Raw genomic sequence first — 113265 nt, forward strand, 5'->3', positions numbered from 1 at the left:
TACGACACGGCCATCGCGCTGATCACGAACGTCGACCCCGATCACCTCGACCACTACGGATCCGACGAGGCGTTCCACGACGCGTTCATCCGATTCGCGGATGCCGCTACCGAAGCGGTCGTGATCTCGAGCGACGATCCGGGAGCGCTGCGCGTCGCAGCAGGCCTCTCGCACCCGAACGTCATCACGTTCGGCACCGCCGAGGGCGCAGATGTGCGCCTCACGGAGATCTCTGCCACGGGTCCCGTCGCGGCGACCATCGCACGCGGGGGAGAGACCGAGCGCATGCAGCTCGCCGTCCCCGGGGTCCACAACGCGATCAACGCCGCCGGCGCGGTCGCCGTCCTCCTCTCGCTCGGCTACGGGCTGGTCGACGCCGTGCGCGCAGTGGAGGGGTTCGCCGGGACCGTCCGCCGGTTCGAGCTGCACGGCGTCGAGCGCGGCGTCAGCGTGTTCGACGACTACGCCCATCACCCCACCGAGGTGAAGGCGGCGCTCGAGGCTGCGCGCGGCGTCGTCGGCGACGGACGCATCATCGCGATCCAGCAGCCGCATACGTACTCCCGCACCCAGCACATGTACCGGGAATTCGCCGAGGTGCTCGAGACGCACGCCGACCACACGGTCATGCTCGACGTCTACGGCGCCCGCGAGGACCCCGTCCCCGGCGTCACCGGAGAACTCGTCAGCGGGGCATTCGCCGACCAGGGACACGTGCACTACGTGCCCGACTGGCAGCAGGCGGCCGAGTACACCGCCTCGATCGTCCGCGAGGGCGACTACGTGATCACCCTGGGCTGCGGCAACGTCCACCTGATCATCCCGCAGGTGCTCGAGGCGCTGCGGCAGAACGCAGAAGGCTGACCCGTGCGTCGCCCGGCCCCGCTTCCGACTCCGCCGGAGGAGGCGCAGTCCGCTCCGGCGCGGCCCCGCCGCCCCAGTGCGTCGCGCGAACGGGCCGACCTGCGTGCCGGGGATGCGGGCGCAGAGCAGAGGATGCCCGACCGGGTGGATGAGCACAGCGACCCGGATGCGTTCGACGAACGGGAGAGCCTGGAAGGGCTCACCGCACGCGACGTCTGGAAGGCCGCCCGTGCGCGCCGCAAGCGCCTGCGCGCCGAGATCAGGCGGTTCACGCAGCGGTCGCGTCGCCGGCGAATGGTGTGGCTCGGCACCCTCGGCGCGGTCGTGCTCCTCATCGGCGGGAGCGTCATCGCCGCGTACAGCCCGTTGTTCGCCGTCGAGCGGATCACGGTCGCCGGCGCCTCCAGACTCGATGCGGCGACCGTCGAGGCCGCGCTGTCCGACCAGATCGGCCGGCCTCTCGCCCTCGTCGACGACAGCGAGGTCAAGGCGGCTCTGCTGGCGTTCCCACTCATCGAGACCTACGCACTCGAGGCGAAGCCTCCGCATGACCTCACCGTGCGGATCGTCGAGCGCACACCGATCGGCGTCATCGAGTCGGATGCCGGGTACACGCTCGTGGATGCCGCCGGCGTCGCATTGAGCACGACCGAGCAGGTGCCGGACGGGCAGCCGATCCTGCATGTCGAGGGAGGCCCGGGGTCGGACGTCTTCGAGGCCGCAGGACTCGTCGTCCGCTCTCTGCCCGACGAGCTGCGGGCGCAGCTGACCGAGGTCACCGCCGGCACGCTGGACGACGTGACGCTGAAGCTGTCCACCGGCCTCACCGTCGTGTGGGGGAGCTCCGAGGACTCCGTCCTCAAGAGCGTCACCCTCAGCAGCGTCCTCGTCGCCAAGCCCGACGCCCGCAGCATCGATGTCTCGTCCCCGCAGGTGCCGGTCGTCGGCTGACGTCCCGATCCGCTCGTTTGCGAGGGGAAACGCGCGACACGCCCGTGTCGCTGCCCGCGCGCGCGGGAACGGCGCTTACCGTCGATCAAGAGAACGCAATACCGGGAAATACTTTACACCTCTAGTTGAGGTTTAAGGTTCACATTCTTTCCAGGCTCGACAATCGGAGGCCGGCCATGAGCCAGAACCAGAACTACCTCGCCGTGATCAAGGTCGTCGGCGTCGGCGGTGGCGGCGTCAACGCCGTCAACCGCATGATCGAACTCGGCCTGCGCGGCGTCGAGTTCATCGCCGTCAACACCGACGCCCAGGCGTTGCTGATGAGCGACGCCGACGTCAAGCTCGACGTCGGGCGCGAGCTCACCCGCGGACTCGGCGCCGGCGCCGACCCCGAGGTCGGCCGTCGCGCCGCCGAGGACCACGCGGAGGAGATCGAACAGGCACTGACCGGCGCCGACATGGTCTTCGTGACCGCCGGCGAGGGCGGTGGCACCGGAACCGGCGGCGCACCGGTCGTCGCCCGCATCGCGAAGTCGATCGGCGCGCTGACCATCGGTGTGGTCACCAAGCCGTTCTCGTTCGAGGGCCGTCGCCGCCAGAGCCAGGCCGAGGCCGGCGTCGCGAAGCTCAAGGAAGAGGTCGACACCCTCATCGTCGTGCCGAACGACCGACTGCTCGAGATCAGCGACCGCGGCATCTCGATGATCGAGGCGTTCGCCACGGCCGACCAGGTGCTCCTTGCCGGTGTGCAGGGCATCACCGACCTCATCACCACGCCCGGCCTCATCAACCTCGACTTCGCCGACGTCAAGTCGGTCATGCAGGGTGCGGGTTCCGCCCTCATGGGCATCGGCTCCGCCCGTGGCGCCGACCGCGCCATCAAGGCCGCCGAGCTCGCGGTCGAGTCCCCGCTGCTCGAAGCATCCATCGAAGGAGCGCACGGCGTGCTGCTGTCGATCCAGGGTGGATCGAACCTCGGCATCTTCGAGATCCACGACGCTGCGGACCTCGTCAAGGAGGCCGCGCACCCCGAGGCCAACATCATCTTCGGTACCGTCATCGACGACACGCTCGGCGACGAGGTGCGCGTCACCGTCATCGCGGCAGGCTTCGACGGCGGCGAGCCGTCGCTGCGCCTGGACCCGATGGTCGTCTCGCGCCCGGAGCCGGCTTCCCTGCCCGAGGTGACGCTGTCCGACGACGAGACCGAGGCGCAGACTGCCGAGCCCGCCGCGACGCAGCCGGCGCCGCGCATCCCGACCACGAGCCTCGAGCCGGCCTTCGCGGACGACGACATCGACATCCCCGAGTTCCTGAAGTGAGCCTCTCCGCGCGGCTGTCGGCGATCGATGCGCGCATCGCCGACGCCGCGCGTCTGGCCGGGCGCGACCCGGCCGGGATCACCCGGATCGTGGTGACGAAGTTCCATCCGGCGTCCCTCGTCCACGAGCTGCACGCGCTCGGCGTGCGCGACGTGGGCGAGAACCGGCAGCAGGAGCTCACGGCCAAGCGCGCCGAGGCAGCGCTGGACGGACTGCGCTGGCACTTCATCGGGCAGGCGCAGACGAACAAGGCGGCGGCGATCCGCCGCAGCGCGGATGCCGTGCACTCGGTCGACCGCGTCAAGCTCGCCGACGCCCTGCACGGGGCGGCGGATGACGATGACGTGCTGGACGTCCTCGTGCAGGTGAATCTCACCGACGACACCGGACGCGGGGGCGTCGCGCCCGCCGATGTCGAGCGCCTGGCGGAGCACGTCCTCACGCTGCCCTCGCTGCGACTGCGCGGCGTCATGGGCGTCGCTCCGCTCGACGAGAACCCGGCCCCGGCCTTCGAACGACTGCACGGCATCGCCGCAGCGGTGCGCGCGCTCGAGCCGGATGCCACCTGGATCTCCGCCGGAATGACCGGCGACTTCGCCGAGGCGATCGCGGCAGGTGCGACACACCTGCGGATCGGGTCGGCAATAACCGGACCCCGGCCTGGCCGGGGTTAACCTCGAAACAGATCAGCCCACGTCGAACACGGAGGACACGATGGGAAACCCGCTGAAGAAGACCATGGTGTACCTGGGCCTGGCCGATGAGGAAGAAGCCTACGAAGAGCAGGCGGCTCCCGCACGCGCCCACCGCGAGCGCGATCGCGACCGCGACCACGAAGAGGTCGTCGCCGCGCCCGTGACCCCGCTGCGCCGCCCGGTCGCCGTGAAGCAGCCCTCCGCCGGCGCTGTCAACGAGATCCTCACCGTGCACCCCAAGCAGTACCGCGACGCGCAGCTGATCGCCGAGAGCTTCCGCGAGGGCGTGCCGGTCATCATCAACCTCTCTCAGATGTCCGACGCCGACGCGCGTCGCCTCATCGACTTCGCGAGCGGACTCTCGCTCGGCCTCTACGGGCGCATCGAGCGCGTCACGAGCAAGGTGTTCCTGCTCTCGCCCGAGAACATCGCCGTCTCCGGGCACGGTGGCATCGCCAGCGCAGACCCGGAATCCGCGGGTTTCGACCACTCCTGATCCGTGGCCGCGCTCTCCTGGATCGCCTCGATCGTCCATCTGGTCCTGCTGATCTACATCTTCGTGCTGTTCGCGAGGCTCATCCTGGATTACATTCCGCTGTTCAACCGCGAATGGCGGCCCCAGGGCGCCGGCCTCGTGGCGGCTGAGGTCGTCTACACGGTCACCGACCCCCCGATCCGTCTCTTCCGGCGCTTCATCCCTCCGCTGCGCATGGGCACGCTGTCACTGGATTTCGGCTTCACGTTCACGATCCTCGCCGTGCTCATCCTCATGGCCATCGTGAGGCAGTTCATCTGATCGGGGGCTATGCTTGCACGGAGGTGCGCGCCCCGGGTACGCGCCGGATCCACACAAGCCATGCTTCAGACACTGGCAGCAGAACTCATCGAAAGAGGAGCCGAGAAAATGGCACTGACCCCGGATGACGTCGTCACCAAGCAGTTCCAGCACGTCCGATTCAAGGACGGCTTCGACCCGGACGAGGTCGATGACTTCCTCGACGAGATCGTCGTCGAGTGGCGCAAGACGCTCGACGAGAACGCCGAGCTGAAGGCGAAGCTCGCCGCATACGAGTCCGGCGAGAAGCCGGCAGCCGAGGCGAAGGGCGAGGAGCCCGCTTCCGCCGTCGTCGACGAGGTCCCCGCACCGGTCGCGGCAGCTCCTGCGGCTCCGGCCGCCGCCGCAGGGTCCACCTCCGCGACGGCCGGCATCATCGAGCTGGCCCAGCGCCTGCACGACGAGCACGTCGCCGAGGGCGAGTCGAAGAAGAAGCAGCTCATCTCCGAGGCCGAGTCCGAGGTCGAGCGCATCCGCACCGAGGCACAGGCCAAGCAGCGCGAAGAGTCGGCACGCCTCGAGCGCGAGCGCAACGCCCTCGAGGCGCGCATCACCGAGCTGCGCAACTTCGAGCGCGACTACCGCACGCAGCTGCGCAGCTACATCGAGGGCCAGCTCCGCGACCTCGACGAGAAGTCGAACACGACGGACTCCACCCCGGTCTCTGCGATCGGACTGTAGGTCAGCCCTTTGGCTGAACGCTGTCCCCTTCGTCGCTCGGCGGCCGGCATCATCGTCGCGATCCTCGCGGCACTGGTGCTGGCCGCCGATCAGTTCGTGAAGCACCTCACCGTCGAGCACCTGCCGCTGCACGAAGTCGTGCCGGTGCTGGGCGAGTTCCTCCAGCTGTACTTCGTGCGCAACCCCGGCGCGGCGTTCTCGATCGGCTCCGACTACACCTGGATCTTCACGATCGCGCTGTCCGTTGTCGCCGTCGTGATCATCTGGAAGGCTTTCGACCTGCGATCGCGGATCTGGGCTGTCGTGCTCGGGAGCCTCCTCGGCGGGGTGCTCGGCAATCTCACGGATCGCTTCTTCCGCGAGCCCGGGTTCGCCGTGGGCCACGTCGTCGACATGATCTCCATGCCGTGGATGATGCCCGCGATCTTCAACGTCGCCGACATCTTCATCGTCTGCGGCATGATCACCGTGGCGCTGCTGGTCGTCCTCGGCATCCGTTTCGACGGCACGCGCGAGAAGGATCACGTCGAGTCGGCGGATGCCGCAGGTTCGGGCGACGGCGAGCCCGAGGTCGCCCAGAGAGAAGCCTGATCGTGGAGTCGCGATCGCTGCCCGTCCCGGACGGGCTCGACGGAACGCGCGTGGATGCAGCGCTGGCCAAGATGCTCGGATTCTCGCGCACCTTCGCCGCTGAGGTCGCCGCCGCGGGCGGTGTCCGCCTCGATGGCGCGGTGCTCGACAAGTCGGATCGGCTGCGCGGCGGGTCGTGGCTGGAGGTCGAGTGGGCGCCCAAGCAGGAGCCGACGATCGTGCCCGTCGAGGTGCCGGAGCTCGGCATCGTCTACGACGACGATGACATGGTCGTGATCGACAAGCCCACCGGTGTGGCAGCGCACCCGTCGCTCGGGTGGGACGGCCCGACTGTGCTCGGCGCTCTCGCCGGCGCCGGTTTCCGCATCGCGACCAGCGGCGCCGCAGAGCGCGCGGGTATCGTCCACCGGCTCGACGTCGGAACCAGCGGACTGATGGTCGTCGCGAAGTCCGAGTCGGCCTACAGCGCCCTCAAGCACGCCTTCAAGGTGCGCACGGTCGAGAAGATCTATCACGCCGTGGTGCAGGGGCATCCCGACCCGCTGGCGGGCACGATCGACGCACCGATCGGGCGCCATCCCAACCACTCGTGGAAGTTCGCGGTCGTCCCCGACGGCAAGCCGTCCGTGACGCACTACGAGATGCTCGAGGCGTTCCCCGGAGCCTCGCTGCTGGAGATCCACCTCGAAACGGGACGCACGCATCAGATCCGCGTGCACATGGCCGCGCACCGGCATCCCTGCGTCGGCGACCCGCTGTACGGCGCCGACCCCACGCTGTCGGCCAGGCTCGGGCTCACCCGGCAGTGGCTGCACGCGCACAGGCTCGCGTTCACGCACCCGACGACGGGGGAGTGGGTGCAGTTCGAGTCGCCGTACCCTGCGGACTTCGTGCACGCGCTGGACGTGCTGCGCGGCGACGCCTGATCTCAGAACGAGCTCTCGCAGGCGGCGGCATCCGGACGGCGCCCGAGCACGGCCCGTCCGGATGCCGGTGTAGGTACCCCGACGTAGACTCGAATCGTGGCATCCGACTCCTTCGTACATCTTCACGTTCACAGCGAGTACTCGATGCTGGACGGTGCTGCGAAGATCAACGCGATGACGCAGGCGGCCGCCGATTACGGCATGCCGGCGATCGCCGTCACCGATCACGGCAACACCTTCGCGGCCTTCGAGTTCTACAACGCGGCGAAGAACGCCGGGGTCAAGCCGATCGTCGGGCTCGAGGCCTATGTGACCCCTGGCACGCACCGCAGCGACAAGTCCCGCGTCGCGTGGGGTTCACCCGACCAGAAGAGCGACGACGTCTCGGGCTCCGGCGCCTACACGCACACCACGATGTGGAGCCAGACCACGGAGGGCATGCACAACCTCTTCCGGTTGAGCTCGCTCTCGAGCATCGAGGGCTACTACTTCAAGCCCCGCATGGACCGCGAACTTCTGCAGCAGTACTCGAAGGGCCTGATCGCGACGACGGGCTGCCCGTCGGGCGAGATCCAGACCAGGCTCCGCCTCGGTCAGTACGATGCGGCGCGCGCGGCGGCGGCGGAGTTCCAGGACATCTTCGGCAAGGAGAACTACTTCGCCGAGATCATGGACCACGGTCTGTCGATCGAACGGCGCGTGATCAGCGACCTGCTGAAGATCTCCAAGGACCTCGGCATCCCGCTGGTGGCGACGAACGACTCGCACTACACGCACCAGCACGAGGCCGACGCGCACGCGGCGCTGCTGTGCGTGCAGTCCGGGTCGACCATGGACGACCCGAACCGCTTCAAGTTCGACGGCGACGGCTACTACATCAAGACGGCGCAGGAGATGCGCCAGCTCTTCCGCGACCACCCTGAGGCCTGCGACAACACCCTGCTCATCGCCGAGCGGTGCGAGGTCGAGTTCAACACCTCGGCGAACTACATGCCCCGCTTCCCGGTGCCCGACGGCGAGACCGAGGACAGCTGGCTCATCAAGGAGGTCGAGGCGGGGCTGCACTACCGGTACCCGAACGGCATCCCCGACAAGGTCCGCAAGCAAGCCGAGTACGAGGTCGGGATCATCCTGCAGATGGGCTTCCCCGGCTACTTCCTCGTCGTCGCCGACTTCATCAACTGGGCCAAGGACCACGGCATCCGCGTGGGCCCCGGGCGCGGCTCCGGTGCCGGTTCCATGGTCGCGTACGCCATGAAGATCACCGATCTCGACCCCCTCGAGCACGGCCTCATCTTCGAGCGCTTCCTCAACCCCGACCGCGTCTCCATGCCCGACTTCGACGTCGACTTCGACGACCGTCGCCGCGGCGAGGTCATCGAGTACGTCACCGAGAAGTACGGATCCGAGCGCGTCGCGCAGATCGTCACCTACGGCACCATCAAGTCGAAGCAGGCGCTCAAGGATGCCGGCCGCGTCCTCGGTTTCCCCTTCAGCATGGGGGAGCGCCTGACCAAGGCCATGCCCCCGGCCGTGATGGGCAAGGACATGCCGCTGGACGGCATGTTCGACTCGGCGCACCCGCGCTACAAGGAGGCCAGCGAGTTCCGCGCCCTCATCGAGACCGATCCCGAGGCGAAGACGGTGTTCGACCGCGCGCTCGGTCTCGAGGGGCTGAAGCGTCAGTGGGGTGTGCACGCGGCCGGCGTCATCATGTCGTCCGAGCCTCTGCTCGACATCATCCCGATCATGCGCCGCGAGCAGGACGGTCAGATCGTCACGCAGTTCGACTACCCGTCGTGCGAGTCGCTCGGCCTCATCAAGATGGACTTCCTGGGGCTGCGGAACCTCACGATCATCTCGGACGCCCTCGACAACATCCGCATGAACCGCGGCGAGGAGGTCGACCTCGAGCACCTCGAGCTCGACGACCGCGCCGTGTACGACCTGCTCGCCCGTGGCGACACGCTCGGCGTCTTCCAGCTCGACAGCCCGCCGCTGCGCTCGCTGATGCGCCTGATGAAGCCCGACAACTTCGGCGACATCTCGGCCCTCATCGCCCTGTACCGCCCGGGTCCGATGGGTGCGAACTCGCACACGAACTACGCGCTGCGCAAGAACGGCCACCAGGAGATCTCGCCGATCCATCCCGAACTCGCTGAGCCGCTCGCCGACATCCTCGAGGAGTCGTACGGCCTGATCATCTATCAGGAGCAGGTCATGGCGATCGCGCAGAAGGTCGCCGGCTTCAGCCTCGGTCAAGCAGACATCCTGCGCCGCGCCATGGGCAAGAAGAAGAAGTCCGAGCTCGACAAGCAGTACGAGGGCTTCTCGGGCGGCATGAAGGAGCGCGGCTACGGCGAGGCTGCGATCAAGGCCCTGTGGGACATCCTGCTGCCCTTCTCCGACTACGCCTTCAACAAAGCGCACTCGGCCGCCTACGGCCTCGTCTCGTACTGGACGGCGTACCTCAAGGCGCACTACCCCGCCGAGTACATGGCGGCTCTGCTCACGAGCGTCGGCGACTCCAAGGACAAGATGGCGATCTACCTCAACGAGTGCCGTCGCATGGGCATCCGGGTGCTCCCGCCCGACGTCCGCGAGTCGATCAACTTCTTCGCCGCCGTCGGCGAGGACATCCGCTTCGGGCTCGGTGCGGTGCGCAACGTCGGCAGCAACGTCGTCGACGGGATCGTGACGTCGCGCGAGAAGGAGAATTTCGCGTCCTTCCACGACTTCCTCAAGAAGGTGCCGCTGCACGTCTCGAACAAGCGCACGGTCGAATCTCTGATCAAGGCGGGCGCGTTCGACTCGATGGGCGACACGCGCCGAGCGCTCATGGAGATCCATGAGGACGCGACGGAGGCCGCCGTCGACCAGAAGCGCAACGAGGCCCAGGGCGCGATCGGATTCGATTTCGACAGCCTGTACGACGAGCACGAGGATGCGCCGCCCGCCAAGGTCCCCGACCGTCCCGAGTGGACCAAGAAGGACAAGCTCGCCTTCGAGCGCGAGATGCTCGGCCTGTACGTCTCCGACCACCCGCTCGCGGGCCTCGAGGTGCCGCTCGCGAAGCACGCGTCGATCTCGATCCACAACCTGCTCGCGTCGGAAGACCTGCAGGACGGCGACCAGGTCACGGTCGCGGGTCTCGTGACGAGCGTGCAGCACCGCGTTGCCAAGGCCAGCGGCAACCCGTACGGCATGATCACGGTCGAGGACTTCAACGGCGAGGTCACGATCATGTTCATGGGCAAGACCTACACCGAGTTCCAGCACGTGCTGCAGCAGGACGCGATCCTCGCGGTCCGCGGTCGTGTGTCGCGGCGCGATGACGGCCTCAACCTGCACGCGCAGTCGGCGTTCGCACCCGACGTCGGCTCGTTCGACGCGGCAGGTCCGCTGTCGCTGCTCCTCGCCGAGCAGCGCGCGACCGAGCACGTCATGAACGAGCTCGCCGAGGTCCTCCGCCGGCACAATGGCGAGACCGAGGTGATCCTCCGGGTGCACCGCGGACAGACGGCGAAAGTGTTCGACGTGCCGATGCCCGTCAAGGTGTCCGCCGACCTGTTCGGCGACCTCAAGTCGTTGCTCGGCCCCGCCTGTCTCGGGTGAGTCGGGCAGCCCGGACGGGCAGGTCTGCCCCGGGTGGGACTCGGCGGCCTCGGGTAGGGTAGGGACTCATGAGTACGGACGCACCTGAAGAGCTGTTCTCCGAGGACGATGGCGTGCTCTACGCCGAACAGATCGTGCCCCAGCACGGCATCCTCGGCTTCACCCTGCGCGAGCTGCTCATCGTAATCGCGTGGGCGCTCATGCTCGTCGTGTCGTTCTTCCCGCTGTACGCGGAGCTCGGCGCGGGATCGATCTGGAATCAGGGGATCTCCTGGCTGCTGCCGGTTGGTCTGCCGACGGCGGCCGCTTTCCTCCTCGTGCTGCGCAGGTTCTCGCCGGAGGGCATCCGGCGCGTCGGGTCGCTGGGCGTCGACCAGTTCGCCTCCGTCGCCTTCGCCGTCGTGGCGGTCTACTGGGCGGATCGCACGTGGGCGATGCTCTCCGCGGTCCTGCTGCCTGGGGACCACGTCTTCAGCTGGGTGGTCATCGCCGAGCTGGTTCTTGCTCTGGCCCTCGTCCTGCTCACCGTCTTCGCCCCCTTCATCCCCGGCATCCGCGATGATTTCCGTGGACGGCTCATCACTCTCGCCCACCGCAACGCGAACCCGGCCCGCCCCGTCGCGCCGCACACCCGCCCGGAGCCCGCCGCAGTCGCGGCTGCACCGGTCGCGCCGGGCGACGACGAGCCGGCCGACCGCATCCCCGCGAACGCGATCACCCTGGATGACGACGATGACGATGAGGCGGATGCCGTGATCGCCGAGCTCTTGGACGACGTCGACATCGACGAGGTCACGCACGAGCGGGAAGAGCCCGCTGCGAGCATCTCGCTGACCGATCACGCGGCCGGAGGCGAGCCCGGGTCATCGCCGCAGCTCGACGACGACTACGTCCCCGGGTACGCCCGCACCGCGACCGATCAGTCGGATGCGCCGGAGCCGGACCAGCTCCAGCCGTTCTGGGCGCTGGCTCCGACCGAACGCGACGTGTTCGACGAGCGGGGAGAGCCGCTGTTCCGCATCGGTCCGGACGCGTGGGCCCTCGTCATCGAGGATCGCGGCGGCGCCTACGTCGTGCGGCACGACGACGGCCGCATCGGCTTCCTGCACGACATCGCAGACATCACGAAGGGCTGACGTGCGCACCATCGATCTGCGGGGGCGCGAGCTCTCGCCGGCGGACATGCTCGCCGCCGTGCCGCGCGCCGCCCAGGCGCGCGCGGAAGCGCTCGAGACCGCGGCGCGGATCGTCGAGGACGTCCGCACACAGGGCGAGGCGGCCCTGCGCGCGCAAGCGGAGAAGTTCGACCGGGTCACCGGGCACGAGATCCGCGTGCCGGCCGAGCACATCCAGGATGCCGTCGCCGCGCTGACGCCCGAGATCCGCACAGCACTCGACGAGGCGATCAACCGCGTGCGACAGGCATCCGCCGCCCAGGTTCCCGAGTCCCGAGTCACCCGGATCGGCCGCGGAGCGCAGATCACGCAGCGCTGGCAGCCGGTCGGCCGCGTCGGCGTGTACATCCCCGGCGGCAAGGCCGTATACCCGTCGAGCGTCATCATGAACGTCGTCCCCGCGCAGGTGGCAGGGGTCCAGCAGATCGCCCTCGCCTCGCCTCCGCAGCAGGATCAGGACGGTCGCATCCACCCGGTGATCCTGGCCGCGGCGGGCCTTCTCGGCATCACCGAGGTGTATGCGATGGGCGGGGCAGGAGCCATCGGCGCCTTCGCCCACGGCGTGGCGGACCTCGATCTCGACCCGGTCGACGTGGTGTCCGGACCAGGCAACAACTACGTCGCCTCCGCCAAGCGCGCCGTCGCGGGCGTCGTCGGGACCGACTCCGAGGCCGGTGCGACCGAGATCCTCGTCGTGGCCGACCGCACCGCCGACGCGCGCCTCATCGCCGCCGACCTCGTCAGCCAGGCCGAGCACGACGAGCAGGCCTCGGCTGTGCTCGTCACCGACGACGCGGACCTCGCCGAGCGCGTCGCCGCCGAGGCGGAGCGACTCGCGGCATCCACCAGGCACGCCGAACGCGTCGGCGTCTCGCTGAACGGGGAGCAGTCGGCGATCGTCCTCGTCGACGACCGCGCGATGGCCACGGCCTTCAGCAACGCCTACGCTCCGGAGCACCTCGAACTGCACCTCGAGGATGCCGAGGAGGCGGCAGCCGCGTTCACGAGCGCCGGCGCGATCTTCGTGGGCGACCAGACTCCGGTCAGCCTCGGCGACTACATGGCCGGCAGCAATCACGTGCTGCCCACCGGAGGCCAGGCGCGCTACGCGCCGGGTCTCGGCGCCTACACCTTCCTGCGCCCGCAGCAGGTCATCTCCTATGATCACGCGGCCCTCGCCGAGGTCCGCGCCGGGGTCGTCGCGCTCGCGAACGCCGAGGTCCTCCCGGCGCACGGCGAGGCGATCGAAGCGCGCTTCCAGGAAGGCGACGACGCAGCGGCTACGCTGTAACACCATGCACTGCCCGTTCTGCCGACACCCCGACTCCCGCGTGATCGACTCGCGCACCAGCGATGACGGACTGTCGATCCGCAGGCGCCGGCAGTGCCCGGAGTGCGGAGGCCGGTTCACGACGACCGAGACGGCCAGTCTCAGCGTCATCAAGCGCAGCGGCGTCATGGAGCCGTTCAGTCGTGACAAGGTGATCTCCGGCGTGCGCAAGGCGTGCCAGGGGCGGCCGGTGACCGAGGCGGATCTCGCGGTCCTCGCCCAGCGGGTCGAGGAGGCCGTCCGCCAGACCGGCGTCTCGCAGCTGGACGCCAACGAGATCGGCCTGGCGATCCTCGGGCCCCTGCGCGATCTCGACGAGGTCGCCTATCTGCGCTTCGCCAGCGTCTATCAGGCGTTCGACTCCCTCGAGGACTTCGAGACCGCGATCGGCGAGCTGCGGGCCGACCACGCAGGGTCGGAGCAGGCCGGAGCCGACGGGTAATCTGGCAGGGATGTATCCCCTCCTCTTCCGCACCGTCCTCTCGCGCTTCGATCCGGAGTTCGCCCACCACGCCGGCATGGCCGTGATCCGCGTGCTCGGCGTGCCGCCGTTCTCCTGGGCGACGCGGGCGCTGTGCGCACCGAGCTCGGATCAGCGCGTCGAGGCGCTGGGACTCACGTTCGACTCGCCGTTCGGCGTCGCCGCCGGATTCGACAAGAACGCCGTCGGTGTGCGCGGACTCGCAGCCCTCGGCTTCGGACACGTCGAGATCGGCACGGTCACGGCTATCCCGCAGGACGGCAACCCCAAGCCCCGGCTGTTCCGTCTCGTTCCCGATCGTGCAGTCATCAACCGGATGGGCTTCAACAACGCCGGTGCGGATGCCGCGGCGAAGCGCCTGACGAGGCTGCGCCGTCGGCGCCCTGCGACGGTCGTCGGCGTGAACATCGGCAAGAGCAGGGTCGTCGACGTCGACAACGCCACGGCCGACTACGTCGCCAGCGCCACCCGGCTCGCGCCCCTCGCGGACTATCTCGCCGTCAACGTCTCGTCGCCCAATACACCGGGCCTGCGGGGTCTGCAGGCCGTCGAGACTCTCGCGCCCCTGCTCCGTGCGGTGAAGGATGCCGCCGGCACCACACCACTGCTCGTCAAGATCGCACCCGATCTGCCCGATGACGAGATCGCCGCGATCGCGCGCCTCGCCGTCGCCGAGGGGCTCGACGGCATCATCGCCCACAACACGACGATCGGTCGTGAGGGGTTGAGCACTCCGGCGGACGTCGTCGAGGCTGCCGGAGCGGGCGGACTCTCGGGTGCACCGCTGCGCGAGCGTTCCCTGCAGGTGCTCCGCGTCGTGCGTGCGGCGGTTCCCGACGGCTTCTGCGTGATCTCCGTCGGGGGAGTGGAGACGGCATCCGACGTTCAGGAACGTCTGGATGCGGGTGCCACGCTGGTCCAGGGGTACACGGCGTTCCTGTACCGCGGCCCGCTGTGGGCGCGTCAGATCAATCGCGGACTCAGGCGGGGTACTGGCCGCGCTTGACCTGAGGCTTCGGCAGGCGCATGAAGCGCATCTGCAGCGACCGCATCGCCGCATACCAGCCGAGGCCCTTCTCGAGCCGGTCCTTTCCGAACTTCACCGCCGCCTTCTTCTTGACGCGGGCGGCGAGGAGCACCATGTCGAGCACGGCGATGATGATGAAGGCCCACAGGCCGACGAACGCGTAGAACGAGAACGTGGGGTTCGGCACGAGGGAGATGAGGATCACGATCACCATCAGCGCCATGACCCACTCGGACGCGTGCCACCCGGCATCCACGTAGTCGCGGACCCAGCGCCGCTGGGGGCCCTTGTCGCGCGGCGGGAGGTACTTGTCCTCACCGGCGGCCATACCGGCCTGCGCGCGCTCGCGCTGCTCGCGCAGCTGGACGCGTGCGGCGGCCTTCGCCTCCTTCGTGTTCGCGACCAGCGGGCGACGGCGAGCAGCGACCTGCTCGGCGCGGCTCGGGGTCGGCCGACCCTTGCCGACCGCCGGCGTCTCGGCGGACTCGTCGTTCGTCGATGGGGTGCTAGCGGCCACGGGGCTCCTCGGCTCGAAACGGGGTGAAGCCTTAAGATTACTCGCATGACCGCAGAGCACGCTCCCAGCTCCGAACAGTCCGAAACCGGCCCGTCTGTCGAGTCCGCCGTCGCCGAAGCCGTGGCACTCGGGATCCCCGGTGCACTCGCCGATCTCGGCGATCTCGTGCGAATCCCCGGCATCGCCTGGCCGTCCTTCGACCAGACCCAGCTCCAGCGCAGCGCCGAGCGCGTGGCGGAGCTCGCCGAGGGCACGGGCGTCTTCGACGAGGTGCGCGTCCTGCGAGCGGCGATCCCCGGCACCGACGAGTTCGGGCAGCCGGCGGTGCTCGCCACCCGCGCTGCCCGGGGCGGCAAGCCGACGATCCTGCTCTACGCGCACCACGACGTGCAGCCTCCGGGCGACGATGCGCTGTGGGAGACGCCGCCGTTCGAGCCGACGGTCCGTGACGGGCGACTCTACGGGCGCGGCGCAGCGGACGACAAGGCCGGGATCATGACGCACATCGCGTCTCTGCGCGCTGTGCGCGAAGTGCTCGGCGACGACCTCGACCTCGGTGTGTCGCTGTTCATCGAGGGGGAGGAGGAGTACGGCTCCCGCTCGTTCGCGCAGTTCCTCAGCGACAACGCCGGCGCGCTGCGTGCGGATGCCATCGTCGTCGCCGACTCGGGCAACTGGGACTCGGCGACGCCGGGACTGACCGTGTCGCTGCGCGGCAATGCGCGGTTCACGCTGAAGGTGCGCACTCTCGACCACGCCTCGCACTCCGGGATGTTCGGCGGCGCCGTGCCCGACGCCATGATGGCGACCGTGCGGCTGCTCTCCACGCTGTGGGACGAGGACGGGGCCGTCGCTGTCGAGGGGATGACCGAGCGCGACGCGCCGACTCCCGAGTACACCGAGGAGACGCTCCGCGACGAGGCGGGGCTCCTGCCCGATACGACGCCGATCGGTCGCGACAGCATCCTCAGCCGGATCTGGAACAAGCCGTCCGTCACGGTCATCGGCATCGACGCCACGAGTGTGGAGTCGGCATCCAACACCCTGCTCCCCGAGGTGACCGTGGTCATCAGCGCTCGCGTCGCGCCCGGTCAGACAGGGGAGGAGGCCTACACCGCTCTCGAGGAGCACCTGCGCGCGCATGCACCGTTCGGCGCGGAGCTCGCCTTCTCGGATCTCGACCTCGGCAATGGCTTCCTCGTCGACACGAGCGGGTGGGCCGTGGGTCTTGCCCGGCAGGCGATGGCCGAAGGATACGGGGTGGAGCCGGTCGACCTCGGCGTCGGCGGATCGATCCCGTTCATCGCCGACCTCGTCAGGGAGTTCCCCGAGGCGCAGATCCTCGTCACCGGCGTCGAGGACCCGCACTCGCGGGCGCACAGCCCGAACGAATCCCTGCACCTGGATACGTTCCGCCACGCCATCGGCACCGAAGCGCTGCTGCTGGCGAGGATGAACGCCGCAGCTCGGTGACCAACCAGGGCCCTCCCCGATCCCTCGGCGGTAGAATCGCCGTAGCAGAGTCAGTCGCGCGCGTGCGCGGCGTGTCACAAGGAGCGACATGAGCGACACCATCACCACCCCTGAGACCAAGGCCGCCCACGGCGTCACCCTCACCGACGCCGCAGCCACGAAGGTGAAGAACCTCCTCGAGCAGGAGGGCCGTGACGACCTCCGTCTGCGCGTCGCCGTGCAGCCGGGCGGATGCTCCGGGCTCATCTACCAGCTGTACTTCGACGAGCGCTACCTCGACGGTGACGAGACCGTCGACTTCGACGGCGTCGAGGTCATCGTCGACAACATGAGCGTGCCGTATCTGGACGGCGCGGCGATCGATTTCAAGGACACGATCTCGGAGCAGGGCTTCACGATCGACAACCCGAACGCAGCCGGAAGCTGCGCCTGCGGCGACAGCTTCCACTGAACATCAGCCGTGCCCAGCCTGCGTGGTTGGCATGAATCAGGTGTGAGCTTGCCCTAGACTGGGTACGCCCTGTCCGCGATCTTGAAAGGTGTATCGTGCCCTCGAAACGCCGCCTTCGTTGGGTCGCAGTTCCTGTGGGAATTGCGGCAGCCGTGGCCCTGGCGGGATGTACTCCCACCGAGCTCCACGGATTCCTCCCGGGCTTCGTGGAAGACGGCACCGCCGCCACGAACCAGACCGACCGTGTCGCGTCGCTCTGGGTCAACTCCTGGATCGTGCTCCTCATCGTGGGTCTGATCACGTGGGGTCTGATGGGCTGGGCCGCCATCGCCTATCGTCGGCGCAAGGGCCAGACCGGTCTGCCGGTCCAGATGCGCTACAACATGCCGATCGAGATCTTCTACACGGCGATCCCGCTGATCCTCGTGCTGGGCATGTTCTTCTTCACGGCACGCGATCAGGCCGAGATCGAGACCCAATGGGGCGATGACGCCGATGTCGAGATCACCGCGATCGGCAAGCAGTGGGCGTTCGACTTCATGTACGCCGGCGAGGACGACGACCTCTCCGACGCCGTGTGGACCATGGGTGTCCAGGCTCAGCCCGACGCCGAGGGCAACGTCGACACGGAGAAGCTGCCCACGCTGGTGCTTCCGGTCGACCAGAAGGTGCACATCAGCCTGCAGTCGCGCGACGTCGTCCACTCCTTCTGGATCATCGACTTCCTCTACAAGAAGGACATGTACATCGGCAAGGACAACTCCTGGTCCTTCATCCCGACCCGCGTCGGCGAGTACGACGGCAAGTGCGCCGAGCTCTGCGGCGAGTACCACTCGATGATGCTGTTCAACGTCAAGGTCGTCGAACAGGACGAGTACGACGCGTACATCGAGACGCTCCGCGACGAGGGCAACACCGGCGACATCGCCGATGCCTATGACCGCCTCAGCAACAACCCGGGCACGGGTGCTCCGGAAGCGGCCTCCGAAGAAGAGGGAGAGTAATCCTCATGACTACCACTGAGGCCCCCAGCCAGACCGCTGGCGTTCGGCCCACCGCGATGCCGGCCCGCCAGGCCGCGCTGCTGAGCTCCTCCCGCACGGAGGAGAAGGGCAACATCGTCGTCAAGTGGCTGACCTCCACCGACCACAAGACGATCGGGTACATGTACCTGATCACCTCGGTGCTCTTCTTCCTGCTCGGCGGCGTGATGGCGCTCGTCATCCGTGCAGAGCTGTTCGCTCCGGGAATGCAGATCGTCCCCACGAAGGAGCAGTACAACCAGCTGTTCACGATGCACGGCACGATCATGCTGCTCATGTTCGCGACGCCGCTGTTCGCCGGCTTCGCCAACGCGATCCTCCCGCTGCAGCTCGGTGCGCCCGATGTCGCGTTCCCGCGTCTGAACGCCTTCGCGTTCTGGCTGTTCGGCTTCGGCTCGATCATCGCCATCGCCGGCTTCCTCACCCCGCAGGGTGCGGCGTCCTTCGGCTGGTTCGCATACCAGCCGCTCGCGAACGCCTCGTTCTCGCCGGGCGCCGGCGGCAACCTGTGGATGGTCGGACTCGGCATGTCCGGTTTCGGAACCATCCTCGGTGCCGTGAACTTCATCACCACGATCATCACGATGCGTGCGCCGGGCATGACCATGTGGCGCATGCCGATCTTCTCGTGGAACACGCTCATCACGAGCTTGCTGATCCTCATGGCGTTCCCGGTTCTCGCCGCGGCGATCTTCGCCGCCGCTGCTGACCGCATCCTCGGATCGCACATCTACGACCCGGCGAACGGCGGCGTGCTGCTGTGGCAGCACCTGTTCTGGTTCTTCGGCCACCCCGAGGTGTACATCATCGCGCTGCCGTTCTTCGGCATCGTCTCCGAGGTGTTCCCTGTCTTCAGCCGCAAGCCGATCTTCGGCTACAAGACGCTGGTCTACGCGACGATCGCCATCGCTGCGCTGTCCGTGGCGGTGTGGGCGCACCACATGTATGTCACGGGCTCGGTGCTGCTGCCGTTCTTCGCGCTGATGACGATGCTCATCGCCGTCCCGACGGGGGTGAAGATCTTCAACTGGATCGGAACGCTCTGGCGAGGCTCGGTCACGTTCGAGACGCCCATGGTGTTCGCGCTCGGCTTCCTCGTGTCGTTCGTGTTCGGCGGTCTGACCGGTGTGATCCTCGCGGCACCGCCGCTGGACTTCCACCTCAGCGACTCGTACTTCGTCGTCGCACACTTCCACTACGTGGTGTTCGGAACCGTCGTGTTCGCGATGTTCTCCGGCTTCTACTTCTGGTGGCCGAAGTGGACCGGTCGGATGCTCAACGAGCGTCTCGGCTACGTGCACTTCTGGATGCTGTTCGTCGGATTCCACATGACCTTCCTCATCCAGCACTGGCTGGGCGTCGATGGCATGGTGCGCCGCTACGCCGACTACTCGGCCGCTGACGGCTGGACCTGGGGCAACCAGGTCTCCACGATCGGCGCGATCATCCTCGGCGCCTCGATGCTGCCGTTCTTCCTGAACGTCTGGATCACGGCACGCAAGGCGCCGAAGGTCACGGTCAACGACCCGTGGGGCTACGGCGGATCGCTCGAGTGGGCGACCAGCTGCCCGCCGCCGCGTCACAACTTCACGTCGATCCCGCGCATCCGCAGCGAGCGTCCCGCTTTCGACCTGAACCACCCCGAGGCTGCCGAGCACCCGGTCTCAGCGCCGGAGCCGGCCACGGCCGGTGCGAGCGGAGAGGCGAAGTAAGCCATGCGTTCAAACATCATCCTGTGGTGGATCCTCGCCGCATTCTTCGCCCTCGTCGGCACGGTTTACACGGTGTGGCACGTCATCGCGTACCCCGAGCTGGTCGGCGCTATGCGCGTCGAGTGGGTCGGAACGGTCGCACTGTTCTTCGGCATGTTCATGTCGGCCATGGTCGCCGTCTACCTGCAGCGCACGCACAAGGCGCAGGGCGGCGAGCTGCCCGAGGACATCCTGACCTCCGACATCGACGACGGCGACCCGGAGCTCGGCGAGTTCAGCCCGTGGTCGTGGTGGCCGCTCGTGCTGGCTGCTTCCGCCGGTGTCTTCCTCGTCGGCATGGCCGTGGGCCAGTTCCTGCTGCCGATCGGCGTCGCGATCTTCGCCGTCGCGATCGTCGGCTGGGTCTACGAGTACTACCGCGGACACTTCGCTCGATAGAAACGCGGATCTGCCCGCACAGACAAGAGAATGCCCCTGGCATCAGCCAGGGGCGTTCTGCTGCGTCCAGCTACTCGCCGGAATCCGGAAGGAAGGCGGTGAGGCCGTTCGCGAGATTTATGACGATCGGCTGATTCGTGTCGTAACCCAACATCGCGAGGGACGCGACCGATGGCGGCATCTTCTCGAATGGTCGACCGGAGCTGTCGCACGTCGTGAACTTGTTCGCCTCGAAGTAGAGGGGCTCGCTCCAGATCGACTCCAGCGTGATCTTCTTCTGTGCCGCGCGGCAGAGCAGGACAGCGTCGTCGGGCAATCTGGATGTCGCGCCGGTCGCAGGATCCACCAGGTGCGCACGGCCGTCGAGGCTCACCAGCACCCACTGGCTCCCCGGCATCCACCCAGCAGACCGGTCGTGGGGCACGCCGACGTTCATGGCATCGGCGCCCAGATCGAGCGACCAGACCTCCTCGCCTGACCCGACGTCGATACCGAACATGGTCTGCGCGACGTCTTCGTATGCGAACTCGCCCGCGGTGGTGCCGTTCCGGGTGCTCGTGACGGTGCCTTCGTCGTACCTGCACAGCACGATCACGTCTGCCTCGACCCGGATGTGATGGTCTGCGACGGCGCAGGGGCGAGCGCCCTCCAGGCGCCACACCGTTTCCCCGGTTTCGTTGTCGATCGATGAGACGGTGCCGCTGACCAAGGATTCGGTCGTCGCACCGTCGTGAGACTCGACGCTGCTCGGGGCCGGAAATCCGGCGATCAGGAGAGACCCGTCGCCGATGTCCCTCCAGCTGAGTGTCGCATCCGGTGACGATCGGGGACCGAAGACCTCGGCGAACGGCCGTGTCCACAAGATCTCCCCGTCATTCCCGTACTGCACGCCTCGTGTCTCCAGGATCGACAGATCGCCGATGAGAGGTTCGCCTTCGCCGATGAAGGGCGCACCGGCCGCCGTTGCGGGAGCGAGCTTCTGGTCGGCGGGCGAGTACTGCAAGACTCGGTCCGAGGCTGTCCGGCTGCCCGGATAGTTGCCGACGATGCAGAATTCACTCTCTCCGCACACGAAGGGGCGGTATGCCCACACCTGCGTCTTCTCCAGCCCCGGGTCGATCACCTCGCCCGTGCGCACATCGAGGATGAGGAACCGGGACCAGGACCATGCTCCGGCAGCCTCCTGCTCGGGAACCAGCGCCGCCACCTGCCACTCGTCATCGACCTTCGCGACTGCGGGCTGGTGGGACGACCCCGTCGACGTCCTGCCGGGAACGGTCCGGCGGGACCACAGTTCCGTACCGCTGCTCACGTCGTAGGCGACCAGTCGCTCCTTGCTGGCGGTCATACTGCTGCTGCTGCCCGTGCGCGACGACTCCTCGTAGACGAGTACGACGTCCTCGACGACCATCGGCGAACTCAGCAGCGTGCCGTACACGCTCCAGTCCGCTTCAGCGACGGTGCTCCATTGGTCCGCCACAGGTGTCGGCGCGCATCCGGCGAGTGCCACGATGAGTGCGAGAAGCGCTGCGATGCGCGACTTTGTGTTGAGAGCGGTGTTCACACCACGAATGTAGACCGGAGGCTCGGAGGCTCGGAGGCCCGCTCGCGGGCTGTGAATAACCCCGTCTCGACGAGGTCAGGAGCGTGCGCGGATGCGGGGAACACCCGTGAGGGGATCGATCGGGCGCCGGTGGATGCCGTCATGGTCTTCGACCGGGTAGCCCTCTCGGACCCAGTACTCGTAGCCGCCGATCATCTCGCGCACGTCGTACCCGAGCTTCGCGAACTCGAGCGCTCCCTTCGCGCCGGCGTTGCACCCGGGGCTCCAGCAGTACACGACCACCTCGGTGCCGGCGGGGATCTCCTGCGGGGCGCGTTCCGCGATCTCCCGGTAGGGCATGTGCACGGCGCCTGCGACCCGTCCCTGTGCCCAGGCTTCACCCGAACGGACATCGACCACCACGACGCCGTCTCCGGCCGTCTGGCGGGCGTAGAGGTCACTGGCATCGGTCTCGAAGGCCAGCTTGGCGGCGAAGTAGTCGGCTCGATCGATCATGGCCCCAGCCTAGAGCCGCGCTCGCCCTCGACGATCGAGTATGACGACCTTGTCGGAGCGACGAGAAAGGCCCCGATGCGCAGAGCGCACCGGGGCCAGGGGAGAGGGGAGGGACCTACTGGCCGCCGTCCTTCTCCTTGTTCTTCTTGCCCTGGTCGGTGGCGATCACCGAGCTGGGCGTGTTCGGCGTCTCGTCGACGTGGGTCTCACGCCCGGGCTGCGCGGGCGCATCCGGGAAACCGGCGCGCTCGTGTGCACCCTGGATCTCAGCGGCCTCGGTCGCGTCCGTATCGGCGGTGACGTGGTGCTGGTGGGCATCCGCGGCATCCACCTCTGCCTGGGTGAGCGGCGCGAGCCGGTCCTCGTAGAACCAGCGCGAGAGGCTCGAGCGGAGGTTCTGCGTCCAGGAGATGCGTCCCTTCGCGTTCGGGCGCACCACAAGGGGCTCGTAGCTGTCCACGTCGATGAGCTTCCAGCGGTCGTACTTGTCGACCGGCTGATGCACCTCGATGTACTCGCCACCGGGGAGGCGGACGATGCGACCCGACTCGTAGCCGTGCAGCACGATCTCGCGGTCCTTCTTCTGCAGCGCGATGCAGATGCGCTTGGTGACGAAGTATCCGATGATCGGTCCGAGGAACAGCAGTGCCTGCAGCGTGTGGATGACGCCTTCCATGGTGAGGTGGAAGTGCGTGGCCATGAGGTCGGACGATGCCGCCGCCCACATCACGGCGTAGAAGATTACCCCGGCGACTCCGATCGCGGTGCGCGTCGCGGCGTTGCGCGGGCGCTGGGCGATGTGGTGCTCGCGCTTGTCTCCGGTGACCCAGGCCTCAATGAATGGGTAGATCGCGACGAGCACGATGAACAGTCCGAGCACCGCGACCGGCACGAGGATGCCGAACGACCACGTGTGGTTCAGGAACACGATGTCCCAGTTCGACGGTGCAAGCCGCAGCGCGCCGTCGGCGAAGCCGATGTACCAGTCGGGCTGGGTGCCGGCGGAAACCGGGGACGGGTCGTACGGACCGTAATTCCAGATCGGGTTGATCTGGAAGAACGTCGCGATGAGCACGATCGTGCCGAAGACGATGAACAGGAAGCCGCCCATCTTCGACATGTACACCGGCATCATCGGGTAGCCGACGACGTTGTCGTTCGTGCGGCCGGGGCCGGCGAACTGGGTGTGCTTGTTGACGATCATCAGCATTAGGTGGACGACGATCAGGCCGATCACCAGCAGCGGCAGCAGCAGGATGTGCAGCGTGTACAGGCGTCCGACGATGTCGACGCCGGGGAATTCGCCGCCGAAGAGCAGGAACGAGGTCCACGTGCCGATCAGGGGGAGACCCTTGACCATGCCGTCGATGATGCGCAGGCCGTTGCCCGAGAGCAGGTCGTCGGGCAGCGAGTAGCCGGTGAAGCCCTCGGCCATCGCGAGGATGAACAGCACGAAGCCGATCACCCAGTTCAGCTCGCGCGGCTTGCGGAACGCACCGGTGAAGAAGATGCGCAGCATGTGCACGCCGATTCCCGCGACGAACACGAGCGCGGCCCAGTGGTGGATCTGGCGGACCAGCAGGCCGCCGCGCACGTCGAACGAGATGTTCAGGGTCGACTCGAGAGCCGCCGACATCTCGATGCCGCGCATCGGGGCGTAGGCGCCGGTGTAGTGCGTCTCGACCATGGACGCCTGGAAGAAGAAGGTCAGGAAGGTTCCGGAGAGGAACACGACGACGAAGCTCCACAGCGCGATCTCGCCGAGCATGAACGACCAGTGGTCGGGGAAGATCTTGCGTCCGAGCTCCTTGACGAAGCCGGAGAGGCTCGTGCGCTCATCGATGTAGTTCGACGCTGCGCCGACGAAACGACCGCCGAGAGGGGCCTTGTTGTCCTTGTCCTCTTTGGACAGCGTTGCGGTGCTCAATGGCGCTCCCAGAAGCTCGGGCCGACAGGCTCGGTGAAGTCGCGGCGGGCGACGAGGTAGCCCTCGTCATCGACGGTGATCGGGAGCTGCGGCAGCGGGCGTGCGGCCGGGCCGAAGATCACCTTGGCGTGGTCGGTGACATCGAACTGCGACTGGTGGCACGGGCACAGCAGATGGTGCGTCTGCTGCTCGTACAGGGCAACGGGGCAGCCGACGTGGGTGCAGACCTTGGAGTACGCGACGATGCCGTCGTACGACCAGTCCTTGCGCTCCTCGGACTCGATGAGCTGCTCGGGGCGCAGACGCATCATGAGGACGATGGCCTTGGCCTTCTCCTCCAGGTAGCCGTCGTGGTGCGACAGAGTCGCGAGTTCCTCGGGGATGACGTGGAAGGCGGACCCCAGCGTGACGTCGGCAGCGCGGATCGGCGTGCCGTCGGGGTCGCGCACGAGACGCTGGCCCTCGGCCCACATCGTGTGCTTGAGCAGAGCGACCGGGTCGCCCTTGGTGGGGTCGTCGGGCGTGCTGTGCGGCGCAAGGCCGCGGAACAGCGCGACTCCCGGGACGATCGAGGCGACCACGGCGGCGATCAGCGAGTTGCGGATCATCGTGCGGCGGCCGAAGCCCGACTCCTCGTTCGCGTCGGCGAACGCCTGGATGGCGGCCTCGCGCGTCGAGTCCTTGCCTCGGGTGGGGTGGCGGTGCTCGATGTGCTCCTTGTCGCTCATCAGCGCCTTGGACCAGTGGATCGCGCCGATGCCGATCGACAGCAGCGCGAGTGCAATACCGAGACCGATGAAGAGGTTGTTGTTGCGGATCGACGCCATCGAGCCGTCTTCGATCGGGAACAGCATGTAAGCCGCGACGGCCCAGATGCTGCCGGCGAGCGACAGGTAGAACAGCGTGTAGACGGTTCGTGCGGCCCGCTTCTCAGCCTTCGGGTCCAGGTCGGTCATCCGCTCGCGGTGCGGCGGCAGCCCGGGGTTCTGCACGGGATCGCTGACTGCGACACCCAGCCCGGGGGAGGGCTGGTAGGCCCTGTCAAGGGCCTGCGAGTCGTCGTCGTGTGCCATGGTGCTCCTCGTACGTTCCTCTTCGTTGAATATGCGTCAGTTGGACTTCGCCGTGATCCACACCGTCGCGCCGACGAGGGCGCCGATGCCGAAGATCCAGACGAACAGGCCCTCGGAGACCGGTCCGAGCGAGCCCAGCGTGAACCCGCCGACCTGGACTTCCTGCTGCTGGAAGATCAGAGCGGCGATGATGTCGCGCTTGTCCTCGTCCGACAGGTTCATGTCGCCGAAGACGGGCATGTTCTGCGGGCCGGTGACCATGGCCGCGTAGATGTGCAGGGGGCTGGTGCTCGTGAGCGGCGGGGCGTACTTGCCCTCGGTGAGCGCACCACCGGCGGCGGCGACGTTGTGGCACATCGCGCAGTTGATGCGGAACAGCTCGGCGCCGTGGGCGATATCCGCATCCTTGCCGTCGAGCACCCAGTCCTCGGGGTACGTGGGGCCGGGCGCGACGGACTGCACGTACGAGGCCATGGCCTCGATCTGGTCCTGGGTGAACTGCACCGGCTTCTGCGGGGCCTGCGGACCCTGCATCTGCAGCGGCATGCGTCCGGTCGCGACCTGGAACTCGACAGCCAGCTCGCCGACGCCGTACAGGCTCGGGCCGCTCTCGGTGCCCTGCAGGTCGAGGCCGTGGCAGGTGGCGCAGTTGGCCTGGAACAGCTTCTCGCCGTCGTCGACCGTCAGCTGGGTGCTCGCCGACGTCGGGGTCTCGCTGGCTGCCATCGCCGCCGACGCACCGGCGTAGATGCCTCCGGTGATCAGGAGTCCCGCACCGATGAGCGCCGCAGCGGCCAGGGGGCTACGGCGTCCGTTCGAGCGACGCTTCTTCTCTCGTGCCATTTCGCAGGTCAGCTCCGCTCTTATTTCAGGAAGTAGATGACGAAGAACAGCACGATCCAGACGACATCGACGAAGTGCCAGTAGTACGACACGACGATCGAGGAGGTCGCCTCCTTGTGTGCGAAGTTCTTGACCGCGAACGCGCGCCCGATGACGAGCAGGAACGCGATGAGTCCGCCGGTGACGTGGAGGGCGTGGAAGCCCGTGGTCAGGTAGAAGGCCGAGGCGTAGGCGTCAGCCTGGATCGGCATGCCCTCGGCGACCAGCTGGGCGTACTCCCAGACCTGGCCGGAGACGAAGATCGCGCCGAGCGCGAAGGTGACCCAGAACCACTCGACCATTCCCCAGCCGAAGAGGCGACGGCGTCCTGCGCCGTTGAGCTGCCCCTTCTTGATGCGGTAGGCCTGCAGGTCCTCGGCCGCGAAGACGCCCATCTGGCACGTCACAGACGAGAACACCAGGATCGCGGTGTTGACGGCGGCGAACGGAACGTTCAGCAGCTCCGTGCGATGCGCCCACAGTTCGGGCGAGGTGCTGCGCAGGGTGAAGTAGATCGCGAACAGACCCGCGAAGAACATCACCTCGCTGCCGAGCCACACGATGGTGCCGACAGCTACCGGATTCGGGCGCTTGATCGTTCTTGCCGCCGGGGCATAGGTCGCTGAGGTGGTCACCTCTCCATTATGGCCGATCCGCGAGCGTGATTCTTGCATCCCCGGTCCTCGTTTCCATGTTCAGGGACTTAGGGGACCCTAAGAGAACACTGCGAATCCGCGGTGAATTCAACGGAATCCGCCGATGGCGCAACGACGGGACGCGGATGAGGAATTCATTCGCGCCGATAGGATCGCACACATGGCTGATTCCCTGACCTGGCCCGATGTCCTCACGACGCTCCTGGAGCGTCGCGATCTGAGTGTCTGGGAGTCGACGTGGGCGATGCGTCAGGTGATGCAGGGCAAGGTCTCGGACGCCCAGTTGGCCGGGTTCCTCGTCGCGCTGCGCGCCAAGGGGGAGACGATCGACGAGATCGTGGGATTCCGCGACGCGATCCTGGAGGCGGCCGTCCCGCTTCCCGTCACGCCGAACGTCCTCGACATCGTCGGGACGGGCGGCGATCGATTCGGGACGGTCAACGTCTCGACCACCGCCGCCATCATCATCGGCGCGACCGGAATCCCCGTCGTCAAGCACGGCAACCGTGCCGCGAGCTCCGCATCCGGCTCGTCCGACGTGCTCGGCGCTCTCGGACTCCAGCTCTCGATCTCGCCCGACGACGTCGCCGCCGTGCTGGACCGCACCGGCATCACGTTCGCCTGGGCCGCCGCGTTCCACCCAGGATTCAAGAACGCAGGCGCCGCGCGCAGCGAACTCGGCGTGCCCACCGTGTTCAACATGCTCGGCCCGTTGTGCAACCCCGCTCGCGCGGAGGCCAACGCGGTCGGCGTCGCCCAGATGGAGCGGGTTCCCCTGATCACGGGCGTGTTCCGCACCCGCGGTGCGACCGCGCTCGTCTTCCGCGGTGACGACGGGCTCGACGAGCTGACCACGACAGGTCACAGCCGCATCTGGGAGGTCTCCCGCGGAGACATCCACGAGCACGACCTCGATCCTCGTGATCTCGGCATCCCGACGGCGGACATCGCCGACCTCATCGGCGGGTCGCCGGCGCACAACGCCGGCATCCTGCGCGACACGCTGGCCGGCACCAAGGGTCCGGTCCGCGACATCGTGCTCCTCAACGCCGCGGCCGGCATCGTCGCGTTCGAGCTCTCGCAGGATGCGACGCAGGCGACGCTGCCGATCGTCGAGCGCCTGCGCGAGGCCTATGCGCGTGCCGAAGCGGCCATCGACGACGGCAGCGCGACGGCGAAGCTCGACGCGTGGGTCGCAGCCACACGCGAACTCGCCCAGGGCTGAGATGGATCCCGTCGACGCGCTGCTCGAGATCGCCTCCCTCCTCGAGCGCGAGCGGGCGTCACGGTACCGCGCGAAGGCGTTCCGCCAGGCGGCTGCGACCCTGCGCGAGCTCCCGGCCGAGATCATCGAGGACCCGACACGCCTGCGCGCGGCGAAGGGCATCGGCGAGTCGACGTTCGCCGTGATCCGCCAGGCCCAAGTGGGGGAGGTGCCCGATTACCTCGCGGATCTTCGGGGCCAGGTGGCGCCGGAGAAGACGACGGTGCTGCGCACGAAGCTGCGCGGCGATCTGCACGCACACACCGACTGGTCGGACGGCACGACGCCGATCGCCGTCATGGCGGACGCCGCCCGCGCCCTCGGCCACGAGTACCTGGCGATCACCGACCACTCGCCGCGGCTCCGCGTCGCCCGAGGGCTGTCGGCCGAGCGTCTGCGCGAGCAGATGCCGCTGGTGCGCGCGGAGTCGACGGATGCGTTCAGAATGCTGACCGGCATCGAGGTCGACATCCTCGAGGACGGCGCACTGGACCAGGAGCGGGAACTCCTCGACGAGGTCGACATCGTCGTGGCATCCGTGCACTCCAGACTCCGCATGGAATCGCGCGAGATGACCCGGCGGATGCTCACGGCTGTCGCGCACCCGCACGTGAACGTGCTGGGGCACTGCACCGGCAGGCTCGTGCAGGGCGAGCGGGGGACCCGGCCGCAGTCCGTCTTCGACGCGCGAGCGGTGTTCGACGCGTGCGCCGAGAACGGTGTCGCGGTCGAGATCAACTCGCGACCCGAACGGCAGGATCCGCCGGACGATCTGATCGCGATCGCGATGGATGCGGGATGCCTGTTCTCCATCGACTCGGATGCGCACGCGCCCGGCCAGCTCTCTCTGCTCGATCACGGCGCCGAACGAGCAGAAAAGGCGGGCGTTCCCGCAGAGCGCATCGTCACGACCTGGGGCCTGGACCGGCTGATGGCCTGGGCGGAATGATCAGACGATCCGCTCCGTGGCTGGTGCTCGTCGGCATCCTCGTCGCGGCTCTCAGCCTTCGCGCGCCGATCATCGCGCTCACGCCGGTCCTGCCCGAGATCATGGCCGACCTCGGCATCGGCTCCGCGTCGGCGGGACTGCTGACCACCGCGCCGGTGGTGATGTTCGCACTGATGACGCCGCTCGCGGCGCTCGTGATCCGCCGCGCCGGCCCCGAGCTCGCGCTGCTGATCGCGCTCGGCGGCGTCATGATCGGCACGCTGGTGCGCGCGCTCCCCGGATTCGGATCCATGCTCACCGGAATGGTCATCATGGGCGCGACGATCACGGTCGGAAACGTCGTGATCCCGGTGATCATCCGTCGCGACCTCCCGCCCGAGCGCACAGCCGTGGCGACCGCCGCGTACACGGCGACGCTGAACGTCGGCTCGCTCCTGACCGCTCTGGCGACCGTTCCTCTGGCGGAGGCGACGGGCTGGTCGGCGGCGCTGCTGATCTGGGGTGCGTTCACCGTGATCGGTCTCGCGCTGTGGATCGTGCACATCGCCCGGACACGTTCCTGGCGTTCCGCCGAGCGCTCATCGGGGGAGGCCTCGGAGATCCGCGCGACACGATCCGAAGGGGCGAGCATCACCGGGCCGCTGCCGATCTTCGTCGACAACCATGGTCGTCGGGATGCTGATCGCCCCGGAATTCGCCGGCGTCTGGGCCTCATTCGGCGCGATCACGCACTCGAGCGGATTCGTGCTGATCCTCACCGGCCTCGTGCGGGTCTCGCGGTCTGATGCCGAGGCCGCGACGATGTCGGCCGTGGTGCAGGGTGGCGGATACCTGTTCGCCGCCCTCGGCGCGCCGATGATGGGTGCGCTGCGGGAGACGAGCGGAGGATGGCAGCTGCCGCTGCTCGTGGTCGTGGGCATCGTGCTCGTCTACACCGCCTCGCTCGTGTCGGCGATGCTCACGGTGTTCCGTCGGCGCTGAGCACCTATCCGACGGGGCGGTCGAGCGCCGCGATCGCGCGCTGCATGGAGCTGCCGAGGTTCCACTGAGCGGCGAGCTCCTCGGCCGACGCGGTCTGGGGGGCGTCGAGGGCGCGGACCGGGGTTGCGGGAACCGCGATGTCGAGGCCCCGCGCGACCTCGACGACGGTCGGTGCGACATCGAGGTAGTCGGATGCCGCGATGACCTTCGCCTGCACACCTGCGCTCATGCCTTCGCCGGCGACCGCGGCGGCACGGATGCCGGCGAGATCGCCGTGGTCCTTGAGGAGCGCTGCTGCTGTCTTCTCGCCGACGCCGGCGACTCCGGGCAGGCCGTCCGAGGCGTCGCCGCGCATGGTCGCGAAGTCCGCGTACTGCGAGGGGAGGACGCCGTACTTCGCGACGACGGTGGCGTCGGTGACGATCTCGAGGTTGCTCATGCCGCGCGCGGTGTAGACGACGCGGATGCCGCGGTCGTCGTCGACGAGCTGGAACAGGTCGCGGTCGCCGGTGACGATGTCGACGGGGATGGTGGATCGCGTCGCGAGTGTACCGATGACATCATCGGCCTCGTGGGCGGCGACTCCGATGATCGGGATGCCGAGGGCGGTGAGCGTCTGGCGGATCAGAGGGATCTGGGCCTCGAGCGGATCGGGCACCTCTTCGACGTCCGGTCCTGCGGCGCCGACTTCGACGACGCGGTGCGTCTTGTAGCTGGGGATGAGGTCGACGCGCCAGTGCGGACGCCAGTCGTCGTCCCAGCAGGCGACGATGTGCGTGGGCTCGTAGAGCGTGACGAGCTTCGCGATGATGTCGAGCAGACCACGCGCCGCGTTCACCGATGTGCCGTCCGGTGCTTTCACCTTGTCCGGTACACCGTAGAACGCGCGGAAGTACAGGGATGCGGTGTCCAGCAGCATCAGCTTGTCGCTCATGCGTTCAGCATGTCACAGGGGAACGGTCAGCATCCGGGGGAGCTCGGCGCCTGTTCGCAGGTGTAAGCGACGAGCGCGGTGTGCGCCTCGAAGATGCGGATCTCCTGCGGAGCGCCTGCCGAGGTGACCTCGCCGGCGATCGGGAACCAGCCGACGCCCAGATCGATCTTGGCGGTGTAGCGGACGTCGACCTGCGCGGTGTATGTGCCGCGTTCGGCATAGGTGTGGCTCGTGTCGGTCGGGGTGAACTGCGCCTGGCCGAGGGCCTCCCATGTCTCGCCGCCCGTGGTCGTGGTCGCTGTGGACCCGTCGCCGAACGCGAAGTCGAACGCGGAAGGGGTGAAGCGGACAGCGAGGGGGAATCCGAAGAGTTCGCCGTCGACGGTGTGCACGGATGCGTCGGCGACGAAGTTCGTCGGAAGGCCGGCGACGCCGACGTTGTCGGGCTCGCCGGTGATGACGGAGCCGTCCGGAGCGAAGCGGGCGAGGTCGGTGATCGTGATCGGCGGGATGCCGGCTTCCTCGTCCTGCTCCTCATCGGGTTCCTCGCCGTCTTCGCCGGGGAGGAAGCAGGGGCGGCCGGAGTCCCACGCGTCCAGGCACAGCGTGAACTCGTCGGGGACGGGTGGGGCAGGGGACCAGTCGATGATGATCTGCTGCCAGTCGTCCCGGGAGATGGGGAAGATGCCCGGGTCGGGGGAGGTGGTCTGGGTTCCGTCAAGGATGATGCTGTCACCGGGATTTGCGACTTCAGGGCAGTAGCCGAGTGCCTGCAGAGTTGCGAGGTCGCACGCGGGGAGCCCCGCGTTCGCCGACCCCGTGAGGATGCCGGCCAAGATCACGAGTGCTAACACACTGAGTCCTCGCTTGGTGTTGATTGAGCGATCAGCAATTGTTCGGAGTCGCCTTGAAACTCAACGCGGACCTGTCCTCGGTCTGGCCTCTGAGCGGGAGTTACATCGACGCCGCTGTCGTCGTAAACACGTGAACCTGAAATGTCCACGCATACATCTGCGACTATCGTCCCAATTGGCCCAGACACTTGTGCCTCACGTTCATTAAACTCGGCGATCGTACTGGGGCCGACGATGCGAAGCCCCTGTTCCTTGAGCCCACGCTGTGCTTCCATGTCTGCCTCGAGCGCAGCGCCAGCCAGAAACTTGTCTGGATCCGCGTTGATATCTCCGTCCGAGCGCAGGGCGGCCGCGGCCAGGTAAGCGTCATACACCTCCTCGGCGGCTGCGAACGCCTCCTCTTCGCTGGCGAACGCGGCGGTCGGCGTGGGCGTCGGCTCGGGCGCAGGCGTGCACGCGCTCAGCGTCGCTCCGGCCAGCATCAGCAGCGCCAGCATCCGGAACCGGTTCGTCGTCGATCGGAGCACCATCACCCGATCACGGTAGCCCGAACCCGCCGCATCCCGCCGTACTTATCCACAGCACACCGATGGCGCCATCTCTGATACTCTGAAGTGTCACTCGTGGCGCGTACACGCGCGCCCGGGTGTCACAAATCAAATCCAACTGCCTTTCCAGCGCTGATCACGCGTGCGTGAGTGCTGAACAGGCCTGAGTATCCACCCAACAAGGACAACCCACTACATGACTACCGCAACGACCGCCCCGGCCACCAAGCAGGTCGCCATCAACGACATCGGATCTGCTGAGGACTTCCTGGCCGCGGTCGAGAAGACTCTGAAGTTCTTCAACGACGGCGACATCATCGAAGGCACGATCGTCAAGATCGACCGCGATGAGGTTCTGCTCGACGTCGGCTACAAGACCGAGGGTGTCATCCCCTCCCGCGAACTTTCCATCAAGCACGACGTCGACCCCAACGAGGTCGTCAAGGTCGGCGACGAGGTCGAGGCCCTGGTTCTCCAGAAGGAGGACAAGGAAGGCCGTCTGATCCTCTCCAAGAAGCGTGCGCAGTACGAGCGCGCCTGGGGCGACGTCGAGAAGATCAAGGAGAACGACGGCGTCGTCACCGGCACCGTCATCGAGGTCGTCAAGGGCGGTCTCATCGTCGACATCGGCCTCCGTGGCTTCCTGCCCGCGTCGCTCATCGAGCTGCGTCGCGTCCGCGACCTGACCCCCTACCTGGGCCAGGAGATCGAGGCGAAGATCCTCGAGCTGGACAAGAACCGCAACAACGTCGTCCTCAGCCGCCGCGCTCTGCTCGAGCAGACGCAGTCCGAGTCGCGCACGACGTTCCTCAACAACCTGCACAAGGGCCAGGTCCGCAAGGGCGTCGTCTCGTCGATCGTCAACTTCGGTGCGTTCGTCGACCTCGGCGGCGTCGACGGTCTCGTCCACGTCTCCGAGCTGTCCTGGAAGCACATCGAGCACGCCTCCGAGGTCGTCGAGGTGGGCCAGGAGGTCACCGTCGAGATCCTGGAGGTCGACCTCGACCGCGAGCGCGTCTCGCTGTCGCTCAAGGCGACGCAGGAGGACCCGTGGCAGGTCTTCGCCCGCACCCACGCGATCGGCCAGATCGCTGCGGGCAAGGTCACCAAGCTCGTTCCGTTCGGTGCGTTCGTCCGCGTCGCAGACGGCATCGAGGGCCTCGTGCACATCTCCGAGCTCTCCAGCAAGCACGTCGAGCTGGCTGAGCAGGTCGTCTCCGTCGCCGAAGAGGTCTTCGTCAAGGTCATCGACATCGACCTCGAGCGTCGCCGCATCTCGCTGTCGCTCAAGCAGGCCAACGAGTCGGTCGACCCCAACGGCACCGAGTTCGACCCGGCCCTGTACGGCATGCTCGCCGAGTACGACGAGAACGGCGAGTACAAGTACCCCGAGGGCTTCGACCCCGAGACGGGTGCCTGGAAGGAAGGCTTCGACGCTCAGCGCGAGGCATGGGAGCAGGAGTACGCTGCGGCCCAGGCTCGCTGGGAGGCTCACAAGGCAGCCGTCGTCAAGGCCGCCGAGGCCGAGGCTGCCGCGGGCGACGACTTCGGCGCAGCCGCGGGTCAGTCGTTCACGAGCGACTCCGCCGGCGCCGGCACGCTCGCCGATGACGAGGCTCTCGCGGCTCTCCGCGAGAAGCTCTCGGGCGGCAACGCGTAAGCACGTCCCACTGGAACGGGCCGTCACCCTTCGGGGTGGCGGCCCGTTCCGCGTCTGCGCGGCAGCGCTCCCCAGTCTCGGTTGTGACGCAACGTTACGCGCCGACTCGTAACATGGCGGAGGGTTCGCGACGATGGGGGAATGAGCTCCGCACTCCTTCCTCCGCGCACGGAGAACGCCGCCCCCTCGGGCGCCGCGACCGCCGTGCGTCTGGACGGCGTGCGACGCAGCTTCGTCGTCGCCGAGGGGCAGCGCCCCGTTCTGCGCGACCTCGACATCGAGCTCGGTGCCGGTGAGATCGTCGCGGTCGTCGGCCCGTCCGGATGCGGCAAGTCGACGCTCCTGCGCCTGATCGCCGGCCTCGACACCCCGACCGGCGGCATCATCTCGATCGATGGAACCGGCGTCGCCGACACCGACGAGCGCACGGCCGTCGCCTTCCAGGAACCGCGGCTGCTGCCGTGGCGCACCCTCGCGCAGAACGTCGAGCTCGGGCTTCCCCGCTCGCTGAAGGGCCGCTCCGCGCGCAAGGAGCGCGTCGCCGAGCTCCTCCGCCTCGTCGGGCTCGAGCACGCCGCGGACCAGCGACCCCGCGAGGTGTCCGGCGGCATGGCGCAGCGGGCGTCCCTCGCCCGGGCCCTCGCCCGCAATCCCAGCGTCCTGCTGCTCGACGAGCCCTTCGGCGCGCTCGACGCCCTGACCCGGCTACGGATGCAGGACCTCCTGCTCGACATCCACGCCGCCGAGCCGACGACCATCCTCCTCGTCACCCACGACGTCGAAGAGGCCCTCTACCTCGCGGACCGCGTGCTGCTGCTGCGCGCGCTGACCGCAGACCCCGACCCGGATGCCGCCTCGATCGCCAGAACAATCGATGTGCCTGGCATCCGCCCGCGGGACCGCGCCGATCGCGGCCTCGCGGACCTGCGCGCCGAACTCCTCGAGGGGCTCGGCGTCGACACCCACCACCACAACACCAATCTGGAGCCCCGATGAGCATCATCTCGCGCCGAATCGTCCCTGCGACCGCGATCGCCGGTGCGATGATGCTCATGGCAGCCGGCTGCGTCGCCGGTGAGAACGCCGACGCCGCTCCCGTCGAGGGCTCCGACTGGTCCGCGAGCACCGTCACGGTCGACTGGGCCACGTACAACCCGCTGAGCCTTGTCATCAAGGACCAGGGCATCCTCGAGGACATCCTCGGCGACGATGTCACCGTCGAATGGGTGCAGTCCGCCGGCTCCAACAAGGCCAACGAGCTGCTGCGCTCTGGTTCCGTCGACGTCGGATCGACCGCCGGCTCCGCGGCGCTCCTCGCCCGCGCCAACGGCTCGCCCATCAAGGTCATCGACATCTACTCGCAGCCGGAGTGGTCGGCGATCGTCACAGGACCGGACAGCGACATCACGTCCGTCGAGGACCTCGCCGGCACATCGGTCGCCGCCACCAAGGGCACCGACCCGTACTTCTTCCTGCTGCAGGCGCTCGAGACCGCGGGCCTGAGCGTCGACGACATCGAGGTGCAGAACCTCCAGCACGCCGACGGACGCGCGGCCCTCGACGGCGGTTCCGTCGACGCGTGGGCGGGCCTGGACCCGATCATGGCGGCCGCCGAGGTCGAGTCCGGTGACAAGCTCATCTACCGCAACGTCGACTTCAACACCTACGGCTTCCTCAACGCCACCGAGGACTTCATCGACAACCACGCCGACCTGGCACAGGCCGTCGTCGACGCCTACGAGCAGGCCCGCGAGTGGGCGCTCGAGAACCCCGAGGAGACGGCGCAGCTGCTCGCCGACGCCGCCGGAATCGACCTCGACGTGGCCACCACGGTGATCGAGGAGCGCTCCAACCTCGACGTCAGTGGCGTCCCCGGCGACGACCAGCTCGCCGTCCTGGAGAAGATCGCCCCCGTGCTCGCCGACTCCGGCGACGTCCAGGGCGGTCAGGATGCCGTCGACAAGGCGCTCTCCGAGATCATCCACCCCGACTTCGCTCAGAAGGCCGTCGAAGGCTGATGAGCGACATCGCCGAAGCCGTGGCGCTCGAGGGCTCCCGGCGGGCCCTCGAGCAGTCGGCCGGTTCCGGACGCAGCGCAGGGCGGAATCTCTGGAACCGCCCTGGTGCCCGTCTCCTCGGCGGTCTCCTGCTCCCGGTCGTCATCCTCGCCGCATGGCAGATCGCGACGACGTCGGGGCTCGTCCCGACGTACCGGCTGCCGACCCCGGCATCCGTCTTCACCGCCGGCGTCGAACTCGCCGAACGCGGACAGCTCTGGACGCACATCGCCATCTCGGTGCAGCGCGTCCTGCTCGGGTTCGCGATCGGCTCGCTGATCGGACTCGCCGTCGCCGCGGTCGTCGGGCTGTCGAGGCTCGGCGACGTGCTGCTGAGCCCGACGCTCGCAGCCCTGCGCGCCGTCCCATCGCTCGCCTGGGTGCCGCTGCTGATCCTGTGGATGCAGATCGGCGAGGAGTCGAAGGTCACGCTGATCGCGATCGGTGCGTTCTTCCCCGTGTACACGACGGTCGCCGACGCGCTGCGGCACGTCGATCCGCACCTCGTCGAGGCCGGACGCTCGTTCAGCCTGCGCGGCTGGTCACTGTTCCGCACGGTCCAGCTGCCCGCCGTCGTTCCCTCGGTCATGTCGGGCCTGCGGCTCGCGCTCGCACAGTCGTGGCTGTTCCTCGTCGCCGCCGAGCTCATCGCGTCCTCGATGGGCCTCGGGTTCCTGCTCGACGACTCGCAGAACAACGGCCGGGTCGACCGCATCCTGCTTGCGATCGTGCTGCTCGCGCTGCTCGGCACGATCACCAACGCGATCCTCGGCTTCGTGGAAAGGCACCTGCTCAAGCGATGGACCTGATCGACCAGACGACGACACCGGCCGCCGAAGTCCGCCTGATCGAGAACCGCGTCTACCCGCCGTCGCCCGCATTCCGTGCGCAGGCGAACGTCACAGAGGAGATCTACGCCCAGGCGGATGCCGACCCGATCGCCTTCTGGGAGGATGCAGCTCGGCGCCTGGATTGGGCGACGCCCTGGCGCACCGCGCTCGCCTGGGAGCCGCCGATCGACGGCGCGATCCCGGCGGCACGCTGGTTCGACGGCGGCACGCTGAACGTCGCCTACAACTGCGTCGACCGGCACGTCGAGGCCGGCCGCGGCGACAATGTGGCGCTGCACTTCGAGGGGGAGCCCGGCGACCGCACCGCGGTCACCTACGCCGACCTGCAACGGCGCGTCTCGCAGGCCGCGAACGCCTTGACCGCCCTCGGGATCGTCCCCGGCGACCGCGTCGTCGTCTACCTGCCGGTGCTCATCGAGACCGTCGTCATCGCGCTCGCGTGCGCGCGCATCGGCGCCGTGCACTCGCTCGTGTTCGGCGGATTCTCGGCCGAGGCCGTCAGATTCCGGCTCGCCGACACCGGCGCGAAGCTCCTCGTCACGAGCGACGGACAGCACCGCCGGGGCACGGCCGTCGAGGTCAAGACCGCCGCCGACGCCGCCGCCGCAGACCTGCCCGACCTCGAGCACGTGCTCGTCGTCCGCCGCACCGGTCAGGACGTGCCCTGGACCGAGGGCCGCGACGTGTGGTGGCACGATGTCGTCGACACAGCCCCCGAGACGCACGAGGCGCAGCCGTTCGATGCGGAGCATCCGCTCTTCATCATCTACACGTCCGGAACCACGGGGAAGCCGAAGGGTCTCGTGCACACCTCCGGCGGCTATCTCGCGCACGCGAGCTGGGCGCACTGGGCGCACTTCGACGCCAAGCCCGACGACGTGCACTGGTGCACGGCCGACCTCGCCTGGGTCACGGCGCACACCTATGAGATCTACGGTCCGCTCTCGAACGGCCTCACCCAGGTCATCTACGAGGGCACGCCCGACAGCCCGCACCGCGAGCGGCACCTCGAGATCATCGAGCGCTACGGCGTGACGGTCTACTACACGGCGCCCACTCTCATCCGCACGTTCATGACCTGGTTCGGCGATGAGCTGCCGGCGGGGCACGACCTCTCCAGCATCCGCCTGCTCGGCACCGTCGGCGAGGCGATCAACCCCGAGGCGTGGGTGTGGTTCCGCCGCACGTTCGGCCGCGACGAGCTGCCGATCGTCGACACATGGTGGCAGTCCGAGACGGGAGCGGCCATGATCGTTCCCCTTCCGGGTGTCACGACCCTGAAACCGGGCTCGGCATCCGTGCCTCTGCCGGGGATCGACGCCGCCGTGGTCGACGAGAACGGCGACGAGGTCGCAGCCGGCCGCTCAGGAATCCTCGTCGTGCGCCGCCCGTGGCCGGGCATGGCGCGCACCGTGTGGGGCAACCCCGAGCGGTACCGCGACTCGTACTGGTCGGACTATGCGGGGCACGGCGCCTACGGCGGGTACTACGTCGCCGGTGACGGCGCCACCCGCGACGAGGACGGATACATCCGGATCCTCGGCCGACTCGACGACGTCGTGAACGTCTCCGGGCACCGGCTGTCGACGATCGAGATCGAATCCGCCCTGGTCGCCGATCCGTCCGTGGGGGAGGCGGGGACTGCCGGCGTCACGGACGCCGTGACCGGCCAGGCGCTGGTCGCCTTCGTGATGCCTTCCGGCAACGCGGAGGTGACGGCATCCGCGCTGCGCGACCGCGTCGCGCGCGAGATCGGCCCGGTCGCCAAGCCGCGCCACATCGTCGTCGTCCCCGATCTGCCCAAGACCCGTTCGGGCAAGATCATGCGCCGCCTCCTCGCCCAGCTGTGGGAGGCTGAACAGGATCGCCGCGCCGGACGCGAACCGGAAGCCCTGGGCGACACCACCTCCCTGCAGAACCCGGATGCCGTCAGCGGCGTCGCCGCGGCGCTGAGAGCCTACGAGAATCACGGTTGAGGAAGTCATGACGGAAGAACACCGCTTCGGGTTCCGCACCCGCGCGCTCCACGCCGGGGGAACACCGGATGCCGCGACCGGCGCGCGCGCCGTGCCGATCTACCAGACCACGTCGTTCGTCTTCGACGACGCGAAGGATGCCGGCAACCTGTTCGCCCTGCAGAAGTACGGCAACATCTACTCCCGCATCGGCAACCCGACCGTCGCAGCCCTCGAGGAGCGGCTCGCATCGCTCGAGGGCGGCATCGGCGCCGTGGCGACGGCATCCGGCATGAGCGCGGAGTTCATCACATTCGCGGCCCTCGTGGGCGCCGGCGATCACGTCGTGGCATCCGCTCAGCTCTACGGCGGCACCGTCACACAGCTGGATGTCACGCTCCGCCGCTTCGGCGTCGAGACCACCTTCGTGCCGTCGACGGACCCAGCCGACTACGCGGCGGCGATCAAACCCTCGACCAAGGTCGTCTACGTCGAGATGATCGGCAACCCCTCGGGCGAGATCGCCGACATCGAAGGCCTCGCCGAGGTCGCGCATGCGGCCGGTGTGCCGCTCGTCGTCGACGCGACCCTCGCGACTCCGTACCTCGCGCGCCCGCTCGAGCACGGCGCCGACATCGTCATCCACTCCGTCACGAAGTTCCTCGGCGGGCACGGCACGACGCTCGGCGGCATCGTGATCGAGAAGGGCACGTTCGACTGGGGCAACGGCAAGTTCCCGCAGATGACCGAGCCGGTCGAGTCGTACGGCGGCATCAAGTGGTGGGACAACTTCGGCGAGTACGGGTTCCTCACCAAGCTCCGTTCCGAACAGCTGCGCGACATCGGCCCGGCGCTCAGCCCGCAGTCGGCATTCAACCTGCTGCAGGGCATCGAGACGCTGCCGCAGCGGATCGACGCGCACCTCGCGAACGCCCGCATCGTCGCCGAGTGGCTCGACTCCGACCCCCGCATCTCGTACGTGACCTGGTCGGGACTCGAATCGCACCCGCATCACGAGCGCGCGGCGAAGTATCTGCCGCTCGGGCCGGGATCCGTCTTCGCGTTCGGGGTCGCCGCTGAGGACGGCCGTGCCGCGGGCGAGACCCTGATCGAGAACCTGCAGCTCGCTTCGCATCTGGCGAACATCGGCGACGCCCGCACGCTCGTCATCCATCCGGCATCCACGACGCACCGCCAGCTGACCGCCGATCAGCTCGTGGCGGCCGGCGCGCCTGCCGACCTCATCCGCATCTCGGTCGGACTCGAAGACCCCGACGACATCATCTGGGACCTCGACCAGGCCCTCACCGCAGCGACGGGAGCGAACCGATGACTGGCGACACCTGCGAGTTCACACCGCCGGTTGCGGCATCCTGCGAACTGCCCCCCGCACCGGTCGCCGGCGGGGAACGGCGCTGGGCGAGCCCCAGCCAGCAGGAGCGGTTCGCCCTGCTGCGGCGCTCGCGCTCCGTCGCGATCGTCGGCGCGTCGAGCAACCCGGCCCGCGCGTCGTACTTCGTCGGCACCTATCTGCAGTCCAGCTCGCCGTACGACGTGTACTTCGTGAATCCGATGGCCGATGAGATCCTCGGCCAGCCCGCCTACAAATCCATCGCCGACCTGCCGGTCGTGCCCGACATCGTGGACGTCTTCCGCAAGGACGCCGATCTGCCCGGCGTCGCGCAGGAAGCGGTGGATGCCGGTGCGAAGGCGTTGTGGCTGCAGCTCGGATCGTGGAACGAGGAGGCCGCCGCCATCGCCGAGGGCGCAGGTCTCTCGGTCGTCATGGACCGGTGCATCAAGATCGAGCACGCTCGCTTCCACGGCGGATTGCACCTGGCCGGCTTCGACACCGGGGTGATCAGCTCGAAGCGGCAGCTGCTCGCGCGTTGAGCCGAGCGGGTCGCGTGCCAGGATGGACGCATGCCTCTCATCGCCCTGACCGGCGGCATCGCCTCCGGAAAGTCCACGATCGCCCGTCGGCTGGCGGAGCACGGGGCAGTGGTCGTCGACGCGGATCAGATCGTCCGCGATGTGCAGGCCCCGGGGTCGCCCGTCCTCGACGCGATTGCCACCGCTTTCGGGGATGACGTGATCGCCTCGGACGGCTCGCTCGATCGAGCCGCGCTCGGCGCGCGCGTGTTCGGCGATGCCGAGGCGCTGAAGCGGCTGAACGCGATCGTCCACCCCGCCGTACGGGCCGAGTCGGCACGCCGGTTCACCGCGGCCTTCGCGGCGGATGCCGACGCCGTCGTGGTCTACGACGTACCGCTGCTCGTCGAGGCCAGAGTCGACGACCCGTGGGATCGCATCGTTGTCGCCCACGCGCCCGCGGACGAGCGACTGCGCCGTCTCATCGAGATCCGCGGAATGGAGCCCGGGGCCGCGCAGGACCGGATCGACGCTCAGGTCCCTGACCACGAGCGTCTCGAGATCGCGGACATCGTGATCGACACGTCCGGAACCCTCGAGGAGACCGTCGCGCAGACGGATGCCATCTGGAAGCAGCTCACGGGCGAGTGAGTGCGCCGGAATTCTCGGGCCTCGTCCCGGGAACACGTTCGTACCGACGACTCATCGCCGGGCTGTTCTTCGCCGGCGTCGCGACGTTCGCGCAGCTGTACTCGCTGCAAGCCCTGCTGCCCGAAATGAGCACGGATCTCGGCGTCCCGCCGGCGACCGCGGCGCTGAGTGTGTCGGCGGCCACCTTCGGCATCGCCGTCGCGGTGGTGCCCTGGTCGATGGTCGCGGATCGGATCGGCCGGATCCCGGCGATGGCGATCGGGATCATCACGGCGACCGCGTTCGGCATTGCGGCGCCGTTCAGCGGCGGGATCGAGATGGTGCTGGCGCTCCGCCTCGCGGAGGGACTCGCGCTCGGCGCCGTTCCAGCCGTCGCGCTCGCCTACCTCAGCGAAGAGGTGCACATCTGATACGTCGCCGCCGCAGCCGGCAGTTACACCGCCGGTACCACCGTCGGCGGACTCTCAGGCCGCCTGATCGCCGGTCCGCTCGGCGAGGCGCTCGACTGGCGGATCGGCGCGGGAACCGTCACGGTGCTCTGTGCGATCGCCGCAGCGGCGTTCCTGTGGCTGGTTCCACGCGCGCGTCGCTTCATCCCGGGAAGACGTCGCGCAGACGCAGGACCCGGGATGCTGACGCGCCTGGCCCGAGCGCTGCGCGCACCGCAGCTGCTGGCGCTCTACGCGCAGGGATTCCTGCTCATGGGCGCCTTCGTCGCCGTGTACAACTACCTCGGCTTCCACCTGATCTCGCCGCCCTTCCTCCTGCCGGCGTGGTTGGTGACGCTGCTCTTCCTCGCCTATCTCGCCGGCACCGTGTCCTCGTCGTGGGCGGGGTCGCTGGCATCCCGATTCGGCCGCCGCCGCGTGCTGCTCGCCGCGATCGGCGTCTTCGGCGCCGGTGCAGGCCTGATGCTGGTGCCGCAGCCGATCGTGATCCTGGTCGGACTCGTGATCTTCACGGGCGGTTTCTTCGGTGCGCACGCGATCGCATCGAGCTGGGCGCCTGCGCTCGCTGACGTCGACAGCCGGGCACAGGCGCCGTCGCTGTACTACTTCGCGTACTACGCCGGGTCGAGCCTGTTCGGATGGGCGCTCGGCATCGTGTTCGGCGGCGTCGGGTGGAACGTGTTCATCCTCGCCGTACTCGCCATGGCCGCGTCGTCGGCGGTCATCGCTACGACGACGCTGCGCCCGGAGGCTCGTGCCGCGGGATCTCGCTGACGACCACATCGCCGCGCGTTCTCCGGCGCCGCCGGAACAGCATGATCACAGCGACGATCAGTCCGATCAGGAGGAGTCCCGCCAGCACGGGGACGATGATCGCGAGTGCTGCGAGCAGGAACGACGCGCCGTCTTCGGCGGTGCTCAGAACCGGTGCGGCCAGGCCAGCCGTGACGGTGTTCGCGGCTAGGCGCCCGGTGGCCTTCGTGACATGCACGACGAGCGCGATGACGATTCCGGTCACGATCGGCACCCAGGTGTTCTGCGAGAAGAACGTCGATGGATTGTCGACAGCCACGGTCTCGGCGCTCGCGCCGGCGCCGAACACGATGCCGCCGGATGCCGGGCGCAGAACGCTCTGGATGACGTCGTTGATCGAGTCGAGCGCCGGGATCTTGTCGGCGACGATCTCCAGCGCGAGGAGAGCCCCCAGGATCCACAGCGCGATGTCGCTCCCGATCCACGACCAGCCGGCCGGCAGGTTCACGGCGGGCAGGAACCTGTCGGCCAGGCCCAGCAGGAACAGAGGCATCCAGGCGTTGAGCCCGGCGGATGCCGCGAGGCTGGTGCCGATCAGGAACTCGATCATGCCGCCACTCTAGATCCGGCCGCAGTGTCAGTGGGGGCGCATACGCTGGAGGAATGCAAACCACGCGCAGCGTCCGTCCCTTCGAGGTGGTCAGCGAGTACATGCCCGCGGGCGATCAGCCGCAGGCGATCGCCGAACTCGCAGCGCGCATCAACGCCGGCGAGACCGACGTCGTGCTGCTCGGCGCCACCGGTACCGGCAAGTCGGCGACGACGGCTTGGCTGATCGAGCAGGTGCAGCGCCCGACCCTCGTCATGGCGCACAACAAGACCCTCGCGGCCCAGCTCGCGAACGAGTTCCGCGAGCTCATGCCGAACAACGCGGTGGAGTACTTCGTCTCGTACTACGACTACTACCAGCCCGAGGCCTACGTCCCTCAGACGGACACCTTCATCGAGAAGGACTCGTCGATCAACGCCGAGGTCGAGCGCCTCCGGCACTCCACGACGAACTCGCTCCTGAGCCGCCGCGACGTCGTGGTCGTCTCGACGGTGTCGTGCATCTACGGGCTCGGCGCGCCCGAGGAGTATCTGCGGGCGATGGTCGCGCTGCAGGTGGGGGAGCGCTACGACCGCGATGCCCTCATCCGCCAGTTCATCGCGATGCAGTACAACCGCAATGACGTCGACTTCTCGCGCGGCAACTTCCGGGTGCGCGGCGACACGATCGAGATCATCCCCGTGTACGAGGAGCACGCGATCCGCATCGAGCTGTTCGGCGACGAGATCGAGGGTCTGTACTCTCTGCATCCGCTCACCGGCGAGGTCATCGAGCGGCTCGATGCCGTTCCCATCTTCCCCGCCTCGCATTACGTGGCGGGAACCGACGTCGTCCAGCGAGCGATCGGCACCATCGAGGTCGAACTCGCGGAGCGCCTGGCCGAGTTCGAGCGTCAGGGCAAGCTGCTCGAGGCTCAGCGCCTGCGCATGCGCACGACCTTCGACCTCGAGATGCTGCAGCAGCTCGGATTCTGCTCCGGCATCGAGAACTACTCGCGGCACCTGGACGGCCGTGAGCCGGGTCAGCCGCCGCACACGCTGCTCGACTTCTTCCCCGACGATTTCCTGCTCGTGATCGACGAGTCGCACGTGACCGTGCCGCAGATCGGCGCGATGTATGAGGGCGACGCCTCGCGCAAGCGCACGCTCGTCGACCACGGCTTCCGGCTGCCGAGTGCGATGGACAACCGGCCGCTCCGATTCGACGAGTTCAAGAACCGGATCGGCCAGACCGTCTACCTGTCGGCGACCCCGGGCAAGTACGAGATGGGGATCGCCGACGGCGTGGTCGAGCAGATCATCCGTCCGACCGGACTCGTCGATCCCGAGATCATCGTCAAGCCGTCGAAGGGGCAGATCGACGACCTGCTCGAAGAGATCCGGGTGCGCGTCGAGAAGGACGAGCGCGTGCTCGTCACGACGCTGACGAAGAAGATGGCCGAGGAGCTCACCGACTTCCTCGGAGAGCACGGCGTGCGCGTGCGGTACCTGCACTCCGACGTCGACACGCTGCGCCGCGTCGAGCTGCTCAGTGAGCTGCGGCAGGGTGTGTACGACGTCCTTGTCGGCATCAACCTCCTCCGTGAAGGCCTCGACCTGCCCGAGGTGTCGCTGGTCGCGATCCTGGATGCCGACAAGGAGGGCTTCCTGCGCTCCGGAACCTCGCTCATCCAGACGATCGGGCGGGCGGCCCGAAATGTGTCGGGGCAGGTGCACATGTACGCCGACAACATGACCGACTCGATGGCGAAGGCGATCGAGGAGACCGATCGCCGGCGTGAGAAGCAGATCGCGTACAACACGGAGCACGGCATCGATCCGCAGCCGCTGCGCAAGCGGATCGCCGACATCACCGACGTGCTCGCCCGCGAAGCCTCCGACACGCAGGACATGCTGCGCGGCAAGGGCAGGAACAAGTCCGGCAAGGGCAAGAGTCCGACGCCGCAGTTGCGCCGCGAGGGCCTGGCGGCCGAGGGCGCGCAGCAGCTCGAGTCGATGATCGAAGACCTGTCCACGCAGATGCTGGCAGCGGCGGCCGAGTTGAAGTTCGAGCTCGCCGGGCGCCTGCGCGACGAGGTTCAGGACCTCAAGAAAGAGCTGCGGGCCATGGAGCGCGCCGGTCATGCTTGAGCGTGGGATTCCCGACCATGGATGATGCCGGAACCGAGCTCGCCGACCGCGTTCGCGCGTTGCTGATGTCCGAACCCGGGCTCGAGGAGAAGCGCATGTTCGGCACCCGTGCCTTCCTCCTCGACGGCCGCATCCTCGTCGGAGCGCGCAAGCAAGGGGTGCTGCTCGTCCGCGTGACGGAGGAGAAGGGCTCGGCACTGCGCGCCGAGACGGGAGTCGCCATCGCCGTCATGGGCGCGAAGACGATGGGGCCGAGTTGGCTCGACGTGGCGCCGACCGCGATCGCGACCGATGAGGACCTCATGTTCTGGATCGACGCAGCCCGCGAGAGCGCCGCGGCCTGAGAGCGGTCGCTCAGACCGGGCAGTGCATGAGCGGTTTCGGACCGCTGCGATCGAACTCGTGCTCGGTCATCGGATGACCGCACAGCGGGCAGGCGCGCTCAGCGCGCTGCGTCGCGGTCGGCGGTGGGGTGGCTTCGTACGGGCCGACGGCGGCGGGTCCGGCCAGCTTGATGAGGTTCGTGTTGAGCCACTTGTACAGCCCGCCCGCCTCACGGATGCGTGTACGCAGGGGCACTCGGTCTGAGCTGTTCTCCATATCTCTTAGTGTACTAAGGATTAGGGGTCTATGTATAATCGAATCGTGAACGCCGTCGACGACATGCTCAAACTCGAGAACCAGCTGTGCTTCGCGCTGGTCACCGCCGCGCGCAATGTGGTCGCGATCTACCGCCCGATCCTCGAGCCGATCGGGCTGACGCATCCGCAGTACCTCGTCATGCTCGCGCTGTGGGAGAGGTCGCCCCGGTCGCTCGCCGACCTCGCCGCCGATCTGGCCCTCGACCCCGCAACGGTGTCACCGCTCGTCAAGCGCCTCGAGAAGGAAGGCCTCATCGCCCGCCAGCGCAGCAGCGCCGATGAGCGCCGTCTCGACATCGGGCTGACGGAGGAGGGCGCCCGGCTCCGTGAGCGCGCGCTCGATGTACCGCGCCAGGTGATGGCCGCGGTGCAGATGGACATCGACCAGATCACCGCTCTGCGCGACGGATTATCCCCATTCGCCGGCCGCACGGCACTGTGATCACCGCCGGCCCGTAGGCTGGCAGGCATGATGCCGCAGCTCCCGGACGCGCCAGGGAGCAGCAGGTGAGGCGGGCGGCGACCGCGATCGGGCTCGTTGGGCTGTTCGTGATCGTCATGCTCGCGTCATCCGTTCAGGGCATCCCGCGGATCACGCCGCCGGACTTCGCCCGGCCGGATACGCCGCCGCAGGAGCTTCCACAACCCAGCGGTTCGCCGACCGCCGGGCCACTGCCGGAGCCGGAATCCGACCTGCTCAACACGATCATCGGCGTCGTCTTCCTGCTCATCGCGGTCGCCGTCGGCGTCCTCCTCGTGATCCTCATCGTCCGTGCGCTCATGCGCGCGTGGCGCGACCGGCCACTGCGCCGCCGCGACGGCGGCGAGGTCGACACCGAGTCGACGGGCGAGGCGATCCTGCAGGAGCCCGATGCGGTCGCCCCGGCGATCCGCCGCGGTGTCGCCGGCGCGCTCCGATCCATCGCCGAGGGCGCTACGCCCACGGATGCGATCGTCGCCGCGTGGGTGGGTCTGGAGGAGAGCGCCAGCGACGCCGGGATCACCCGTGGCCGCAGCGAGACGCCGTCGGAATTCGCGATGCGCATCATCACCCGCCGCGCCGGGATCACCGAGGCGGCGACGTCGCTGCTGGCGCTGTACGAACGCGTCCGCTTCGGCGGCCACGAGGCCGACGAGCAGGACCGCGCCGCCGCTCACGCAGCCCTGACCACGATCGAGGAGGGCTGGCGATGACCCGCCGACGCATCATCCCGTCGATCTGCGCGGCAGTCGTGGCGGCGCTCGTGCTCCTGTTCGCGATCCGGGTCGAGCCCGCGTTCGCCGTCGCCTGGGCCGCCCTCGTCGGCGTGCTCTGGCTCTGCGCCGGGGTCGTCATTCCGCAGGATCCGCGCGCCGATGCCCCCGACATCCCCGCAGAGCCCGAGCGCCGGGGCACGGCGATCGCCCGCATGGCCTGGTCGCTCAACACCAGAACCGGTGAGGCGGGTGAACTGATCACGCGCCGTGTGCGCGGCATCCTGCGCCATCGGCTTCAGCGCGAGGGGCTGGACATCGACGACCAGGCGGATCGTGAGCGCATCGAGACGCGCATCGGCCCCGGTCTGTGGTCCCGGCTCACAGGACAGGGCACGAACCGCCAGGACATCGAGCGCGCGCTCGACGCCATCGACCGGCTCTCGCCGAGCAAGGAGAAGGAATGACCGACAGCATCTCGATCGCAGAAACCGGAGAACGGATCCTCGCCGCCGTGCGATCGGTCGTCGTCGGAATGGACGATCCGCTCGAGATCGCCCTCGCGACGATCCTCGCCGGCGGGCACGTGCTCTTCGAGGACGTGCCCGGGTTGGGGAAGACTCTCGCGGCGCGCAGCCTGGCGTCGGCCCTCGGGCTCGACTTCCGCAGGCTCCAGTGCACGCCCGACATGCTCCCCGGCGACGTCACCGGATCGTACGTCTACGCGCCCGACAGCGGCGAGTTCGTCTTCCGACCAGGGCCCGTCTTCACCGGGCTCCTCCTCGCCGACGAGATCAACCGCACGACGCCGAAGACGCAGTCCGCGATGCTCGAGGCGATGGCTGAGCGCCAGGTGACGGTCGAGGGCAACAGCTTCCCGCTCCCTGCGCCATTCCATGTCATCGCGACCTCCAACCCGATCGAGTACGAGGGCACGTACGCGCTGCCGGAGGCCCAGCTGGACCGGTTCATGGTGCGTTTGACGGTGGGATATCCGGAGCCGGCCGGCGAGACGCAGATCCTCCTGAACCGCGTCGCGCGTCAGCAGGAGGCCACGCACGTCGGGGCCGTGATCGACTCCGCGCGCCTGGCTGCGGTGCAGCAGACGGTCGAGGCGATCCATGTGCATCCCGACATCGCCCAGTACTGCGTCGACCTCACGCGCGCCACCCGTCACGCGCAGAACGTCGCGGTGGGCGCCTCGCCACGCGGCTCGCTCGGGCTCCTGCTCCTGGGGCGCGCGCTCGCCGCCCTCGACGGCAGGGAGTTCGTCCGCCCCGACGACATCAAGCGGATCGCCGTCCCCGTGCTCGCGCATCGGCTCACGCTCACGCCTCAGGCCTGGGCGCAGGGCGTGAGCGCCGAGCAGATCGTCGAGAACGTCGTCGGTCAGGTGCCCGTCCCGCCGACAGTCGGCGCGCCTGCATGAGCGGACCCCGAACCGTTCCGCCCCGCGGCGTCCGCTGGGCGCCGTCGGTCGTGATCGGGTTCTTGGGCGCGATCGCGCTGGCGGTCGCCGGACTGGTGTTCTCGCGCCCCGACGTCGCAGCGCTCGGACTCCCGCTCATCCTCGCGAGCGTCGCCGCGGCGTTCCGCAGGCAGGATGCCGATCCGCTCGAGATCCGGCTCGACGCCGTGGCCGGTTCCGACGACGACCTGCTCCGCACCGAGCTGCGCGCGACCGGGGGAGCGGAACTCGCCGAGGTCGTGCTCGTGCAGGCGGAGCGCCGGCGTCGGCGTCTGGTCGTGCCCGCCGACGGCACCGCCGTCGTCGCGTGCAGCCGTGCCCTGCACTCGGGGCCGGTCACGGCGGTCGCGGTGGCCGCGCGCGGAGTCTCGGGCGACGGGCAGCTCCTCGAGCCGGCGACCGCCGTCGTGACGCAGACCCGCAACGTCGCACCCCGTTCGACGACGCTGCAGGGGCTTCAGCTGTCGCCGCGGCTGACCGGCATGCACGGCAATCATGAGGGCCGGCGGCTCGGCCAGGGTGGCGACTTCCGCGATATCCACCCGTTCGTGCCGGGCGACGAGCTGCGCCGGGTCGACTGGCGCGCCACGGCGCGGATGGCGCGTCGCCCCGGCGACCTGCTCGTGCGACGCACCAACACGCTCAGCGACGCCACCAACGTCATCGCGATGGACACGGCGGACGACCTCGGCACCGTGGTGGCGACGTGGGGGAGCGGCGACCTCGTGCGCAGCGGTCCGACGTCGCTGGATCTGTCGCGCCAGGCGGCCTGCTCCATCGCCGCGGCCGCGGTCGGCTCAGGGGACCGCGTGGCGCTCCACGTCCTGACCCACGGCGGCCGTTCGGTGCGCAGCGGTGCCGGTGCGCGGCACCTCGCCCGGGTGGTGGCGGCGATCGCGGCGACCGGGCCGGCGGGCGAGGACGCGCGCTTCCGGCGTACGCCTCCCGTGCCGCACGGATCGGTGATCTTCGTGCTCTCGACGTTCTTCGACGGGGCGGCGTCCGACGTGTCGCTCATGTGGCGCGCGTCCGGACATCGCGTCGTCGCCGTGGACGTCCTCCCGGACCTGGACGTGGCGGGGCTGGGTCGCGAGCAGCGGATCGCGCTGCAGGTCGTGCTCGCCGAGCGCGACGACGTTCTGCACGACCTGCGCTTGTCAGGCGTCGACGTCGTGCCGTGGCGGGAGAACCCGGCAGGAGCACTGGTGGCTGCGGCGAGGGCGAGACGATGAGCGCGCGCGGAAGAGAGCTCGACGGGATCAGCATGCCCCCGGCGGTTCCCGGCGCCGTCCTGCACGTCCTGCTGCCGGTCGTGGCGGCGGCCGCCGCGCAGACGGGCGTCGACATCATCGGCTGGCGGATCGCGGTCCTCGTCTTCGCGGTTCTGGGGATGCTGTTCCCGCAGACCCTGGGCGGGTGGCTGTCGATAGGGTGCCTGGCCGTCGGGATGCTGCTGGGTGAGCCCGACGTCGCCGTCACGATGCTCATGGTGCTGTTCGTGCACCTCATGCACGTGCTCTCGGCGCTGCTGCCGGTCGTCCCGTGGCGGGGGAGGGTCGTCCTCTCCGCGCTTCGGCCGACGGTGAGGCGACTGCTGCTCGGACAGCTGATCATCCAGCCGGTCACGCTCGGGGTCGTGCTCGTGCAGCAGGCCGACGGGACGGTGATCGGCGGTGCGGTGCTGCTGGGAGCGGCGGCCGTCGTGGGCATCGTCGCCCTGTTCGCGCCCAGTGTCCGTGGCCGCTCGTAGACTTGTCCGGTGCCTATTGTCCCCGTCGCCAGCTCCGGAAAGCTCAGTGTCCGCGGTGCCCGCGTCCACAACCTCAAGAACGTCGACATCGACATCCCCCGGGATTCGCTCGTCGTCTTCACCGGCCTGTCCGGGTCGGGGAAGTCGAGCCTCGCGTTCGACACGATCTTCGCCGAAGGGCAGCGCCGCTACGTCGAATCGCTGAGCGCGTACGCCCGGCAGTTCCTGGGGCAGGTGGATCGGCCGGACGTCGACTTCATCGAGGGCCTGAGCCCCGCGGTGTCGATCGACCAGAAGTCGACCAACCGCAACCCGCGATCGACGGTCGGCACGATCACCGAGATCTACGACTACATGCGACTGCTGTGGGCGCGCATCGGCATCCCGCACTGCCCGCAGTGCGGTGAGCGCATCCAGCGGCAGACGGTGCAGCAGATCGCCGATCAGCTCATGCAGCTGCCCGAGCGCACCAGGTACCAGATCGTCGCTCCCGTCGTCTCGCAGAAGAAGGGCGAGTTCGTCGATCTGTTCCGCGAGCTCGGCGCCAAGGGATACTCGCGTGCGATCGTCGACGGCGATCTCATCCAGCTCGCAGAGCCCCCGACGCTCAAGAAGAGCTACAAGCACGACATCGCGGTGGTCGTCGACCGTCTCGTGGCATCCGACGACATCCTGGGCCGCGTGACCGATTCGGTCGAGACCGCGCTCGGACTCGCCGGCGGCGTCGTGCAGGTCAACTACGTCGACGAAGACGGGGACGCCGCGTGGCAGTCGTTCTCCGAGAAGCTGGCCTGCCCGAACGGACACCCGATCACGCTCACCGAGATCGAGCCGCGCACGTTCTCGTTCAACGCGCCCTTCGGTGCGTGCCCGGCGTGCTCGGGGCTGGGCACGCGCATGTCCGTCGACGTCGACCTCATGCTCGGCGATGAGGAGCTCTCGATCCGCGAGGGTGCGATCATCCCGTGGACCACGCAGGGCAAGGGCCTGTTCCAGTACTACGAGCGACTGCTCGAAGGTCTTGCGCGCGATCTGAAGTTCTCGCTCGACACTCCGTGGAAAGACCTGCGCGTCGACGTGCAGGATGCCGTGCTCCGCGGCGACGACTACAAGGTCACCGTCAAGTGGAAGAACCGCTACGGCCGCGAGATGCGCTACGCATCCGGTTTCGAGGGCGTCGTGCCGTACATCGAGCGGCAGTACGCCCAGGCCGAGAGCGACAACCAGCGTGCACGCTGGGGCGAGTACCTGCGCGAGGTGCCGTGTCCGGTCTGCGGTGGCGACCGCCTGAAGCCCGAGGTCCTCGCGGTGCAGGTGCACGGGCACTCCATCGCCGAGGTCTCGCACCTGAGCCTCGCCGATGCCCGCGAGTTCATGGAGAAGCTGACCCTCACCGAGCGCGAGGCGAAGATCGCCGCCCAGGTGCTCCGCGAGATCCGCCTGCGCCTCGACTTCCTGCTGCAGGTCGGCCTCAACTACCTCAACCTCAGCCGTTCGGCCGGGTCTCTGTCCGGCGGCGAGGCGCAGCGCATCCGCCTGGCCACGCAGATCGGCTCGGGTCTCACGGGCGTGCTGTATGTGCTCGACGAGCCGTCGATCGGTCTGCATCAGCGCGACAACCGGCGGCTCATCCAGACGCTGCAGAAGCTGCGCGACCTCGGCAACACGCTCATCGTCGTCGAGCACGACGAAGAGACGATCGAAGCAGCCGACTGGGTCGTCGACGTGGGGCCGGGCGCCGGCGTGAACGGCGGCGGCATCGTGCACTCGGGCCCGTACAGCGCGTTGCTCGGAGACACCGAGTCGATGACCGGCGACTACCTCTCCGGCCGCCGTGAGATCCCCACGCCGAAGAAGCGCCGCAAGATCGACAAGAAGCGTCAGCTCACTGTCGTCGGGGCACGCGAGAACAACCTCAAGAACGTCACGGCCGACTTCCCGCTCGGCGTGCTCACTGCGGTCACCGGGGTGAGCGGATCGGGCAAGTCGTCGCTCGTCAACGACATCCTGTACCGGGTGCTCGCATCCAAGCTCAACGGCGCCCGTACCCTCGCCGGCAAGCACACCCGCGTCACCGGCCTCGACAACCTCGACAAGGTCATCCATGTCGATCAGGCGCCGATCGGCCGCACGCCGCGGTCGAACCCCGCCACCTACACGGGCGTGTTCGATCGCATCAGGTCGCTGTTCGCCGAGACGCCCGAGGCGAAGGTCCGCGGCTACCAGCCCGGCCGCTTCAGCTTCAACGTCAAGGGCGGCCGCTGCGAGGCGTGCGCGGGTGACGGCACGATCAAGATCGAGATGAACTTCCTTCCCGACGTGTACGTCGACTGCGAGGTCTGCCACGGCAAGCGGTACAACCGCGACACCCTGGCTGTGCACTACAAGGGCAAGAACATCGCCGAGGTGCTCGAGATGCCCATCGAAGAGGCAGCCGAGTTCTTCGAGCCCATCCAGGCGATCCACCGCTACATGAAGACGCTGGTGGACGTCGGCCTCGGCTACGTCCGTCTCGGTCAGTCGGCCACAACGCTCTCCGGCGGCGAGGCGCAGCGCGTCAAGCTCGCTACCGAGCTTCAGCGCCGCAGCAACGGACGCAGCGTCTACGTGCTCGACGAGCCGACCACCGGCCTGCACTTCGAAGACGTCCGCAAGCTCCTCGAGGTGCTGAACGGCCTCGTCGACAAGGGCAACACCGTGATCGTCATCGAGCACAACCTCGACGTCATCAAGTCGGCCGACTGGGTGATCGACCTCGGTCCGGAGGGCGGCGCAGGCGGCGGCGAGATCCTCGCCACCGGTACGCCGGAGCAGATCGCGCGCGTCGAAGAGAGCCACACCGGCCTGTTCCTCGCGGAGATCCTCGGCGAGGGGCGCGGAGCCCGCAAGGCCAGCTGATGGCCGACGTCCTCCCGTACAAGCCGAAGCAGGGCGAGATCCCGACCGAGCCCGGCGTCTACCGCTTCCGCGATGCGCAGGGCCGGGTGCTGTACGTCGGCAAGGCGAAGAACCTGCGTCAGCGATTGTCGAACTACTTCGCTCCGCTGCGCACGCTGCACGAGCGGACGCGCCGCATGGTGACGACGGCCGCATCCGTGGAGTGGACGGTCGTGCCGACCGATGTCGATTCCCTGCAGCTCGAGTACATGTGGATCAAGGAGTTCGATCCGCCGTTCAACGTGCGCTACAAGGACGACAAGTCGTACCCGTTCATGGCGATCACGCTCGGCGACGAGGCTCCGCGCGTGATGGTCACGCGCAACCGCAAGATCCCCGGCGCTCGCTACTTCGGCCCCTATCCGAAGGTATGGGCGGTGCACGACACGATCGACCTGATGATCAAGGTCTTCCCGATCCGCACCTGCTCGGATGCGAGCTACAAGCGCGCCATGTCCACCGGGCGCCCGTGCTTCCCCGGCCAGATCGGCAAGTGCGGCGGGCCGTGCTCGATGACGGTGACCATCGAGGAGCACCGGGCGATCGTCGACGACTTCGTGGCGTTCATGGCGGGCGGCGATGAACGCTTCACCAAGGAGCTCACGAAGCGGATGCTGGCGGCCTCGGCTGCGATGGACTACGAGGCCGCTGCGAAGTACCGCGATCAGCTCGCCTCGATCGAGGCCGTGCTGGGCAAGAGCGCCCTGGTGCTGCCGGCCGACGAGGACGCCGACCTGTTCGGCATCGCGGAGGACGAGCTCGCCGCGACCGTGCAGCACTTCACGATCCGCGGCGGTCGAGTGCGTGGTGTCCGGGCGACGACGATCGAGAAGGAGATCGACATCTCCGGCGCCGATCTGGTCGACCAGGTGCTGCAGCGGGCCTACGGGGAGGGGGTCGACATCCCCCGTCGTGTCCTGGTGCCCTCGCTGCCCGATGACGCGGCTGAGCTCGAGGTGTGGTTGCAGGAGCGCCGCGGCCGCCGCGTCGAGATCGCGGTCGCTCAGCGCGGTCAGCGGGCCGAGCTCATGCGCACGGCGACGCTCAACGCCCAGCAGGCGCTGATCCGGCACAAGACCCGCCGCACCAGCGACTACGTGGCGCGCACCCAGGCCCTGACCGATCTGCAGGAGGCTCTCGATCTGGACACCGCGCCGCTGCGCATCGAGTGCTTCGACATCTCGCACCTCGGCGGGACGAACGTCGTCGCCTCGATGGTGGTGTTCGAGGACGGCCTGCCGCGCAAGGACCAGTACCGCTCGTTCAACATCGCCGAGACCACCGACGACACCGACTCGATGTACCAGGTGCTGATGCGCCGTCTGGCGTACCTCGACAGGCCTGAGCCCGAGGACCAGGCCGATTCAGCCGTCGTGACGGACCCGCTCGCCACCGATGCGGAGGTCGTGACGACCCGCAAGCGGCCCCGCTTCTCGTACCCGCCGCAGCTGCTTCTCGTCGACGGCGGCAAGCCCCAGGTCGAGGCGGCCGCCCGCGCGCTGCGCGACTCCGGGCACACCGAGATCGGCCTGTGCGGCATCGCCAAGCGGCTGGAGGAGGTGTGGCTGCCCGGCGAGGACTTCCCGGTGATCCTGCCCCGCACGAGCGAGGCCCTGTACCTGCTGCAGCGTCTGCGCGACGAGGCCCACCGATTCGCGATCACCCATCAGCGCAAGCGCCGTCGGCGCGACATCTCCACGGTTCTCGAGGAGATCCCCGGCCTCGGCGCCGCGCGCATCAAGACGCTCCTGAAGCACTTCGGCTCGGTCGCCGCGCTCAAGGCCGCGGCCCCCGATGCGATCCAGGAGGTGCCGGGTATCGGCCCGACGCTGGCGCAGAGCATCCACACACGCCTGCGGAGCGGATAGGCTGGTCTCCACAGCGAGAAGGAGCCCCGTGATATCCGCCGAGGAGAAGAACGAATTCCTCATCGTCACCGGTATGTCCGGTGCGGGACGATCGACCGTCGCCAATGCGCTCGAGGACCTCGGCTGGTACGTGGTCGACAACCTTCCGCCGCAGATGCTCCGCCCGCTGCTCGATCTGACCGACCTCGGCGGGGGAGCCCTTCCGAAGGTCGCCGCGGTCGTCGACGTGCGCGGACGCAATCTGTTCAACGACTTCCCCGAAGTCGCCCGTGCGCTCCGTTCCCGCGGCAGTGTGCGCGTGGTGTTCCTGGACGCGTCCGATGACGTGCTCGTGCGCCGGTTCGAGTCCGTGCGCCGGCCGCATCCGCTGCAGGAGGACGGCACACTGCTCGATGGCATCCGTCTGGAGCGCTCCCGCCTCACGCTCGTCCGCGAAGCGGCCGACATCGTCATCGACACGTCCTCGTTGAACATCCATCAGCTCGCGACCCAGGTGTCCGAGACCTTCTCGGAGGAGGGAGCGGCGAGGCACCGGCTGACCATCCTCAGCTTCGGCTTCAAGTACGGGCTGCCCACGGACGTGGATCTCGTCGCCGACATGCGATTCCTGCCCAACCCCTATTGGAACGACGACCTGCGCGGTCTTACCGGCCAGGACGAGCCGGTGCGCGACTACGTGCTCGCGCAGGAGGGCGCCACGGAATTCCTGGAAGCGTACGCCGCCGCGCTCGTCCCCGTCCTCGAGGGCTACCAGCGCGAGAACAAGGGGCACTCGACGGTCGCGATCGGCTGCACGGGCGGCAAGCACCGCTCCGTGGCGATGGCCGCGGAGCTTGCGAAGCGCCTGTCCGAGATCCCCGGCATCGCGGTCAGCGTGCGGCACCGGGATCTCGGGCGCGAGTGAGGCGCGCAGGCGGCGGACGGTAAACTGATGGTTTGCGTCGCGATCCGACGCGCGAAGCTTTCCAAGGAGTCCCGTGGCACTTACCACCGATGTCAAGGCTGAGCTCGTCAGCATCCGCAACGCACCTCCCACGGTGCGCGTCGCCGAGGTCACCGCGATCCTCCGGTTCGCCGGAGGCCTGCACTCGATCGCCGGCCGTGTCGCGGTCGAGGCTGAGGTGGATGCCGATCTGCTGGCGCGCCGGGTCGCCCGCGACCTCGCCGAGATCTACGGAGTCCGTCCCGAGATCGCCCAGGTGCAGTCCGCGAGCGCGCAGGACGGTGCGCGGTACGCGGTCCGAGTGATCGGCGCGGGGGAGACCCTCGCCCGGCAGACCGGACTGCTCGATCAGCGTCGCCGGCCCGTCCGCGGGCTGCCCAACCGCCTGACGACCGGATCCCGCGAAGAGATCGCCGGGCTGTGGCGCGGAGCGTTCCTCGCAGCAGGAACCCTCTCCGACCCCGGTCGCTCGGCCATGCTCGAGGTGTCGTGCCCGAGTTCCGAGGCGGCGATGGCACTCGTCGGCGCCGCTCATCGCCTCGGCGTCGCCGCCAAGGCCCGCGAAGTGCGCGGCATGCCGCGCGTCGTCGTCCGCGACGGCGAGGCCATCCGCTCGATCCTCGCCCAGATGGGCGCCGTCAAGACCGCGGCGGCGTGGGAGGAGATGCGCCAGCGTCGAGAGGTCCGCGCGGGCGTCAACCGCCTCGTCAACTTCGACGATGCGAATCTGCGCCGCTCGGCACAGGCCGCGGTGGCCGCGTGCGCGCGCGTCGAGCGGGCTCTCGAGATCCTCGGCGACACCGTGCCCGACCACCTGCGCATGGCGGGCGAGCTGCGCCTTGCGCACCGCGACGCGAGCCTGGACGAGCTCGGCCACCACGCGGATCCACCGCTGACCAAGGACGCGGTCGCCGGCCGCATCCGGCGCCTGCTCGCCATGGCCGACAAGCGCGCCCAGCACGACGGCATCCCCGGCACTGAATCGGCCGTGCCAGCCGGTCTCGACGTATAGCCGTCGCCGGCGGGTCGGGAGAAACCGGCCGTCATCCGCGGAAGCATCCTGGCCGCGTCCGTGTTGTCGTCGCTAGGATGAAGAAGTCTGCTCCGTGCCGCATTCGGGTGGCGCGGAGGAACCGACAAGCGCCGCGGCGCGGCGCGGATTGGATGAAAAGCGACATGGCTACGTACACGCTCCCCGACCTCCCCTACGACTTCGCGGCGCTGGAACCGCACATCAGCGGCAAGATCATGGAGCTGCACCACGACAAGCACCACGCGACGTACGTGAGCGGTGCAAACGCGGCGCTCGACGCCCTCGCCGAGGCTCGTGACAGCGGAAACCTCACGAACGTCAACAAGCTCGAGAAGGACCTCGCGTTCAACCTCGGCGGTCACGTCAACCACTCGATCTTCTGGACCAACCTGTCGCCGAACGGCGGCGGCCAGCCCGAGGGCGAGTTGAAGGCGGCCATCGACGAGTTCTTCGGCTCGTTCGAGAAGTTCCAGGCCCACTTCACGGCTGCGGCCACCGGCATCCAGGGCTCCGGCTGGGCCGTCCTCAGCTGGGACGCGATCGGTCAGCGCCTGATCATCCAGCAGCTGTTCGACCAGCAGGCCAACACCGCCCAGGGCACGATCCCGCTGTTCCAGCTCGACATGTGGGAGCACGCGTTCTACCTCGACTACCTCAACGTGAAGGCCGACTACGTCAAGGCCGCATGGAACATCGCCAACTGGGAGAACGTCGCGCAGCGTCTCGACGTCGCCCGCAAGCAGACGAACGGGCTGCTGGTACTGTCGTAATCAAGACGGGCGTCCCGACGGTTCGCCCGTCGGGACGCCGTTGTCCATACCCCCGAAAACGCGCTCTCCGCGCATGACAATCAGGAGATTCCTTTGTCTGTCAAGATCGGCATCAACGGCTTCGGCCGTATCGGACGCAACTTCTTCCGCGCGGCTCTCGCGCAGGGTGCGGACCTCGAGATCGTCGCAGTGAACGACCTCACCGACAACAAGACGCTCGCGCACCTGCTCAAGTACGACTCGGTCGGCGGCGTCCTCGACGCGGAGATCAGCTACGACGACGACAGCATCACGGTCAACGGCAAGCAGATCCGGGCCTTCGCCGACCGCGACCCCGCGAACCTTCCGTGGGGCGAGCTCGGCGTCGACATCGTCATCGAGTCGACCGGCTTCTTCACTAAGGCCGAGGCCGCCAAGAAGCACATCGATGCAGGTGCCAAGAAGGTCATCATCTCGGCACCCGGCACGGGCGTCGACGCCACCTTCGTCATGGGCGTCAACGAGGACTCGTACGACCCGGCCGCGCACAACATCATCTCGAACGCGTCGTGCACGACGAACTGCCTCGCTCCTCTCGCGAAGGTGTTCAACGATGAGTTCGGCATCGAGCGCGGCTTCATGATGACCGCGCACGCCTACACCGCCGACCAGAACCTGCAGGACGGCCCGCACGGCGACCTGCGCCGCGCACGCGGTGCCGCGATCAACATCGTCCCGGCCTCCACGGGTGCAGCCAAGGCGATCGGCGAGGTCCTGCCGGAGCTCAACGGCAAGCTCAGCGGCTCGTCGTACCGCGTTCCGGTTCCCACCGGCTCGATCGTCGACCTCACGCTCATCGCGAACCGCGACGACCTGACGGCCGACGAGGTCAACGCCGCGTACAAGAAGGCCGCCGCCGACGGACGCCTGGCCGGCTTCCTCCAGTACAACGAGGACCCGATCGTCTCGAGCGACATCCAGGGCAACCCGCACTCGTCGATCTTCGACTCGACCCTGACCAACGTCAGCGGCAACCTCGTCAAGGTCTCCAGCTGGTACGACAACGAGTGGGGCTACTCCAACCGTCTCGTCGACCTGACCGAGTACGTCGCCGAGCGCGTCTGAGACTCTCATGACCCTGCGCACCCTGGAATCACTGGGTTCGCTCGAGGGCAAGCGCGTCATCGTCCGTTGTGACCTGAACGTCCCCCTGAAGGACGGCGTCATCACGGACGATGGCCGCGTTCGCGCCTCGTTGCCGACTCTGAAGACGCTCATTGAGGCCGGCGCACGCGTTGTCGTGTGCTCGCACCTGGGTCGCCCCGACGGCGCCCCCGACCCGAAGTACAGCCTCGCGCCGGTCGCGAAGCGGCTGTCCGAGCTGCTCGAGCAGCCGGTCGCCTTCGCGTCGGACACCGTCGGCGAGTCGGCCCGCGAGACCGTGTCGGCGCTCGAGAACGGCGAGGTCGCAGTCATCGAGAACCTGCGGTTCAACGCAGGGGAGACCGCGAAGGACGATGCCACCCGCCAGGCGTTCGCCGGTGAGCTCGCACAGCTCGGTGACGTGCTCGTCTCGGACGGCTTCGGCGTCGTGCACCGCAAGCAGGCCAGCGTCTACGACCTGGCCGAGATCCTGCCGTCCGCAGCCGGTCTGCTCATCGCGACCGAATTGGACGTCCTCGACCGCCTCACCGAGAACCCCGAGCGCCCGTACACGGTCGTCCTCGGCGGTTCCAAGGTCAGCGACAAGCTCGGGGTCATCTCGCACCTGCTGCCGCGCGTCGACCGTCTGCTCGTCGGCGGAGGGATGCTGTTCACGTTCCTCGCCGCGCAGGGTCATGCCGTCGCCTCGAGCCTGCTCGAGAAGGACCAGCTCGACACGGTCCGCGGCTACCTCGCCGAGGCCGCCGACCGCGGCGTCGAGATCGTCCTGCCGACGGACGTGGTCGTCGCCGCGTCGTTCGCGGCGGACGCCGACCATGAGACCGTTGCAGCGGATGCCATCGAGGAGAGCTCGTTCGGCGCATCCGGCATCGGCCTCGACATCGGACCCGACACGGCCGCGGCGTTCGCCGACGCGATCCGCAGCTCGAAGACGGTGTTCTGGAACGGCCCCATGGGTGTGTTCGAGTTCCCCGCGTTCGCCGCAGGGACCAAGGCCGTCGCGCAGGCCCTCACCGAAGTCGACGGCCTCGGCGTCGTCGGCGGCGGCGATTCGGCCGCTGCCGTTCGTCAGCTCGGCTTCGATGATGACCAGTTCGGTCACATCTCGACGGGCGGAGGCGCGAGCCTCGAGTTCCTCGAGGGCAAGAAACTACCCGGCCTGGAGGTGCTCGGATGGGCATGAACGCCCGTACCCCGCTGATCGCGGGCAACTGGAAGATGAACCTGGATCACTTGCAGGCGGTCGCGTTCGTGCAGAAACTGCACTGGGCGCTCAAGGACGCCAAGCACGAGGACGGATCGGTCGAGGTGGCGGTGTTCCCGCCGTTCACCGCCATCCGCAGCGTGCAGACGCTGATCGACGCCGACAAGATCCCGTTCGCGCTCGGCGCGCAGGACCTGTCGTCGCACGACTCGGGCGCATACACGGGTGAGGTCTCGGGCGCATTCCTCGCCAAGCTCGATGCGAAGTACGTCATCATCGGCCACTCGGAGCGTCGTGAATACCACGCCGAGTCCGACGAGGTCGTCGCCGCCAAGGTCCAGGCTGCGCTCAGGCACGGCCTCGTGCCGGTGATCTGCGTGGGCGAGACCGCGGAGGACCTCGAGAAGTTCGGGGCGAGTGCGGTTCCCGCCGGCCAGTTGGAGGCTGCGTTGAAGGGCGTGCCCGCGTCCGCGGACATCGTCGTCGCGTACGAGCCGGTCTGGGCGATCGGATCCGGTCAGGCCGCGACGCCGCAGCAAGCTCAGGACGTCTGCGCGGCTCTGCGCGGCGTGCTCGCGAAGGCCCTGGACGAGGATGCCGCTGCGCGCACCCGCATCCTGTACGGCGGTTCGGTCAAGGCGGCGAACATCGCCAGTTTCATGCGCGAGCCCGATGTGGACGGTGCACTGGTCGGCGGCGCGAGCCTCGTGGTCGACGATTTCGCCGCGATCATCCGGTTCGAGAAGCACGTCGGCGTCTGAGCGGTGACGGGGCTCGGCCCCGTCACCCACGTATACTTGGCACTTACGGGCAAACACCTGTCCCTTCGAAAGGCTCTCCCTCGTGGCAATTCTTGAGTTCGTCCTGCAGGTCCTGCTGGGTATCACCAGCGTCCTGCTGACACTCCTCATCCTTCTCCACAAGGGCCGCGGCGGCGGTCTGTCGGACATGTTCGGCGGTGGAATGACGACGGCGGTCGGCTCCTCGGGCCTCGCCGAGCGAAACCTCAACCGATTCACCATCGTCCTGGCACTCGTGTGGTTCGTCTCCATCGTCGGGCTGGGCCTCATCACGAAGCTCGAGGTGATCTGACATGGCCACAGGAGGCAACGCCATCCGCGGAACCCGCGTGGGTTCCGGCCCGATGGGGGAGCAGGACCACGGCTACCACGCGGACCGGATCGCCGTGTCGTACTGGGACGGGCTCGGCAACGAGACCGTCCGCTACTTCGCGGCCGGGCTCCCCGACGAGGAGATCCCCGAGACGATCGATCACCCGCAGTCGGGCCTCCCGGCCGGGCGCGACAAGAACAACCCGCCCGAGCTCGCCAAGAACGAGCCCTACAAGACGCACCTCGCCTACGTGAAGGAGCGCCGCACCGACGACGAGGCGGCACAGCTCCTCGACGAGGCCCTGACGCAGCTGCGCGAGCGCCGCGGCCAGGCCTGAGCCACTCGCAGCGAAGCCGTCACGATCTCCGGATCGTGGCGGCTTCGTCGTTCTCGTGCGTCGTCAGCGACAGCCCGCCGCAGCATCGATGAGCGACTGCGACGGAGCGCCGTAGGCCGACGTGCCGTTCGCGTCGTCGGTGAAACCCTTGCTGATCGCCCAGGCGGTCGCCCATGCCTCGATCGTGTCGGGGTCCGAGTCGTCGTACATGCCCTCGCACCTGACGCTGATCGCATGCCCGACCTCGTGCGCGACGAGCGCGCGGCTGCGGTCTCCGGGCCAGTACGCCGCGACGGAGTCCGACAGCTTGATCGTCGAGTACCCGGGGTCGCCGTACCACCAGGTGGCGTAGCCGCCCATGCTGTCTCCATACCCGTAGCCGTTCACGAGCGGCGACCAGTCGAAATCCAGCAGCACCCCGGGGGCGAGCTCCCGTGCGAACGCCTCGATCTCGGTGCGGGCCTGGAGCAGCGGGCCCTGCTTCTCGGCGAGCTCGGCCGTCTCCGAGGACAGCATCGCCGCAGCAGCGGACTCGAGGTCGGTGTACGCGGCGACGGTCGTCGCATCCATGATCACGGCACCCTCGAGGGCACCGGCTGCACGGCGCAGCGCGATGATGTCGGGATTGCGCGCCGAGATGTGCTTCGCCTCGAAGTCGCTCGCGGATCCGGCCGCCGACAGCACAGCGGTCACGCCCGCCTCGTCCAGGGCCGCAGCGGCCGTCTGCGCGCCGTCGCGCGCCTCATCGAAGGCGCCCGTCTGCGCGCGGGCGTCCGCGCTCTCCTCGTCCAGCTGCGACGCCGCGCCGAACAGCTCCCACGCCCACGCCGGCTTTTCCTGCGCGCGGGGGAGGGCGTCATCCGCCAGCGCGGCAGCATCGACGGCTGCCTGCTCGGCCGCGGCGGATGCGTCGTCGAGCACGGCAGCGCTCTCGCCATCCATCAACCGGTCGGTCCTCACGGCGATGACCTCCGCCGCGGAATCCATCGTCTCGGTGAGCGAGGACGCCGCATCCGCGAGACCGGCCTGACCGGCCTCGGCCTGATCGACCGCATCGTCGAAGGCGACGAGAGCCTCGTCGTAGCCGACGTTCGCGCCCCACTGGATGCCGGCGCATGCGACGCCCACGACCACGACGCCGAGAGCGACCCACCACCACCGGCGGGAGCCGCGCGGCGAGCGGGGAGCGAGCATGGCATGCTCTGCCGTGCCGCCGACGACCGGACCGAAATCGTGTCCGCCCGGCGCGGAGGGAACCGGTGACTCTGCCACGAGTTCTCCTCCCGACGGGGAAGTGGAGGGGATGACGGGAATCGAACCCGCGTCATTAGTTTGGAAGACTAAGGCTTTACCATTAAGCTACATCCCCATTTCGGCGCACCGCCGAGCAGAGCGCCTCGTAAAGCATAGCGGACGTTGGAAGCCCTCCTGTCCGTTAGACTCGACAAGGCCGTTTCCCCGCGCGGGTTCAACCGGGGCGTAGCTCAGCTTGGTAGAGCGCCCGCTTTGGGAGCGGGAAGTCGCAGGTTCAAATCCTGTCGCCCCGACCACGGCCCTCACGAACCTCAGGCCGCGCCTGTCGCGCGGAAATCCAAAGGAGAACACACCAGCATGGCGAACAGCACCGTCGAGAAGCTGAACCCGACCCGGGCCAAGCTCACCATCACGGTCACCCCGGACGACCTCAAGCCCTCGATCGCGCACGCGTACGAGCACATCGCTCAGGACGTCCAGATTCCCGGTTTCCGCAAGGGCAAGGTCCCCGCTCCCATCATCGACCAGCGCATCGGTCGCGGCGCCGTCATCGAGCACGCCGTCAACGAGGGCCTCGACAAGTTCTTCCGCGAGGCAGCGGCTGAGCAGAGCCTGCGCATCGTCGGCCGTCCGTCGGCCGACATCACCCAGTGGCCGAATGAGAAGGACTTCTCCGGCGACCTGATCGTCGAGATCGAGGTCGACGTGCGCCCCGAGATCGAGGTGCCCGAGCTCTCCGACATCACCCTCACCGTCGACGCCATCGAGGCCGACGAGGCCGCGCTGACCGAGGAGCTCGACAAGCTGCGCGCTCGCTTCGGCACGCTGATCCCCGTCGCGCGCCCCGCGGCGAAGGGCGACTTCGTCGAGCTCGACCTCGTCGCCACGATCGACGGCGCCGAGATCGACCGTGCCGAGGGCGTCTCGTACGAGGTCGGCTCCGGCGAGCTCCTCGAGGGCATCGACGACGCCATCGAGTCGCTCACCGCCGGTGAGGAAACCACGTTCCGCTCCAAGCTCGTCGGCGGCGACCACGCCGGCGAAGAGGCTGAGGTCTCCGTCAGTATCAAGTCCGTCAAGGAGCGCGAGCTCCCCGAGGCCGACGACGACTTCGCTCAGATCGCCAGCGAGTTCGACACCATCCCCGAGCTGCGCGACAGCCTCGCCGAGCGCGTGAACGAGCAGGGCGTGTTCACCCAGGGCTCGGCAGCTCGCGACCAGCTCATCGAGACGCTGCTCGAGAAGATCGAGATCCCCGTCCCGCCGCAGCTCATCGAGGACGAGGTGCACAACCATCTCGAGTCCGAGAACCGTCTCGAGGACGACGAGCACCGCGCCGAGGTCACCGAGGCCAGCGAGAAGCAGTTCCGCACGCAGGTGCTGCTCGACACGATCGCCGAGCAGGCCGACGTGCAGGTGTCGCAGGAGGAGCTCAGCTCGTACCTGATCCAGTCCGCCGCGCAGTACGGCATGGCTCCGCAGGAGTTCGTCGAGGCGCTGCAGTCCTCGAACCAGCTGCCGGCGCTCGTCGGCGAGGTCGCCCGCAACAAGGCTCTCGCCATCGCACTCGGCAAGGTCAACGTCGTCGACTCGAAGGGTGCCAAGGTCGACCTGTCGAGCCTGGTCGCCGTCGATGACGAGGACGAGGCCGCCGAGGCACCGGCCGAGGAGAAGTCCGCGAAGAAGGCTCCGGCCAAGAAGCCCGCCGCGAAGAAGGCTCCGGCGAAGAAGGCCGAGAAGGCCGACGACGCCGCCGCTGACGAGAAGCCGGCCGCGAAGAAGGCTCCGGCCAAGAAGCCTGCGGCCAAGAAGGCACCCGCCAAGAAGGCTGCCGACAAGGCCGAGTGATCGCACACTGATCATGACGAAAGGGCGGATGCTGCGGCATCCGCCCTTTCGCATACGAGGAGGACCATGACGACCTGGGAAGAGCGCATCGACGAGGTGTGGGCGGCCGCGGCGAACGAGTTGGTCGACGACGAGGTCATCGCCCGCATCGATGCCCTCGCCGCGGAACGCGGCCAGGGCGATGCGCGCGCCGAATTCGAGCGCGCGGGTGCGCGGGACTCGGCCGGTCGGCCGCTCGAGGCGATACCGCTGTACCGCCGGGCGCTGAAGCTCGGACTGGATGCCGAGCACGAGCCGCAGGCGATCATCCAGCTCGCGAGCTCGCTGCGCAATGTCGGCGAGACCGATGAGGCGCTCGCCCTCCTCGAGCGCGCGAACGCCGACGCGCCGGAGTCGCCCTACCGCGACGCCGTCGCCGCATTCCATGCGCTCGCACTGGCGAGTTCCGGTGCGCCCTACCGTGCGCTCTCCGTGGCCCTGCTCGCGCTCGTGCCGCACCTGCCGCGCTACCACCGCTCCCTGACGGCGTACGCGCACGAGATCGCCGAGCGCGACACCTGATATGCCGACGGCGAACACGGCCTGGGCGCCGCGTCGCCGCCGGTAGATTCGAATCACCGAATACGGAAAACAGGAGCGTGAAATGGCTGCAGAACCCCTGGTCGCGACAAGTGTCTTCGACAGGCTGCTGAAGGATCGCATCATCTGGCTGGGCTCAGAGGTGCGGGACGAGAACGCCAATGAGATCTGCGCGAAGATCCTTCTTCTCGCCGCAGAGGACTCAGAGAAGGACATCTACCTTTACGTCAACTCACCCGGTGGCTCGATCACCGCGGGTATGGCGATCTACGACACCATGCAGTTCGTGCCGAACGACATCGTCACCGTCGGCATCGGCATGGCGGCATCCATGGGTCAGCTGCTGCTGACCGCCGGCACGAAGGGCAAGCGGTACATCACACCGAACGCCCGCGTGCTGCTGCACCAGCCGCACGGCGGCTTCGGCGGAACCTCGAGCGACATCCAGACACAGGCGCAGCTGATCGTGTCGATGAAGAACCGCCTCGCCGAGATCACGGCGGCGCAGACCGGCAAGTCCGTCGAGCAGATCAACGAGGACGGCGACCGCGACCGCTGGTTCACCGCCGAGGAGGCCCTCGAGTACGGCTTCGTCGACCACATCCGCGAGTCGGCCACCGATGTCATCGGCGGCGGCGGCACGGCGGACTCGGCTGAGTAACGGATTCGAGAGGACACCCATGTACACCCCCACTTTCCAGTCCGCAGGCAACCTGCCCTCCAGCCGCTACGTGCTTCCCCAGTTCGAGGAGCGCACCGCATACGGTTTCAAGCGTCAGGACCCGTACAACAAGCTGTTCGAGGACCGTGTGATCTTCCTCGGCGTGCAGGTCGACGACGCGTCGGCCGATGACGTCATGGCGCAGCTGCTCGTCCTCGAGAGCCAGGACGCCGAGCGCGACATCACGATGTACATCAACTCGCCCGGTGGCTCGTTCACGGCCATGACGGCGATCTACGACACGATGCAGTACGTCGCGCCGCAGATCCAGACCGTCGTGCTCGGTCAGGCGGCATCCGCGGCATCCGTGCTGCTCGCCGCCGGCGCACCAGGCAAGCGCCTCGCGCTCCCCAACGCCCGCGTGCTCATGCACCAGCCGGCGATGGGCGAGGCAGGTCACGGCCAGGCATCCGACATCGAGATCCAGGCCGCCGAGATCCTGCGCATGCGCACCTGGCTCGAGGAGACCATGGCCAAGCACACCGGAAAGCCGGTCGAGCAGATCAACAAGGACATCGACCGCGACAAGATCCTCTCGGCGCAGGAAGCGCTCGAGTACGGAGTCGTCGACCAGGTGCTGACCACGCGCAAGCGCGCGTAGTCTGGGAGTGCAGCGGGCCGCCGGTCTTCGGGCCGGCGGCCCGCTGCGTTGTATCGTCCGATCTCGAAGGAGAATCCATGACCGCCGATCTCGCGCGCTACTGCGACCACACGCTGCTCAAGCCCGAGGCCACCGACGCCGATGTCCAGGCGGCGATAGCCGAAGCCGCGCAGCTGGGCGCGTACAGCGTGTGCCTGCCCCCATCGACGTTGCCGGTGACAGTGCCGAACACGCTCAAGCTCGCTGTCGTTGTGGGCTTCCCCAGCGGTAAGCATCACTCGCAGATCAAGGCGGCCGAGGCGGCACTGGCGGTCTCGCAGGGCGCCGACGAGTTGGACATGGTCATCGACATCGGTGCCGCGACGGCGGGCGAATACGACCGCGTCGAGGCCGACATCCGTGCCGTACGCGACGCCGCTCCCGCTCCGACCGTGCTCAAGGTCATCATCGAGTCCGCAGCGCTGAGCGATGAGGCGATCGTCGCCGTGTGCCGCGCCGCAGAAGCCGCCGGTGCCGACTTCGTCAAGACGTCCACCGGGTTCCATCCCGCTGGGGGCGCCACGGTGTCGGCCGTCGAGCTGATGAGGGCGACAGTGGGCGACAGGCTCGAGGTGAAGGCTTCGGGAGGCATCCGCACGCGAGCCGCAGCGGAGGCGATGATCGCGGCTGGGGCGACGCGCTTGGGCGTGTCGAGCACCCGGGCTGTCGTCGAGGACGCCGAGACGGCAGGCGACTACTGACGCGTCGCGACGGTGGTATCGCGTCGATCCACCGCAGTGTCGTAGGGAGAGGTTAGGCTCGAAGTTGTCTCTCAGACACTCCAAGGAGGATGCGCATGGCCAGAATCGGTGAAAGCGCGGACCTGTTCAAGTGCTCTTTCTGCGGCAAGAGCCAGAAGCAGGTGCAGCAGCTGATCGCCGGCCCGGGTGTGTACATCTGCGATGAGTGCGTGGAGCTGTGCAACGAGATCATCGAGGAGCGCATGGCGGAGTCCTCCGCCGAGGGCGTCGCCGACTTCGAGCTGCCCAAGCCACGGGAGATCTACGCGTTCCTCGAGGAATACGTGGTCGGTCAGGAGCAGGCCAAGCGCTCGCTGTCTGTCGCCGTCTACAACCACTACAAGCGTGTCCGCGCGCACGGCACGCTGCAGCTGGCCGAGCAGAAGGCTGAAGAGGTCGAGATCGCCAAGAGCAACATCTTGATGATCGGTCCTACCGGCTGCGGCAAGACCTACCTCGCCCAGACGCTGGCCAAGCGCCTGAACGTGCCGTTCGCCGTCGCCGACGCCACGGCCCTGACCGAGGCCGGCTACGTGGGCGAGGACGTCGAGAACATCCTCCTCAAGCTCATCCAGGCCGCCGACTACGACGTCAAGCGCGCCGAGCAGGGCATCATCTACATCGACGAGATCGACAAGATCGCCCGCAAGTCCGAGAACCCGTCGATTACCCGCGACGTCTCGGGCGAGGGCGTGCAGCAGGCGCTGCTGAAGATCATCGAGGGCACGGTCGCCTCGGTTCCGCCGCAGGGGGGTCGCAAGCATCCGCACCAGGAGTTCCTGCAGATCGACACGTCGAACGTGCTGTTCATCGTCGCGGGCGCCTTCGCCGGCCTCGAAGACATCGTGTCCTCGCGCGTCGGCAAGCACGGCGTCGGCTTCGGCGCGCCGCTGCACGACAGGTCGAAGGACCTCGATCTGTTCAGCGAGGTGCTGCCCGAAGACCTGCACAAGTTCGGCCTGATCCCCGAGTTCATCGGGCGCCTGCCGGTTGTGGCATCCGTCACGCCGCTCGACCAGGATGCGCTGATCGATATCCTCACGGGTCCGCGCAACGCGCTCGTCAAGCAGTATCAGCGCATGTTCGAGCTCGACGGTGTCGAACTCGACTTCGACGAAGACGCGCTTCGGTCGATCGCCGACCTCGCCGTCGAGCGCAAGACGGGTGCTCGCGGCCTCCGCGCGATCCTTGAGGACGTGCTCGGCCCGATCATGTTCGAGATCCCGTCGGCGGACGACGTCAAGAAGGTTGTCGTCACGCGCGCTTCAGTCGAAGAGGGAGAACCGCCGACGGTTGTGATGGAGCGCAAGCGCAAGAGCGCCTGATGTCGGAGGTCCGCCCCTGGCGGGTCGTGGACTCCGACACCGTCGTCGCGGACCGCTGGATCCGGCTTCGGGCTGACACCTGCGTGGATGCTTCAGGGCAGACGATCGCGCCCTACTACGTGCTGGAACCTGCGGAGTGGATCTCCGTCCTCGCACTGAATCCCGAGGGCGAGGCGATCGTCGTCGAGGAGTACCGCCACGGCGCGGGCATCGTCGCGCTCGGGACGATCGGCGGAGCCGTCGAATCCGGAGAGAGCCCCCTGGATGCCGCGGCGAGGGAGTTCCGCGAGGAGACAGGGTACGAGGCGCGCGAGCTCGTCGACCTCGGTGCGACCTGGGCGAACTTCGGAAACCACACCAACCGCGTGCACCACTTCCTCGCACGGGACTGCGTGCGCGTCGCGCCCACACTTCGCAGAAAGACACGAATCTCGCAGAGACTCGTGGAATCGCTGCGAGATTCGTGCGTTTCTGCGAAGTTCGTGCGGCGGCTCAGCCGAGGCCGCGGCGCTTCAGCAGCGGGGCGATCTCGGCGTCCCGGCCGCGGAAGTCGCGGTACGCCTCGAGGGGGTCCTTCGAGCCGCCGACGCCCAGCAGCCGTGCGCGGAAGCGGTCGCCGTTCTCGCGTGTCAGTCCGCCGTTCTCGCGGAACCACTCCACCGTGTCGGCGTCGAGCACCTCGCTCCAGATGTACGAGTAATAGCCGGCGCTGTACCCGCCCGAGAACACATGCGCGAAATACGTCGACGAGTAACGGGTCGGCACGGCGGGGTTGTCCAGCCCGATCTCGGCGAGCGCCTCGGCTTCGAACGCGGCGACGTCGGTCACGGTGTCCGAGGCTCCCAGCCGGTGCCAGGCCTGATCCAGCCACGCGGCCGCGAGGTATTCGCTCGTGTCGTGGCCCTGGTTGAAGGTCTCCGTGGCGCGCAGGCGTTCCACGATCGCGGCATCCAGGGGCTCGCCGGTCTCGAAGTGGCGGGCGTAGTTGTCGAGAACCTCGGCCCAGAGGATCCACATCTCGTTGACCTGGCTGGGGAACTCCACGAAGTCGCGGAACACGTTCGTCCCGGCGAAGTGCGGGTAGTTCACGGTCGCGAACAGCCCGTGAAGGGCGTGCCCGAACTCGTGGAACAGGGTCGTGACCTCGTCCAGCGTCAGGAGGGTCGGCTCGCCGTCGCCGGGCTGAGCCACGTTGAGGTTGTTCACGACGACCGGTGCCGTTCCCCTCAGCGCGGACTGGCTGACGATCGGGTTCATCCACGCGCCGCCCCGCTTGGCGTCGCGCGTGTAGAGGTCGAGGACGTACAGGCCGAGCGCCGAACCGCCCGGGTTGAACACCTCGAAGACGCGCGCGCCGGGGTGATAGGCCACCAGATCCGAACGCTCGGCGAACGTCACGCCGTACAGCTGCGTCGCGGCGAAGAACACGCCGTGCTGCAGCACGCGCTCGGCCTCGAACCACGGGCGCAGCGCCGCTGTGTCGATGTCGTACTGCGCCGCCCGCACCTTCTCGGTGTAGAACGCCCAGTCGTGCGCCTCGATGGCGAACCGCTCGGCCTCGGTCTCGTCGATGATCGCCTGCAGGGCCGCCTGCTCGGCACGGGCATTGGATGCTGCGGCTGGCGCGAGCCGCTTCAGGAGGTCGGCGACGGCATCCGGGCTCCCTGCCGTCTCATCGGCCGTCACGTACGCGGCGTGGGAGTCGTAACCGAGCAGCGCCGCCCGCTCCGCACGGAGCGCCGCGATCTCGGTGAGGACGGTGCGATTGTCGTTCGCGGTGCCGCGTGCGGCGCGCGAACGCGACGCCTCCATGATCCGCCGGCGGCTCTCGCGGTTGGTGAGCGACGCCAGGTACGGATGCCCGGTGAACAGCGGCAGCGTGATGAGGAAGCCGCTGTCATGGCCGCGATCGGTCGCCGCGCGTGCTGCGGCCGACAGTTCGCCCGCCGCGAGTCCATCGAGCTCGTCCGCGGTCTCGAAGTGGACCGCGAGGTCGTTCGTGTCTGCCAGCAGGTTCTTCTCGAACGTGGTCGTCAGCGTGGAGATCTTCTGGTTCAGGGCAGTCAGGCGAGCCTTGGCGTCGTCGTCGAGCCCGGCGCCGGCGTGCGTCATCTCACGGAAGTGCCGCTCGACGAGATACCGGCTCTCGGCGTCGAGGCCGAGGGCGTCGAGCTGGTCATGCAGTGTCTTGACGCGCCAGTACAGCTGGGCATCCAGCCGGATCGCATCCTCGTGCGCGGCCATGAGAGGTGCGAGCTGCTCGTCGATCTCCTGGATCTCGGTCGTGGCATCCGCCGAGCTGACCGTGTAGAACGCGTGCGCGACGCGTTCGAGCATCGCCCCGGCCTGCTCGAGCGGAACCATCGTGTTCCCGAAGGTCGGCATCGAGCGCACGCGCGTGATCGCGGCGATCTCCGCCCGGTGCTCATCGAAGGCGGCACGGAATGCCGGAAGGTAGTGCTCGGGGCGTATCGCGGCGTAGTCGGGAAGCGCGTAGGGGAGGGCAGAAGGCGTCAGGAGCGGGTTCGCTGCGTCGGTCATCCGACGAGCCTATGTCCATGACGCCGCCGTCCGCAAAGAAGTGGTTGCAAAGAAACATTTGCAATGATATCTTTGCATTATGATCGAGAACGAGAAGGCTCCCGCCGCGAAGGAACGCCGTGTTCTGGATGCCGGAGCACTCCGCGCCCTGTCGCACCCCCTGCGCGTGCGGATCTTCGATCTTCTCGCCAGCGAGGGGCCGCAGACGGCCAGCACGCTCGCTGACATCCTCGGCGAGTCCTCCGGTGCCACCAGCTACCACCTCCGAGCACTCGCGCGTCACGATCTCATCCGCGAGGTCGAGGGGGAGCGCTCCGGGCGCGAGCGGTGGTGGGAACGGCCTGAGGGCGGGGTCGTCTACGACTCCCGCGCCGTGGAGGGATCTCCCGCGGGCGAAGCCGCGCTCCAGGTCGTCATGACCGAGACGATGCGGCGTCGCAACGACGAGCTCATGGACTACCTCGGCCGCGGCATCAACAAGGAGACGCCGGAATGGGTCGATGCGAGCTCGTCGATGACGAGCGGCATCCCGATGACGGCGGCTCAGACGACCGAGCTCGTGAAGAAGCTCGAGGCCATCATCGACCAAGCATCCGCGACGTACCGCGGGCAGAAGGGCGAGGGCGTCCGGCGCGTGAGCGTGCGCGCCGATGTCTTCCCGCTCACCGATCGCACCAACACCGATCGCACCAACACCGAGGAGTCGGCATCATGAGCGCAGTCGCCATCACCCGAACCGTCGCACTGCCGCGCGGCGCGTCCGCTCTCGAACGAGGAACGATCCGCGTCGCCGACGCCGTCACGCGCTGGGCGACCGCTCGCGCGGAGCGCCGACAGGAGCGCCACGAGGCGATGCTCGCCGCGATCCAGGCCGAGCAGACCACCAAGGCGGACCCGCGTGCCGCCGACCGGATGCTGGCGCAGATGGGCCTGTCGGGCCGCTGAGCGTCCTCAGTCCTGGAACGGTCGGGCGATGACCTCGCCGGATGCCGTGAGCAGGACTTCCCACCCGGCGTCCAGCTCGGCGATCGGACGCCCCTCGAGCCAGGTCAGCGTCCACCAGGGGGTCGGTCCCTGAGCCTGTCGAAGGCCCTGCGCCTCGACCTCGGCGATCGCGGGCAGCAGCGCGGCGGGGACGGATGCCGGAGCATCCGCTCCCGCCGCCCACCGCGTGCCGAGCTGCATCAGCTCTGCTCCACGGGGGCCAGCACGATCTCGGTGACGGCGAGCTCGGAGCCCTCCACGATCTCGAGCTCGACGATGCGGCCGACGGCGCTGAGGTCGCCTGCGGCGGCCCGCAGGGCCTCGAGCGAATCGGCAGGAGCCGTGATGACGGCGCGCGAGACCGGCGTCTTCTGCGATGCCTTCGCCTCGGTCTTGGCGCGGCGGATGCCGATGAGTGCGGCGCTGGCGGACGAGAGCACCGACGCATCGCCGCCGGCGAGTTCGCCTGCGGTCGGCCAGGCGGCGGTGTGCACCGAGCCCTCCTCGAACCAGCTCCATGCCTCCTCGGTCGCGAACGACACGACAGGGGCCAGCAGGCGCAGCAGCGTCGAGAGGGCAATCCGCAGCGCGAGTGCCGCAGAGGGCTGACCGACATCCGTCTGGTCGTACGCGCGTTCCTTGACAAGCTCGAGGTAGTCGTCGCAGAACGTCCAGAAGAACGACTCGGTGACCTCGAGCGCCCGCGCGTGATCGAAAGCGTCGAACGCCTTCGTCGCCTCGGCCACGACCTCGTCCAGGGCGGCGAGCATCGAGGCGTCCAGGGCGTGCGTCACCTGGGCGCCGGCGGGCACGGGGAACGACAGCACGAACTTGGCCGCGTTGAGGATCTTGATCGCCAGGCGGCGTCCGATCTTCATCTGTGTCGGGTTCTGCGGGTCGAACGCAGCATCCACGCCGAGGCGGCTGGATGCGGCCCAGTAGCGCACGGCATCCGAGCCGTGCTTCTCGAGGATGTCGGCCGGGGTGACGACGTTGCCCTTGGACTTCGACATCTTCTTGCGGTCGGGGTCGACGATGAAGCCCGAGATCGAGGCGTGCTTCCACGGCGAACGCCGGTCTTCGAGCGTCGAGCGCAGCATGGTCGAGAACAGCCAGGTGCGGATGATGTCCTGCCCCTGCGGGCGCACATCGAACGGCGCCACGAGGTTCCACAGCTCCTCATCCCGCTGCCAGCCGCCGGCCAGCTGCGGGGTCAGCGACGACGTCGCCCAGGTATCGAGGATGTCGATCTCGGCCTCGAAGCCGCCCGCGACGCCGCGCTGGTCCTCGGTGTAGCCGGTGGGAACGTCGACGGTCGGGTCGATGGGCAGCTGCTCAGCGGATGCGACGAGCACGCGGCCGTAGTCGCGCTCGCCGTTCTCGTCGAGGCCGTACCAGACCGGGATGGGTACGCCGAAGAAGCGCTGACGCGACACGAGCCAGTCGCCGGTGAGGCCGCCGACCCAGTTCTCGTAGCGGACGCGCATGAAGTCGGGGTGCCACTCCAGCTGCTTGCCGTGGGCGAGCAGCTGCTCGCGCAGCTCGCCGTCGCGGGCGCCGTTGCGGATGTACCACTGGCGCGTGGACACGATCTCGAGCGGGCGGTCGCCCTTCTCGAAGAACTTCACGGCGTGGTTGAAGGGCTTGGACACCTCCAGCAGCTCGCCGGTCTCCTCCAGCAGCTCCACCACGCGCTTCTTGGCGCTGAAGACGGTCTTGCCGGCGAGCTCCGCGTATGCGGCCTTTCCGGCATCCGACTCGATGGCGTCGGGCGCATCGGCCACCACGCGGCCGTCGAGACCCAGGATCGTGCGGATCGGCAGGTCGAGCTCGCGCCACCACACCATGTCGGTCACATCGCCGAAGGTGCAGACCATGGCGATGCCGGACCCCTTGTCCTGCTGCGCCAGGTGATGCGCGAGCACGGGAACCTCGACGTCGAACAGCGGCGTGCGCACGGTGGATCCGAAGTACGGCTGGTAGCGCTCGTCATCGGGGTGCGCGACGAGGGCCACGCAGGCCGCGAGCAGTTCGGGGCGGGTGGTCTCGATGTGGATGTCGCCCGATCCGTCGGTCTTGTGGAAGGCGAGGCGGTGGTACGCGGCCTGCTGGTCGCGATCCTCGAGTTCGGCCTGGGCGATCGCGGAGCGGAAGTCGACGTCCCACAGGGTGGGAGCGAGCGCCTGGTACGCCTCGCCGCGCTCATGGTTGCGGATGAATCCGAGCTGGCTCTGGCGGATCGTCTCATCCGAGATGGTGCGGTACGTCTGCGTCCAGTCGACGCTCAGGCCGAGCTGACGGAACACGTCCTCGAACTGCTTCTCGTCCTCGACCGTGAGCTTCTCGCACAGCTCGATGAAGTTGCGGCGGCTCACCGGCTGCTGGTCGGCGGCCTTCAGGCTCTTCGCATTGCCCTCGAACGGCGGGGTGAAGTCCGGCTCGTAGGGGAGGGTCACATCGACCCGCACGCCGTAGTAGTTCTGCACGCGGCGCTCGGTGGGAAGGCCGTTGTCGTCCCAGCCGATCGGGTAGAAGACGCTCTTTCCGCGCATGCGCTCGTAGCGGGCCTTGATGTCGGTGTGCGTGTACGAGAACACATGGCCGATGTGCAGAGACCCGGATGCCGTGGGCGGAGGCGTGTCGATCGAGTAGACCCCTTCGCGGCCCAGCTCGGCGGCGCGCAGGCGATCGAACAGGTAGGTGCCCTGCTCGGCCCAGACGCCGTCCCACTTCGTTTCGAGACCTTCGAGTGCGGGCTTGTCGGGGATCGATGACATGAGGGTCTCCTTGAGCGATGTATGCGGCACGGTGTGTACGTGCCTGAGTGTGTGGGTTGTGGGGACCAGTCTAACGAAGCGGGCGCGTGGAGGAGACTCCCGGTAGATCGACCCCGTCCAAAAACCACCGATAGACTGGACCCACCCCCTTCACCCTTCCTGAGGACTCGCATGCCCACTTCGCTCGTGCGTCGCATTCTGCCCGTCACCGCCCTCGTGGCGGCATCCGCTCTGCTGCTCAGCGCCTGCGCCGGAACGTCGGGCGGTTCCGGCGACACGAGCGCGGGCGACGTGAACGGCGAGGTCGTCTGGGCCATCGAGGGCGCGAACCTCGCTGCCGGTCACATGGACCCGCAGACCAGCCAGCTCGACGTCTCGGGAATGGTGCAGCGCGCCGTCCTCGACTCACTGGTCTACCAGGAGGCCGACGGATCGTTCTCGCCGTGGCTCGCGGAGGACTGGCAGGTCTCCGACGACAGCACGACCTACACGTTCGAGCTGCGCGACGATGTCACCTTCCACGACGGCGAGCCCTTCGACGCTGCGGCCGTCAAGGCGAACTTCGATCGCATCGTCGACCCCAAGACCGCCTCGGCGCAGGCCTCCAGCATGCTCGGCGCCGACTTCTACGAGGGCACGACCGTCAAGGACGACTACACCGTCGAGGTGAAGTTCAGCCAGCCGTACTCGCCCTTCCTGCAGGCCGCGAGCACGGCGCTCCTCGGCTTCTACTCGCCCAAGGTGCTCGCCGAGTCGGCCGATCAGCTGAAGGCCGGCGGGCCCGGCGTCACGGTCGGCACCGGACCGTTCGAGCTCACCGAGTACACGCCCGACCAGGAGATCGTCTACACCCGCAACCCCGACTACGCCTGGGGTCCTGACGGTGCCGGGCCGGCGAAGTTCGAGACGCTGCGGGTCGAGATCCTGCCCGAGGCCTCCGTTCGGGCCGGCGTAGTCTCCAGCGGCGAGGCCGATCTCGCCAGCAACATCCCGCCGAACCTCGCGGTCGATCTGCCGGACACGCTCACGGTCGACTCGGTCGAGTACCCGGGCCTGCCGTACTCGCTGTACCTGAACGAGAAGTACGGCGTGTTCGCCGACGAGAAGGTGCGGCAGGCGTTCGCCCGCGGCATCGACATCGACGCCGCCGTCGAAGAGATCTACTTCGGCCAGTTCCCGCGTGCGTGGAGCATCCTCGGATCGACCACGCCCGGCTACGACGCGTCGCTCGAGGGCACCTGGCCGTTCGATCAGGATGCCGCGAACTCTCTGCTCGACGAGGCAGGCTGGACCGACCGCGACAGCGACGGCATCCGCATGAAGGACGGCAAGCGTCTCTCGGCGCGGTGGATCGCCTGGACCCCTGTGCCCGACGACAAGGCGGCACTGGGCAACGCGATCCAGTCGGACCTCGCGCAGATAGGCTTCGAGGTCAAGCGCGAGGTGCTCGAGCCCGGCGCCTACAACGAGCAGTACGGTCCGAAGACGTTCGACCTGACCGACTGGGGCTTCTCGGGCGTCGACGGCGACCTCCTGCGCAGCCACCTGCACACCGACGGCTTCCAGAATGCATCGCAGGTGTCCGACCCCGAGATCGACGAGCTGCTCGAGCAGGGCATCGCCACGAGCGACGTCGACGCCCGCGCGGACATCTACGCGCAGCTGCAGCAGTGGAACGCCGAGTACACCGCGATCGTGCCGCTGTACAGCCCGTCGCTGATCACGGCGTACAACGACACCGTCGACGGCCTCCAGTACGACCTGTACGGCCGCCCCCTGTTCTACGGGGTCACGGTCGGCTGATCCGGTCGTGAAACCGCTCCTCGTCCGGATCGCGCAGATCGCGGCATCCGTCATCGTCGTCCTGTGGGGCGCGGCGACGCTGGCGTTCCTCGCGTTCCGGGTGATCCCCGGCGACCCGGTCTCGGTCATGCTCGGGCCGCAGGCGCAGGTGAGCGAGGCGGTCAAGGACGGCATCCGCGCCGAGCTCGGGCTCGACCGGCCGCCGCTCGAGCAGTACGTCGCGTACCTCGGGCAGCTCGTTCGCGGTGACCTCGGCGAGTCCTACCAGCTGCGGATGCCGGTTGCCGAGGTCATCGGCCGGCAGCTCGGGGCGACCCTCCAGCTGACCGCGCTCGCGCTGGTGATAGCCGTCGTGCTCGCGCTCGCCGGCGCGCTCTTCGTGCGTGGCAGAGCCGCACGCGGGGTGGTCGCGGGGATCGAGCTCGTCGTGCTCTCGTCGCCGGTGTTCTGGATCGGCATCCTGCTGCTGACGGTCTTCGCGTTCGGGCTGGGCTGGTTCCCGGTTTCCGGCACCCGCAACCCCGCGACGATCGTGCTGCCCGCAGTCACGCTCGCCCTGCCGGTCTCAGCGCTGCTCGGGCAGGTGCTGCGCGACGGGATCGAGGCCGCCGAGCGGCAGCCCTTCGCAACGACCGTGCGCGCCAGAGGCGCAGGTCACGTCCGGCTGACCGCGCACCACACGCTGCGGCACGGTGCGGCCGGCGCCCTCACGCTCACGGCGTACCTCGTCGGGTCTCTGCTCGGTGGAGCCGTGCTCGTCGAGACGGTGTTCGCCCGGCCGGGACTCGGACGCGTGACGCTGGCCGCGATCACCGACCGGGATCTGCCGGTGATCAGCGGCATCATCCTGTTCAGCGCGCTCGTCTTCGTCGTCGTGAACGTCGTCGTCGAGCTGCTGCATCCGCTGCTCGACCCGCGTCAACGGCAGGCGTCTCGCGGCGCGGCCGGGCACGGCGCTGCCGGGCAGGGTATCGCCGGCCAGGGCGCGGTCGGTCAGGGCGCGGTCGGTCAGGTGCGCCGATGAGCGCCGCGCGCCGCGTGCTGCTCGGGGCGGCCCTGGCTGTGCTCGCGATCATCGCCGCGATGGCGCTTGTCCCCGGCCTCATCGCACCGGCCGACCCACTGCAGACCGACGTGCGGGCCGCACTCGAGGCGCCGAGTGCCGCGCACTGGTTCGGGACCGACCAGAGCGGGCGCGACGTGTTCTCGCGCGTCGTGCACGGGGCCGGCCGGTCGGTCGGCATCGGCCTGCTCGCGACGGCTCTCGCGCTCGTCGCGGGTCTCGTGCTCGGCGCGCTGTCCGGCATTGCGCCGCGCGGGGTGGATGCCGCGGCCATGCGCGTCAACGACGTGCTCATGGCGTTCCCCGAATTCCTCGTCGCGCTCGTCGTCGTCGCCGTGCTCGGCCCCGGACCCGTCAACGTCGCGATCGCGGTCACGCTCGCCGCCGTGCCCGTGTACGTCCGCCTCGCGCGCGTGCAGACGCGGACGCTGGTGCTCGCGGAGCACGTCGAGGCGGCGCGCATCCTCGGCGTGCCCAGGGCACGGGCGTTCACCCGGCATGTGGCGCCCGGGGTGCTCGGCACCCTCAGCGTGCTCGCGACCATCGGCATCGGTTCGAGCATCCTCGCCGTCGCCGGGCTCAGCTTCCTGGGCCTCGGACCGACCGAGCCCGTGCCGGAGTGGGGTCTCATGCTCGCCGGCGGGCGGAACACGCTCGGCACGGCGTGGTGGATCGCGGTGTTCCCCGGGCTCGCCATCACGCTCACGGTCGTCTCGGCGACCGTCGTCGGCCGCACGCTGCGGGCACGTCTCGAGGGGAGGGTCGCGTGAACGCGCTGGTGGTCCAGGACCTGTCGGTCGCGATCGGGCGGCGCGTGCTCGTCGACGGCGTCTCGTTCTCGGTGTCGCCGGGGGAGTGCGTGGCGATCGTCGGCGAGTCCGGTGCGGGGAAATCTCTCACGGCTTCGGCGCTCCTCGGGCTCGCGCCGGGCCGCGTGACGGCATCCGTCCTCGACGTCGACGGGGTCGATGTGCGGCGGCTGTCGGAATCGCAGTGGCGGGAGGTGCGCGGCGCGCGGATCGCCCTCGTCTCGCAGGACGCGCTCGTCTCGCTCGATCCGCTCCGGCGGATCGGTGCGGAGGTCGCCGAGCCCCTCGCGATCCACACGCGTCTGTCGCGCGCCGAGCGGCGGGAGCGGGTGATCGACCTGCTCGAGTCCGTCGCGATGCCTGCACCGGAGCAGCGCGCGCGGCAGTACCCGCACGAGCTCTCCGGCGGCCTGCGTCAGCGGGCGCTGATCGCGTCGGCGCTCGCCGGGGACCCGGCCGTCCTCGTCGCGGACGAGCCGACGACGGCACTGGATGCCACCGTGCAGGCGCGTGTGCTCGCTCTGCTGCGTGAGATCGCAGATGCCGGCACCGCGGTCGTCCTCATCAGTCATGACTTCGCGGCCGTCCGCCGGGTCGCCGACCGGGTGCTCGTGATGCGCGGCGGGCGCGTGATCGAGCAGGGCGCGGTGGCGGAGGTCCTGGATGCCCCGGCCGAGGAGTACACGCGATCGCTCATCGCTGCCACGGATCATGCGCCGCGCTCGGACCGCTTCGGGCCCTTCGACAGGCTCAGGGACCGAGATGCCGTGCTCACGGCCATCGGCGTGTCCAGGTCGTTCGCGGGTGTGCCGGCCGTCGCGGATGCGTCCTTCACGCTGCTCGAGGGTCAGACGCTCGGGATCGTGGGGGAGTCGGGGTCGGGGAAGACGACGCTCGCGCGCATGATCGTCGGTGTGGAGAGACCGGACGCGGGCGACCTGCGCTGGAGCGGGGAGCACCGCGTCCAGCTCGTGCACCAGAACCCGCTGGGGGCGTTCGATCCCCGGTGGACGATCGGGCGATCACTGCGTGAGGCGCTCGCCGCGGGAGGGGTTCACCGATCCCAGCGTTCCGCGCGGGTGGTCGAGCTCATGGCGGAGGTCGATCTCGCGCCGGAGCTCGCGAAGCGGCGCCCTGCCCGGTTGTCGGGCGGGCAGCGGCAGCGGGCGGCGATCGCTCGGGCGCTCGCTGCGGAACCGGACGTGCTCGTGCTCGACGAACCCGTCTCGGCGCTCGACCCCTCCGTGCGCGAGAAGGTGCTGCAGCTTCTGGCGCGACTGCAGCGAGACCGGGGACTGACCATGATCTTCGTCTCGCACGATCTGGATGTCGTCGCCGCCGTGTCGGACGACGTGCTCGTGATGCAGCACGGGGCGATCGTCGAGCAGGGGCCGGTGGCTGCGGTGTTCGCCGCTCCCCAGCATCCGTTCACCCAGGAGCTGATCGCGGCCGGCAGGTAGGAGCAGTCGCTGCAGCGTTTCGGGTCGTTGAGCGGAGGGCGGAGCCACGAAACGGGTTGAGCGAGCGGAGAGAGCCGAAGCCTTGCCTAGTCCCGCACCTGAATCCCGACCCCTGCGGCGAACACGGGGGCGAGCTGCTGAACCTGGAACGTCGTGAGCGTCGTGCCGCGCAGGCTGTTCGCGTCCGTGAAGGCGATGGCGTCGAGTCCGCGGAGGTCCACATCCGTCGCGCGCAGGCCGCGCGGGTCGACCTCGTCACTGCGGCAGTCGTCGAACGCCACGCGGGTGAGTTCGGCCTGGGGCATGTCGAGTGTGCGGATCATGCTGGCGGAGATCAGAACGTCCGCGGCCTTCGCCCCGCCGAGATTCAGGTAGTCGATGCGGACGTCCCGGAGCTCGAGCTCGTCGATGCGCGCGCCGCTGAGATCGAGGGTGCCGATGCGCCCGCCGGTGATGCGCAGCCGGCGGACGCTCGCGTTGCGCAAGGGAGCGGATGCCGCGCGCACGTCGCGCATGTCGACGTCGAGGAGTGTGGCACCGGTGAGGTCGAGGGTTTCGACGTCGCCGGTGAGCACGCACTGCTCGAGCGAGGAGTGGGCGAGATCTGCGCTGCCTGCGAGGTCGAGCCGCGCCGCGATGAGCTCCGCCCCGCGGCGAGGCTCGGCGTCGTCGAGGTCGTCCGGCAGATCGGGCGGCGAGACGCGTGGGGCGACAGGGGAGTCCGTGGTGCGGGCCATGTCTTGAGGTTATCGTGCCGTCGTTGCTATATTGCTAGCATGCAAGCAAGTGAACCGAAGAAGGCGCAGTTCAACGTGTATCTGCCCGCCGATCTCATACGCGAGGTGAAGCACCAGGCGATCGACGAGGGTACGAGCCTGTCCGCACTCGTCGAGGCGGCATTGCGCGCATACCTGAGGGAGAAATGATGACCGTGGTTCAGCAGATCCTGTACACCGAGCAGCCGCAGCGGTGGTGGGCGCTCGCCGAGGCGCTCGGATTCGTCGCGCCGTATCCGCCTGCGCCGGAATGGGGTGAGTTCCACGCCGACGGCATCCTGGCCGTGCATGGTGCGACAGATGACCACCGGCCCGGCACGGTCGACATCCACCTCATCGTCGAGAGTCTGGATGCCGCGGCGACTGCCCTCTCCTCCTTCGACGTCGAGCAGACCGTCATGGAGGGCGTCGGGAAGATGCTCGTGGTGCGTGCCGCCTCCGGCGTCCGGATCTCAGTGTCCGAGGGCGCCGCACAGAGCGGAGCCGGGAGCATCGCCGTGCAGCCGATCTGGTTTCAAGAGGACCTCGACGAGTCGCGGGTGATCCTCGAAGCGCTCGGCTTCCGCGCGGGGATCGCGTCGGACCGCGCGGGATGGGTCGAGATGATCGGTGCCGGCGGTTCTGTGGGACTGCACGCGGGAGAGCCGCGGATCGGGCTGTCGTTCGAGGCGCGCGGAGACCTCGATGCACTGGCCTCGCGGCTGCGGGATGCCGGATTCGGAGCATCCGTCGTCGACGAGGCGTTCGCGCGCACGATCCGCATCCCCGACCCCGACGGCGGCGAGGAGATCTGGATCAACGGAGTCCTGGACGATCTGCACGGCTACCACCGGGAGTCCTGACCCGCGCCGGAATCTCGCAGAACGACAGGAATCTCGCACGAATCAGGCCGAGGGCTACGAGATTCCCGTCGTTCTGCGAAGGTGCGCCGACCGGGGCCTTGTTCTGCACCGCATCGGAATATGCGCCGCTGTGCACGGAACGTGTACGCGGCGGCCAGATGGACCCGCGGTCGATGTCACGCTCGGAGCATGCACTCGAGGTCAGATGAGCCCGTCAGCCTGTGCGTCGCGGATCTCGGCGGCATCGCGCGGGTTGCTTCATTGCACGAACGGGGTTATCGACGTGCGGAGCTCGAGAAGGCGCTGCGCGACGGGACCCTCGTGCGGATCCGGCAGGGGTGGGTAGCGATTCCGGATGCATCGCCTCAGCTAGTTTCTGCGGCCAAGCGCGGCGTCGTGCTCACCTGTGTCACCGCGGCTCGGCGGCTCGGCATCTGGGTGCATGAGCAGGACCCCGGCGTGCACGTCGGCGCAACGCCGGGAAGTGCCGGGGGAAAACCCCAGAGTCTGCGTGTGTACTGGGCGAAGCCGCTCGTTCCGAGGCATCCCGATGCGCTGGTCGACCCCATCGAGAACGTGCTGGCCATCGTGGCCGAGTGCACACCGTTCGAGCAGGCGCTGGGGACGTGGGAGTCAGCACTGAACAAGGAGCTGGTCACGCTCGACGCGCTGAGTAACCTGCCGCTGCGACCCGCCGCACGGAATCTCCTCGCCGAGGCTCAGCCGTTCGCGGACGCCGGTCTGGAAACCTATCTGCGGCCCCGGCTCCGGTGGCTCCGCATTCGGCTGGTCATCCAGACCTGGATCGCCGGTCACCGGGTCGACGCCCTCCTGGGCGACCGGCTCGTGCTGCAGATCGACGGCAAACACCATGTCGGGGCGCAACGCAGCGAGGACATCCGCCACGACGCCGAAATCCGGCTCATGGGGTACCACGTCATTCGCATCAGTTATCAGCAGATGATGTTCGAGTGGCCTCAGGTGCAGGACCTGATCATGCGCGCGGTAGCGTGCGGGCTGCATCTCGCGAATCGTCGTGCCTGATCGAGCGTGCCAGTGCTCGCAGAACAGCACTTCCTTCGCAGAGAATCCGAGAATTCCTGCGAGATGAGTGGTTTTCTGCGAAGTTCCTGCGGCGGCGGATGCCGCGTACAATGGACGCATCAGCTTTGATCCGGCCATCACCGGGGAGCTCTCGGAAGAACAGCCGCATGGCCCAGTAGAACCGAGCGGGGCAGGCCCGTCATCGCCGCAGTGAGAGTGGCAGCGCCGTGAGGCGCGGCACGCGAGGTGGTACCGCGGTCCGTGTGAGAACAGGATCGTCCTCGCAAGCAGCATCCGCCCACGACACTGCGAGCCAGATATGACCTACCCCCGCACCTCAGCCTTCGGCCCCGCCGCCGTCGCCGCATCCCCGCGCTTCCCCGAGATCGAGAAGGACGTCCTGGAGTTCTGGAAGCAGGACGACACGTTCCGGGCATCCATCGCGCAGCGCGACGGCGCGGACGAGTGGGTCTTCTACGACGGCCCGCCCTTCGCCAACGGCCTCCCTCACTACGGCCACCTGCTCACCGGCTACGCCAAGGACCTCTTCCCGCGCTTCCAGACCATGCGCGGCAAGAAGGTCGACCGCGTCTTCGGATGGGACACGCACGGTCTTCCTGCCGAACTCGAGGCGATGAAGCAGCTCGGCCTCACCGAGAAGAGCGAGATCGAGGAGATGGGCATCGGCGTCTTCAACGCCAAAGCCCGTGACTCGGTGCTCGCGTACACCGAGGAGTGGAAGGAGTACGTCACCCGCCAGGCGCGCTGGGTGGACTTCGACCGCGGCTACAAGACGCTGGACCTCGGCTACATGGAGAGCGTCCTGTGGGCGTTCAAGCAGCTCTACGACAAGGGCCTGGCGTACGAGGGCTACCGCGTGCTGCCTTACTGCTGGCGCGACGAGACGCCGCTGTCCAATCACGAATTGCGCATGGACGACGACGTCTACCAGGACCGTCAGGATCCGTCTGTCACCGTCACCTTCCCGCTCACCGGCGCCAAGGCGGAGTCGCTCGGCCTCACCGCCGTCCGCGCGCTCGCCTGGACCACCACGCCGTGGACCCTGCCCACCAACCTCGCCCTCGTCGTCGGCCCCGACATCGAGTACGTCGTGCTGCCCGCCGGCCCGAACGGCGCGGCGGACATCGTCCCCGGCGACGACCCCGCCGAGAGCGATGCGCACCGCTACCTGATCGCCCGCGACCTCCTCGGCGGCTACGCCAAGGACCTCGGCTACGAGTCGGCTGACGACGCACTGGCCGCCGTCGAGGCATCCCATCGCGGTGCCGACCTCGCAGACGTCCACTACGACCGTCTGTTCGACTACTACGCGGATGCCGAGACCTGGGGCACCGAGAACGCCTGGCGCATCCTCGTCGACGACTACGTCACCACCACCGACGGCACCGGGATCGTCCACCAGGCCCCGGCATACGGTGAGGACGACCAGCGCGTGACGACCGCCGCCGGCATGCCCACGATCCTCTCCCTCGACGACGGTGGCAAGTTCCTCTACAGCGTCCCGGACGTCGCGGGGATGCTGTGGATGGACGCGAACCGTCCGCTCATCCGCCTCCTCAAGGAGAACGGGCGGATGCTGCGCGAGCAGAGCTACGTCCACTCCTACCCGCACTGCTGGCGCTGCCGGAACCCCCTGATCTACAAGGCGGTCTCGAGCTGGTTCATCCGCGTCACCGACATCAAGGACAAGATGCTCGCGAACAACGAGCAGATCACCTGGGTGCCCGAGAACGTCAAGCACGGCCAGTTCGGCAAGTGGGTCGAGGGATCGCGCGACTGGTCGATCAGCCGCAACCGGTACTGGGGCTCGCCCATCCCGATCTGGAAGAGCGACGACCCCGACTACCCGCGGATCGACGCGTACGGGTCGCTCGAGGAGCTCGAGCGCGACTTCGGCGCGTTGCCCCGCAACCCCGAGGGCGAGGTCGACCTGCATCGGCCGTACATCGACGACCTGACCCGCCCCAACCCCGATGACCCCACGGGCAAGAGCACCATGCGCCGCATCGAGGACGTCTTCGACGTCTGGTTCGACTCCGGGTCGATGCCGTACGCGCAGGTGCACTACCCGTTCGAGAACCAGGAGTGGTTCGACTCGCACTCACCGGCGGACTTCATCGTCGAGTACATCGGGCAGACCCGCGGCTGGTTCTACGTCATGCACGTGCTCTCGACCGCGCTGTTCGACCGCCCGGCGTTCACCGGCGTCAGCTGCCACGGCATCGTGCTCGGCAACGACGGCTACAAGATGTCGAAGTCGCTGCGCAACTACCCGGACGTCTCCGAGGTCTTCGACCGCGACGGCTCCGACGCCATGCGCTGGTTCCTCATGTCGAGCTCGGTGCTGCGCGGCGGCAACCTCTCGGTCACCGAGGAGGGCATCCGCGCCGGCGTCCGCGAATTCCTCCTGCCGTTGTGGAGCTCGTGGTACTTCTTCGCGACCTACGCGAACGCCTCCGGCGACGAAGGGTACGAAGCCACGTGGCGCACCGACTCCACGGACGTGCTCGACCGCTACATCCTGTCGCGCCTGGGAGAGCTCGTCCGCGACGTCGCGACGGACCTCGACGGACTCGACTCGACCACGGCATCCGCACGCCTGCGCGACTTCGCCGAGGTGCTGACGAACTGGTACATCCGCCGGTCGCGCGACCGCTTCTGGGTCGGCGCCGAGGGCGGAACCGACGCGTTCGACACGCTCTACACCGTGCTCGAGACGCTCACCCGGGTCGCAGCGCCTCTCGTGCCGCTGATCAGCGAGCGCATCTGGCAGGGACTCACCGGCGGGCGCAGCGTGCACCTGACCGATTGGCCGGATGCCGACGCGTTCCCGGCAGCGGACGACATCCGCGATGCGATGGATGCCGTGCGCGAGCTGTCCAGCGTCGGCAACGCGCTGCGCAAGAAGGAGAAGCTGCGCGTTCGCCTGCCGCTCGCGCGATTCACCGTGGTGTCGCCGGTCGCGGACCAGCTGGCCCAGTTCGAGGACATCCTGCGCGATGAGCTCAACGTGAAGTCCGTCGAGCTCGTGCAGCTCACCGACACGACGGCCGCCGAGTACGGCATCAGCCACCGCTTGAGCGTCAACGCCCGCGCCGCGGGTCCGCGTCTGGGCAAGCAGGTGCAGCACGTGATCGCCGGTGCGCGTGCCGGCGTCTGGGAGGAGCAGGACGGCGTGGTGGTCGTCGACGGCATCGCGCTCGAGCCGCAGGAGTACGAGCTCGTGCTCGAGACGGCAGGTCGCCCGGAAGGCGAGGCCCTGGCTCTCGTGCCCGGTGGCGGATTCGTGCTGCTCGACACCCGGACCACGGCCGAGCTCGAGGCGGAGGGCATGGCCCGAGACGCCATTCGCGTCGTGCAGGAGGCACGCAAGAACGCCGACCTCGACGTCAGCGACCGCATCGTCCTGGCTCTGAACGTCGCACCGGATGCGGCGCAGGCGCTGCAGGCGCACGCGGAGCTCATCGCGGCGGAGACACTCGCCGTGGCCATCGCGATCCAGGCGACGGACGACATGGAGGAGCTCGTCGCGAGCGTCACCAGCCCCGGTGACGGCGTGTTCTGCAGCGGCTCCACTGCCCTGGGGTCCGACAAGGCCCCGATCGTCGTCACGATCGACACGAACCTCGAAGGAGCCGCGAATGTCTGACCGCGACCGTGCAGACGCCGTCTACGAGGCGCTGATGACAAGGGCAGGGGAGCGCTGGGTGCAGCCGCGCAAGGAGCGCACCGAGCGCATTCTCGAGCTCCTCGACGACCCGCAGAAGACGTACCGCGTCGTGCACATCACCGGCACGAACGGCAAGACGTCGACCGCCCGCGTCATCGAGAGCCTGCTGCGCGCCCACGGGCTGCGCACGGGTCTGTTCACCAGCCCGCATCTTGAGCGGTTCACCGAACGGATCATGATCGACGGCGAGCCCATCGCGGATGCCGCGATCGCCGAGGCCTGGGACGAGATCGAACCGTTCATCGGGATCGTGGATGCCGAGCTCGAGGCCGCAGGCGACGCGCCGCTGACCTTCTTCGAGCTGCTCACGGTGCTCGCGTTCGTCGCGGCCTCGGATGCTCCGGTCGACGTGCTCGTGCTGGAGGTCGGCATGGGCGGCGAATGGGATTCCACGAACACGGCCGACGGCGACGTCGCGGTGTTCGCGCCCATAGCGATCGACCACGCCGATCGCCTCGGCGACACGATCGAGAAGATCGCGGGTGTCAAGGCCGGGATCATCAAGGAGGGCGCCGCCGTCGTCTCGGCGCAGCAGCCCGCTGAGGCCGCCGAGGTGCTGCGGCGGGTCGCCGCCGAGCGCAACGCGACGATCGCGTTCGAGGGCGACGAGTTCGGTCTCGCGGAGCAGAAGCTCGCGGTCGGCGGACAGCTGCTGACGGTCAAGGGCCTCGCCGGGCCCTACATCGAGGAGTATCTGCCTCTGTACGGCGCGCATCAGGGGCACAACGCCGCACTGGCGATCGCCGCCGTGGAGTCGCTGATCGGTGGCGGCACGCAGCCGATCGCCGGCGACATCATCACCGAGGGTCTGCAGGGCGCGACGTCCCCTGGCCGGCTGCAGCTGATCGGCATCGCACCGACCGTCGTCGTCGACGCCGCCCACAACCCGCACGGCGCAGCGGCGCTCGCCCAGTCGCTCGATGACAGCTTCGACTTCGACGAGTGGGGACTCGTCCTCGGCGTGCTCGCCGACAAGGACGCCGACGGAATCGTCGCGAAACTCGCCCCAGCGGCTGCGCACGTGTTCACCACGGCCCCCGAATCGGACCGCGCGAGCGACGCGGACGCCATCGCCGACCTCGTCGAGAACGCGGGCTTCCGCGCGACGGTGCATCCGTCTCTCGCGGATGCCGCCGACGCCGCCCGCGAGTGGGCCGCCTCATCCGACCGCCGCGCGGTCGTGATCGCCGGATCCGTCGTGCTCGCCGGTGAGGCGATCGCGCTGTCCGAGGAGGAGGACTGGAAATCGGGGTGGCGCGCGTGAGCGAAGCATCCGCACCCCGGCCCGCCCGGCCCCAGCGCACGCTCGTGCAGAAGCTCGCCCCGATCGTCCTCGGCTTCGAGGCGATCGTCGTGCTGCTCGCAGGCCTCACGATCTTCGGATTGAGGGCGCTGCCACCGGCCGTCCCGCAGTGGTGGGCGATCGTCGGTGCGGCGATCGTGGCCGTCGCCATGATCGCCGTCGCCGGCATGATCACCCGTTCCTGGGCGATTCCGGTCGGATGGGTTCTGCAGGCGATCGTCGCCCTGTCCGCGATCTTCGTTCCGGCGATCCTGCTCGTCACCCTCGTTTTCGGAGGGATGTGGGCATATGCGACGATCATGGGGGCCCGAATGGATGCACGACCTCCCTCAGGGGCCCCGACGACCACCGACCCTCACACAGAGAGCGACTGACATGGCCACCGAAGAAACCCTCGTCCTCGTCAAGCCCGACGGCGTCGCCCGCGGCCTGACCGGCAGCATCCTCGCCCGCATCGAGGCGAAGGGCTACGCGCTCGTCGACATCCGCCTCGTCGAGCCCGACCGCGACGTGCTCGCCGAGCACTACGCCGAGCACGAGGGCAAGCCGTTCTACGAGCCGCTGCTCGAGTTCATGATGTCGGGCCCGTCGGTGGCGATCCGCCTCGCCGGCAACCGCGTGATCGAGGGGTTCCGCTCGCTCGCCGGCACCACCGATCCCACCACCGCCGCTCCCGGAACGATCCGCGGCGACTTCGGTCGCGACTGGGGTCTCGCCGTGCAGCAGAACCTCGTGCACGGCTCGGACTCGCCGGAGTCCGCCGCGCGCGAGCTCGGCATCTGGTTCAGCTGACCCGAACAACGACAAACCCGCCGGTGCGTCATGCGACCGGCGGGTTTCGTCGTCCTCAGAACAGCAGGCGCGCGATCTCGCCGAGGAAGTCGATGCCCTTCAGCTGGGCCATCACGACGATGATCGCGTAGGCGACGATGGTCGCCAGCGGCACCCACGCCATCAGGCGCCCTGCGCGCTCTTGCACCTTCTCCGACGATGAGAAGGTGCCGTTGCGGAACAGATGCACGACGGTGGCGAAGAACGTGGGGATCGTCACGGCCCACGTGACCATGCACCACGGGCACAGTACGACGAGGTCGTAGATGCTCTGACCGATCAGCCAGCACACGAACCCGAAGGCGAACAGGATGCCGGCGCCGAACGTCGCCCAGAACCAGCGGGGGAAGCGCGCACCGGCGAGCACCGCGACGCCGACGACGATCGGCGCCATCCATCCGGTCAGGCCGAGAATCGGGTTCGGGAACCCGAACACCGAGCCCTGCCAGGATTCGAGGTTCTTGCCGCACTGGATGAAACTGCTCAGGTCGCAGCTGAGTGTGGCATCCGGATCGGCGAGCAGCACGAACTTCTCGACCGTGAGCTGGAACGCCGCCCACCAGCCGATGACACCGGCGATGATCAGCCAGACGGCGTAGAACACGGGGCGGGTGCGCTGCTCGCTCATATATGGATTATCCCAGTGACGGCTATGGATGGGGCGTGAGGCGGACCGGGAAAACCGCGGTTCGACGGCGGGATGCCACGAAGTGGCGCACATGGTGCGATAATGGCCTGTGATGCACCAGGCGGTTCGGCCGCGGAAGGCATCGACGCAGACTTCGGGGCCCCATGCCCCTCGCGATCAGAGCCATGAGCCGGTCGCACACCGAGTGAGTTCGCGGCACCCGCGGGTGCCGCACGAGATTTCGCGGCACGCAGTGCTCGCGCAGGGAGTACGCCAGAGATGGCCGATGAGACGAATGACAACAACACCCCTACCCTCGACGCGAATGACGTGCTTCCGGTAACACCGGGCGCGGCGGTCGAAGCGGAGTCTCAGCCGGCCGAGGAGCCCCAGACGGATGCTGAGGCGCAGCCGGTCGACGAGTCTGCGGACGCTGCGGTCGAGTCTGCGACAGACGCAGGTGGCGATGCTCCCGTCGAGGAGTCCGCAGAAGCGGAGACGGCCGCAGAGCCGGAGAACGCGGCCGAGCCCGAGAAGCCTGCCGAGTCCGAGAAGGCCGCAGAGCCCGAGACGCCTGCCGAGTCCGAGAAGCCTGCCGAGCCGGCGAAGCCCGAGCCGCTCACCGCGGTCAGCCTCGGGCTCATCCCCGAGGTCTTCGTCTCGCGGGTGTCGACCCAGCTGCACTTCTACGCTCCCGAGATCACGCCGCTTCCGGCGCGGCCGGGGCGCGATCGCGACAACGTGCGCGACAGCGACCAGGACGAGACGTCCGGCGGACGACGCGGACGCCGCCGTCGCGGAGGAGACGGCGACGACCAGCAGACCGAGCCGCGTCAGCGCCAGCGCGCCGTCGAGTACATCACCGAGCCGAAGGCCATCAAGGGGTCCACGCGTCTCGAGGCCAAGAAGCAGCGCCGCCGCGACGGACGCGATGCCGGACGCCGCCGCCCGGTCGTGACCGAGGCCGAGTTCCTCGCCCGGCGCGAGTCCGTCGACCGCAAGATGATCGTCCGCTCGAAGAACGGACGCACCCAGATCGGCGTGCTCGAGGACGCCGTGCTCGTCGAGCACTACGTCGCGCGCAACCAGGACGCATCTCTGATCGGCAACGTCTACCTCGGCCGCGTGCAGAACGTGCTGCCGAGCATGGAGGCCGCGTTCGTCGACATCGGCCGCGGCCGCAACGCCGTGCTGTACTCGGGCGAGGTCGACTGGGACGGCGTCGAGACCGGCAATCAGCCCCGCCGCATCGAGCTGGCGCTCAAGCCCGGCGATCGCGTGCTCGTGCAGGTGACGAAAGACCCGGTCGGACACAAGGGCGCGCGCCTCACCAGCCAGATCTCGCTGCCCGGTCGCTACCTCGTGTACGTCCCAGGCGGATCGATGAACGGCATCAGCCGCAAGCTCCCCGACAACGAGCGCGCCCGCCTCAAGCGCATCCTCAAGGAGGTGCTGCCCGAGTCCAGCGGCGTCATCGTCCGCACGGCCGCGGAAGGCGCCACCGAGGAGCAGCTGACGCGCGACGTCCAGCGCCTCACGTCGCAGTGGGAGCACATCCAGAAGCAGGTCGAGAACCAGCAGGCTCCGGCGCTGCTGCACGCCGAACCCGACCTGCTCGTGAAGATCGTCCGCGACGTCTTCAACGAGGACTTCACGAAGATGCTCATCCAGGGCGAGGAGTCGCAGCGGACCATCCGCGCCTACCTCGAGAGCGTCGCCCCCGACCTGCTCGAGCGCGTGGAGTCCTACGAGGACGACACCGACCCGTTCGACGCGTTCCGCATCACGGAGCAGATCGAGAAGGCCCTGGACCGCAAGGTCTGGCTGCCCTCGGGCGGTTCTCTCGTGATCGACCGCACCGAGGCCATGACGGTCGTCGACGTCAACACCGGCAAGTTCGTCGGCTCGGGCGGCAATCTCGAAGAGACCGTCACGAAGAACAACCTCGAGGCCGCCGAGGAGATCGTCCGCCAGCTGCGGCTGCGCGACATCGGCGGCATCATCGTCGTCGACTTCATCGACATGGTGCTCGAGTCCAACCGCGACCTCGTGCTGCGCCGACTCGTCGAGTGCCTGAGCCGCGACCGCACCAAGCACCAGGTGGCCGAGGTCACCTCTCTCGGCCTGGTCCAGATGACCCGCAAGAAGCTCGGCCTGGGTCTGCTCGAGACCTTCAGCGAGGCGTGCGAGGTGTGCGCCGGCCGTGGCGTCATCGTGCACCACGACCCGGTGGTCAAGCACCGGTCGAACTCGGGTGGCGGTCAGTCGGGCGGCAATCGGCGCCAGCGCGGAGGCAATGGTCAGCAGAACCAGAGCGCCCAGCAGAACAGCTCCGTCGCCCACGGCATCCCCGAGGGTGCGAAGTCGGCGCTCGCGCAGATCGCCGCGTCCACGCTCGCCCCGACCGTCGGGCCGGTCATCGAGACGGCCCCCGTCGTCGAGACGGCGCCGGCGGCCGAGCAGGAGCGTCCCAAGAAGCCGCGTCGCAAGCGCGGCGGGGATCGGAACGCCGCGCCCAAGACCGAGGCCGAACAGCTGCTCGACTCGGTCCTCGACGCGCTGCCCGAGCCGAAGGCTCCCGGTCAGGGGCGCAACCGCCGGCGCGTGACGACGGCTGCCCTCACCGGAACGCCCGTCGCCGTGAACTCCTCACCCGCGCCGGTCGCGGGCGGGGATGCGGAGTCCTGAGGCGATCAGTCGCCGCACCAGCTCCTTGCCGCCGACGTGCTCCGCGCCGGCGGCGATGAGCCGGGGGAGTGCGTCCTCCGGCACGTCATAGTGGTCGCGGTCGAACGACCGCGCCGGCAGATCGTGGGCTCGCGCGAACGCGTGCAGCTCGTCGAGGCTCCGATCGCTGACCAGATGGGCCCAGAGGCGCCCGTGGGCGGGCCAGATGGGGTCGTCGATCAGTACGGTCACTCCGCGATCCTACGACCGCACGACACGGGCTGGTCTCGCTTTGCGAGAGTGTGGCTGATCCGGTAAAGTAGTCCCTTGGTGCGTGAGCTGAGTCGTCCCCAGAGGGCGACGGGCTGAAGTCCTGTGCTCACACCCGTCAGACCTGCGACGAACGCAGGCACAGTCTTCCCGTGAGATTTCCGGAGCTCCCGCTCCCCAACGAAACAGGTATCAAGTGGTTTACGCAGTAGTGCGCGCCGGTGGGCGGCAGGAGAAGGTCGAGGTCGGCACGATCGTTCAGCTCGACCGTGTTCAGGCTGCTCAGGGCGAGAAGATCGAGCTGCCCGCAGTGCTCCTCGTCGACGGCTCCACGGTGACCACCGACGCCGACAAGCTGGCCAAGGTCACGGTGACCGCCGAGGTCATCGGCAACCTCCGCGGCCCGAAGATCGTCATCCAGAAGTACAAGAACAAGACCGGCTACAAGAAGCGCCAGGGCCACCGCCAGGAGCTCACGCGCGTCAAGATCACCGGCATCAAGTAAGCAGAAGAGGCACAGGACATGGCACACAAAAAGGGCGCGAGCTCCACTCGCAACGGTCGTGACTCCAACGCTCAGCGACTCGGCGTGAAGCGCTTCGGCGGCCAGCAGGTCAACGCGGGCGAGATCCTCGTCCGTCAGCGCGGCACGCACTTCCACCCCGGCGTGAACGTCGGCCGTGGCGGCGACGACACGCTGTTCGCCCTCGAGGCGGGCGCTGTCGAGTTCGGCGCGAAGGGCGGCCGCAAGGTCGTCAACATCGTCGCCGCTGCTCAGTAATCGCAGCAGACAAGACATCCGGTTCGGGGCGGGCTTCGGCTCGCCCCGTCCGCGTATCCAGGGAGTAGTACGACATGGTCACGTTCGTCGACACGGTGACGCTGCATCTGCGCGCCGGCAAGGGCGGCAATGGCTGTGTCTCCGTGCACCGCGAGAAGTTCAAGCCGCTCGGCGGTCCCGATGGCGGCAACGGCGGTGACGGCGGCGACATCGTCCTCGTCGCCGACACGCAGACCGGGACGCTCCTGTCGTACCACCACTCTCCGCACCGCTCGTCCGGTAACGGCGGATTCGGCATGGGCGACCACCGATCCGGTTACGCGGGCGAGACGCTCGAGCTGCCCGTCCCGGTCGGCACGGTCGTCAAGAACGCCGACGGCGATGTGCTGCTCGACATGGTCACGCCTGGTGAGCGCTTCGTCGTGGCCCAGGGCGGCCGAGGAGGCCTCGGCAACGCCGCGCTCGCGAGTCCCAAGCGCAAGGCTCCCGGCTTCGCCCTGCTCGGCACCCCCGGCTTCGAGGGCGACGTGGTCCTCGAGCTCAAGACCGTCGCCGACGTGGCCCTGGTGGGCTACCCCTCGGCGGGCAAGTCGAGCCTGATCGCCGCGGTCTCGGCCGCACGGCCGAAGATCGCCGATTACCCGTTCACCACCCTGCATCCGAACCTCGGCGTCGTCCAGCAGGGCGACTTCCGCTACACCGTCGCCGACGTGCCGGGCCTCATCGAAGGAGCGAGCGAGGGACGCGGTCTCGGGCTGGAGTTCCTCCGTCACGTCGAGCGCTGCTCGGCGCTGCTGCACGTCCTCGACTGCGCGACGCTCGAGCCCGGCCGCGACCCGATCTCCGACCTCGACGTCATCCTCGCCGAGCTCGGCGCCTACGAGGTCCCCGAGGGGCAGACGCCGCTGCTGGAGCGCCCGCAGCTGGTCGCGCTCAACAAGATCGATGTTCCCGAGGCCCGCGACCTCGCCGACCTCGTCCGCCCCGAGCTCGAGGAGCGCGGCTTCCGGGTGTTCGACATCTCCACCGTCTCGCACGAGGGCCTCCGCCCGCTGACGTTCGCGCTCGGCGAGATCGTCGAGAAGCACCGAGCCGAGACGGCCGTCGAGGTCGAGGCGCCGCGCGTCGTCATCCGTCCCAAGGGCGCGGAGCAGCCCTTCACGATCCGCGTCGAGGGCGGCTCCTACGGCACCTACTACCGCATCCTGGGCGAGAAGCCGGTCCGCTGGGTGCAGCAGACCGATTTCCAGAACGAGGAGGCCGTCGGCTACCTGGCGGACCGCCTGGAGCGTCTCGGCGTCGAGGACGAGCTGTTCCGTCTCGGTGCGACGCCCGGCGCGACCGTCGTGATCGGCGAAGGCGAGGGTCTCATCTTCGACTGGGAGCCCTCGATGCGTTCGGCCGCGGAGCTCGCGACCGCGCCGCGCGGCACGGATCCGCGTCTCGCGCCGAACTCGCGACGCACCACGGGCGAGCGCCGCGAGCAGTACTACGAGCGGATGGACGCCAGAGCCGCCTACCGCGCGGAGCAGGACGAGAAGCGCCGTGCCACGGCGGGGCAGGACTTCGACGGAGACGACGCATGACCGCGATGACGCGTGCCGAGCTCGCAACCGCTCCGCGCATCGTCGTCAAGGTCGGTTCCTCCTCGATCAGCGGCGAGTCGTCCTGGCGGATTCCGATGATCGTGCACGCCCTCGCCGGCGCTCACGCGCGCGGCTGCGAGATCGTGCTGGTCTCGTCGGGGGCGATCGCCACCGGCATCCCGTTCCTCGATCTGGATGCCAGACCCACCGACCTCGCCACGCAGCAGGCCGCGGCGGCCGTCGGCCAGAACGTGCTCGTGTACCGCTATCAGGAGGCGCTGCGCCCGTTCCGCATCACGGCGGGGCAGGTCCTGCTGACGACGGGCGACCTCGAGACCGCGACCTCGCGCAGCAACGCCCGCCGCGCCATGGAGCGGCTGCTGGGCCTGCGCATCCTGCCCATCGTGAACGAGAACGACACCGTCGCCACGCAGGAGATCCGCTTCGGCGACAACGACCGGCTCGCAGCCCTCGTCGCCCAGCTCATCGGGGCGGACGCTCTCGTGCTGCTCAGCGACGTCGAGAGCCTCTACACGAAACCGCCGACGGATCCCGCGGCGGAGCCGATCGACACCATCGCCGCCGACGCGGACCTCGAAGGCCTCGAGTTCGGGGCGACCGTCGTCAACAGCGTCGGCACCGGGGGAGCGGCGACCAAGGTGTCCGCGGCGCGGCTGGCTGCGGCATCCGGCATCGGCGTTCTCGTCACGAGCGCCGACCTCATCGACCGTGCGCTCCACGGCGACGAGATCGGCACCTGGTTCGAGCCCGTCATCCAGGCCCGGTGACCCCACCGGGTCTCGTAAGCTGACCGGATGACCACCGACACCGTTCAGGACCGTCTCGCGCGCGCCAAGGAGGCCTCCCGAGCCACCGCGCGGCTGACCAGCGATGAGAAGGTCCGCGCCCTCGAAGCCGTCGCCGGTGCGCTCGAGTCGAACGCCGCGGACATCATCGCCGCGAACGCGCAGGACATCGAAGCCGGGCGGGAGAACGGGATCGGCGACGCGCTGATCGACCGGCTGCGCCTCGACCGCAAGCGCGTCGCCGCACTCGCATCGGCCGTGCGCGCGATCGCCGCACTGCCCGACCCCGTCGGCCAGGTCGTCGGCGGGCACCGGATGCCGAACGGCGTGAACCTGCAGCAGGTCCGGGTGCCCTTCGGCGTCGTCGGGGCCATCTACGAGGCGCGCCCCAACGTGACCGTCGACATCGCAGCCCTCGCCCTGCGATCCGGCAACGCGAACGTTCTGCGCGGGGGAAGTGCCGCACGCGCGTCGAACACCGTCCTCGTCCGGGTCATGCGCGACGCGCTGGAGAGCGCCGGCGTCACGCCCGAGGCCATCCAGACCGTCGACGACTTCGGCCGCGACGGCGCGAAGGCCCTCATGCACGGTCGCGGGTACGTCGACGTGCTCGTGCCGCGCGGCAGCGCCGCGCTCATCGAGACCGTCGTCACCGAATCGACCGTGCCCGTGATCGAGACCGGCGCCGGCAACGTGCACATCGTCCTGGACGAGACCGCGCCCGACGACTGGGCGCGCGAGATCGTCGTCAACGCCAAGGTTCAGCGTCCGAGCGTCTGCAACGCAGTCGAGACCGTTCTCGTGCTGCGCCAGGCCGCACCCCGCCTTGTTCCCCTCGTGGCCAGCGCCCTGCAGAGCGAGGGCGTCGCCGTCCACGGCGACGACATGGTCCGCGGGCTCGTGAGCGACGTCATCCCCGCGACGGAGGAGGACTGGGCGACCGAGTACCTCAGCCTCGACGTGGCCATGAAAGTCGTCGACACCCTCGATGATGCGCTCGCCCACATCCGCCGCTACAGCACGGGTCACACCGAATCCATCGTCACGGCCGACGCGCTGAACGCCGAGAGGTTCCTCGCCGAGGTGGACTCCGCCGTCGTGATGGCCAACGCCTCCACCCGCTTCACCGACGGGAGCGAGTTCGGATTCGGGGCGGAGGTCGGGATCTCCACGCAGAAGCTGCATGCCCGCGGGCCCATGGGGCTTTCCGAGCTGACCAGCACCAAATGGCTCGCGCGTGGGTCGGGTCAGACCCGCGCCTGAGCGATAGGATGGGTGAGCCTCTTCTCGCACCCGCCACGAAACGGAGTCAGGATGAACCTCGTCGCACAGATCGCGATGGCAGCCGCTGAAACGGAGCATCACGGCAACGTGGCGCTCGAGACCCTGATCTTCGGGGTCATCGCCGCCGCGCTGTTCGCCGTTCTCGGGCTCGTCACGTTCTCGTACCGCCACGTCGCCAACCGCCACTCCGCCAAGGCCGAGGCCTGGGCGCAGAAGCACGGCGCTGACGCTCACGGGGCAGGACACGGCCACTAGGGCGCATGGAGACGACGGCCACGCGTGCCCCACGCATCGGAGTGATGGGCGGGACGTTCGACCCGATCCACCACGGGCACCTGGTCGCGGCCAGCGAGGTCGCGCACGAGTTCGACCTCGACGAGGTCGTATTCGTTCCGACGGGGCGTCCATGGCAGAAGTCGAACGTCTCACCCAGTGAGCACCGCTACCTGATGACGGTGATCGCCACGGCATCCAACCCGCGATTCACGGTCAGCCGCGTCGATGTCGACCGCGAGGGCCCGACGTACACGATCGACACGCTCCGCGATCTGAAGACGCAGCGTCCAGACGCCGAGCTGTTCTTCATCACGGGTGCGGACGCCGTAGCGCAAATTCTCAGTTGGAGGGACCATGATGAACTGTGGGAACTGGCCCACTTCGTCGCGGTCTCCCGCCCAGGACATGTTCTGAGCACCGACGGCCTCCCGAGCGACAACGTCAGCCAGCTCGAGGTCCCCGCGCTGTCGATCTCGTCCACAGCGTGTCGAGAGCGCGTCGAGGAGGACCAGCCCGTGTGGTACCTGGTTCCCGACGGAGTCGTTCAGTACATCGCGAAGCATCATCTGTATCGGAGCAAGGCATGAGCACATCGGATCAGCAGGGCAATCAGCCGCTGACCCGCAAGCAGCTGCGGGAGATCCGCCTCACCGGCGCGACGCCGGTGATCGGAGAAGACGAAGCCGCGGCCGCCGCGAAGAAGACGCCCCCGACCCCGGTCGCGCCCCTCCCGCGCGCCGCCGAGCCGGCGGAGGTCGCGCCAGCGCTCGCCGAGGTCATCACCGATCCGGATGCCGCTCCGCTGACGCGCCGCCAGGCCCGCACGCTCGAGCGGCTGCGCACGGCGTCGGTCCCCGTGATCGAGCCGGAGAAGACCGCTGAGCCCGAGTCCGAGGAGACCGAGCCCGCCGAGGCGACCGCGGCCGAGGAGACCGAGGATTCCGAGCTCGTCTCGGCCGTGCCGGCGTTCGCCCCGGTCGGTGCCGTCGCCGTGGACGCCGGGGATCGCACCGAGGACGCCGGGGATCGCACCGAGGACGCCGCAGAGGCTGACGACGCTGCAGACGAGGCTGAGGCCGCTGCAGACGAGGCTGACGCCGACGTCGAGACGGATGCTGAATCCGAATCGGACACCGGCGCCGAGACGACGCCCGCGACGGCGACGGAGACAAGCGAGGACGAGGCGCCTGTCGACGACGACGCAGACGACGAGGTCGTCGAGGAGCGTCCGATCGTCAGCCCCGCGTTCGGTAGGCAGGTGCTCGGCGAGCAGGCCGACGTCCCCGCGTTCGCGCCCTCCTTCGACGATCTCATCACGTCGGATTCCGGCGGCTCGAACCGCGCGCCGAACACCCTGGTCTTCACGCACCCTGGAGAGGGCTCGCTGTCGGGCCCCGTGGCCTCGACCGGTGAGATCCTCATCACCGGGAGCTACGACCTGCCGGAAGGGCTCGGATCCCAGGGCCACGCGCACGGCACGACCGACGGCAAGGACATCGACGCCGTCCTCATCGACGGCGAGCTGCCCCCGGCATCCTCGCCGACGCCGATCGCTGCGAGCTCCGCCGTGAGCACGATCCGCCCCGCCGGCGAGGTTATCCGCCCCCCTGCCCCCGAGAAGGGCAACAAGCTGATGCTGACGCTGGCGATCACCGCCGGCGGTCTCGCCCTTCTCGTCGCCGCGGCGCTCGTCGTCGCATTCACCACGAATGTATTGGGATGATGCAATCACCTGAGAACGCCGAGGCCATGCTGCAGATCGCGGCGGATGCCGCCGTTTCCAAGGGCGGCGAGGACCTCGTCGCCCTCAACGTCTCGGAGCCGCTGCCGCTCGTCGACATCTTCCTGCTCGTGACCGGGAACAGCGAGCGCAACGTCGCCGCGATCGCCGACGAGATCGAGGACCGCCTGGTCGAAGCCGGCCACAAGCGGGTCCGCCGCGAGGGCCGTGCAGAGGCCCGCTGGGTGCTGATGGACTTCGGCGATCTCATCGTGCATGTCTTCCACGGCGAGGAGCGCGTGTACTACGGCCTCGAGAGGCTGTGGAAGGACTGCCCCGTCGTGCCGATCGAGCTCACCGAGGCCGCAGAGCGATCCTGAGATGGCGCTGCACCTGATCACCGGCGCCGGCTCCGGCATCGGCGCGGCGGTCGCCCGACGGCTGCACGAACGCGGGGACGACCTGATGCTGCTCGCGCGCGACGCGGGCAGGGCACGTGAACTCTCGACGCGGTTCCCCGGCGCTTCCACGCTGGTGGGGGATCTGGCGCAGCCGGGGCGCCTGTCCTGGGCGTTCTCGAAGCAGCAGCTGCCCGAGCGCATCGATTCGCTCGTGCACGTGGCCGGCATCGTCGACCTCGGTTCCGTCGCCGATCTTCCGCCGACGCTGTGGGAGCAGCAGCTGGCCGTGAACCTCGTCGCTCCGGCCGAGCTGACCCGGCTGCTCCTCCCGGTGCTCCGGGTGTCGCGCGGGCAGGTGCTGTTCGTGAACTCCGGAGCGGGGCTGCGCGCCCATGCCGATTGGGGCGCGTACGCGGCGTCCAAGCACGGCCTGAAGGCCCTGGCGGACGCGCTGCGGGCCGAAGAGGCCGCGAACGGGGTCCGGGTCACTTCGGTCTTCCCCGGACGCACCGCGACCCCCATGCAGGAGCGGGTGCACCAGCAGGAGGGCGCCGATTACGTGCCCGAGCGCTTCATCGATCCGGAGTCCGTCGCGACGAGCATCCTCACCGCCCTCGATCTGCCTCGTGACGCGCAGATCACCGACCTGTCTGTGCGGCCCGGAGTCTGAGGCCCGTCACCCGCGGAGCTGGTAGCGCAGCTCCGGGCGGCCCACGCCGCCGTACGTGGGCGTGCTCGCCGCCAGCCCGGACTCCACGAGGCGCTCCAGGTAGCGCCGCGCGCTGACGCGCGACATGCCGAGGACCTCGGCGACCTCCGTCGCCGAGACGGGGTGAGACTGCTCCTCCATGGTCTCCGCGACGCGCTGCAGCGTCACCGGGACTGCCGCACGGATGGGTGACATCTTGACCTGCCCCACGATTTTGGTTCCAGTCGTGGTGGCTAACTCACGGCGGGGATGTTGTTGATTTCGAGTGTCTCGTATTCGATCGGGGTGCGGTAGCCGAGGGCGGAATGTCGGCGTTGTCGGTTGTCGAAGATCTCGATGTACTCGAAGATCGCGTTGGCGAGTTCGACTCGGGTCTTCCACTTCTTCCGGTTCAGCAGTTCGATCTGCATCGATGACCAGAAGCTTTCCATCATCGCGTTGTCCAGGCCGTCGCCGACGGATCCGAACGAGGGCAGGAGCCCGGCGGAGCGGATCTTCTCTCCGAAGAGCCACGAGGTGAATTGCGTCCCGTGGTCCGCATGCACGATCCCGCCCGGTGCGGGGCGGCGATTCCGGATGGCCATGTCGAGCGCGTTGATGACGAGCGTGGTGTCCTGCTTGGAGTCGATCGACCAACCGATGATGCGGCGACTGTAGGCGTCGAGCACCGCCGCGCAGTAGACCCAGCCTTCCCGCGTGCGATGTTGCGTGATGTCCGTCACCCAGAGCTCATTCGGGCGCGGCCTGGCGAACTTCCGGTTCACGAGGTCATCGGACGTGACGACGCCGCGGAGCCGCTTGGTGCGGATAGGCCCGGGGAGCCCATAGATCCCGGCCAGGCGCATCAGCTTGTGCACCGTCCGCTCGCTGACGGCGACGCCCATCGCCATGGTCAGTTCGGCGTGGACTCGCCTGTATCCGTAGGTGCCGCGGGAGGTGACGTGCACTTCCCGGATCAGCCCGGTCAACCACTGCCGGCGCAACTCGGACTGGGTCAGGGGTTTCCGCTTGACGCGGTAGTAGTGCTGCCTCGCGACACCGAGGACGCGGCAGCAGCGGTCGATCGGGATCCCGGCGTCGGCGAGGCGGTCGATCACCGGGAAGAGCCTTTTGGGCGGGGGCGCTCCTCGTCGAGGAACTTCGCCGCCTGCCGGACAATCAGCAGCTCGGTCTCAAGCTCTCGAATGCGACGCTTCGCCGCTCGCAGCTCCGAGGACTCCGACGAGGGGACGCCGGGCCGGTGGCCGTTGTCGATGTCGTCCTGGCGGATCCAGTTCGACAGCGTGACGGGGTGGATGCCGAGTTCCACGGCGGTCTGTTTAGCCTGTTTGCCGGCACGCACGAGCGCGACAGCGCGCGCACGAAACTCCGGCGGATAAGGACGGGGCATGAGGATGAGCCTTCCGGATCAGGCCACCAGTTAGCCACCGAAACTGGAACCACTTCCGTGGGGCAGGTCAACCTGTCACCTGAACGTGCGGCAGTCCCCACCTTCTACAATGAGGATGTGCGTATGCACATGCATACGCACACGCACACTTCTTGGACGCCGTAGCGAGCTTCCGGGCAGACGGTCGCAGACGTCGTCCCCCTGGCTCGTTTCCCCGCCCATCAAAAAATGAACGACCGCGGACTAGCTCGGATCAAGGCGACATCCCCTCAGCATCATGACGCGCTTGTGATGCAACTGAATATAGGAAGCTTAGAGATGACGCAACCAGGACAGACCACCACGACTTCGCACGAAGCGATCGATGCGTTCAAGAGAATCGTCGGCGACGAACATGTACTGACCTCTGAGCGTGCCACGATGCCATTCAGCAAAGGCTATCGATTCGGCGGAGGACCAGTCTTCGCCGTGGTGCGCCCCGGCACGCTGGTCGAGATGTGGCGGGCGCTGCAGGTATCCGTCGACAACAACCTCATCGTCATCCCGCAGGCATCGAACACGGGCCTGACTGGTGGATCCGGCCCCGGCTTCCAAGACTACGATCGCCCCATTGTGATCATCTCGACTCACCGCATCGATGAGGTGCACCTCATCAACGACGCGCGCGAGGCGATCTCGCTCGCGGGCACCCCGCTGACACACCTGACCGACGCGCTCGCCAAGCACCAGCGCGAGCCGCACTCGGTGATCGGGTCGACATCAATCGGCGCCTCGGTCATCGGCGGCATCGCGAACAACTCGGGCGGCAGCCAGATTCGCAAGGGTCCGGCATTCACGCGCGAAGCGATCTTCGCCCGCGTCAACGACGACGGCAAGGTCGAGCTGGTCAATCACCTGGGCATCTCGCTCGGAGACGACCCTGAGGTCGCACTCGACCGTCTACAGCGCGGCGAGTGGTCTCCCGAGGATGTCACCCCAGCTCCCGAAGACTCGAACGAGACCGAGTACGCCGAGCACTTGCGCAAGATCGTGCCTTCGCCTGCTCGCTACAATGCGAACCCCGAGTACCTGTTCGAGGCTTCCGGCTCGGCCGGCAAGCTGATGGTGTTCGCGGTGCGCACCCGCACCTTCCCTCGCGAAGTGCACCCGACCGTGTTTTACATCGGCACGAACAACACGCACGAGCTCGAAGAGATCCGTCGGTTGTTCCTCGAAGCCGACATGCCGCTGCCTATCTCTGGTGAGTACATGGGCCGCAGTGCCTTCGACTTGGCCGAGAAGTACGGCAAAGACACCTTCGTCTTCCTGAAGTTCATGAGTCCAGCGCTGCAGACGCGCATGTTCTCGTTCAAGACGTGGGCCAACGGCTTGTTCTCGAAGATTCCCGGCATTGGTCCGACCTTCGCCGACACGGTATCGCAAGCCATGTTCAGCGTGCTGCCCAACCAGCTGCCCAAGCGCATGATGGAGTACCGCAACCGTTTCGAGCATCACCTGCTGCTCACCGTCAGCGAGTCGCAGAAGGCCGCGAGCGAGAAGATGCTCAAGGAGTTCTTCGCAGAGCCCGAGCACACTGGTGAGTTCTTCATCTGCACGTCTGATGAAGAAAAGAGCGCGTCGCTCAACCGGTTCGGCGCGGCCAGTGCCGCCACTCGCTACGCCGCGTTGAAGCGCCGGCACATCGCAGGGCTCATCCCCATCGATGTGGCCCTGCGTCGCGACGATTGGAACTGGCTCGAGGTGCTGCCGGAGGAGATCGACGACCAGCTTGAGGTCAAGGCGTATTACGGGCACTTCTTCTGCCATGTGATGCACCAGGACTATGTCGCCAAGCAGGGCGTGGATCCCGAGGCGCTGCACGACCGCATCCAGCACCTGCTGGAGGAGCGCGGCGCGAAGCTGCCCGCCGAGCACAACTACGGTCGCATCTACAAGCTGCCGGAGTCCATGGAAGAGCACTTCAAGGAGCTCGATCCGACGAATACGTTCAACGCCGGTATCGGCGGCACGTCGCCGCACAAGGACTGGGCCTAAGTCCCCCGGAGACATCGAGTACGAGCAGGCCAAAGCGCACCTGGATGACTGCCTCGCCCTCGCCGGCGACATGCACGCCATCTACCTGAGCATCGACGACTCGCTACGCCGGATCGCCAACCAAGCCTTCTTCGACAAGCTCATCGTCACCGACGACGACACCATCCACGGCGAACCCGGCGTGCCGTTTAACGTGGTCCTCAACCCGGACGTCCAGACTCTCGCCCTCCGCCACCAAGGACGGAAGGCGGAGTCTGGAACTCAAACCGGTGATGTCGACGGTTTGAACAACGACCTTCTGGTGGACCTGAGGGGACTCGAACCCCTGACCCCCTGCATGCCATGCAGGTGCGCTACCAGCTGCGCCACAGGCCCATCTCGCTTCCCCAGGTGACCGGGGCAACTCGAAAAGAATACAACACGTTCCGGCGTCCGCGCGAATCGGAGAACGGCCGGGCGGTTCAGCGGGAACACCCCCGCAGATCCATTAGTTGTCATGAACATGCAGATCCGGGAGAGCATCGTCATCGGCGCGGGACAGGCCGGGCTCTCGACCTCATTCCATCTGAAGCGACTCGGCATCGACCATCTGGTCCTCGACGCGAACAGCGCACCCGGGGGCGCATGGCAGCACCGCTGGGACGCGCTGACGATGGACGACGTGCACGGCGTCGCCGAGCTCCCCGGAGCCGAGGCGCCGGCCCGCGATGCGCAGCGTGCGAACATCGTCGTCCCGGCATCCTTCACGGACTACGAGCAGCGTCACGGGCTGCCGGTCCTCCGTCCCGTGCGCGTTGATGCGGTCACCGACGAGGACGGCATCCTCGTCGTTCAGGCGGGGGAGCGCGCATGGCGCACCAGGGCTCTCGTGAACGCGACGGGAACGTGGACGCATCCGTTCCTGCCGCACTACCCGGGCATGGAGACGTTCATCGGAGAGCAGCTCCACACCGTCGACTACCCAGGGCCGGAGCACTTGCGCGGCAAGCGCGTGCTCGTCGTCGGCGGCGGCGCATCCGCCGTGCAGTTCCTCGGAGCGCTCGCTCCGATCACCGAGACGATCTGGGTGACCCGTCGCGAGCCGGTCTGGCGCGACGACGAATTCACCCCCGAAGCGGGAGCGGCGGCGGTCGCGCTCGTCGAGCAGCGGGTCGCGCAGGGCCTTCCGCCGCAGAGCGTCGTCGGCGTCACCGGCCTCATGCTGCGGCCGCAGGAGCACGAGGCCGAGCGCCTGGGCGCATACGCCCACCGCCGAGGGATGTTCCAGCGGATCGAACCCGACGGCGTCCGCTGGGCCGACGGATCCTTCGAGGCCGTCGACGTCATCCTCTGGGCGACCGGGTTCCGGCCCGCCATCGCGCATCTGGCTGCGCTGCATCTGCGCAGCGCAGCGGGCGGCATCCAGCTCGACCGCAACGGGCGCGGCACGACGGCCGTGAAAGACCCGCGCATCCAGCTCGTCGGGTACGGCCCGTCGGCGAGCACAATCGGCGCCAATCGCGCAGGTCGCACGGCTGCGCTGGGCGTGCAGCGCGCACTGCGCGGCATCCCGACGTCCGTGACGTGATGCGCAGTGCGGGTTACCCTGGAGTCATGTCCCGTGTCATCGTCTTCGGCGGCCACGGCCGCATTGCGCTTCTGCTCGCCCCGATCCTCGTCGCCCGCGGCGACGAGGTCACCTCGGTGATCCGCAACCCCGATCACGTCGCCGATGTCGAGCAGACCGGCGCCACGGCTCTCGTCGCCGACATCGAGAGCCTCGACACCGCCGGGATCGCCGACCTCATCCGCGGACATGATGCCGTCGTGTGGTCGGCCGGGGCCGGCGGAGGATCCCCGGAACGCACCTACGCCGTCGATCGCGACGCCGCGATCCGGTCGATGGATGCCGCAGCCGCCGCCGACGTGAAGCGCTACGTCATGGTGTCGTGGCTCGGCTCGAAGGCCGACCATGGTGTGCCGGAGGATGACTCGTTCTTCCCCTACGCCGACGCGAAGTGGGCAGCCGACGAGCACCTGCGCAGCACGGACCTCGAGGGCACGATCCTGGGCCCCGGCACACTCACCTTCGACGAGCCGACCGGACTCATCGAACTCGACGCTCCTGCCCCCGCACGGGTCGCACGAGCCGACGTCGCCGCGGTCATCGCCGCCACGCTGGTCGAGCCGCTGACGATCGGACGCACGATCCGCTTCGGCAACGGCACGCAGGAAACCGCCGAGCCGATCGCCGCCGCGCTCGCGCGCTGACCGCCGTGCGCCGGTGGGTGCTGCTGACCGCGGCGATGCTGCTGTGCGCCGTGGCATCCGGCAGTTCGATGCCGGCGCACACCGCGTCGGCGGGCGGCCGTGACGTCCCGGTGCAGACGCCCGCGGAGCCTGCGCCGGTCGGCCCGTCAGCGGAAGCGGCCCGGCTGGTCGAGCAGATGACGCCGGCCGAACAGGCGTCGAGCATCGTCATGGGACACATCCCGACGGCGGACCCGGCGAAGCTCGCCGACTACATGGGCACGACAGACCTCGGCGGCTTCATCCTCATGGGGGCGAACGTCCCGAACAGCGAGGCGGAGCTGCGCGCGGTCACAGCCGCACTCGCGTCCAGCGCCGATGTGCCGCCGCTGATCGCCATCGACCAGGAGGGCGGCGACGTCTCCCGGCTGCCGTGGGACGACTTCGCCTCATCGATCGCTCTGAAGGAGCGTCCCGTCGCGCAGACGGCCGCAGCGTTCGCCGCGCGCGCGTCACTCGTGGCCCGCGCGGGGGCGAACGTGAACTTCGGCGTCATCGCCGACACCACCGGCGACGCGTCCTCGTTCATCTACCGGCGCTCCCTGGGCGCCGACCCTGCGAGCGCCGCCGAACGGGTCGCCGCGGCCGTCACCGCGGAGGAGCCGCTTGTCGCCTCGACGGTGAAGCACTTCCCCGGTCACGGGGCGGCGCCCGGTGACTCGCATCAGCTCATCCCGAGCACCGACGAGTCGCTGGCTGAGTGGCGCCGCACCGACGCCCTGCCCTTCGAGGCGGGTGTGGAGGCGGGAGCATCCCTGCTCATGTTCGGGCACCTCGCGTACACGGCCGTCGACGAGGAGCCGGCGTCGCTCTCGTCGCGCTGGCACGAGATCGCCCGCGACGAACTGGGATTCGGTGGGGTCATCGTCACCGACGACCTGGGGATGCTGATCTCCACCGGCTTGCCGCAGTACGCGGACCCCGTCGACAACGCCGTCTCGGCGGTCGCCGCTGGAACCGACCTCGTGCTCATGGTCGTGCACTCGACACCGAGCACGGCCGGGCAGATGGCGACGGGCATCGCCGAGGCGGTCGACGAGGGGACGCTGCCGGCGGACCGTCTTCAGGAGGCGGCGGAGCGCGTCATGACCCTGCGCCTGGAGCTCGCGGCAGCTGGGTCGGGCTGGGCGCCCTGCGCGGAGTGCGAACCGGCGTCCTGACCGAGCCAGGCGTCGAGCATCCGGGAGCGCAGCGTATTGCCTCGCTCCGCGAACTCCCGCTGCCGGCGCACGTACTCCGCCTTGCCGTCCGCCGTCTCGATGCGCACGGGGACGATGCCCCAGTCGGAGAGGTCGTACGGGGCCGCCTCCATGTCGAGCAGACGGATGTCGCGGGCGAGTTCGAATGCGTCCAGCAGCAGTTCGCCCGGTACGAGCGGTCCGAGCTTCATCGCCCACTTGTAGAGGTCCATGCCGGCGTGCAGGCAGCCCGGCTGCTCGAGGACGGGCTGATCGTCGCGGGTGAGGGCCGTGCGATTGCGCGGAACGGCCTCGGGCGTGAAGAACCGGAACGCGTCGAAGTGCGTGCAGCGCAGGTCGTGCGCCTCCACGACGGCATCCGTTTCCGCCTGTCCCAGGCGGAGGGGAGCGGGATGGCGGTGCTCGGCCTCGCGATAGACCATCGCCCACTCGTGCAGCCCGAAGCAGCCGAACTGGCCGGGGCGTGCGGCGGTGCGGCACAGGATCCTCTCGATGAGGCCGGCGAGCGGCGCCTTCTCGCGGGCGAAGCCCGCGGCATCCGGCACGACCGACCCCGGCGCCGACCCCGCCGCGTACCAGCGCCACGCGGCGCGCTCCGGAGCGTCCGTGAGCTCGACGCCTGCGCCCGGATGCCAGCGCCGCAGCTGCGACGGCGAATACGAGTAGTACGTGAACAGGAAGTCCCACACCGGATGCTTCTCGCCCCTGCTCGCGCGCTCGCGATGCGCGGCTGTCAGGGCGTCCGCGCGCGCGTGATGGGCGCGCTCTCGCTCGGACCAGACGCTGCGGTCGAGGGTCGTCATGGCGGGCTCGTCAGTGCAGGATGCCGACGTCGGTGAGCCGTTCGCGCAGCCCCGCGCCGTCGGAGGCGGCGACCCAGGGTGCCGTGTCGTCGGAGTGGTCGTCCGAGGTCGCGCGACCACCGGCGAGCATCGCCTCGGCGGTCGAGAGCTGCCGGATCGCGACGCCGGCGACCGAATCGGGGTGGTCGGTCATGAACTCGGTGTAGATCGCTTCGTCGTGCTGGCCGTCGTCGCCGATGAGCAGCCATTTCACGTTCGGGAACTCCTCCGCGAGGCGCCGCAGATTGCGCAGCTTGTGCTCGCGCCCGCTGCGGAACCAGCGGTCATGAGTCGGGCCCCAGTCGGTGAGCAGCATCGAGCCCTTGGGGAACAGATGCCTGCTCATGAAGCGGCTGAGCGTCGGGGCGACGTTCCACGCCCCGGTCGACAGGTACACCATCGGGGCGCCCGGATGCTGTCGCATCAGCTGCTCGATCAGCACCGCCATGCCAGGGACGGGGATCCTGGCGTGCTCGTCGACGACGAACGAGTTCCACGCCGCGATGAACGGCCGGGGGAGGGCGGTGACCATCACGGTATCGTCGACATCGGAGACCACGCCGAAGCGCACGTCGTCGCCCACGATGAACGCCGTGCCCTCGACGGGCGCCGTGCCCTCGACCGACATGGTGAAGTTCTGCCACCCGGCATCGAGCTCGGCATCGATGACGGCGTCGATCACGCCGCCGCGGTCGGCGACCACCTCGTGGGTGCGACCGGCGATCACGACGCTCACCTTCGCGAAGCCGACCGGGATGCCCACGAAGCTGCGCCAGCCGCGCACGGACTCCGGCTCGCCGTCGCCACCGCGGCGGCGCGGGGGCACGATCAGCACACGCCCGACCAGACGCACCCAGCCGGTGCCGCCGTAGCCGGCGAACGGCAGAACCGTCGCGGTCCGACCGCGGCGGCGGGCCCGGCTCTCGCGCCACACGTGCAGGCGGTGCTCGAGGCGTGCGAACCAGTGGATCCTGGGCTTCTTGGCGGTGTCTTCGGACATCGATCTCAGTCTTTCATGCCCGGCTGGGCGCCCTCGTCACCGGCGGCATCCGTGACGCGCATGTGCCGGGCCTCCCACCTCTCGAGAAGCTTCTTGCCGACGTAGACGAGCAGCACGAAGACGACGATCACGCCGACGAACACGTATCCGGCGAAGTGCACCTGGTCGACGAGTTCGCGGAACCCGCCGGCGGCGAGCGAGGTGACGCTGACGTACGCCGCCGCCCACAGCAGACAGGCAGGGGCCGTCCACGCGAGGAAGCGCCGGTACGAGTAACTGCTCATGCCGACGGTGAGGGGCACGAGGGAATGCAGCACCGGAAGGAAGCGCGAGAGGAAGATCGCCAGGCCGCCGCGACGCTGCAGGTACCGTTCGGCGCGGGCCCAGTGGGCCTCTCCGATCCGTCTGCCCACCCAGGAGCGGCGGATGCGCGGACCGAGCCAGCGCCCCAGCCAGAAGCCGATGCTCTCGCCGATCAGGGCGCCCACCACGACGGCGACGACCATCGCGACGATCTCGACGGGGCCGTCGACACCCATCGACGCGATGATGACGATCGTGTCGCCGGGGACGATCAGGCCGATGAGGATGCTCGTCTCGAGCATGACGGCGAGACCCGCGATGAGGGTGCGGGCGACCGGGTCGACCGCCTGCACGGCATCCAGGATCCACAGCAGGAAGTCGTCCACGCAGTCGAGAATACGCACCCTACGCTGAGACCGTGCCCCGAGACCTGCTGCCCGCCCGCCGAGGTGAAGAGACCATCGATCTGCCGGCCCTGTTCCGCGCGCTCGCCGCCGCGCACGAGGACGTGTTCTGGCTGGATGCCGGTGCAGGAGCCGAAGACGGCTGGAGCATCCTCGGCATCGGAGAGCCGGACCCCGCAGGACCGGGGGATGCGCGGCTCGACGCCGCAGAGGATGCCCATGCCGACGCCGATGCCGGGATGCCGCCGTTCCGGGGCGGATGGGTCGGATGGCTGGACTACGAGAGCGGCGCAGAGCGATTCGGCGCGCCGGCCGCACCGTCGGAAGGGGGCCCGGCCTGGCTGCGGGTCACCGCCGCGGTGGCGGTCGACCACGCGACGAGTTCGGTGTGGGAGCTGGGGGAGAGCGAGACCCTCCGCGGATGGTCGGACCCTTCGACAGACTCAGGGGCCGTCCACTCGATCGCTGAGCCTGTCGAAGCGTCCGTTTTCGAGGCATCCGCCCGGCACACCCCTGCGGAGTACGCCGCACTCGTCGAGCGGTGCCGCGACGCGATCCGCGCCGGCGACGCGTACCAGCTGTGCCTCACGACCCGCTTCACAGTCCCCGGCGCGCACGACGCGGTCGAGACGTATCTGCGCCTGAGGTCGGCGAGCCCCGCCCATCACGGCGGCTTCGTCCGGATCGGCGGCCGTGCGCTTCTCAGCGCGAGCCCGGAGACGTTCCTGCATGCATCGGGGGGCAGCATCCGCACGCGACCCATCAAGGGCACGCGACCTCGCGGAGCGGATGCGGCATCCGATGCGGCGCTCGCCGCCGAACTCGTCGCGAGCCCGAAGGAGCGCGCGGAGAACGTCATGATCGTCGATCTCATGCGCAACGATCTCTCGCAGGTCTGCGAGCCGGGGTCGATCCGCGTGGACGGGCTGTGGGCGATCGAGTCGTACCCGGCCGTGCACCAGCTTGTCAGCACCGTCAGTGGGCGTGCGATCAGCGGTCTCGACGTGCAGACCCTGTGGGATGCCGCCTTCCCGGCCGGCAGCATGACCGGTGCGCCGAAGCTCTCGGCGATGACCCTGCTGCACGGGCTCGAGGAGGCACGACCGCGCGGCGTCTACAGCGGGTGCTTCGGCTACGTCGGCGCGGACGGCGCGATCGATCTCGCGATGGTGATCCGCACCATCCTCCTCACCGCCGATCGTGCGGTCGTCGGTGCCGGCGGCGGCATCACCTGGGGCTCCGTCGCGGACGACGAGGTGGACGAGGTAGCGACCAAGGCGAGGGCGCCGCTGGCTGCGCTGGGGGCGAGTCTTCCCGCGGCCTGGCGGCGCGGGTGATCCGATATCCTGGAAATTCCTGACTTTTCCTGAGATTGGTCGTTCGTTGTCTGAATTCTCCGCCTCCTCCGCCGAGCCCGCCGACGAGTCCACGTCTGCGCACGCCATCCAAGCCAAGTGGCAGAAGTACTGGGCGGAGAACGAGACCTTCCTCACCGGAGGCGAGGACGACCGCCGTCCCCGCAAGTTCGTGCTCGCCATGTTCCCGTACCCCTCGGGCGACCTGCACATGGGGCACGCGGAGAACTACCTGTACTCCGACATCGTGGCGCGCTTCTGGCGCCACCGGGGCCACAACGTGCTGAACCCGATCGGGTGGGACTCGTTCGGCCTGCCCGCCGAGAACGCCGCGATCCGCCGCGGCGCCGACCCGCGCGAGTGGACCTACCAGAACATCGAGCAGCAGAAGACCGGGTTCAAGGCGTACGGCGTCTCGTTCGACTGGACCCGTGAGCTGCACACCTCCGACCCCGAGTACTACCACTGGAACCAGTGGCTGTTCCTGCAGCTGCACGAACGCGGCCTCGCCTACCGCAAGAAGAGCCCCGTCAACTGGTGCCCGAACGATCAGACCGTGCTCGCGAACGAGCAGGTCGTCGACGGCCGCTGCGAGCGCTGCGGCGCCGAGGTCGTCAAGAAGAAGCTGACCCAGTGGTACTTCAGGATCACCGACTACGCCGACCGGCTGCTCGACGACCTGAACCAGCTCGAGGGCCGCTGGCCGCACAAGGTGCTGCAGATGCAGCGCAACTGGATCGGCCGCTCCATCGGCGCCGACGTGGACTTCCGCATCGAGGGTCGCGACGAGCCCGTGACCGTGTTCACGACGCGCCCTGACACGCTGCACGGCGCGACCTTCTTCGTCGTCGCCCCCGACTCCGATCTCGCCGCCGAGATCGCGGCGGATGCCCCCGCCGAGGTGCAGGCCGCTTTCGGCGAGTACCTGGCGACCGTGCAGAAGACCACCGACATCGACCGGCAGTCCACCGACCGCCCGAAGACGGGTGTGTTCCTGGAGCGCTACGCGGTCAACCCTGTGAGCGGCGAGCGGCTGCCGATCTGGGCCGCCGACTACGTGCTGGCCGACTACGGGCACGGCGCCGTCATGGCCGTCCCCGCGCACGACCAGCGCGACCTCGACTTCGCCCGTGCGTTCGACCTGCCCGTCAAGGTCGTCGTCGACACGACGGCCCCGGTCACCGGCGTCATCCCGGTCATCGACGTCGACGAGGACGGCGTTCCGATCGAGCCCGTCGAGGCGCTCGACGCGCAGCACCCCGCATCCACGGGCATCGCGCTGTCCGGCGAGGGACGCATGATCAACTCCGGCGACCTGAACGGTCTGTCCAAGCGCAACGCGATCGCCAGGGCGATCGAGCAGCTGACCGCGGCAGGGACCGGTCGTGCGGCGAAGAACTACCGGCTGCGGGACTGGCTGATCTCGCGTCAGCGCTTCTGGGGCACGCCGATCCCGATGCTGCACCACGATGACGGCACCGTCACGCCGGTGCCCGTCGAGCAGCTTCCGGTCACGTTGCCGGGTGCCGCCGGCCTCGACCTCTCGCCGAAGGGATCGTCGCCGTTGGGCGCCGCCGAGTCATGGGTTCGCACGGTCGATCCCGTCTCCGGTGAGCCGGTGCTGCGCGACCCCGACACGATGGACACGTTCGTCGACAGCTCGTGGTACTTCCTGCGCTTCCTCTCGCCGAACAGCGACCAGTTCGCGTTCGATCCGGCCGAGGCGGCGCGCTGGGCGCCCGTCGACACGTACATCGGCGGTGTCGAGCACGCGATCCTCCACCTGCTGTACGCGCGCTTCATCACCAAGGTCCTCTTCGACATGGGGCTGATCGACTTCACCGAGCCGTTCTCCAGCCTCATCAACCAGGGCATGGTGATCCTGAACGGCGCGAAGATGTCCAAGAGCAAGGGCAACCTCGTGCTCTTCCAGGAAGAGCTCGACAAGTACGGCGCCGATGCGCTGCGCACGGGCCTGGCCTTCGCCGGTCCCGTCGAGGACGACAAGGACTGGGCCGACGTGTCGACCACGGGGGCGCAGAAGTTCCTGTCGCGTGCCCTGCGGCTCAGCCACGAGGTCGCGAGCCCCGTCGACGTCGTCTTCAAGGACGGCGATGCGGCGCTGCGCCGCGGCACGCACCGGCTGCTGGCGGATGCGCCGGGCCTGGTCGAGCAGACGAAGTTCAACGTTCTCGTCGCGCGCCTGATGGAGCTCGTCAACCTCACCCGCAAGACCGTCGACACCGGTGCCGGCGCGGGCGACCCCGCCGTGCGCGAGGCCGTCGAGACGGTCGCCGTGATGCTGGATCTGATCGCTCCGCACACGGCGGAGGAGATGTGGGAGGCGCTCGGTCACGAGCCGTCCGTGGGTCTCGTGACCTGGCGCCAGGCAGACCCCGCTCTGCTCGTGGAGGACACGATCACCGCGGTCGCGCAGGTGAACGGCAAGGTGCGCGCGCAGCTCGAGGTCTCGGCGAAGATCACCGCCGACGAGCTCGAGGCGCTGGCACGCTCCGATGAGCGCGTGATCCGGGCGATCGGCGACAAGGAGATCGTGAAGGTGATCGTCCGAGCGCCGAAGCTTGTGA

Annotated in this window: 110 protein-coding genes, 3 tRNA genes and 2 pseudogenes (2 of these 115 cut by a window edge); 89 read left to right on the plus strand and 26 right to left on the minus strand. The window is 68.4% G+C overall.

Annotation, left to right across the window (positions count from 1 at the left end):
- The 14 genes from murC to KEC56_RS09445 all read left to right on the plus strand — a co-directional run.
- Positions 1-864, plus strand: the 3' portion of a protein-coding gene (gene murC / locus KEC56_RS09380) for a UDP-N-acetylmuramate--L-alanine ligase (protein WP_227530760.1). 537 nt of this gene lie to the left of the window's left edge; the window shows 864 of its 1401 coding nt (coding positions 538-1401); its start codon lies off the left edge, out of view; it ends in the stop codon at positions 862-864.
- 3 nt (positions 865-867) lie between these two features.
- Positions 868-1815 carry a cell division protein FtsQ/DivIB gene (locus tag KEC56_RS09385; protein ID WP_227530761.1) on the plus strand — a complete coding sequence of 316 codons (948 nt, stop codon included), beginning with the start codon at positions 868-870 and terminating at the stop codon, positions 1813-1815.
- Positions 1816-1991: 176 nt separating this feature from the next.
- Positions 1992-3137, plus strand: a complete 1146-nt coding sequence (gene ftsZ / locus KEC56_RS09390; protein WP_175988056.1) for a cell division protein FtsZ — start codon at positions 1992-1994, stop codon at positions 3135-3137.
- Positions 3134-3811, plus strand: coding sequence for a YggS family pyridoxal phosphate-dependent enzyme (locus KEC56_RS09395; RefSeq protein ID WP_227530762.1), 678 nt, complete (start codon positions 3134-3136; stop codon positions 3809-3811). The genes ftsZ and KEC56_RS09395 overlap by 4 nt, the downstream gene beginning before the upstream one ends.
- Before the next feature lie 40 nt (positions 3812-3851).
- A complete protein-coding gene (locus KEC56_RS09400) occupies positions 3852-4328 on the plus strand; it encodes a cell division protein SepF (RefSeq protein WP_227530763.1) in 477 nt (158 codons plus the stop codon).
- Positions 4329-4331: 3 nt separating this feature from the next.
- A complete protein-coding gene (locus tag KEC56_RS09405) occupies positions 4332-4628 on the plus strand; it encodes a YggT family protein (protein ID WP_227530764.1) in 297 nt (98 codons plus the stop codon).
- Between the two features lie 108 nt (positions 4629-4736).
- Entirely contained in the window at positions 4737-5348 is a 612-nt protein-coding gene (locus KEC56_RS09410) for a DivIVA domain-containing protein (RefSeq protein WP_175988060.1), read from the plus strand.
- A 9-nt stretch (positions 5349-5357) separates the two neighbouring features.
- Positions 5358-5939 (plus strand): signal peptidase II, encoded by a 582-nt coding sequence (lspA, locus tag KEC56_RS09415; RefSeq protein ID WP_227530765.1) that lies wholly within the window; start codon positions 5358-5360, stop codon positions 5937-5939.
- 2 nt (positions 5940-5941) lie between these two features.
- Positions 5942-6865 carry an RluA family pseudouridine synthase gene (locus KEC56_RS09420; RefSeq protein ID WP_227530766.1) on the plus strand — a complete coding sequence of 308 codons (924 nt, stop codon included), beginning with the start codon at positions 5942-5944 and terminating at the stop codon, positions 6863-6865.
- A 96-nt stretch (positions 6866-6961) separates the two neighbouring features.
- A complete protein-coding gene (dnaE, locus tag KEC56_RS09425) occupies positions 6962-10480 on the plus strand; it encodes a DNA polymerase III subunit alpha (RefSeq protein WP_175988063.1) in 3519 nt (1172 codons plus the stop codon).
- A gap of 68 nt (positions 10481-10548) precedes the next feature.
- On the plus strand, positions 10549-11616 hold the full coding sequence (locus KEC56_RS09430; protein ID WP_227530767.1) for a hypothetical protein: 1068 nt from the start codon (positions 10549-10551) through the stop codon (positions 11614-11616).
- Between the two features lies 1 nt (position 11617).
- A complete protein-coding gene (gene hisD / locus KEC56_RS09435) occupies positions 11618-12946 on the plus strand; it encodes a histidinol dehydrogenase (RefSeq protein WP_227530768.1) in 1329 nt (442 codons plus the stop codon).
- A 4-nt stretch (positions 12947-12950) separates the two neighbouring features.
- The gene (nrdR, locus tag KEC56_RS09440) at positions 12951-13427 is read left to right on the plus strand and encodes a transcriptional regulator NrdR (RefSeq protein ID WP_175988069.1); all 477 of its coding nucleotides are present in this window, start codon (positions 12951-12953) and stop codon (positions 13425-13427) included.
- A gap of 10 nt (positions 13428-13437) precedes the next feature.
- Positions 13438-14472, plus strand: coding sequence for a quinone-dependent dihydroorotate dehydrogenase (locus KEC56_RS09445; RefSeq protein WP_175988071.1), 1035 nt, complete (start codon positions 13438-13440; stop codon positions 14470-14472).
- Here KEC56_RS09445 and KEC56_RS09450 read toward each other — a convergent pair.
- Positions 14447-15010: a DUF3043 domain-containing protein gene (locus KEC56_RS09450; protein ID WP_175988073.1), complete on the minus strand. Its 564-nt coding sequence runs from the start codon at positions 15008-15010 to the stop codon at positions 14447-14449. The genes KEC56_RS09445 and KEC56_RS09450 overlap by 26 nt on opposite strands.
- Before the next feature lie 45 nt (positions 15011-15055).
- Between KEC56_RS09450 and KEC56_RS09455 the strand changes: the two genes are divergently transcribed.
- The 5 genes from KEC56_RS09455 (at position 15056) to KEC56_RS09475 (ending at position 20127) form a co-directional block, all read left to right on the plus strand.
- Positions 15056-16483, plus strand: coding sequence for a dipeptidase (locus tag KEC56_RS09455; protein WP_227530769.1), 1428 nt, complete (start codon positions 15056-15058; stop codon positions 16481-16483).
- 88 nt (positions 16484-16571) lie between these two features.
- The gene (erpA, locus tag KEC56_RS09460) at positions 16572-16934 is read left to right on the plus strand and encodes an iron-sulfur cluster insertion protein ErpA (protein ID WP_175988077.1); all 363 of its coding nucleotides are present in this window, start codon (positions 16572-16574) and stop codon (positions 16932-16934) included.
- Positions 16935-17029: 95 nt separating this feature from the next.
- Positions 17030-17938, plus strand: a complete 909-nt coding sequence (gene ctaC / locus KEC56_RS09465) for an aa3-type cytochrome oxidase subunit II (RefSeq protein ID WP_227530770.1) — start codon at positions 17030-17032, stop codon at positions 17936-17938.
- Between the two features lie 5 nt (positions 17939-17943).
- Positions 17944-19689, plus strand: coding sequence for an aa3-type cytochrome oxidase subunit I (gene ctaD / locus KEC56_RS09470; protein WP_227530771.1), 1746 nt, complete (start codon positions 17944-17946; stop codon positions 19687-19689).
- A gap of 3 nt (positions 19690-19692) precedes the next feature.
- Entirely contained in the window at positions 19693-20127 is a 435-nt protein-coding gene (locus KEC56_RS09475) for a cytochrome c oxidase subunit 4 (RefSeq protein ID WP_227530772.1), read from the plus strand.
- 70 nt (positions 20128-20197) lie between these two features.
- Here KEC56_RS09475 and KEC56_RS09480 read toward each other — a convergent pair whose 3' ends face one another.
- The 6 genes from KEC56_RS09480 to ctaE form a co-directional block, all read right to left on the minus strand.
- The gene (locus KEC56_RS09480) at positions 20198-21691 is read right to left on the minus strand and encodes a PQQ-like beta-propeller repeat protein (protein WP_227530773.1); all 1494 of its coding nucleotides are present in this window, start codon (positions 21689-21691) and stop codon (positions 20198-20200) included.
- A gap of 75 nt (positions 21692-21766) precedes the next feature.
- Complete coding sequence (locus KEC56_RS09485; RefSeq protein WP_227530774.1) at positions 21767-22186, minus strand: rhodanese-like domain-containing protein; 420 nt, start codon at positions 22184-22186, stop codon at positions 21767-21769.
- A gap of 115 nt (positions 22187-22301) precedes the next feature.
- The gene (gene qcrB / locus KEC56_RS09490) at positions 22302-24113 is read right to left on the minus strand and encodes a cytochrome bc1 complex cytochrome b subunit (protein WP_227530775.1); all 1812 of its coding nucleotides are present in this window, start codon (positions 24111-24113) and stop codon (positions 22302-22304) included.
- Positions 24110-25186, minus strand: a complete 1077-nt coding sequence (gene qcrA / locus KEC56_RS09495) for a cytochrome bc1 complex Rieske iron-sulfur subunit (RefSeq protein WP_175988089.1) — start codon at positions 25184-25186, stop codon at positions 24110-24112. The genes qcrB and qcrA overlap by 4 nt, the downstream gene beginning before the upstream one ends.
- Positions 25187-25222: 36 nt before the next feature.
- Positions 25223-26029, minus strand: a complete 807-nt coding sequence (qcrC, locus tag KEC56_RS09500; RefSeq protein WP_175988091.1) for a cytochrome bc1 complex diheme cytochrome c subunit — start codon at positions 26027-26029, stop codon at positions 25223-25225.
- A gap of 20 nt (positions 26030-26049) precedes the next feature.
- Positions 26050-26742 (minus strand): aa3-type cytochrome oxidase subunit III, encoded by a 693-nt coding sequence (gene ctaE, locus KEC56_RS09505; protein WP_175988093.1) that lies wholly within the window; start codon positions 26740-26742, stop codon positions 26050-26052.
- Between the two features lie 142 nt (positions 26743-26884).
- On the opposite strand from ctaE, the gene trpD reads away from it, so the two are divergent.
- Genes trpD through KEC56_RS09525 form a run of 4 tightly spaced genes read left to right on the plus strand, consistent with a single transcriptional unit; the run spans position 26885 to position 29918 of the window.
- Positions 26885-27949, plus strand: coding sequence for an anthranilate phosphoribosyltransferase (trpD, locus tag KEC56_RS09510; protein ID WP_227530777.1), 1065 nt, complete (start codon positions 26885-26887; stop codon positions 27947-27949).
- Position 27950: 1 nt separating this feature from the next.
- Positions 27951-28937 carry a PHP domain-containing protein gene (locus KEC56_RS09515; RefSeq protein ID WP_227530778.1) on the plus strand — a complete coding sequence of 329 codons (987 nt, stop codon included), beginning with the start codon at positions 27951-27953 and terminating at the stop codon, positions 28935-28937.
- The gene (locus KEC56_RS09520; protein ID WP_227530779.1) at positions 28934-29722 is read left to right on the plus strand and encodes an MFS transporter; all 789 of its coding nucleotides are present in this window, start codon (positions 28934-28936) and stop codon (positions 29720-29722) included. Before KEC56_RS09515 ends, KEC56_RS09520 begins: the two co-directional genes overlap by 4 nt.
- A complete protein-coding gene (locus KEC56_RS09525; RefSeq protein WP_227530780.1) occupies positions 29682-29918 on the plus strand; it encodes a hypothetical protein in 237 nt (78 codons plus the stop codon). The genes KEC56_RS09520 and KEC56_RS09525 overlap by 41 nt, the downstream gene beginning before the upstream one ends.
- A 4-nt stretch (positions 29919-29922) precedes the next feature.
- Here KEC56_RS09525 and KEC56_RS09530 read toward each other — a convergent pair whose 3' ends face one another.
- Genes KEC56_RS09530 through KEC56_RS09540 form a run of 3 tightly spaced genes read right to left on the minus strand, consistent with a single transcriptional unit; the run spans position 29923 to position 32239 of the window.
- Complete coding sequence (locus tag KEC56_RS09530) at positions 29923-30852, minus strand: 5'-3' exonuclease (RefSeq protein WP_227530781.1); 930 nt, start codon at positions 30850-30852, stop codon at positions 29923-29925.
- Positions 30853-30878: 26 nt separating this feature from the next.
- Positions 30879-31706 carry a hypothetical protein gene (locus tag KEC56_RS09535; RefSeq protein ID WP_227530782.1) on the minus strand — a complete coding sequence of 276 codons (828 nt, stop codon included), beginning with the start codon at positions 31704-31706 and terminating at the stop codon, positions 30879-30881.
- On the minus strand, positions 31700-32239 hold the full coding sequence (locus tag KEC56_RS09540) for a hypothetical protein (protein ID WP_227530783.1): 540 nt from the start codon (positions 32237-32239) through the stop codon (positions 31700-31702). Before KEC56_RS09540 ends, KEC56_RS09535 begins: the two co-directional genes overlap by 7 nt.
- Before the next feature lie 211 nt (positions 32240-32450).
- Between KEC56_RS09540 and rpsA the strand changes: the two genes are divergently transcribed.
- From rpsA to KEC56_RS14040, 10 genes are all read left to right on the plus strand, one after another.
- A complete protein-coding gene (gene rpsA / locus KEC56_RS09545; RefSeq protein ID WP_175988107.1) occupies positions 32451-33914 on the plus strand; it encodes a 30S ribosomal protein S1 in 1464 nt (487 codons plus the stop codon).
- A 141-nt stretch (positions 33915-34055) separates the two neighbouring features.
- Entirely contained in the window at positions 34056-34910 is an 855-nt protein-coding gene (locus tag KEC56_RS09550) for an ABC transporter ATP-binding protein (RefSeq protein WP_175988108.1), read from the plus strand.
- Positions 34907-35932: an aliphatic sulfonate ABC transporter substrate-binding protein gene (locus tag KEC56_RS09555; protein ID WP_227530784.1), complete on the plus strand. Its 1026-nt coding sequence runs from the start codon at positions 34907-34909 to the stop codon at positions 35930-35932. The genes KEC56_RS09550 and KEC56_RS09555 overlap by 4 nt, the downstream gene beginning before the upstream one ends.
- A complete protein-coding gene (locus KEC56_RS09560; protein ID WP_227530785.1) occupies positions 35932-36780 on the plus strand; it encodes an ABC transporter permease in 849 nt (282 codons plus the stop codon). The genes KEC56_RS09555 and KEC56_RS09560 overlap by 1 nt, the downstream gene beginning before the upstream one ends.
- A complete protein-coding gene (gene acs, locus KEC56_RS09565) occupies positions 36771-38798 on the plus strand; it encodes an acetate--CoA ligase (protein WP_227530786.1) in 2028 nt (675 codons plus the stop codon). The genes KEC56_RS09560 and acs overlap by 10 nt, the downstream gene beginning before the upstream one ends.
- A 7-nt stretch (positions 38799-38805) precedes the next feature.
- Positions 38806-40110, plus strand: a complete 1305-nt coding sequence (locus KEC56_RS09570; RefSeq protein ID WP_227530787.1) for an O-acetylhomoserine aminocarboxypropyltransferase/cysteine synthase family protein — start codon at positions 38806-38808, stop codon at positions 40108-40110.
- Entirely contained in the window at positions 40107-40670 is a 564-nt protein-coding gene (locus KEC56_RS09575; RefSeq protein WP_175988581.1) for a CoA-binding protein, read from the plus strand. Before KEC56_RS09570 ends, KEC56_RS09575 begins: the two co-directional genes overlap by 4 nt.
- Before the next feature lie 30 nt (positions 40671-40700).
- Entirely contained in the window at positions 40701-41300 is a 600-nt protein-coding gene (gene coaE, locus KEC56_RS09580; protein ID WP_175988583.1) for a dephospho-CoA kinase, read from the plus strand.
- Positions 41297-41710, plus strand: coding sequence for an MFS transporter (locus KEC56_RS14035; RefSeq protein ID WP_308013011.1), 414 nt, complete (start codon positions 41297-41299; stop codon positions 41708-41710). The genes coaE and KEC56_RS14035 overlap by 4 nt, the downstream gene beginning before the upstream one ends.
- Positions 41711-41929: 219 nt before the next feature.
- The gene (locus KEC56_RS14040; protein WP_308013012.1) at positions 41930-42523 is read left to right on the plus strand and encodes an MFS transporter; all 594 of its coding nucleotides are present in this window, start codon (positions 41930-41932) and stop codon (positions 42521-42523) included.
- Here the strand turns inward: KEC56_RS14040 and KEC56_RS09590 are convergent.
- On the minus strand, positions 42477-43112 hold the full coding sequence (locus KEC56_RS09590) for a DUF4126 domain-containing protein (protein WP_227530788.1): 636 nt from the start codon (positions 43110-43112) through the stop codon (positions 42477-42479). The two genes, KEC56_RS14040 and KEC56_RS09590, sit on opposite strands and share 47 nt — an antisense overlap.
- A 53-nt stretch (positions 43113-43165) precedes the next feature.
- Between KEC56_RS09590 and uvrB the strand changes: the two genes are divergently transcribed.
- Both uvrB and KEC56_RS09600 read left to right on the plus strand, forming a co-directional pair.
- Positions 43166-45241: an excinuclease ABC subunit UvrB gene (gene uvrB, locus KEC56_RS09595; protein ID WP_175988588.1), complete on the plus strand. Its 2076-nt coding sequence runs from the start codon at positions 43166-43168 to the stop codon at positions 45239-45241.
- 17 nt (positions 45242-45258) lie between these two features.
- Positions 45259-45585 carry a TfoX/Sxy family protein gene (locus KEC56_RS09600; protein ID WP_227530789.1) on the plus strand — a complete coding sequence of 109 codons (327 nt, stop codon included), beginning with the start codon at positions 45259-45261 and terminating at the stop codon, positions 45583-45585.
- A 10-nt stretch (positions 45586-45595) separates the two neighbouring features.
- Here the strand turns inward: KEC56_RS09600 and KEC56_RS09605 are convergent, their stop codons facing one another.
- The gene (locus tag KEC56_RS09605) at positions 45596-45841 is read right to left on the minus strand and encodes a hypothetical protein (RefSeq protein WP_175988592.1); all 246 of its coding nucleotides are present in this window, start codon (positions 45839-45841) and stop codon (positions 45596-45598) included.
- Positions 45842-45904: 63 nt separating this feature from the next.
- Here KEC56_RS09605 and KEC56_RS09610 point away from each other — a divergent pair, with 63 nt between their 5' ends.
- The 16 genes from KEC56_RS09610 (at position 45905) to KEC56_RS09685 (ending at position 61642) form a co-directional block, all read left to right on the plus strand.
- A complete protein-coding gene (locus tag KEC56_RS09610; protein ID WP_264675253.1) occupies positions 45905-46324 on the plus strand; it encodes a MarR family winged helix-turn-helix transcriptional regulator in 420 nt (139 codons plus the stop codon).
- Positions 46325-46389: 65 nt separating this feature from the next.
- Positions 46390-47076 (plus strand): DUF4129 domain-containing protein, encoded by a 687-nt coding sequence (locus KEC56_RS14045; protein WP_227530791.1) that lies wholly within the window; start codon positions 46390-46392, stop codon positions 47074-47076.
- Positions 47073-47543, plus strand: coding sequence for a hypothetical protein (locus KEC56_RS09620; protein ID WP_227530792.1), 471 nt, complete (start codon positions 47073-47075; stop codon positions 47541-47543). The genes KEC56_RS14045 and KEC56_RS09620 overlap by 4 nt, the downstream gene beginning before the upstream one ends.
- On the plus strand, positions 47540-48505 hold the full coding sequence (locus KEC56_RS09625) for an AAA family ATPase (RefSeq protein WP_227530793.1): 966 nt from the start codon (positions 47540-47542) through the stop codon (positions 48503-48505). The genes KEC56_RS09620 and KEC56_RS09625 overlap by 4 nt, the downstream gene beginning before the upstream one ends.
- Positions 48502-49776, plus strand: coding sequence for a DUF58 domain-containing protein (locus KEC56_RS09630; protein WP_227530794.1), 1275 nt, complete (start codon positions 48502-48504; stop codon positions 49774-49776). The genes KEC56_RS09625 and KEC56_RS09630 overlap by 4 nt, the downstream gene beginning before the upstream one ends.
- The gene (locus KEC56_RS09635; protein ID WP_227530795.1) at positions 49773-50294 is read left to right on the plus strand and encodes a hypothetical protein; all 522 of its coding nucleotides are present in this window, start codon (positions 49773-49775) and stop codon (positions 50292-50294) included. Before KEC56_RS09630 ends, KEC56_RS09635 begins: the two co-directional genes overlap by 4 nt.
- Positions 50295-50303: 9 nt before the next feature.
- Entirely contained in the window at positions 50304-53192 is a 2889-nt protein-coding gene (gene uvrA, locus KEC56_RS09640; protein WP_175988604.1) for an excinuclease ABC subunit UvrA, read from the plus strand.
- Entirely contained in the window at positions 53192-55099 is a 1908-nt protein-coding gene (gene uvrC / locus KEC56_RS09645) for an excinuclease ABC subunit UvrC (RefSeq protein ID WP_227530796.1), read from the plus strand. Before uvrA ends, uvrC begins: the two co-directional genes overlap by 1 nt.
- Positions 55100-55130: 31 nt before the next feature.
- On the plus strand, positions 55131-56003 hold the full coding sequence (gene rapZ / locus KEC56_RS09650; RefSeq protein WP_227530952.1) for an RNase adapter RapZ: 873 nt from the start codon (positions 55131-55133) through the stop codon (positions 56001-56003).
- Positions 56004-56076: 73 nt separating this feature from the next.
- Positions 56077-57054 (plus strand): DNA-binding protein WhiA, encoded by a 978-nt coding sequence (whiA, locus tag KEC56_RS09655; protein WP_227530797.1) that lies wholly within the window; start codon positions 56077-56079, stop codon positions 57052-57054.
- A 164-nt stretch (positions 57055-57218) separates the two neighbouring features.
- Entirely contained in the window at positions 57219-57845 is a 627-nt protein-coding gene (locus tag KEC56_RS09660; RefSeq protein WP_175988612.1) for a superoxide dismutase, read from the plus strand.
- A 93-nt stretch (positions 57846-57938) separates the two neighbouring features.
- Complete coding sequence (gene gap / locus KEC56_RS09665) at positions 57939-58949, plus strand: type I glyceraldehyde-3-phosphate dehydrogenase (RefSeq protein ID WP_227530798.1); 1011 nt, start codon at positions 57939-57941, stop codon at positions 58947-58949.
- Positions 58950-58956: 7 nt separating this feature from the next.
- Positions 58957-60171, plus strand: coding sequence for a phosphoglycerate kinase (locus KEC56_RS09670; protein WP_227530799.1), 1215 nt, complete (start codon positions 58957-58959; stop codon positions 60169-60171).
- A complete protein-coding gene (gene tpiA / locus KEC56_RS09675; RefSeq protein WP_175988618.1) occupies positions 60162-60953 on the plus strand; it encodes a triose-phosphate isomerase in 792 nt (263 codons plus the stop codon). Before KEC56_RS09670 ends, tpiA begins: the two co-directional genes overlap by 10 nt.
- Before the next feature lie 82 nt (positions 60954-61035).
- Entirely contained in the window at positions 61036-61284 is a 249-nt protein-coding gene (gene secG / locus KEC56_RS09680) for a preprotein translocase subunit SecG (protein ID WP_175988620.1), read from the plus strand.
- Position 61285: 1 nt separating this feature from the next.
- Entirely contained in the window at positions 61286-61642 is a 357-nt protein-coding gene (locus tag KEC56_RS09685) for an RNA polymerase-binding protein RbpA (RefSeq protein ID WP_227530800.1), read from the plus strand.
- 63 nt (positions 61643-61705) lie between these two features.
- Here the strand turns inward: KEC56_RS09685 and KEC56_RS09690 are convergent, their stop codons facing one another.
- On the minus strand, positions 61706-62914 hold the full coding sequence (locus KEC56_RS09690; RefSeq protein ID WP_227530801.1) for a hypothetical protein: 1209 nt from the start codon (positions 62912-62914) through the stop codon (positions 61706-61708).
- A 23-nt stretch (positions 62915-62937) separates the two neighbouring features.
- Positions 62938-63011, minus strand: a tRNA-Gly gene (locus tag KEC56_RS09695).
- Positions 63012-63115: 104 nt separating this feature from the next.
- Here KEC56_RS09695 and KEC56_RS09700 point away from each other — a divergent pair.
- The 8 genes and pseudogenes from KEC56_RS09700 to KEC56_RS14115 all read left to right on the plus strand — a co-directional run.
- A tRNA-Pro gene (locus KEC56_RS09700) sits at positions 63116-63192 on the plus strand.
- A 61-nt stretch (positions 63193-63253) separates the two neighbouring features.
- Entirely contained in the window at positions 63254-64744 is a 1491-nt protein-coding gene (gene tig, locus KEC56_RS09705) for a trigger factor (protein WP_227530802.1), read from the plus strand.
- Between the two features lie 66 nt (positions 64745-64810).
- Entirely contained in the window at positions 64811-65305 is a 495-nt protein-coding gene (locus tag KEC56_RS09710; protein ID WP_175988627.1) for a tetratricopeptide repeat protein, read from the plus strand.
- A gap of 82 nt (positions 65306-65387) precedes the next feature.
- Positions 65388-65984 (plus strand): ATP-dependent Clp protease proteolytic subunit, encoded by a 597-nt coding sequence (locus KEC56_RS09715; RefSeq protein ID WP_175988629.1) that lies wholly within the window; start codon positions 65388-65390, stop codon positions 65982-65984.
- 19 nt (positions 65985-66003) lie between these two features.
- Positions 66004-66645, plus strand: a complete 642-nt coding sequence (locus tag KEC56_RS09720; RefSeq protein ID WP_227530803.1) for an ATP-dependent Clp protease proteolytic subunit — start codon at positions 66004-66006, stop codon at positions 66643-66645.
- A gap of 77 nt (positions 66646-66722) precedes the next feature.
- Positions 66723-67385 carry a deoxyribose-phosphate aldolase gene (gene deoC / locus KEC56_RS09725; RefSeq protein WP_227530804.1) on the plus strand — a complete coding sequence of 221 codons (663 nt, stop codon included), beginning with the start codon at positions 66723-66725 and terminating at the stop codon, positions 67383-67385.
- Between the two features lie 95 nt (positions 67386-67480).
- Entirely contained in the window at positions 67481-68749 is a 1269-nt protein-coding gene (gene clpX / locus KEC56_RS09730) for an ATP-dependent Clp protease ATP-binding subunit ClpX (protein WP_175988635.1), read from the plus strand.
- Positions 68749-69120, plus strand: a pseudogene (locus KEC56_RS14115) (NUDIX hydrolase); the annotation flags it as partial. The gene clpX and the pseudogene KEC56_RS14115, both read left to right, overlap by 1 nt.
- A 121-nt stretch (positions 69121-69241) precedes the next feature.
- Here KEC56_RS14115 and KEC56_RS09740 read toward each other — a convergent pair.
- Positions 69242-71290 carry a M3 family metallopeptidase gene (locus tag KEC56_RS09740; protein ID WP_227530805.1) on the minus strand — a complete coding sequence of 683 codons (2049 nt, stop codon included), beginning with the start codon at positions 71288-71290 and terminating at the stop codon, positions 69242-69244.
- 79 nt (positions 71291-71369) lie between these two features.
- Between KEC56_RS09740 and KEC56_RS09745 the strand changes: the two genes are divergently transcribed.
- Positions 71370-72005: an ArsR/SmtB family transcription factor gene (locus KEC56_RS09745; RefSeq protein ID WP_227530806.1), complete on the plus strand. Its 636-nt coding sequence runs from the start codon at positions 71370-71372 to the stop codon at positions 72003-72005.
- Positions 72002-72235 (plus strand): hypothetical protein, encoded by a 234-nt coding sequence (locus tag KEC56_RS09750; protein WP_175988643.1) that lies wholly within the window; start codon positions 72002-72004, stop codon positions 72233-72235. Before KEC56_RS09745 ends, KEC56_RS09750 begins: the two co-directional genes overlap by 4 nt.
- 6 nt (positions 72236-72241) lie before the next feature.
- On the opposite strand, the gene KEC56_RS09755 is transcribed toward KEC56_RS09750, so the two are convergent.
- Positions 72242-72475, minus strand: coding sequence for a hypothetical protein (locus tag KEC56_RS09755; RefSeq protein WP_175988645.1), 234 nt, complete (start codon positions 72473-72475; stop codon positions 72242-72244).
- Positions 72475-75051 carry a valine--tRNA ligase gene (valS, locus tag KEC56_RS09760; protein ID WP_227530807.1) on the minus strand — a complete coding sequence of 859 codons (2577 nt, stop codon included), beginning with the start codon at positions 75049-75051 and terminating at the stop codon, positions 72475-72477. Before valS ends, KEC56_RS09755 begins: the two co-directional genes overlap by 1 nt.
- A 171-nt stretch (positions 75052-75222) precedes the next feature.
- Here valS and KEC56_RS09765 point away from each other — a divergent pair, with 171 nt between their 5' ends.
- The 4 genes from KEC56_RS09765 to KEC56_RS09780 are packed head-to-tail and all read left to right on the plus strand — an operon-like array spanning position 75223 to position 80186.
- Positions 75223-76854, plus strand: a complete 1632-nt coding sequence (locus KEC56_RS09765; RefSeq protein WP_227530808.1) for an ABC transporter substrate-binding protein — start codon at positions 75223-75225, stop codon at positions 76852-76854.
- 7 nt (positions 76855-76861) lie between these two features.
- A complete protein-coding gene (locus tag KEC56_RS09770; protein ID WP_227530809.1) occupies positions 76862-77878 on the plus strand; it encodes an ABC transporter permease in 1017 nt (338 codons plus the stop codon).
- On the plus strand, positions 77875-78687 hold the full coding sequence (locus KEC56_RS09775; protein ID WP_227530810.1) for an ABC transporter permease: 813 nt from the start codon (positions 77875-77877) through the stop codon (positions 78685-78687). The genes KEC56_RS09770 and KEC56_RS09775 overlap by 4 nt, the downstream gene beginning before the upstream one ends.
- Positions 78684-80186, plus strand: a complete 1503-nt coding sequence (locus KEC56_RS09780; protein ID WP_227530811.1) for a dipeptide ABC transporter ATP-binding protein — start codon at positions 78684-78686, stop codon at positions 80184-80186. The genes KEC56_RS09775 and KEC56_RS09780 overlap by 4 nt, the downstream gene beginning before the upstream one ends.
- An 86-nt stretch (positions 80187-80272) precedes the next feature.
- Here KEC56_RS09780 and KEC56_RS09785 read toward each other — a convergent pair whose 3' ends face one another.
- On the minus strand, positions 80273-80923 hold the full coding sequence (locus KEC56_RS09785) for a pentapeptide repeat-containing protein (protein ID WP_227530812.1): 651 nt from the start codon (positions 80921-80923) through the stop codon (positions 80273-80275).
- A gap of 39 nt (positions 80924-80962) precedes the next feature.
- On the opposite strand from KEC56_RS09785, the gene KEC56_RS09790 reads away from it, so the two are divergent.
- From KEC56_RS09790 to ndk, 7 genes are all read left to right on the plus strand, one after another.
- Complete coding sequence (locus KEC56_RS09790) at positions 80963-81112, plus strand: ribbon-helix-helix domain-containing protein (protein WP_175988657.1); 150 nt, start codon at positions 80963-80965, stop codon at positions 81110-81112.
- Between the two features lie 5 nt (positions 81113-81117).
- Positions 81118-81804, plus strand: coding sequence for a VOC family protein (locus tag KEC56_RS09795; RefSeq protein WP_227530813.1), 687 nt, complete (start codon positions 81118-81120; stop codon positions 81802-81804).
- Between the two features lie 321 nt (positions 81805-82125).
- Entirely contained in the window at positions 82126-82848 is a 723-nt protein-coding gene (locus KEC56_RS09800) for an endonuclease domain-containing protein (protein ID WP_227530814.1), read from the plus strand.
- Between the two features lie 319 nt (positions 82849-83167).
- Positions 83168-86518 carry an isoleucine--tRNA ligase gene (gene ileS, locus KEC56_RS09805; protein WP_227530815.1) on the plus strand — a complete coding sequence of 1117 codons (3351 nt, stop codon included), beginning with the start codon at positions 83168-83170 and terminating at the stop codon, positions 86516-86518.
- Complete coding sequence (locus KEC56_RS09810) at positions 86511-87863, plus strand: bifunctional folylpolyglutamate synthase/dihydrofolate synthase (protein WP_227530816.1); 1353 nt, start codon at positions 86511-86513, stop codon at positions 87861-87863. The genes ileS and KEC56_RS09810 overlap by 8 nt, the downstream gene beginning before the upstream one ends.
- On the plus strand, positions 87860-88276 hold the full coding sequence (locus KEC56_RS09815) for a DUF4233 domain-containing protein (protein ID WP_227530817.1): 417 nt from the start codon (positions 87860-87862) through the stop codon (positions 88274-88276). The genes KEC56_RS09810 and KEC56_RS09815 overlap by 4 nt, the downstream gene beginning before the upstream one ends.
- 1 nt (position 88277) lies before the next feature.
- Complete coding sequence (gene ndk, locus KEC56_RS09820; RefSeq protein WP_175988669.1) at positions 88278-88694, plus strand: nucleoside-diphosphate kinase; 417 nt, start codon at positions 88278-88280, stop codon at positions 88692-88694.
- 55 nt (positions 88695-88749) lie between these two features.
- On the opposite strand, the gene KEC56_RS09825 is transcribed toward ndk, so the two are convergent.
- Positions 88750-89361, minus strand: a complete 612-nt coding sequence (locus KEC56_RS09825) for a vitamin K epoxide reductase family protein (protein ID WP_175988671.1) — start codon at positions 89359-89361, stop codon at positions 88750-88752.
- Positions 89362-89640: 279 nt separating this feature from the next.
- On the opposite strand from KEC56_RS09825, the gene KEC56_RS09830 reads away from it, so the two are divergent.
- Complete coding sequence (locus KEC56_RS09830; RefSeq protein ID WP_227530818.1) at positions 89641-92049, plus strand: Rne/Rng family ribonuclease; 2409 nt, start codon at positions 89641-89643, stop codon at positions 92047-92049.
- On the opposite strand, the gene KEC56_RS09835 is transcribed toward KEC56_RS09830, so the two are convergent.
- Positions 92011-92280 carry a DUF4031 domain-containing protein gene (locus KEC56_RS09835; RefSeq protein WP_227530819.1) on the minus strand — a complete coding sequence of 90 codons (270 nt, stop codon included), beginning with the start codon at positions 92278-92280 and terminating at the stop codon, positions 92011-92013. The genes KEC56_RS09830 and KEC56_RS09835 overlap by 39 nt on opposite strands.
- A 214-nt stretch (positions 92281-92494) precedes the next feature.
- Between KEC56_RS09835 and rplU the strand changes: the two genes are divergently transcribed.
- The 10 genes from rplU (at position 92495) to KEC56_RS09885 (ending at position 99822) form a co-directional block, all read left to right on the plus strand.
- A complete protein-coding gene (rplU, locus tag KEC56_RS09840; RefSeq protein ID WP_175988676.1) occupies positions 92495-92803 on the plus strand; it encodes a 50S ribosomal protein L21 in 309 nt (102 codons plus the stop codon).
- Positions 92804-92821: 18 nt separating this feature from the next.
- A complete protein-coding gene (gene rpmA / locus KEC56_RS09845) occupies positions 92822-93079 on the plus strand; it encodes a 50S ribosomal protein L27 (RefSeq protein WP_175988678.1) in 258 nt (85 codons plus the stop codon).
- A 74-nt stretch (positions 93080-93153) separates the two neighbouring features.
- The gene (obgE, locus tag KEC56_RS09850; protein ID WP_227530820.1) at positions 93154-94665 is read left to right on the plus strand and encodes a GTPase ObgE; all 1512 of its coding nucleotides are present in this window, start codon (positions 93154-93156) and stop codon (positions 94663-94665) included.
- Positions 94662-95453: a glutamate 5-kinase gene (gene proB, locus KEC56_RS09855; protein ID WP_227530821.1), complete on the plus strand. Its 792-nt coding sequence runs from the start codon at positions 94662-94664 to the stop codon at positions 95451-95453. Before obgE ends, proB begins: the two co-directional genes overlap by 4 nt.
- Before the next feature lie 27 nt (positions 95454-95480).
- Positions 95481-96734 carry a glutamate-5-semialdehyde dehydrogenase gene (locus KEC56_RS09860; RefSeq protein WP_227530822.1) on the plus strand — a complete coding sequence of 418 codons (1254 nt, stop codon included), beginning with the start codon at positions 95481-95483 and terminating at the stop codon, positions 96732-96734.
- A 51-nt stretch (positions 96735-96785) separates the two neighbouring features.
- The gene (locus tag KEC56_RS09865) at positions 96786-97010 is read left to right on the plus strand and encodes a hypothetical protein (RefSeq protein WP_175988686.1); all 225 of its coding nucleotides are present in this window, start codon (positions 96786-96788) and stop codon (positions 97008-97010) included.
- 5 nt (positions 97011-97015) lie between these two features.
- Positions 97016-97618, plus strand: coding sequence for a nicotinate-nucleotide adenylyltransferase (gene nadD, locus KEC56_RS09870; RefSeq protein ID WP_175988688.1), 603 nt, complete (start codon positions 97016-97018; stop codon positions 97616-97618).
- Positions 97615-98754 (plus strand): hypothetical protein, encoded by a 1140-nt coding sequence (locus KEC56_RS09875; RefSeq protein WP_227530823.1) that lies wholly within the window; start codon positions 97615-97617, stop codon positions 98752-98754. The genes nadD and KEC56_RS09875 overlap by 4 nt, the downstream gene beginning before the upstream one ends.
- Positions 98754-99131 (plus strand): ribosome silencing factor, encoded by a 378-nt coding sequence (gene rsfS, locus KEC56_RS09880; protein ID WP_175988295.1) that lies wholly within the window; start codon positions 98754-98756, stop codon positions 99129-99131. Before KEC56_RS09875 ends, rsfS begins: the two co-directional genes overlap by 1 nt.
- A 1-nt stretch (position 99132) precedes the next feature.
- Complete coding sequence (locus tag KEC56_RS09885; RefSeq protein ID WP_227530824.1) at positions 99133-99822, plus strand: SDR family oxidoreductase; 690 nt, start codon at positions 99133-99135, stop codon at positions 99820-99822.
- A 6-nt stretch (positions 99823-99828) separates the two neighbouring features.
- Here KEC56_RS09885 and KEC56_RS09890 read toward each other — a convergent pair whose 3' ends face one another.
- Entirely contained in the window at positions 99829-100056 is a 228-nt protein-coding gene (locus KEC56_RS09890) for a helix-turn-helix domain-containing protein (RefSeq protein WP_227530825.1), read from the minus strand.
- Positions 100057-100094: 38 nt separating this feature from the next.
- A pseudogene (locus tag KEC56_RS09895) lies at positions 100095-101251 on the minus strand (IS3 family transposase).
- A 318-nt stretch (positions 101252-101569) separates the two neighbouring features.
- Here KEC56_RS09895 and dld point away from each other — a divergent pair.
- Positions 101570-103285 carry a D-lactate dehydrogenase gene (gene dld / locus KEC56_RS09900; RefSeq protein WP_013161533.1) on the plus strand — a complete coding sequence of 572 codons (1716 nt, stop codon included), beginning with the start codon at positions 101570-101572 and terminating at the stop codon, positions 103283-103285.
- 299 nt (positions 103286-103584) lie between these two features.
- On the opposite strand, the gene KEC56_RS09905 is transcribed toward dld, so the two are convergent.
- A tRNA-Ala gene (locus tag KEC56_RS09905) sits at positions 103585-103660 on the minus strand.
- 127 nt (positions 103661-103787) lie between these two features.
- Here KEC56_RS09905 and KEC56_RS09910 point away from each other — a divergent pair.
- Genes KEC56_RS09910 through KEC56_RS09920 form a run of 3 tightly spaced genes read left to right on the plus strand, consistent with a single transcriptional unit; the run spans position 103788 to position 106734 of the window.
- Positions 103788-104852 (plus strand): NAD(P)-binding domain-containing protein, encoded by a 1065-nt coding sequence (locus KEC56_RS09910; protein ID WP_227530953.1) that lies wholly within the window; start codon positions 103788-103790, stop codon positions 104850-104852.
- A gap of 26 nt (positions 104853-104878) precedes the next feature.
- Positions 104879-105535 carry an SDR family oxidoreductase gene (locus tag KEC56_RS09915; RefSeq protein WP_175988152.1) on the plus strand — a complete coding sequence of 219 codons (657 nt, stop codon included), beginning with the start codon at positions 104879-104881 and terminating at the stop codon, positions 105533-105535.
- A gap of 5 nt (positions 105536-105540) precedes the next feature.
- Entirely contained in the window at positions 105541-106734 is a 1194-nt protein-coding gene (locus KEC56_RS09920; RefSeq protein WP_227530827.1) for a glycoside hydrolase family 3 N-terminal domain-containing protein, read from the plus strand.
- On the opposite strand, the gene KEC56_RS09925 is transcribed toward KEC56_RS09920, so the two are convergent.
- Genes KEC56_RS09925 through KEC56_RS09935 form a run of 3 tightly spaced genes read right to left on the minus strand, consistent with a single transcriptional unit; the run spans position 106638 to position 109304 of the window.
- Positions 106638-107576, minus strand: a complete 939-nt coding sequence (locus KEC56_RS09925) for a 3-methyladenine DNA glycosylase (protein WP_227530828.1) — start codon at positions 107574-107576, stop codon at positions 106638-106640. The genes KEC56_RS09920 and KEC56_RS09925 overlap by 97 nt on opposite strands.
- A 10-nt stretch (positions 107577-107586) precedes the next feature.
- Positions 107587-108615, minus strand: a complete 1029-nt coding sequence (locus KEC56_RS09930) for an App1 family protein phosphatidate phosphatase (protein WP_227530829.1) — start codon at positions 108613-108615, stop codon at positions 107587-107589.
- A 5-nt stretch (positions 108616-108620) separates the two neighbouring features.
- Positions 108621-109304 (minus strand): DedA family protein, encoded by a 684-nt coding sequence (locus tag KEC56_RS09935; RefSeq protein ID WP_227530830.1) that lies wholly within the window; start codon positions 109302-109304, stop codon positions 108621-108623.
- A 32-nt stretch (positions 109305-109336) separates the two neighbouring features.
- Here KEC56_RS09935 and KEC56_RS09940 point away from each other — a divergent pair, with 32 nt between their 5' ends.
- Together KEC56_RS09940 and leuS are read left to right on the plus strand one after the other, a co-directional pair.
- Positions 109337-110659: an anthranilate synthase component I family protein gene (locus KEC56_RS09940; protein ID WP_227530831.1), complete on the plus strand. Its 1323-nt coding sequence runs from the start codon at positions 109337-109339 to the stop codon at positions 110657-110659.
- Between the two features lie 46 nt (positions 110660-110705).
- Positions 110706-113265: the 5' portion of a leucine--tRNA ligase gene (leuS, locus tag KEC56_RS09945; RefSeq protein WP_227530832.1), read on the plus strand. The gene runs 20 nt beyond the window's last position; 2560 of the gene's 2580 nt are visible here — the first part of the coding sequence; it begins with the start codon at positions 110706-110708; its stop codon lies beyond the right edge, outside the window.

The organism is Microbacterium tenebrionis, from assembly GCF_020682665.1.
GTDB lineage: Bacteria > Actinomycetota > Actinomycetes > Actinomycetales > Microbacteriaceae > Microbacterium > Microbacterium tenebrionis.

Coding starts and splice junctions, on each gene's coding strand:
- qcrA (WP_175988089.1), bottom strand. CDS start 25,186: ATGGCACACGACGACGACTCGCAGGCCCTTGACAGGGCCTACCAGCCC.
- KEC56_RS09515 (WP_227530778.1), top strand. CDS start 27,951: ATGGATCCCGTCGACGCGCTGCTCGAGATCGCCTCCCTCCTCGAGCGC.
- tig (WP_227530802.1), top strand. CDS start 63,254: ATGGCGAACAGCACCGTCGAGAAGCTGAACCCGACCCGGGCCAAGCTC.
- KEC56_RS09530 (WP_227530781.1), bottom strand. CDS start 30,852: ATGAGCGACAAGCTGATGCTGCTGGACACCGCATCCCTGTACTTCCGC.
- KEC56_RS09930 (WP_227530829.1), bottom strand. CDS start 108,615: ATGTCCGAAGACACCGCCAAGAAGCCCAGGATCCACTGGTTCGCACGC.
- ndk (WP_175988669.1), top strand. CDS start 88,278: ATGGCCACCGAAGAAACCCTCGTCCTCGTCAAGCCCGACGGCGTCGCC.
- KEC56_RS09750 (WP_175988643.1), top strand. CDS start 72,002: ATGAGCGCAGTCGCCATCACCCGAACCGTCGCACTGCCGCGCGGCGCG.
- rpmA (WP_175988678.1), top strand. CDS start 92,822: ATGGCACACAAAAAGGGCGCGAGCTCCACTCGCAACGGTCGTGACTCC.
- KEC56_RS09550 (WP_175988108.1), top strand. CDS start 34,056: ATGAGCTCCGCACTCCTTCCTCCGCGCACGGAGAACGCCGCCCCCTCG.
- KEC56_RS09865 (WP_175988686.1), top strand. CDS start 96,786: ATGAACCTCGTCGCACAGATCGCGATGGCAGCCGCTGAAACGGAGCAT.
- KEC56_RS09555 (WP_227530784.1), top strand. CDS start 34,907: ATGAGCATCATCTCGCGCCGAATCGTCCCTGCGACCGCGATCGCCGGT.
- KEC56_RS14040 (WP_308013012.1), top strand. CDS start 41,930: ATGCTGACGCGCCTGGCCCGAGCGCTGCGCGCACCGCAGCTGCTGGCG.
- erpA (WP_175988077.1), top strand. CDS start 16,572: ATGAGCGACACCATCACCACCCCTGAGACCAAGGCCGCCCACGGCGTC.
- KEC56_RS09925 (WP_227530828.1), bottom strand. CDS start 107,576: ATGACGACCCTCGACCGCAGCGTCTGGTCCGAGCGAGAGCGCGCCCAT.
- KEC56_RS09660 (WP_175988612.1), top strand. CDS start 57,219: ATGGCTACGTACACGCTCCCCGACCTCCCCTACGACTTCGCGGCGCTG.
- qcrC (WP_175988091.1), bottom strand. CDS start 26,029: ATGGCACGAGAGAAGAAGCGTCGCTCGAACGGACGCCGTAGCCCCCTG.
- rsfS (WP_175988295.1), top strand. CDS start 98,754: ATGCAATCACCTGAGAACGCCGAGGCCATGCTGCAGATCGCGGCGGAT.
- KEC56_RS09625 (WP_227530793.1), top strand. CDS start 47,540: ATGACCGACAGCATCTCGATCGCAGAAACCGGAGAACGGATCCTCGCC.
- KEC56_RS09755 (WP_175988645.1), bottom strand. CDS start 72,475: ATGCAGCTCGGCACGCGGTGGGCGGCGGGAGCGGATGCTCCGGCATCC.
- KEC56_RS09630 (WP_227530794.1), top strand. CDS start 48,502: ATGAGCGGACCCCGAACCGTTCCGCCCCGCGGCGTCCGCTGGGCGCCG.
- KEC56_RS09720 (WP_227530803.1), top strand. CDS start 66,004: ATGTACACCCCCACTTTCCAGTCCGCAGGCAACCTGCCCTCCAGCCGC.
- ctaE (WP_175988093.1), bottom strand. CDS start 26,742: ATGCAAGAATCACGCTCGCGGATCGGCCATAATGGAGAGGTGACCACC.
- KEC56_RS09885 (WP_227530824.1), top strand. CDS start 99,133: ATGGCGCTGCACCTGATCACCGGCGCCGGCTCCGGCATCGGCGCGGCG.
- KEC56_RS09605 (WP_175988592.1), bottom strand. CDS start 45,841: ATGGAGAACAGCTCAGACCGAGTGCCCCTGCGTACACGCATCCGTGAG.
- coaE (WP_175988583.1), top strand. CDS start 40,701: ATGCCTCTCATCGCCCTGACCGGCGGCATCGCCTCCGGAAAGTCCACG.
- KEC56_RS09790 (WP_175988657.1), top strand. CDS start 80,963: ATGCAAGCAAGTGAACCGAAGAAGGCGCAGTTCAACGTGTATCTGCCC.
- KEC56_RS09485 (WP_227530774.1), bottom strand. CDS start 22,186: ATGATCGATCGAGCCGACTACTTCGCCGCCAAGCTGGCCTTCGAGACC.
- KEC56_RS09670 (WP_227530799.1), top strand. CDS start 58,957: ATGACCCTGCGCACCCTGGAATCACTGGGTTCGCTCGAGGGCAAGCGC.
- acs (WP_227530786.1), top strand. CDS start 36,771: ATGGACCTGATCGACCAGACGACGACACCGGCCGCCGAAGTCCGCCTG.
- KEC56_RS09620 (WP_227530792.1), top strand. CDS start 47,073: ATGACCCGCCGACGCATCATCCCGTCGATCTGCGCGGCAGTCGTGGCG.
- KEC56_RS09910 (WP_227530953.1), top strand. CDS start 103,788: ATGCAGATCCGGGAGAGCATCGTCATCGGCGCGGGACAGGCCGGGCTC.
- KEC56_RS09745 (WP_227530806.1), top strand. CDS start 71,370: ATGATCGAGAACGAGAAGGCTCCCGCCGCGAAGGAACGCCGTGTTCTG.
- tpiA (WP_175988618.1), top strand. CDS start 60,162: ATGGGCATGAACGCCCGTACCCCGCTGATCGCGGGCAACTGGAAGATG.
- KEC56_RS09890 (WP_227530825.1), bottom strand. CDS start 100,056: ATGTCACCCATCCGTGCGGCAGTCCCGGTGACGCTGCAGCGCGTCGCG.
- KEC56_RS09860 (WP_227530822.1), top strand. CDS start 95,481: ATGACCACCGACACCGTTCAGGACCGTCTCGCGCGCGCCAAGGAGGCC.
- dld (WP_013161533.1), top strand. CDS start 101,570: ATGACGCAACCAGGACAGACCACCACGACTTCGCACGAAGCGATCGAT.
- KEC56_RS09810 (WP_227530816.1), top strand. CDS start 86,511: ATGTCTGACCGCGACCGTGCAGACGCCGTCTACGAGGCGCTGATGACA.
- uvrB (WP_175988588.1), top strand. CDS start 43,166: ATGCAAACCACGCGCAGCGTCCGTCCCTTCGAGGTGGTCAGCGAGTAC.
- deoC (WP_227530804.1), top strand. CDS start 66,723: ATGACCGCCGATCTCGCGCGCTACTGCGACCACACGCTGCTCAAGCCC.
- KEC56_RS09830 (WP_227530818.1), top strand. CDS start 89,641: ATGGCCGATGAGACGAATGACAACAACACCCCTACCCTCGACGCGAAT.
- KEC56_RS09410 (WP_175988060.1), top strand. CDS start 4,737: ATGGCACTGACCCCGGATGACGTCGTCACCAAGCAGTTCCAGCACGTC.
- KEC56_RS09715 (WP_175988629.1), top strand. CDS start 65,388: ATGGCTGCAGAACCCCTGGTCGCGACAAGTGTCTTCGACAGGCTGCTG.
- KEC56_RS09775 (WP_227530810.1), top strand. CDS start 77,875: ATGAGCGCCGCGCGCCGCGTGCTGCTCGGGGCGGCCCTGGCTGTGCTC.
- KEC56_RS09685 (WP_227530800.1), top strand. CDS start 61,286: ATGGCCACAGGAGGCAACGCCATCCGCGGAACCCGCGTGGGTTCCGGC.
- trpD (WP_227530777.1), top strand. CDS start 26,885: ATGGCTGATTCCCTGACCTGGCCCGATGTCCTCACGACGCTCCTGGAG.
- KEC56_RS09570 (WP_227530787.1), top strand. CDS start 38,806: ATGACGGAAGAACACCGCTTCGGGTTCCGCACCCGCGCGCTCCACGCC.
- KEC56_RS09825 (WP_175988671.1), bottom strand. CDS start 89,361: ATGAGCGAGCAGCGCACCCGCCCCGTGTTCTACGCCGTCTGGCTGATC.
- ileS (WP_227530815.1), top strand. CDS start 83,168: ATGACCTACCCCCGCACCTCAGCCTTCGGCCCCGCCGCCGTCGCCGCA.
- KEC56_RS09765 (WP_227530808.1), top strand. CDS start 75,223: ATGCCCACTTCGCTCGTGCGTCGCATTCTGCCCGTCACCGCCCTCGTG.
- nadD (WP_175988688.1), top strand. CDS start 97,016: ATGGAGACGACGGCCACGCGTGCCCCACGCATCGGAGTGATGGGCGGG.
- KEC56_RS09710 (WP_175988627.1), top strand. CDS start 64,811: ATGACGACCTGGGAAGAGCGCATCGACGAGGTGTGGGCGGCCGCGGCG.
- KEC56_RS09610 (WP_264675253.1), top strand. CDS start 45,905: ATGCTCAAACTCGAGAACCAGCTGTGCTTCGCGCTGGTCACCGCCGCG.
- proB (WP_227530821.1), top strand. CDS start 94,662: ATGACCGCGATGACGCGTGCCGAGCTCGCAACCGCTCCGCGCATCGTC.
- obgE (WP_227530820.1), top strand. CDS start 93,154: ATGGTCACGTTCGTCGACACGGTGACGCTGCATCTGCGCGCCGGCAAG.
- KEC56_RS09475 (WP_227530772.1), top strand. CDS start 19,693: ATGCGTTCAAACATCATCCTGTGGTGGATCCTCGCCGCATTCTTCGCC.
- KEC56_RS09590 (WP_227530788.1), bottom strand. CDS start 43,112: ATGATCGAGTTCCTGATCGGCACCAGCCTCGCGGCATCCGCCGGGCTC.
- nrdR (WP_175988069.1), top strand. CDS start 12,951: ATGCACTGCCCGTTCTGCCGACACCCCGACTCCCGCGTGATCGACTCG.
- KEC56_RS09455 (WP_227530769.1), top strand. CDS start 15,056: ATGACCGCAGAGCACGCTCCCAGCTCCGAACAGTCCGAAACCGGCCCG.
- KEC56_RS09785 (WP_227530812.1), bottom strand. CDS start 80,923: ATGGCCCGCACCACGGACTCCCCTGTCGCCCCACGCGTCTCGCCGCCC.
- KEC56_RS09400 (WP_227530763.1), top strand. CDS start 3,852: ATGGGAAACCCGCTGAAGAAGACCATGGTGTACCTGGGCCTGGCCGAT.
- ftsZ (WP_175988056.1), top strand. CDS start 1,992: ATGAGCCAGAACCAGAACTACCTCGCCGTGATCAAGGTCGTCGGCGTC.
- ctaD (WP_227530771.1), top strand. CDS start 17,944: ATGACTACCACTGAGGCCCCCAGCCAGACCGCTGGCGTTCGGCCCACC.
- KEC56_RS09430 (WP_227530767.1), top strand. CDS start 10,549: ATGAGTACGGACGCACCTGAAGAGCTGTTCTCCGAGGACGATGGCGTG.
- valS (WP_227530807.1), bottom strand. CDS start 75,051: ATGTCATCGATCCCCGACAAGCCCGCACTCGAAGGTCTCGAAACGAAG.
- KEC56_RS09875 (WP_227530823.1), top strand. CDS start 97,615: ATGAGCACATCGGATCAGCAGGGCAATCAGCCGCTGACCCGCAAGCAG.
- clpX (WP_175988635.1), top strand. CDS start 67,481: ATGGCCAGAATCGGTGAAAGCGCGGACCTGTTCAAGTGCTCTTTCTGC.
- KEC56_RS09740 (WP_227530805.1), bottom strand. CDS start 71,290: ATGACCGACGCAGCGAACCCGCTCCTGACGCCTTCTGCCCTCCCCTAC.
- KEC56_RS09575 (WP_175988581.1), top strand. CDS start 40,107: ATGACTGGCGACACCTGCGAGTTCACACCGCCGGTTGCGGCATCCTGC.
- uvrC (WP_227530796.1), top strand. CDS start 53,192: ATGGCCGACGTCCTCCCGTACAAGCCGAAGCAGGGCGAGATCCCGACC.
- KEC56_RS09600 (WP_227530789.1), top strand. CDS start 45,259: ATGGATGATGCCGGAACCGAGCTCGCCGACCGCGTTCGCGCGTTGCTG.
- KEC56_RS09915 (WP_175988152.1), top strand. CDS start 104,879: ATGTCCCGTGTCATCGTCTTCGGCGGCCACGGCCGCATTGCGCTTCTG.
- KEC56_RS09560 (WP_227530785.1), top strand. CDS start 35,932: ATGAGCGACATCGCCGAAGCCGTGGCGCTCGAGGGCTCCCGGCGGGCC.
- KEC56_RS09635 (WP_227530795.1), top strand. CDS start 49,773: ATGAGCGCGCGCGGAAGAGAGCTCGACGGGATCAGCATGCCCCCGGCG.
- KEC56_RS09445 (WP_175988071.1), top strand. CDS start 13,438: ATGTATCCCCTCCTCTTCCGCACCGTCCTCTCGCGCTTCGATCCGGAG.
- rpsA (WP_175988107.1), top strand. CDS start 32,451: ATGACTACCGCAACGACCGCCCCGGCCACCAAGCAGGTCGCCATCAAC.
- KEC56_RS09520 (WP_227530779.1), top strand. CDS start 28,934: ATGATCAGACGATCCGCTCCGTGGCTGGTGCTCGTCGGCATCCTCGTC.